This is a genomic window from Brevundimonas alba, assembly GCF_011927945.1.
GTDB lineage: Bacteria > Pseudomonadota > Alphaproteobacteria > Caulobacterales > Caulobacteraceae > Brevundimonas > Brevundimonas alba.
Window position 1 is genome coordinate 420,349 of sequence record NZ_JAATJM010000001.1, and the last position, 110,391, is coordinate 530,739.

The 110,391-nt window shown below is 69.5% G+C and carries 115 protein-coding genes (2 of these 115 cut by a window edge); 39 read left to right on the forward strand and 76 right to left on the reverse strand.

All coding sequences use genetic code 11. The features are described 5' to 3' along the window. Positions 1-726 carry the beginning of a hypothetical protein gene (locus GGQ87_RS02005; protein WP_168045043.1) on the reverse strand. Its footprint begins 894 nt before the window's first position, so 726 of the gene's 1,620 nt are visible here — the first part of the coding sequence; it begins with the start codon at positions 724-726; its stop codon lies off the left edge, out of view. Beyond that, complete coding sequence (locus GGQ87_RS02010) at positions 698-1,783, reverse strand: hypothetical protein (RefSeq protein WP_168045044.1); 1,086 nt, start codon at positions 1,781-1,783, stop codon at positions 698-700. Before GGQ87_RS02010 ends, GGQ87_RS02005 begins: the two co-directional genes overlap by 29 nt. A 121-nt stretch (positions 1,784-1,904) precedes the next feature. Here GGQ87_RS02010 and GGQ87_RS02015 point away from each other — a divergent pair, with 121 nt between their 5' ends. Next, complete coding sequence (locus GGQ87_RS02015) at positions 1,905-2,729, forward strand: sulfite exporter TauE/SafE family protein (protein WP_168045045.1); 825 nt, start codon at positions 1,905-1,907, stop codon at positions 2,727-2,729. On the opposite strand, the gene GGQ87_RS02020 is transcribed toward GGQ87_RS02015, so the two are convergent. Next, on the reverse strand, positions 2,726-3,232 hold the full coding sequence (locus GGQ87_RS02020; protein ID WP_245161397.1) for a TIGR02281 family clan AA aspartic protease: 507 nt from the start codon (positions 3,230-3,232) through the stop codon (positions 2,726-2,728). The genes GGQ87_RS02015 and GGQ87_RS02020 overlap by 4 nt on opposite strands. Positions 3,233-3,305: 73 nt before the next feature. Beyond that, positions 3,306-3,506, reverse strand: a complete 201-nt coding sequence (locus tag GGQ87_RS02025) for a DUF1289 domain-containing protein (RefSeq protein ID WP_168045046.1) — start codon at positions 3,504-3,506, stop codon at positions 3,306-3,308. A gap of 70 nt (positions 3,507-3,576) precedes the next feature. On the opposite strand from GGQ87_RS02025, the gene GGQ87_RS02030 reads away from it, so the two are divergent. Beyond that, entirely contained in the window at positions 3,577-4,374 is a 798-nt protein-coding gene (locus GGQ87_RS02030; RefSeq protein WP_168045047.1) for a crotonase/enoyl-CoA hydratase family protein, read from the forward strand. 9 nt (positions 4,375-4,383) lie between these two features. On the opposite strand, the gene GGQ87_RS02035 is transcribed toward GGQ87_RS02030, so the two are convergent. From GGQ87_RS02035 to GGQ87_RS02045, 3 genes are read right to left on the reverse strand one after another with little or no spacing between them, the layout of a single operon-like run. Next, positions 4,384-5,400, reverse strand: coding sequence for an HlyD family secretion protein (locus GGQ87_RS02035; RefSeq protein WP_168045048.1), 1,017 nt, complete (start codon positions 5,398-5,400; stop codon positions 4,384-4,386). Between the two features lie 25 nt (positions 5,401-5,425). After that, a complete protein-coding gene (locus GGQ87_RS02040) occupies positions 5,426-6,181 on the reverse strand; it encodes an ABC transporter ATP-binding protein (protein ID WP_168045049.1) in 756 nt (251 codons plus the stop codon). Next, positions 6,178-7,320: an ABC transporter permease gene (locus tag GGQ87_RS02045; protein ID WP_168045050.1), complete on the reverse strand. Its 1,143-nt coding sequence runs from the start codon at positions 7,318-7,320 to the stop codon at positions 6,178-6,180. The genes GGQ87_RS02040 and GGQ87_RS02045 overlap by 4 nt, the downstream gene beginning before the upstream one ends. 157 nt (positions 7,321-7,477) lie before the next feature. Between GGQ87_RS02045 and GGQ87_RS02050 the strand changes: the two genes are divergently transcribed. After that, the gene (locus GGQ87_RS02050; RefSeq protein ID WP_168045051.1) at positions 7,478-9,547 is read left to right on the forward strand and encodes a S46 family peptidase; all 2,070 of its coding nucleotides are present in this window, start codon (positions 7,478-7,480) and stop codon (positions 9,545-9,547) included. Positions 9,548-9,738: 191 nt separating this feature from the next. Next, a complete protein-coding gene (locus GGQ87_RS02055) occupies positions 9,739-11,811 on the forward strand; it encodes a S46 family peptidase (RefSeq protein ID WP_168045052.1) in 2,073 nt (690 codons plus the stop codon). A gap of 51 nt (positions 11,812-11,862) precedes the next feature. On the opposite strand, the gene pgsA is transcribed toward GGQ87_RS02055, so the two are convergent. From pgsA to GGQ87_RS02080, 5 genes are read right to left on the reverse strand one after another with little or no spacing between them, the layout of a single operon-like run. Continuing rightward, positions 11,863-12,498 carry a CDP-diacylglycerol--glycerol-3-phosphate 3-phosphatidyltransferase gene (pgsA, locus tag GGQ87_RS02060; RefSeq protein ID WP_168045053.1) on the reverse strand — a complete coding sequence of 212 codons (636 nt, stop codon included), beginning with the start codon at positions 12,496-12,498 and terminating at the stop codon, positions 11,863-11,865. A 55-nt stretch (positions 12,499-12,553) separates the two neighbouring features. Beyond that, a complete protein-coding gene (locus GGQ87_RS02065; protein ID WP_168045054.1) occupies positions 12,554-13,177 on the reverse strand; it encodes a carbonic anhydrase in 624 nt (207 codons plus the stop codon). Between the two features lie 20 nt (positions 13,178-13,197). Next, positions 13,198-15,087: an excinuclease ABC subunit UvrC gene (gene uvrC, locus GGQ87_RS02070; RefSeq protein WP_168045055.1), complete on the reverse strand. Its 1,890-nt coding sequence runs from the start codon at positions 15,085-15,087 to the stop codon at positions 13,198-13,200. A 49-nt stretch (positions 15,088-15,136) separates the two neighbouring features. Further along, positions 15,137-15,583: a DMT family transporter gene (locus tag GGQ87_RS02075; RefSeq protein ID WP_168045056.1), complete on the reverse strand. Its 447-nt coding sequence runs from the start codon at positions 15,581-15,583 to the stop codon at positions 15,137-15,139. A gap of 9 nt (positions 15,584-15,592) precedes the next feature. Next, a complete protein-coding gene (locus GGQ87_RS02080) occupies positions 15,593-16,066 on the reverse strand; it encodes an NUDIX domain-containing protein (RefSeq protein ID WP_168045057.1) in 474 nt (157 codons plus the stop codon). A gap of 27 nt (positions 16,067-16,093) precedes the next feature. Between GGQ87_RS02080 and GGQ87_RS15540 the strand changes: the two genes are divergently transcribed. The 6 genes from GGQ87_RS15540 (at position 16,094) to GGQ87_RS02105 (ending at position 18,938) form a co-directional block, all read left to right on the forward strand. Further along, the gene (locus GGQ87_RS15540; RefSeq protein ID WP_280644089.1) at positions 16,094-16,225 is read left to right on the forward strand and encodes a hypothetical protein; all 132 of its coding nucleotides are present in this window, start codon (positions 16,094-16,096) and stop codon (positions 16,223-16,225) included. Further along, positions 16,218-16,976: an SDR family oxidoreductase gene (locus GGQ87_RS02085; RefSeq protein ID WP_168045058.1), complete on the forward strand. Its 759-nt coding sequence runs from the start codon at positions 16,218-16,220 to the stop codon at positions 16,974-16,976. Before GGQ87_RS15540 ends, GGQ87_RS02085 begins: the two co-directional genes overlap by 8 nt. Positions 16,977-16,979: 3 nt before the next feature. Beyond that, entirely contained in the window at positions 16,980-17,384 is a 405-nt protein-coding gene (gene folB, locus GGQ87_RS02090; RefSeq protein WP_342448284.1) for a dihydroneopterin aldolase, read from the forward strand. Positions 17,385-17,456: 72 nt separating this feature from the next. Next, positions 17,457-18,116 carry a hypothetical protein gene (locus GGQ87_RS02095; RefSeq protein WP_168045059.1) on the forward strand — a complete coding sequence of 220 codons (660 nt, stop codon included), beginning with the start codon at positions 17,457-17,459 and terminating at the stop codon, positions 18,114-18,116. Positions 18,117-18,129: 13 nt separating this feature from the next. Then, positions 18,130-18,528 (forward strand): hypothetical protein, encoded by a 399-nt coding sequence (locus GGQ87_RS02100; RefSeq protein WP_168045060.1) that lies wholly within the window; start codon positions 18,130-18,132, stop codon positions 18,526-18,528. 122 nt (positions 18,529-18,650) lie between these two features. Further along, entirely contained in the window at positions 18,651-18,938 is a 288-nt protein-coding gene (locus GGQ87_RS02105; protein WP_168045061.1) for a GNAT family N-acetyltransferase, read from the forward strand. Here the strand turns inward: GGQ87_RS02105 and GGQ87_RS02110 are convergent. Beyond that, on the reverse strand, positions 18,935-19,921 hold the full coding sequence (locus GGQ87_RS02110; RefSeq protein ID WP_168045062.1) for an SDR family oxidoreductase: 987 nt from the start codon (positions 19,919-19,921) through the stop codon (positions 18,935-18,937). The genes GGQ87_RS02105 and GGQ87_RS02110 overlap by 4 nt on opposite strands. Positions 19,922-20,012: 91 nt before the next feature. Here GGQ87_RS02110 and GGQ87_RS02115 point away from each other — a divergent pair, with 91 nt between their 5' ends. Beyond that, entirely contained in the window at positions 20,013-20,639 is a 627-nt protein-coding gene (locus tag GGQ87_RS02115; RefSeq protein ID WP_168045063.1) for a DUF4126 domain-containing protein, read from the forward strand. On the opposite strand, the gene GGQ87_RS02120 is transcribed toward GGQ87_RS02115, so the two are convergent. Then, positions 20,636-20,944, reverse strand: coding sequence for a hypothetical protein (locus GGQ87_RS02120; protein ID WP_168045064.1), 309 nt, complete (start codon positions 20,942-20,944; stop codon positions 20,636-20,638). The genes GGQ87_RS02115 and GGQ87_RS02120 overlap by 4 nt on opposite strands. Before the next feature lie 129 nt (positions 20,945-21,073). Then, positions 21,074-22,087 (reverse strand): tRNA dihydrouridine(20/20a) synthase DusA, encoded by a 1,014-nt coding sequence (dusA, locus tag GGQ87_RS02125; protein ID WP_168045065.1) that lies wholly within the window; start codon positions 22,085-22,087, stop codon positions 21,074-21,076. A 94-nt stretch (positions 22,088-22,181) separates the two neighbouring features. Between dusA and GGQ87_RS02130 the strand changes: the two genes are divergently transcribed. Next, entirely contained in the window at positions 22,182-22,751 is a 570-nt protein-coding gene (locus GGQ87_RS02130; protein WP_168045066.1) for a DUF4142 domain-containing protein, read from the forward strand. A gap of 38 nt (positions 22,752-22,789) precedes the next feature. Here GGQ87_RS02130 and GGQ87_RS02135 read toward each other — a convergent pair whose 3' ends face one another. After that, the gene (locus GGQ87_RS02135) at positions 22,790-24,646 is read right to left on the reverse strand and encodes a monovalent cation:proton antiporter-2 (CPA2) family protein (protein ID WP_168045067.1); all 1,857 of its coding nucleotides are present in this window, start codon (positions 24,644-24,646) and stop codon (positions 22,790-22,792) included. A 145-nt stretch (positions 24,647-24,791) separates the two neighbouring features. Between GGQ87_RS02135 and GGQ87_RS02140 the strand changes: the two genes are divergently transcribed. Beyond that, entirely contained in the window at positions 24,792-26,630 is a 1,839-nt protein-coding gene (locus GGQ87_RS02140; RefSeq protein WP_168045068.1) for a vWA domain-containing protein, read from the forward strand. A gap of 188 nt (positions 26,631-26,818) precedes the next feature. Beyond that, positions 26,819-28,015 carry a winged helix-turn-helix domain-containing protein gene (locus GGQ87_RS02145; protein ID WP_342448285.1) on the forward strand — a complete coding sequence of 399 codons (1,197 nt, stop codon included), beginning with the start codon at positions 26,819-26,821 and terminating at the stop codon, positions 28,013-28,015. 194 nt (positions 28,016-28,209) lie between these two features. On the opposite strand, the gene amaB is transcribed toward GGQ87_RS02145, so the two are convergent. Next, positions 28,210-29,718 (reverse strand): L-piperidine-6-carboxylate dehydrogenase, encoded by a 1,509-nt coding sequence (amaB, locus tag GGQ87_RS02150; protein ID WP_425339263.1) that lies wholly within the window; start codon positions 29,716-29,718, stop codon positions 28,210-28,212. A 98-nt stretch (positions 29,719-29,816) separates the two neighbouring features. Between amaB and GGQ87_RS02155 the strand changes: the two genes are divergently transcribed. The 3 genes from GGQ87_RS02155 (at position 29,817) to GGQ87_RS02165 (ending at position 33,407) form a co-directional block, all read left to right on the forward strand. After that, on the forward strand, positions 29,817-30,227 hold the full coding sequence (locus GGQ87_RS02155) for a CBS domain-containing protein (protein WP_168045071.1): 411 nt from the start codon (positions 29,817-29,819) through the stop codon (positions 30,225-30,227). 92 nt (positions 30,228-30,319) lie between these two features. Next, complete coding sequence (locus tag GGQ87_RS02160; protein WP_168045072.1) at positions 30,320-30,889, forward strand: hypothetical protein; 570 nt, start codon at positions 30,320-30,322, stop codon at positions 30,887-30,889. Between the two features lie 109 nt (positions 30,890-30,998). Further along, a complete protein-coding gene (locus GGQ87_RS02165; RefSeq protein WP_168045073.1) occupies positions 30,999-33,407 on the forward strand; it encodes a sensor histidine kinase in 2,409 nt (802 codons plus the stop codon). Positions 33,408-33,413: 6 nt separating this feature from the next. Here GGQ87_RS02165 and GGQ87_RS02170 read toward each other — a convergent pair whose 3' ends face one another. From GGQ87_RS02170 to GGQ87_RS02245, 16 genes are all read right to left on the reverse strand, one after another. Next, the gene (locus GGQ87_RS02170) at positions 33,414-33,926 is read right to left on the reverse strand and encodes a periplasmic heavy metal sensor (protein WP_168045074.1); all 513 of its coding nucleotides are present in this window, start codon (positions 33,924-33,926) and stop codon (positions 33,414-33,416) included. After that, positions 33,923-34,351, reverse strand: a complete 429-nt coding sequence (locus GGQ87_RS02175) for a hypothetical protein (protein ID WP_168045075.1) — start codon at positions 34,349-34,351, stop codon at positions 33,923-33,925. Before GGQ87_RS02175 ends, GGQ87_RS02170 begins: the two co-directional genes overlap by 4 nt. Then, entirely contained in the window at positions 34,351-34,920 is a 570-nt protein-coding gene (locus GGQ87_RS02180; protein ID WP_168045076.1) for an RNA polymerase sigma factor, read from the reverse strand. Before GGQ87_RS02180 ends, GGQ87_RS02175 begins: the two co-directional genes overlap by 1 nt. A gap of 64 nt (positions 34,921-34,984) precedes the next feature. After that, the gene (locus GGQ87_RS02185) at positions 34,985-35,614 is read right to left on the reverse strand and encodes an EF-hand domain-containing protein (protein WP_168045077.1); all 630 of its coding nucleotides are present in this window, start codon (positions 35,612-35,614) and stop codon (positions 34,985-34,987) included. A gap of 65 nt (positions 35,615-35,679) precedes the next feature. Continuing rightward, the gene (locus GGQ87_RS02190) at positions 35,680-38,568 is read right to left on the reverse strand and encodes a bifunctional [glutamine synthetase] adenylyltransferase/[glutamine synthetase]-adenylyl-L-tyrosine phosphorylase (protein WP_168045078.1); all 2,889 of its coding nucleotides are present in this window, start codon (positions 38,566-38,568) and stop codon (positions 35,680-35,682) included. Then, complete coding sequence (locus GGQ87_RS02195; protein WP_168045079.1) at positions 38,565-39,977, reverse strand: sensor histidine kinase; 1,413 nt, start codon at positions 39,975-39,977, stop codon at positions 38,565-38,567. Before GGQ87_RS02195 ends, GGQ87_RS02190 begins: the two co-directional genes overlap by 4 nt. 9 nt (positions 39,978-39,986) lie before the next feature. Beyond that, positions 39,987-40,658 carry a response regulator transcription factor gene (locus GGQ87_RS02200; protein ID WP_168045080.1) on the reverse strand — a complete coding sequence of 224 codons (672 nt, stop codon included), beginning with the start codon at positions 40,656-40,658 and terminating at the stop codon, positions 39,987-39,989. Positions 40,659-40,746: 88 nt separating this feature from the next. Further along, a complete protein-coding gene (locus GGQ87_RS02205; RefSeq protein WP_168045081.1) occupies positions 40,747-42,309 on the reverse strand; it encodes a trypsin-like peptidase domain-containing protein in 1,563 nt (520 codons plus the stop codon). Positions 42,310-42,419: 110 nt separating this feature from the next. After that, a complete protein-coding gene (locus GGQ87_RS02210) occupies positions 42,420-42,926 on the reverse strand; it encodes a cytochrome c-type biogenesis protein CcmH (RefSeq protein ID WP_168045082.1) in 507 nt (168 codons plus the stop codon). Next, the gene (locus GGQ87_RS02215) at positions 42,923-44,908 is read right to left on the reverse strand and encodes a heme lyase NrfEFG subunit NrfE (RefSeq protein ID WP_168047238.1); all 1,986 of its coding nucleotides are present in this window, start codon (positions 44,906-44,908) and stop codon (positions 42,923-42,925) included. The genes GGQ87_RS02210 and GGQ87_RS02215 overlap by 4 nt, the downstream gene beginning before the upstream one ends. Further along, positions 44,905-45,381: a cytochrome c maturation protein CcmE gene (gene ccmE, locus GGQ87_RS02220; protein WP_168045083.1), complete on the reverse strand. Its 477-nt coding sequence runs from the start codon at positions 45,379-45,381 to the stop codon at positions 44,905-44,907. The genes GGQ87_RS02215 and ccmE overlap by 4 nt, the downstream gene beginning before the upstream one ends. After that, positions 45,378-46,199 carry a c-type cytochrome biogenesis protein CcmI gene (gene ccmI, locus GGQ87_RS02225; RefSeq protein WP_168045084.1) on the reverse strand — a complete coding sequence of 274 codons (822 nt, stop codon included), beginning with the start codon at positions 46,197-46,199 and terminating at the stop codon, positions 45,378-45,380. Before ccmI ends, ccmE begins: the two co-directional genes overlap by 4 nt. A gap of 19 nt (positions 46,200-46,218) precedes the next feature. Further along, the gene (locus GGQ87_RS02230; protein WP_168045085.1) at positions 46,219-47,580 is read right to left on the reverse strand and encodes a hypothetical protein; all 1,362 of its coding nucleotides are present in this window, start codon (positions 47,578-47,580) and stop codon (positions 46,219-46,221) included. Between the two features lie 80 nt (positions 47,581-47,660). Then, positions 47,661-49,130, reverse strand: coding sequence for an ATP-binding protein (locus GGQ87_RS02235; protein ID WP_168045086.1), 1,470 nt, complete (start codon positions 49,128-49,130; stop codon positions 47,661-47,663). Further along, positions 49,127-49,807, reverse strand: a complete 681-nt coding sequence (locus GGQ87_RS02240) for a response regulator transcription factor (RefSeq protein ID WP_168045087.1) — start codon at positions 49,805-49,807, stop codon at positions 49,127-49,129. The genes GGQ87_RS02235 and GGQ87_RS02240 overlap by 4 nt, the downstream gene beginning before the upstream one ends. Then, complete coding sequence (locus tag GGQ87_RS02245; protein ID WP_168045088.1) at positions 49,808-50,119, reverse strand: hypothetical protein; 312 nt, start codon at positions 50,117-50,119, stop codon at positions 49,808-49,810. A gap of 253 nt (positions 50,120-50,372) precedes the next feature. Between GGQ87_RS02245 and GGQ87_RS02250 the strand changes: the two genes are divergently transcribed. Further along, complete coding sequence (locus GGQ87_RS02250; RefSeq protein ID WP_168047240.1) at positions 50,373-50,765, forward strand: hypothetical protein; 393 nt, start codon at positions 50,373-50,375, stop codon at positions 50,763-50,765. A 61-nt stretch (positions 50,766-50,826) separates the two neighbouring features. On the opposite strand, the gene GGQ87_RS02255 is transcribed toward GGQ87_RS02250, so the two are convergent. Next, a complete protein-coding gene (locus GGQ87_RS02255; RefSeq protein WP_168045089.1) occupies positions 50,827-51,642 on the reverse strand; it encodes a PhzF family phenazine biosynthesis protein in 816 nt (271 codons plus the stop codon). Positions 51,643-51,687: 45 nt separating this feature from the next. On the opposite strand from GGQ87_RS02255, the gene GGQ87_RS02260 reads away from it, so the two are divergent. Continuing rightward, positions 51,688-52,122, forward strand: coding sequence for a GNAT family N-acetyltransferase (locus GGQ87_RS02260; RefSeq protein ID WP_168045090.1), 435 nt, complete (start codon positions 51,688-51,690; stop codon positions 52,120-52,122). Here GGQ87_RS02260 and GGQ87_RS02265 read toward each other — a convergent pair. The 25 genes from GGQ87_RS02265 to GGQ87_RS02385 all read right to left on the reverse strand — a co-directional run bounded on the left by GGQ87_RS02265 (position 52,092) and on the right by GGQ87_RS02385 (position 73,021). Then, the gene (locus GGQ87_RS02265) at positions 52,092-52,676 is read right to left on the reverse strand and encodes a nucleotidyltransferase family protein (RefSeq protein WP_168045091.1); all 585 of its coding nucleotides are present in this window, start codon (positions 52,674-52,676) and stop codon (positions 52,092-52,094) included. The two genes, GGQ87_RS02260 and GGQ87_RS02265, sit on opposite strands and share 31 nt — an antisense overlap. Continuing rightward, complete coding sequence (thiD, locus tag GGQ87_RS02270) at positions 52,673-53,476, reverse strand: bifunctional hydroxymethylpyrimidine kinase/phosphomethylpyrimidine kinase (RefSeq protein WP_168045092.1); 804 nt, start codon at positions 53,474-53,476, stop codon at positions 52,673-52,675. The genes GGQ87_RS02265 and thiD overlap by 4 nt, the downstream gene beginning before the upstream one ends. A gap of 43 nt (positions 53,477-53,519) precedes the next feature. Beyond that, entirely contained in the window at positions 53,520-53,882 is a 363-nt protein-coding gene (locus tag GGQ87_RS02275; protein WP_168045093.1) for a DMT family protein, read from the reverse strand. Continuing rightward, a complete protein-coding gene (gene folP / locus GGQ87_RS02280) occupies positions 53,879-54,697 on the reverse strand; it encodes a dihydropteroate synthase (protein ID WP_209282379.1) in 819 nt (272 codons plus the stop codon). The genes GGQ87_RS02275 and folP overlap by 4 nt, the downstream gene beginning before the upstream one ends. Continuing rightward, positions 54,694-54,996 (reverse strand): winged helix-turn-helix domain-containing protein, encoded by a 303-nt coding sequence (locus tag GGQ87_RS02285; protein ID WP_168045094.1) that lies wholly within the window; start codon positions 54,994-54,996, stop codon positions 54,694-54,696. The genes folP and GGQ87_RS02285 overlap by 4 nt, the downstream gene beginning before the upstream one ends. Before the next feature lie 3 nt (positions 54,997-54,999). Then, positions 55,000-55,644 carry a hypothetical protein gene (locus GGQ87_RS02290; protein ID WP_168045095.1) on the reverse strand — a complete coding sequence of 215 codons (645 nt, stop codon included), beginning with the start codon at positions 55,642-55,644 and terminating at the stop codon, positions 55,000-55,002. A gap of 61 nt (positions 55,645-55,705) precedes the next feature. Next, a complete protein-coding gene (locus GGQ87_RS02295; RefSeq protein ID WP_168045096.1) occupies positions 55,706-56,926 on the reverse strand; it encodes an acyltransferase family protein in 1,221 nt (406 codons plus the stop codon). 655 nt (positions 56,927-57,581) lie between these two features. Beyond that, a complete protein-coding gene (gene ftsH, locus GGQ87_RS02300) occupies positions 57,582-59,510 on the reverse strand; it encodes an ATP-dependent zinc metalloprotease FtsH (protein ID WP_168045097.1) in 1,929 nt (642 codons plus the stop codon). Between the two features lie 40 nt (positions 59,511-59,550). Then, complete coding sequence (gene tilS, locus GGQ87_RS02305) at positions 59,551-60,753, reverse strand: tRNA lysidine(34) synthetase TilS (protein ID WP_245161398.1); 1,203 nt, start codon at positions 60,751-60,753, stop codon at positions 59,551-59,553. A gap of 83 nt (positions 60,754-60,836) precedes the next feature. Beyond that, positions 60,837-61,715, reverse strand: coding sequence for a tol-pal system YbgF family protein (locus GGQ87_RS02310; protein WP_168045098.1), 879 nt, complete (start codon positions 61,713-61,715; stop codon positions 60,837-60,839). Positions 61,716-61,755: 40 nt separating this feature from the next. Then, the gene (locus tag GGQ87_RS02315; protein ID WP_168045099.1) at positions 61,756-62,859 is read right to left on the reverse strand and encodes a DUF3667 domain-containing protein; all 1,104 of its coding nucleotides are present in this window, start codon (positions 62,857-62,859) and stop codon (positions 61,756-61,758) included. Between the two features lie 112 nt (positions 62,860-62,971). Next, complete coding sequence (gene pal, locus GGQ87_RS02320; RefSeq protein ID WP_168047246.1) at positions 62,972-63,526, reverse strand: peptidoglycan-associated lipoprotein Pal; 555 nt, start codon at positions 63,524-63,526, stop codon at positions 62,972-62,974. 125 nt (positions 63,527-63,651) lie between these two features. Continuing rightward, complete coding sequence (gene tolB / locus GGQ87_RS02325; protein WP_168045100.1) at positions 63,652-65,022, reverse strand: Tol-Pal system beta propeller repeat protein TolB; 1,371 nt, start codon at positions 65,020-65,022, stop codon at positions 63,652-63,654. A gap of 107 nt (positions 65,023-65,129) precedes the next feature. After that, the gene (locus tag GGQ87_RS02330) at positions 65,130-65,543 is read right to left on the reverse strand and encodes a hypothetical protein (RefSeq protein ID WP_168045101.1); all 414 of its coding nucleotides are present in this window, start codon (positions 65,541-65,543) and stop codon (positions 65,130-65,132) included. A 9-nt stretch (positions 65,544-65,552) separates the two neighbouring features. Continuing rightward, the gene (locus GGQ87_RS02335) at positions 65,553-66,350 is read right to left on the reverse strand and encodes a hypothetical protein (RefSeq protein WP_168045102.1); all 798 of its coding nucleotides are present in this window, start codon (positions 66,348-66,350) and stop codon (positions 65,553-65,555) included. 3 nt (positions 66,351-66,353) lie between these two features. Further along, positions 66,354-66,815 (reverse strand): ExbD/TolR family protein, encoded by a 462-nt coding sequence (locus GGQ87_RS02340; protein ID WP_168045103.1) that lies wholly within the window; start codon positions 66,813-66,815, stop codon positions 66,354-66,356. 2 nt (positions 66,816-66,817) lie between these two features. Beyond that, positions 66,818-67,564 carry a protein TolQ gene (tolQ, locus tag GGQ87_RS02345; RefSeq protein ID WP_168045104.1) on the reverse strand — a complete coding sequence of 249 codons (747 nt, stop codon included), beginning with the start codon at positions 67,562-67,564 and terminating at the stop codon, positions 66,818-66,820. Positions 67,565-67,692: 128 nt separating this feature from the next. Then, positions 67,693-68,142 (reverse strand): tol-pal system-associated acyl-CoA thioesterase, encoded by a 450-nt coding sequence (gene ybgC / locus GGQ87_RS02350; RefSeq protein WP_280644090.1) that lies wholly within the window; start codon positions 68,140-68,142, stop codon positions 67,693-67,695. Further along, the gene (locus tag GGQ87_RS02355) at positions 68,139-68,519 is read right to left on the reverse strand and encodes a hypothetical protein (protein ID WP_168045105.1); all 381 of its coding nucleotides are present in this window, start codon (positions 68,517-68,519) and stop codon (positions 68,139-68,141) included. The genes ybgC and GGQ87_RS02355 overlap by 4 nt, the downstream gene beginning before the upstream one ends. A 52-nt stretch (positions 68,520-68,571) precedes the next feature. Continuing rightward, a complete protein-coding gene (ruvB, locus tag GGQ87_RS02360) occupies positions 68,572-69,606 on the reverse strand; it encodes a Holliday junction branch migration DNA helicase RuvB (RefSeq protein ID WP_168045106.1) in 1,035 nt (344 codons plus the stop codon). Further along, positions 69,603-70,217: a Holliday junction branch migration protein RuvA gene (gene ruvA, locus GGQ87_RS02365; protein WP_168045107.1), complete on the reverse strand. Its 615-nt coding sequence runs from the start codon at positions 70,215-70,217 to the stop codon at positions 69,603-69,605. Before ruvA ends, ruvB begins: the two co-directional genes overlap by 4 nt. Then, positions 70,214-70,735, reverse strand: coding sequence for a crossover junction endodeoxyribonuclease RuvC (gene ruvC, locus GGQ87_RS02370; RefSeq protein WP_168045108.1), 522 nt, complete (start codon positions 70,733-70,735; stop codon positions 70,214-70,216). The genes ruvA and ruvC overlap by 4 nt, the downstream gene beginning before the upstream one ends. A gap of 46 nt (positions 70,736-70,781) precedes the next feature. Next, the gene (locus tag GGQ87_RS02375; RefSeq protein WP_342448286.1) at positions 70,782-71,471 is read right to left on the reverse strand and encodes an MgtC/SapB family protein; all 690 of its coding nucleotides are present in this window, start codon (positions 71,469-71,471) and stop codon (positions 70,782-70,784) included. A 64-nt stretch (positions 71,472-71,535) separates the two neighbouring features. Further along, on the reverse strand, positions 71,536-72,234 hold the full coding sequence (locus GGQ87_RS02380) for an MgtC/SapB family protein (protein ID WP_168045109.1): 699 nt from the start codon (positions 72,232-72,234) through the stop codon (positions 71,536-71,538). 37 nt (positions 72,235-72,271) lie between these two features. Further along, on the reverse strand, positions 72,272-73,021 hold the full coding sequence (locus tag GGQ87_RS02385; RefSeq protein WP_168045110.1) for a hypothetical protein: 750 nt from the start codon (positions 73,019-73,021) through the stop codon (positions 72,272-72,274). Positions 73,022-73,384: 363 nt separating this feature from the next. On the opposite strand from GGQ87_RS02385, the gene GGQ87_RS02390 reads away from it, so the two are divergent. Continuing rightward, entirely contained in the window at positions 73,385-74,836 is a 1,452-nt protein-coding gene (locus GGQ87_RS02390; protein WP_425339275.1) for a M20/M25/M40 family metallo-hydrolase, read from the forward strand. 104 nt (positions 74,837-74,940) lie between these two features. Continuing rightward, positions 74,941-75,147, forward strand: coding sequence for a hypothetical protein (locus GGQ87_RS02395; protein ID WP_168045112.1), 207 nt, complete (start codon positions 74,941-74,943; stop codon positions 75,145-75,147). A 4-nt stretch (positions 75,148-75,151) separates the two neighbouring features. Here GGQ87_RS02395 and GGQ87_RS02400 read toward each other — a convergent pair whose 3' ends face one another. Both GGQ87_RS02400 and GGQ87_RS02405 read right to left on the reverse strand, forming a co-directional pair. Beyond that, positions 75,152-75,721 (reverse strand): TonB family protein, encoded by a 570-nt coding sequence (locus GGQ87_RS02400; RefSeq protein ID WP_168045113.1) that lies wholly within the window; start codon positions 75,719-75,721, stop codon positions 75,152-75,154. Then, positions 75,721-76,494 (reverse strand): YebC/PmpR family DNA-binding transcriptional regulator, encoded by a 774-nt coding sequence (locus GGQ87_RS02405; protein WP_168045114.1) that lies wholly within the window; start codon positions 76,492-76,494, stop codon positions 75,721-75,723. Before GGQ87_RS02405 ends, GGQ87_RS02400 begins: the two co-directional genes overlap by 1 nt. Before the next feature lie 164 nt (positions 76,495-76,658). Here GGQ87_RS02405 and GGQ87_RS02410 point away from each other — a divergent pair, with 164 nt between their 5' ends. Next, the gene (locus tag GGQ87_RS02410) at positions 76,659-76,859 is read left to right on the forward strand and encodes a hypothetical protein (RefSeq protein ID WP_168045115.1); all 201 of its coding nucleotides are present in this window, start codon (positions 76,659-76,661) and stop codon (positions 76,857-76,859) included. On the opposite strand, the gene GGQ87_RS02415 is transcribed toward GGQ87_RS02410, so the two are convergent. Continuing rightward, positions 76,856-77,293: an acyl-CoA thioesterase gene (locus GGQ87_RS02415; protein ID WP_168045116.1), complete on the reverse strand. Its 438-nt coding sequence runs from the start codon at positions 77,291-77,293 to the stop codon at positions 76,856-76,858. The genes GGQ87_RS02410 and GGQ87_RS02415 overlap by 4 nt on opposite strands. A 143-nt stretch (positions 77,294-77,436) precedes the next feature. Here GGQ87_RS02415 and GGQ87_RS02420 point away from each other — a divergent pair, with 143 nt between their 5' ends. The 3 genes from GGQ87_RS02420 to GGQ87_RS02430 are packed head-to-tail and all read left to right on the forward strand — an operon-like array spanning position 77,437 to position 79,569. Further along, positions 77,437-78,564, forward strand: a complete 1,128-nt coding sequence (locus tag GGQ87_RS02420) for a zinc-dependent alcohol dehydrogenase family protein (protein WP_168045117.1) — start codon at positions 77,437-77,439, stop codon at positions 78,562-78,564. Between the two features lie 44 nt (positions 78,565-78,608). Beyond that, the gene (locus GGQ87_RS02425; protein ID WP_168045118.1) at positions 78,609-79,118 is read left to right on the forward strand and encodes a DUF1993 domain-containing protein; all 510 of its coding nucleotides are present in this window, start codon (positions 78,609-78,611) and stop codon (positions 79,116-79,118) included. Between the two features lie 10 nt (positions 79,119-79,128). After that, positions 79,129-79,569, forward strand: a complete 441-nt coding sequence (locus GGQ87_RS02430; protein ID WP_168045119.1) for a hypothetical protein — start codon at positions 79,129-79,131, stop codon at positions 79,567-79,569. On the opposite strand, the gene GGQ87_RS02435 is transcribed toward GGQ87_RS02430, so the two are convergent. After that, entirely contained in the window at positions 79,556-79,819 is a 264-nt protein-coding gene (locus GGQ87_RS02435) for a hypothetical protein (RefSeq protein ID WP_168045120.1), read from the reverse strand. The genes GGQ87_RS02430 and GGQ87_RS02435 overlap by 14 nt on opposite strands. 557 nt (positions 79,820-80,376) lie before the next feature. Next, positions 80,377-80,991 (reverse strand): hypothetical protein, encoded by a 615-nt coding sequence (locus GGQ87_RS02440; protein WP_168045121.1) that lies wholly within the window; start codon positions 80,989-80,991, stop codon positions 80,377-80,379. A 147-nt stretch (positions 80,992-81,138) separates the two neighbouring features. On the opposite strand from GGQ87_RS02440, the gene GGQ87_RS02445 reads away from it, so the two are divergent. The 3 genes from GGQ87_RS02445 (at position 81,139) to GGQ87_RS02455 (ending at position 83,314) form a co-directional block, all read left to right on the forward strand. Then, the gene (locus tag GGQ87_RS02445; protein ID WP_168045122.1) at positions 81,139-81,423 is read left to right on the forward strand and encodes a hypothetical protein; all 285 of its coding nucleotides are present in this window, start codon (positions 81,139-81,141) and stop codon (positions 81,421-81,423) included. 167 nt (positions 81,424-81,590) lie between these two features. Further along, the gene (locus tag GGQ87_RS15600) at positions 81,591-82,514 is read left to right on the forward strand and encodes an HNH endonuclease (protein WP_168045123.1); all 924 of its coding nucleotides are present in this window, start codon (positions 81,591-81,593) and stop codon (positions 82,512-82,514) included. Positions 82,515-82,585: 71 nt separating this feature from the next. After that, positions 82,586-83,314: a hypothetical protein gene (locus tag GGQ87_RS02455; protein ID WP_168045124.1), complete on the forward strand. Its 729-nt coding sequence runs from the start codon at positions 82,586-82,588 to the stop codon at positions 83,312-83,314. Positions 83,315-83,348: 34 nt separating this feature from the next. On the opposite strand, the gene GGQ87_RS02460 is transcribed toward GGQ87_RS02455, so the two are convergent. Further along, positions 83,349-84,161: an NYN domain-containing protein gene (locus GGQ87_RS02460; protein ID WP_168045125.1), complete on the reverse strand. Its 813-nt coding sequence runs from the start codon at positions 84,159-84,161 to the stop codon at positions 83,349-83,351. 143 nt (positions 84,162-84,304) lie between these two features. Between GGQ87_RS02460 and GGQ87_RS02465 the strand changes: the two genes are divergently transcribed. Together GGQ87_RS02465 and GGQ87_RS02470 are read left to right on the forward strand one after the other, a co-directional pair. Then, on the forward strand, positions 84,305-84,523 hold the full coding sequence (locus tag GGQ87_RS02465; protein WP_168045126.1) for a hypothetical protein: 219 nt from the start codon (positions 84,305-84,307) through the stop codon (positions 84,521-84,523). A gap of 93 nt (positions 84,524-84,616) precedes the next feature. Then, the gene (locus GGQ87_RS02470; RefSeq protein ID WP_168045127.1) at positions 84,617-85,330 is read left to right on the forward strand and encodes a Crp/Fnr family transcriptional regulator; all 714 of its coding nucleotides are present in this window, start codon (positions 84,617-84,619) and stop codon (positions 85,328-85,330) included. Between the two features lie 25 nt (positions 85,331-85,355). Here the strand turns inward: GGQ87_RS02470 and GGQ87_RS02475 are convergent, their stop codons facing one another. The 7 genes from GGQ87_RS02475 to lepA all read right to left on the reverse strand — a co-directional run bounded on the left by GGQ87_RS02475 (position 85,356) and on the right by lepA (position 93,419). Beyond that, on the reverse strand, positions 85,356-86,063 hold the full coding sequence (locus GGQ87_RS02475) for an SseB family protein (protein ID WP_168045128.1): 708 nt from the start codon (positions 86,061-86,063) through the stop codon (positions 85,356-85,358). A gap of 65 nt (positions 86,064-86,128) precedes the next feature. Beyond that, positions 86,129-87,463, reverse strand: coding sequence for an HlyD family type I secretion periplasmic adaptor subunit (locus GGQ87_RS02480; protein WP_168045129.1), 1,335 nt, complete (start codon positions 87,461-87,463; stop codon positions 86,129-86,131). A gap of 10 nt (positions 87,464-87,473) precedes the next feature. After that, the gene (locus tag GGQ87_RS02485) at positions 87,474-89,198 is read right to left on the reverse strand and encodes a type I secretion system permease/ATPase (RefSeq protein WP_168045130.1); all 1,725 of its coding nucleotides are present in this window, start codon (positions 89,196-89,198) and stop codon (positions 87,474-87,476) included. Between the two features lie 76 nt (positions 89,199-89,274). After that, positions 89,275-89,553, reverse strand: a complete 279-nt coding sequence (locus tag GGQ87_RS02490) for a hypothetical protein (protein ID WP_168045131.1) — start codon at positions 89,551-89,553, stop codon at positions 89,275-89,277. Positions 89,554-89,706: 153 nt separating this feature from the next. Continuing rightward, positions 89,707-90,738, reverse strand: a complete 1,032-nt coding sequence (locus GGQ87_RS02495; RefSeq protein WP_168045132.1) for a hypothetical protein — start codon at positions 90,736-90,738, stop codon at positions 89,707-89,709. Positions 90,739-90,807: 69 nt separating this feature from the next. Then, on the reverse strand, positions 90,808-91,542 hold the full coding sequence (locus tag GGQ87_RS02500) for a Crp/Fnr family transcriptional regulator (RefSeq protein WP_168045133.1): 735 nt from the start codon (positions 91,540-91,542) through the stop codon (positions 90,808-90,810). A 68-nt stretch (positions 91,543-91,610) separates the two neighbouring features. Further along, positions 91,611-93,419 (reverse strand): translation elongation factor 4, encoded by a 1,809-nt coding sequence (lepA, locus tag GGQ87_RS02505; RefSeq protein ID WP_168045134.1) that lies wholly within the window; start codon positions 93,417-93,419, stop codon positions 91,611-91,613. A gap of 231 nt (positions 93,420-93,650) precedes the next feature. Between lepA and GGQ87_RS02510 the strand changes: the two genes are divergently transcribed. Both GGQ87_RS02510 and GGQ87_RS02515 read left to right on the forward strand, forming a co-directional pair. Further along, complete coding sequence (locus tag GGQ87_RS02510; RefSeq protein WP_342448287.1) at positions 93,651-94,814, forward strand: efflux RND transporter periplasmic adaptor subunit; 1,164 nt, start codon at positions 93,651-93,653, stop codon at positions 94,812-94,814. 9 nt (positions 94,815-94,823) lie between these two features. Continuing rightward, the gene (locus tag GGQ87_RS02515) at positions 94,824-97,910 is read left to right on the forward strand and encodes an efflux RND transporter permease subunit (protein ID WP_168045135.1); all 3,087 of its coding nucleotides are present in this window, start codon (positions 94,824-94,826) and stop codon (positions 97,908-97,910) included. A gap of 71 nt (positions 97,911-97,981) precedes the next feature. On the opposite strand, the gene GGQ87_RS02520 is transcribed toward GGQ87_RS02515, so the two are convergent. The 3 genes from GGQ87_RS02520 to nhaA all read right to left on the reverse strand — a co-directional run bounded on the left by GGQ87_RS02520 (position 97,982) and on the right by nhaA (position 102,749). After that, a complete protein-coding gene (locus GGQ87_RS02520) occupies positions 97,982-98,560 on the reverse strand; it encodes a hypothetical protein (RefSeq protein WP_168045136.1) in 579 nt (192 codons plus the stop codon). A gap of 148 nt (positions 98,561-98,708) precedes the next feature. Then, positions 98,709-101,309, reverse strand: coding sequence for a TonB-dependent receptor (locus tag GGQ87_RS02525; protein WP_168045137.1), 2,601 nt, complete (start codon positions 101,307-101,309; stop codon positions 98,709-98,711). A 231-nt stretch (positions 101,310-101,540) separates the two neighbouring features. Next, on the reverse strand, positions 101,541-102,749 hold the full coding sequence (gene nhaA, locus GGQ87_RS02530) for a Na+/H+ antiporter NhaA (protein ID WP_168045138.1): 1,209 nt from the start codon (positions 102,747-102,749) through the stop codon (positions 101,541-101,543). A 233-nt stretch (positions 102,750-102,982) separates the two neighbouring features. Between nhaA and GGQ87_RS02535 the strand changes: the two genes are divergently transcribed. Both GGQ87_RS02535 and GGQ87_RS02540 read left to right on the forward strand, forming a co-directional pair. Beyond that, positions 102,983-104,398 (forward strand): protein adenylyltransferase SelO, encoded by a 1,416-nt coding sequence (locus tag GGQ87_RS02535; RefSeq protein ID WP_168045139.1) that lies wholly within the window; start codon positions 102,983-102,985, stop codon positions 104,396-104,398. Positions 104,399-104,696: 298 nt separating this feature from the next. Further along, positions 104,697-105,119, forward strand: a complete 423-nt coding sequence (locus tag GGQ87_RS02540) for a DoxX family protein (RefSeq protein ID WP_168045140.1) — start codon at positions 104,697-104,699, stop codon at positions 105,117-105,119. Here GGQ87_RS02540 and GGQ87_RS02545 read toward each other — a convergent pair. After that, a complete protein-coding gene (locus GGQ87_RS02545; RefSeq protein ID WP_168045141.1) occupies positions 105,116-105,286 on the reverse strand; it encodes a DUF2256 domain-containing protein in 171 nt (56 codons plus the stop codon). The two genes, GGQ87_RS02540 and GGQ87_RS02545, sit on opposite strands and share 4 nt — an antisense overlap. A 56-nt stretch (positions 105,287-105,342) precedes the next feature. On the opposite strand from GGQ87_RS02545, the gene GGQ87_RS02550 reads away from it, so the two are divergent. The 5 genes from GGQ87_RS02550 to GGQ87_RS02570 form a co-directional block, all read left to right on the forward strand. Beyond that, on the forward strand, positions 105,343-105,828 hold the full coding sequence (locus GGQ87_RS02550; protein WP_168045142.1) for a MerR family transcriptional regulator: 486 nt from the start codon (positions 105,343-105,345) through the stop codon (positions 105,826-105,828). Positions 105,829-105,832: 4 nt separating this feature from the next. After that, a complete protein-coding gene (locus tag GGQ87_RS02555; protein ID WP_168045143.1) occupies positions 105,833-107,617 on the forward strand; it encodes an acyl-CoA dehydrogenase C-terminal domain-containing protein in 1,785 nt (594 codons plus the stop codon). 2 nt (positions 107,618-107,619) lie between these two features. Beyond that, positions 107,620-108,783 (forward strand): acyl-CoA dehydrogenase family protein, encoded by a 1,164-nt coding sequence (locus tag GGQ87_RS02560; protein ID WP_168045144.1) that lies wholly within the window; start codon positions 107,620-107,622, stop codon positions 108,781-108,783. Between the two features lie 16 nt (positions 108,784-108,799). Further along, complete coding sequence (locus GGQ87_RS02565; RefSeq protein ID WP_168045145.1) at positions 108,800-109,519, forward strand: 16S rRNA (uracil(1498)-N(3))-methyltransferase; 720 nt, start codon at positions 108,800-108,802, stop codon at positions 109,517-109,519. 97 nt (positions 109,520-109,616) lie between these two features. Continuing rightward, positions 109,617-110,391, forward strand: the 5' portion of a protein-coding gene (locus GGQ87_RS02570) for a glutamate--cysteine ligase (protein WP_168045146.1). Its footprint extends 587 nt past the window's final position; only the first 775 of its 1,362 coding nucleotides appear in the window; the start codon lies at positions 109,617-109,619; its stop codon lies off the right edge, out of view.

The window sequence follows — 110,391 nt, forward strand, 5'->3', positions numbered from 1 at the left end:
GTCGTCCCGGCCCCGCTCCCTGAGATCGTCGATCAGACGGACCCAAATCCAGCTGTCGAAGCGGTCCCGCCAGCCCGCGTCCTGGAGCGCGCGTCGAAGCTCGAACGCGGCGTCCGGGTCCACCTCGTCCGAGTTTTCGATCTGCAGGATGAATGGGCTCGAAAGGTTCGAGACGACGTCAGGATGAAGCGCCAGGAGACGGGCGGTGGCGCGGGCCGCCGCCGTCCGGTCGTCGGTCCTGGCATGGGACGTGATGCGGGCGAACCAGACATCGACCGAAGCGCCGGGCCGCTCCGACGCCTCGATCAGATAGGGCAAGGCGGCTGCGTCCTGACCTTCACCGGAATATAGCAGTCCGAGCAGGACCGTGATCAGGCTGCGTCGCTCCGCGGTCTCGGCCGCAAAGTCGGGGTGCTCCGCGATCGCCTTGGCCGAGGTAAGGGCCGCCGCGGTATCTTCAGCCCGGATCGCGACGCCCAGTTGCTCCCAGAGCCCGCCAATCGCCTTGGCCGGCGCGGCCTGCGAATGCAGCGCAACAGCCGGCTGACCGGCCGGGGTACCCGCCGGATGGTCAGAGGCCATGACTACGGCCAGCAACACCTCAAGGATCATGGTCGCCTCCCTCCGCTCACTTGGCCCGGTTCGCCCGGACGTTGCAAGCGGGAGGAGGTGCGCGCCGATGAAACCCGGGGCCGGTTTATCGTCTGGCGCCGACCCGCGCCTCAAGGTCGGCCCAGCGGCGGGTCAGGTCGCGGAGTTCGTCGCGGAGGCGGGTGGCCTCGGTGCGGCTGATGGAGCCGTTGCGTTCGCCGGCCACGATGCGGGCCTCGATCTCGGCGGCGCGGGGGTCGTAGCCGGACGAGCCGTTGTCGTAGCCGCCATCGTCGCCGACGCGGCGGTCAAGGTCGGCAAGGCGGGTGGTCAGGTCCTGCTGCTCGCGGCTGCTCAGACCGTCGCGACGATATTCGGCTTCGAGACGGACGAGGGCGTCGAAATCGGAGCGCAGGCGGGTTCCCTCGGTCCGGGTGATGTCGCGATTGCGGATAGCGACGTCGACGCGCGCACTGAAGGCCGCGCGCTGGTCGGCGAGGGGCTGCCAGCCATAGCCGGTGTCGCCGTCATTGCGCTCGTCGCCCACGCGTTGCGACAGGGCGCGGTAGCGTTCGCGCAGGTCGCTGCGTTCGGTCGTGGTCATGCGGCCGTCGGCGGCGTAGCGGGTTTCGAGCTGAACGAGGGCGTCGTAGTCGGCGCGCAGTCGCCCCGCCTCGGTGCGGCTGATGGAGCCGTCGCGGACGCCGGCCTCGATCCGGGCGTCGAGATCGGCGCGGCGCTGATAGAGCGGGCGTCGACCGCGGCTCCAGTCCTGATCCAGCACCTGATCCTGATCGGCGGTCTGGACGCCGAACAGGGCGCCGAGCAGGGCGCCGAAGACGCCGCCCGGCTGGTCCTGAACCGTGCCGTAGCCCTGGTTCGAACCGTAGTTGTCGTCCGGGTAGAGCGGTCCGACCGTGGCGCTGGCGCCGGTGCAGCTGAGGACGCCGTTGCGGTTGGTGATGGCGCTGCGGCAGTCGGCGCTGCGGATCGAGCTCCAGCGGAAGCCGCCGTCGGTCTGGCATTCCGCCGAGACGTAGCCGTTCGCGAGCTGCTCCACGTTGCGGCAGCTGGAGGGCACGGAGGGGCCGGACTGATAGCTTGTGTAGGGCGTCTGGGCCTGGCTTACGCCGGCGGCGGACAGGGCGAGCGCGCCGGCCGCGGCGGCCGACAATGTGTGGATCGCGTTCATAGGGGGCTTTCCGGCGGTTGCCTGGGGAGCCGGAAGAACGGGGTTCGGAGGGGAAAGGTTGCCTTGGCCGCGGCGCGGGTCGCCCTCCCCTCGCGCGGCGCGGTCGGCTAGTGCTGTCCCGATGACCGCCCTGCCCCTGTCCGAAATGCTGCTGCTGATGGCGGCGCTCGTCGCCGCCGGACTGGCGGGCGGGATCGTCGCCGGGCTGTTCGGCGTGGGCGGCGGCACGGTGATCGTGCCGGCCGTCTTCTATGCCTTCGAGGTGCTGGGGGTCGGGGGCGAGGGCAATCTGCATACCGCCATCGGCACCTCGCTGATGACCATCGTCGCGACGTCGTGGCGATCGCTGAAGGCGCACCGGACGCATGGGGCCGTCGACGAGGTCGTGCTGAAGACCTGGACACCCTGGGTCGGCTTCGGCGCCCTGGTCGGGGCGGGGGTGGCGGGGCTGACCTCCATGGAGGGCCTGGCCATCGTCTATGGCGTTTGCCTCGCCCTGGTGGCGGCGCAGATGGGGCTGATGCCGGAGCGGTATGTGCTGCGGAAGGACCTGCCGACGGGCTGGGGCCGGCGCGGGTTCGGAACAGTGATCGGCGGACTTTCCGCGATGATGGGGATTGGCGGCGGCAGCTTCGGAGGCATGCTGATGACGCTGTGTGGCCGGCCGATCCATCAGGCGGTGGCGACCGCCTCAGGCTTCGGCGTGGCCATAGGCGCGGCGGCGACGGTCGGCTTCGTCGTATTCGGCTGGGACGCCGTCGGACGGCCGCCGCTGTCGCTGGGCTATGTCAACGTACCCGGCGCGGTGGTGATGGCGGTCCTGACGACGGCCGTGGCGCCGTGGGGCGCGAAGCTGGCGCATTCGCTGGACCGGCGGGTGCTGAGGAAGGCGTTCGCCCTCTATCTGCTGGCCACGGCGATGGTGGTGATGGTGAAGGCGCTCTAGGGGCGCAGCGTCAGGCCTGCCGGCGTGGCGGTGAAGGCGGAGAGACGGCCGAGATAGCTCATGCCCAGCAGGGAATGCGGGAGGCCGTGCTCGACGACCAGCGCCTCCACGGCGTCGACGCGGGCGCCGGCGACGGCCACGGCCTTGAGCCGGACGGCGGCGGCGCGAACAGGGCCGGACGCCGTGACGATGGTTCCGGAGAAGTCGTCGGCGGTCAGCTTCAGACCAAGGCGCGCGGCGTCCTCGCGGGTCAGCACCACGGCGCTGGCGCCGGTGTCGACCATGACGCGAACGGCGCGACCGTCGATCTCGGCCTCGGCCCAGTAGTGACCGTCGGCGGCCTTGAGCACCTGACCGGGGCGGCCGGTGGCGGGGGCGGAGGCGACGGGCGTCGCGGCCCAGGCGCGACTGCGCAGGCCGGCGTGATCCATCCACCACGCGGTGGTGAGGGCAGAGGCGACGGCGAGGGCCATGACGGCCATGGAGGACAGGTCGAACCGCATGACCCTGTCTCTCGCACGGCCGCCGTTGGGATGCGGTGAAGAGGGATGGTTGGCGGGTGGTAAACGGGAAGGGTCAGCGCCGGGCGCGTTCCCGCTCCGGCAGTTCGGCCATGATCCGCGCCCGTTCCGCGTCGGTGAGGCCGCTCCAGCCGCCGATCTCGGACAGGGTGCGCCAGCAGCCGAGGCACAGGCTGGACGCGCCGTCGACGATGCAGACCTTGACGCAGGGCGTGGCGATCGAACGCGGCGGGCCGGACGGCGGGGGGACGGACATGCGACATCAGTAGCGGCTCGATCCGCCGTGGGGAATTGTCGGCGACGGCCAGATCGGGCACTGCTGGCGGATGACCCTGATCCAGACGGAACGACGCGGCCCGATCGAGATATGGACGCTGTCGCGGCCCGAGCGGCTGAACGCCCTGCCCGACCTCGAGGACGGCGAGGCCTTCGCGGCGGCGTGCGCGGCGGTCAACGGCGATCCGGCGGTGCGCTGCGTGGTGATCACCGGTGCGGGACGGGCCTTCTCGGCCGGCGGCGACCTGAAGGCCATGCGCGACCGGCGCGACCTGTTCGCCGGGACCGGGGCCGAGATCCGCGAGCGCTATCGCCGTGTGGTGCACCGGATCGTGCGGTCGCTCTACGGGCTGGAAGTTCCGCTGGTGGCGGCGGTCAACGGACCGGCCATGGGTCTGGGCTGCGACATCGCCGGGCTCGCGGACATCCGGCTGGCCTCGACCGAGGCGTCGTTCGGCGTGCCGTTCCTGAAGCTGGGCATACTGCCGGGCGACGGCGGGGCGTGGCTCCTGCCGCGGAACGTCGGCTATGCGCGGGCGGCGGAGATGCTCTTCACCGGCGAGACGATCGACGCCGCGACGGCGGAACGCTGGGGCCTGATCAGCCACGTGGTGGCGCCGGAGGCGCTGATGAATGAGGCGCTTAAGATGGCGGGCAAGGTCGCGGCGCACGGGCCGCACGCCCTGCGCATGGCCAAGACCCTGCTGCGCCAGGGCCGCGACGCGAATTTCGACCAGATGCTGGAAATGACCGCCGCCATGCAGGCCTTGGCCCACATGACGGAGGATCACGCCGAGGGCGTGGCCTCGGTGCTGGAGAAGCGCCCGGCGGACTTCACCGGGCGCTGACGGCGGGGATCAGCCCGCCTTCGCCGGCGCCTGCATGGCCCGGTCCGCGGTGACACCCCCGACAACGGCGCGCGGCGCTCCGGCGCGCTCGCCGGGCTTCATGAACTTGACCAGCACGCGCTGACCGATGAGCAGCGGTGCATCGTCGGCGGAGACGACAACCTCGACAACCCGCTCGTCGGTGCGTTGCGACGGATCCTCGGAGGCGAGCTTGCGGGCGCCGAACAGGGGCGCGCGGCGCAGAACCCGGCCGACATAGACCCGCGACTGATCGACTTCGGAGACCAGTTCGACCTCCTGGCCGTCCCGCACGTTGGGGATGTCGGCTTCGACGATTTCGGCGCGGACGATGCGCTGGGTATTGGGCTCCAGATCGAACATGTTCGACACGTTCAGGGTCGAGGCGCCCGCGCCCGGATTGGCGTAGCGACGGACGATGCGGCCATCCATGGGCGCGCGGATCACCGTCAGCTCGAGGTTGTAGGCGGCCTCGTTGAGGCGGGCGCGGGACGTCTGGACGGCGGCCTGTTGCGAGCCGTAGCGGGCTTCGGCCGCGGCGATCTGGTCGCGGGCCTCGTCCATGCGCGCGGCGGCGACGAAGTTGGTTTCGACGAGGCGGGCGAGGCGATCGTGCTCGCGCTTGGCCGTGTTGATGTCGACCTGGATGGCGCGCAGCTGGCTCTCCGCCTGGGCGACCTCGGCCTGGGCGCGTGACAGGGCCAGACGCGGCTCGTCGTCTTCCTGACGCGCGAGGATCTGCCCGGCGACGACGCGCTCGCCTTCCTGCACATAGACGGCGCGGACGACGCCGCCGCGGCGGGCGGCGACCTGGATGATGCCGCCTTCCACATCCGCCTTGCCGTTGGCGATGGCGGCGTAGGGGCTGTCGATCTTCTCGGCGGCGGCCTTTTCCTGCTCGGCCTTTTTGGCGGCGGCGCCCTGCTGCATGAACATGAAGCCGACGACGACGAGGATGATCAGCGCCAGGCCGATCCAGAGCCACTTGTTCTTGAGGAAGCGGGGCATAGTCAGGAGGTCCTTCAGGGGCGCGCTAGTGCGAGCCGAGAGTGGCGTTGGGATCGGGCGTGCGGCGCTGGTCGTCGAGAATACGCCCGTCTTCGATATGGATGACGCGGTCGGCCCAGGCCTCAAGCCGTGGGTCGTGAGTCACGCAGATGACCGCAGCGCCGTGTTCGGTGGCGGCGCGGCGGAGCAGGCGGATGACGACCTGGCCATTCTCGCCGTCGAGGGCGGAGGTCGGCTCGTCCGCGAACAGCAGTGCGGGGTCCTTGGCGAGGGCGCGGGCGATGGCGATGCGCTGCTTTTCGCCCCCGGACAGGGAGTCGGGTCGCTGGTTCAGACGCGCGCCGAGGCCCACCTCTTCGAGCGCGGCGACGGCGCGGCGGCGGGCTTCATCCTTGGGGACGCCCTGGTACTTCAGCACCGTCATGACCTGCTGCGTCGCGTTCATCGCGGGGAACAGGTTGAAACCCTGGAAGATGAAGCCGCAATTATCGAGACGGAACTTGTCGATCCGGCCCGCCGAGTGGTCCCACAGGTCGTCGACATCCAGCGCATCCACGCGCCCCTCGTCGGGCTTCAGCAGGCCGGACAAGGCGGCGACGAGGGTCGACTTGCCGGATCCCGACGGGCCCATGACCATGGTCATCTCGCCGTGGCGCGCGTCGAAGTCGACGCCCTTCAAAACCTCGATGAAGGTGCGGCCGGTCTTGAAGCGCTTGACCAGCCCCTTGGCGTCGATGGCGGAGGTCCCCGCCCGGCCGTGAGTGACAGTGTTCGGGTTCATCGCAGCAGGTCCGCCGGCTGGCTCTTCTTCAGGACGCCCAGCGACAGGAAGCCGGAGGCGAGGGCGATGACCAGCAGCATGACGCAGACGCCGGCGACCATCGGGATTGGGAAGGCCATGGTCAGGCCGCTGCTGGTCGCCAGCAGGGAGACGGCCCAGGTCAGCACGCCGGAAGCGAGAATGCCTGCGATGCCGACCCAGAAGCTGAGCTCCATGACCACAGCGCGCAGCGAGCCCATCGAGACTCCGAGGGCCCGCAACGAGGCGAACTCCTTGATATTGGCCATGATGGCTCCGCGCAGCGTCTGCCAGGTGATGGCCACGCCGATCAGGATGCCGAGGAAGAGGGAGAAGCCCAGCATGATGACGATGAAGCTCTCCTTGAACATCGCCGCCTGATTGGCCTCGCCGAGCTGGGCCCGGGTCCAGGCCTTGAACTGCCCGCGCGACTGGGCATTGAGCTGGGCGACGACGTGTTCCGGATCGGCGCCCGGTTTGGTCGAGACCATCAGCGGACCGACCCGGTCGCCGGTGTTGGCCTCGCCGAGCATGCGCAGGGTGTCGCGCGACATGACCACGCCCGCCTGCATCATGTTGGGGTAGCCGCGGGTGACGGCGACGACGCGGACCGTCTTGCCGTTGTAGATGGCCTTGTCGCCCAGCTTGACACCCAGGCGGCCAAGGGCGGTCTCGTCGACAGCGACACCGAACGGCTGGCGAAGCGCCTCGATCAGGTCATTGGAATAGTCGGTGGGAACGGTCACCGCGCCGGGCACGGCGTCAATGATGGTGACCTGCACGAACTCGGTCTTGCGAGCCGCATCGCCTTCGACAACGTTTTGCCAACGGCCGCCAGAGCCATCCAGATCCGCCACCGCAACAACGTCCGGATGGCTCTGGACCACCGGCATGATCCGCCGTGGGACGCCCGAGGGTCCACCGTTGAAGAGGCCTGTGGAGCCCGGCGCCAGCACCATGACATCGGCGCGGGCGCGGTCGATCGTCGCGGTGAAGGCCTTGCCGATGCCCATGAACATGCCGACCTGGGCCAGCACCAGCAGGCCCGAGAAGGCAAGCGCCACGATCGCCGCCATGTAGCGGCGCCACTCGTAGAGCAGGGTGGAGAGTGCAAGCGACATCGAAACGAACGGGCCCCCGGTGTTCACGGGTATCTGACGTGACCATAGGTTTGGGCCAAGTTAAATCGGGTTAAGGCCGTGCGGATGGCCTACGTTCATCTGCGCTTGCTAGTGTCCCCCTTCATGCTGGCGGAAGCCGGCGTCTGAGAGCTTGAGCATGATGCTTCGTTCGCTTCGTTCCGCGGTCGCGACGACCGCCTCCCTCGCCGCCGTCGGCGGGGCCATGGCTGTGATGGCCGCTCCGTCCGCCGCCATGGCCGACGAGGGGATGTGGACGTTCGACAACTTCCCCGTCCAGACGGTGAACCAGAAATACGGCACTCACCTCGATCAGGCGTGGCTGGATCGGCTGCGGCTGGCGTCGGTGCGCATCAGCGGCTGTTCGGCGTCGTTCGTGTCGCCCGAAGGGCTGATCCTGACCAACTGGCACTGCGTCGTCGGCTGTTCGCAGGAGCTGTCAAACCCGCAGCAGGACTATGTGAAGAACGGCTTCACCGCCCGCACCCGCGAGGAAGAGCTGCGCTGCCCGGGCCAGACCGCCGAGGTGCTGACGGAGATCGTCGACGTCACGGCGCGGGTCCAGGCCGCGGGTCAGGGACTGGAAGGCGCCGCCTTCAACGCGGCGCGTCAGGCCGAGATCACGAAAATCCAGAACGAGGCCTGCGCCGGCGACGACACGTTCAGCTGCCAGGTGATCAGCCTGTATCGCGGCGGGCAGTACAGCCTGCACAAATTCCGCAAATACGATGACGTGCGGCTGGTGTTCGCGCCCGAGAACCAGGCCGCCTTCTTCGGTGGCGACCCCGACAACTTCAACTTCCCCCGCTACGCCCTCGATGCCGGGTTCCTGCGGGCCTACGAGGACGGCAAGCCGGCGGAGACACCGACGTTCCTGAAGTGGAACCCGGAAGCGCCGAAGGAAGGCGACGTGACATTCGTGTCGGGCAACCCCGGCTCGACCTCGCGCCTGCTGACCATGAGCCAGCTGGAGCGGCTGCGCGACCAGCAGCTGCCGGTCACCCTGATCCAGAACTCGGAGCTGCGCGGCCGCCTGCTGGAATATTCGCTGACCGGCGACGAGGCCAAGCGGGTGTCGTTCGATCCGGTGTTCGGTCTGGAGAACAGCTTCAAGGTCTACTACGGCCAGCAGGCTGCCCTGACCGATCCCGAGTTCATGGCGGCCAAGCGCGCCGAGGAGGACGAGCTGCGCGCCAAGGTCGCGGCCGATCCGAACCTCGTGCAGCAGATCGGCGATCCTTGGGCCGATCTGGCGCGGGTGCAGACCACCGCGACCGAACTCTACCTGCCCTACCGCCAGCTTGAGGCTTCGGCGGGCGGCGGCTCGCAGCTCTATGCCTGGGCCCGCACCCTGATCCGCGCCGCCAAGAACCCGACCATGACGGAAGCCCAGCGCGCCCGCCTGTCCGAGGCGGTCGGCGCCGAGACGCCGGTCTCGACCGATATGGAAGAGATCCGGATGCGCTACTGGCTGTCCAAGACGCGCGAGTATCTGACGGTCGACAATCCGCAGGTGAAGGCGATGCTGGGCCGCGAAAGCCCGGAAGCGCTGGCCGACCGCCTGATCTCCGGCACCAAGCTGACCGACCCGGCATTCCGGCGTCAGGCCGTGGGCATGACGGTGGAGCAGCTGTCGGCCGCCGATCCGCTGCTGGCCTTCGTCGCCGGCAACGATCAGGCGGCGCGCGCCATCGCCGACCGCTGGGCCGCGGAGGTCAACGCACCGACCGCCCGGGCCGCCGAAAAGGTCGCCCAAGCCCGGTTCGCGGTCTACGGCACCAACCAGTATCCGGACGCGACCTTCAGCCTGCGCCTGTCATACGGCGACGTGCGCGGCTGGACCTATCGCGGCGTGACCGTGCCGGCCTTCACCTACATGGGCGGGCTGTATGAGCGGGCCACCGGGTCGGAACCGTTCAACCTCGCCCAGGCCTTCGCCGACAACGAATCGAAGGTGAACAAGGAGGTCGTTTACGACTTCGCCTCGACCAACGACATCATCGGCGGCAACTCCGGCTCGCCGGTGGTCAACGCGGACGGTGAGGTGATCGGAGCGGCCTTCGACGGCAACATCCACTCGATCGGCGGCGCCTATGGCTATGACCCCGAGCTGAACCGGACGGTCTCGGTCTCGACTGCGGCCATCACGGAAGCCCTGCGCAACGTCTATCCGAACCCGCGGGTTCTGGAGGAGTTGGGGGTTCGGTAAACCCTCCTTCTCCCCCCCTGCGGGAGCAGGTGTCAGGCGTAGCCTGGCGGAAGAGGGGTCGCACCGGTCTTGCCGGGCGACCCCTTCGTCATTCATGGTCCGGCCGACGTCGGCAACCGTCGGCAAGACCCCCTCATCCGACCCGCACCGCGGGCCACCTTCTCCGCAACGGGAGAAGGAAGGAGACAGACATGCGCCTTACCCCTGCCCTCGCCGCCGCCCTGATGACCCTCGCTGCCGGAAGCGCCGCGAAGGCCGACGAAGGCATGTGGACGTTCGACAACTTCCCGATCGCCCGGGCCAATCAGGCCTTGGGTACGAACATCGATCAGGCCTGGCTGGATCGGGTGCGGCTGTCCTCGGTCAAGTTCGGCGGCTGCTCGGCGGGCATCGTCTCCGGCGAGGGGCTGGTGATGACCAACAACCACTGCGTCGCCACCTGCGTGGCCAACCTGTCGACCCAGGCGATCAACTACGCCGAGACCGGCTTCACGCCCCGCCGCCGCGAGGACGAGGTGAAATGCCCCGGCGACTCGGCCGAAATCCTGACGGAAATCACGGACGTTACCGAGCGGATGCACAAGGCCGGCGAGGGGCTGACCGGCGCGGCCTTCACACAGGCCCGTAATGCCGAGGCCGGCCGGATCGAAACGGAGGCTTGCGGCGGCGCGGCCGACCGGCGTTGCCAGGTCGTCAGCCTGTACAGGGGCGGCCAGTTCAAGCTCTACACCTACAAGAAATACACCGATGTCCGGCTGGCCTATGCGCCCGAGGACCGGGCCGCGACCTTCGGCGGCGATCTGGACAATTTCAGCTTCCCGCGCTTCGCCATCGATGCGGCCTTCATCCGCCTGTACGAGAACGGCCAGCCGGCGGCGACGCCGACGCACTTCAAGTGGAATGCGGCAAAGCCGGTCGAGGGCACGCCGGTGTTCGTGTCGGGCAGCCCGGGCGCCACGCAGCGCCTGCTGACGCAGGACCAGCTGATGACCGTGCGCGACGTGGTCCTGCCGATGGACCAGCTGATCGCATCCGAACTGCGCGGCCGTCTGATCCGCTATTCCGAGGAAAGCGAGCGCCATGCCTTCGAGGCGATGGATCCGATCGTCGGTCTCGAGAACACCTACAAGCGCGGCCTCGGCCGGATGCGCGCGCTGACCGATCCGGCCTTCATGGCCATGAAGGCGCAGCAGGAGGCTGACTTCCGGGGCCGGCTCCAGCAGGCGTCGAGCACCGGGGACCCGTTCGCCGACCTGACCGCGGTGCAGCCCGCCCTGCGCGAGCTCTACGCCCCCTACGCCCTGCTTGAGGGCGGCACCGGGATCGGCACCACCCAGGTCGCCGGCGGCTCTCAACTGTTCCTGTGGGCGCGCACCCTGGTGCGGGGCGCGCAGGAGCGGGCGAAACCGTCGACCGAGCGCCTGCCCGAATACGCCGACAGCCGTCTGGCCGCGGTGCAGGCGGGCCTGTTCGCCGAACGGCCGGTCTATCCGGATCTCGAGCAGGTGCGGATGGAATGGTGGCTGTCCAAGACGCGCGAATGGCTGACGGTCGATAACGCCGCGGTGCGCGGCCTGCTGGGCCAGGAGTCGCCCGAAGGCCTGTCGGCGCGTCTGGTCGAGGGCACGAAGCTGGCGGACCCGGCGGTGCGACGAGCGCTCTGGGAGGGCGGGCTGGCGGCCGTCGAAGCGTCCGACGATCCGATGATCCAGTATCTGCTGTCGATCCAGGATGAGACCCGCGCGGTCCGTTCGGACTGGGAGACGCGGGTGCAGGCCCCGACGGATCAGGCCTCGGAGCGGCTGGCGACGCTGCGGTTCCAGGTCTACGGCGACGCCGTCTATCCGGACGCCACGGGCACGCTGCGCCTGACTTACGGCAAGATCGAGGGCTCGGACGTGCCGGGGCAACGTTTCGCCCCCTTCACGACCTTCGCCGGCCTGTGGGACCGGGCGACCGGGGCGGCGCCGTTCGACGTCGCTCCGAAACTGCTGGCGGCGCGCGAGCGCATCCCGGCCGATACCGTGCTGGACATGACCGTGTCGTCGGACACCATCGGCGGCTCGTCGGGCTCGCCCGTCGTCAACGCAGCGGGCGAGATTGTCGGCGCCAATTTCGACTCGACCGTCCTGACCCAGCGCAACGCCTATGGCTACGACCGCAACGTCAACCGCTCGGTGATCGTGACGACGGGCGCGGTCACCGCCGCCCTGCGGGACGTCTACGGCATGCAGCGGCTGGTGGACGAGCTCGGGGCGGAGTGACGCTCGCTATCTCCCTTCCCTTTATGGGGAGGGGAGTGGCACGGCGTTCGTCTAGAGCTGGCTCATCTTCTGCTGGGCCTTGGCGAAATACTGCCAGCCGGTCCAGAGGGTGACGAGGGCGGCGCCCCAGATCAGAACGTAGGCGAAGGTCTGGAAGTGGGGCTGCCATTCCAGCGGCCAGCCGAAGCCGTCCCACAGCAGGGCGATCTGCAGCGCGCCCAGGGCGATCATCTGCAGCACCGTCTTCCACTTGGCCAACAGGGTGACCGGCAGCTTGACCTTGCCGGCCACGGTCTCGCGAAGGGCCGAGACGGCGAACTCGCGGAACAGGATCAGGCCGCAGGGAATGGCGCTTTGGGCGACGGAGCCCCAGGCCAGCACGCCGAGAATGGCGCCGGTGACCAGAACCTTGTCCGCGATCGGGTCGAGGATTGCGCCCCAGCGGGTGGTGGCGTGCCAGCGACGGGCCAGATAGCCGTCGACCCAGTCGGTCGAGGCGGCGACGACGAAGATGGCGAAGGCCGTGCGGCCGAGGCGGAACTGGTCGTCGGGGCTCAGATAGTCCGACAGCACGGGGATGCCCTGCGGCGCGGCGCCCGCCAGGATCAGGAACATCACCACCCCGGCGATGAGCCTCAGCCCCGTCAGAATGTTGGGGATCGGATTGGCGTGGTGGGTGGGGGTCATGTTCGGCATCCGTGCTTCAACGCCGATGTGCCACGCTTCGATGCGTCAGGCGAGGCTAGAGCGTTTCGAAACGGCCCGGACCGGTCAAGGCGCGCAGCATGCCGTCGGCGATTCCAAAATGCAGGCCCGTGAGGGTCAGGTCGCCCGCGGCCTCGCGTTCGGCGATCCACGGGAAGGTGCGCAGGTTGTCGAGGGACAGGCGGACGACGGCCTCCTCGGCGGCCTGTTCGACCTCGTCGGGCTCGACGGCTTCGGCCACGCGGCGAACGGCGGGGGTGCCCTGCTCAACCCAGGGGGCGACGAAGTCCTGGCAGTTCTCGGGCGCGCCGTTGAGCATGGCGTTCACCCCGCCGCAGTGGGCGTGGCCCATGACGACGATGCGCGAGACGTTCAGCACCTTGACCCCGAACTCGAGCGCCGCCGAGACGCCGTGCAGGCGCTGGTCGGGCTGATACGGCGGCACCAGATTGGCGACATTGCGGACGACAAACAGCTGGCCGGGGGCGGTGTCGAAGATCAGCGCCGGGTCGGCGCGGCTGTCGGAACAGGCGACCACCAGGGTGTGCGGCCGCTGGCCGTGGGTGGCGAGGGCCTCATAGTCCGCCTTGGCCTCGGCCCAGTGGCCTTCGCGGAAACGGCGGTAGCCCGCAAGCAGGGCGTCGGCGGATTCGTCTGACATGGGCCGGTTCTAGGACGAGATCACGCCTTGCGGAAGAAGGCGTAGATGCGTTCGGCGAGGGCGCGGTTGATGCCCTCCACCTTCTCGAGATCGACCACCGAGGCGCGAGAGACGCCCTTGGCCGAGCCGAAGGCGTGCAGCAGGGCCTTCTTGCGGCCGGGACCGACGCCCTCGATCTCGTCGAGCGGGTTCTTCTTGATGTCCATCGAGCGGCGGGTGCGGTGCGCGCCATTGGCGAAGCGGTGCGCCTCGTCGCGCAGCCGCTGGATGTAGTAGAGCGCGGGAGACTTCAGCGGCAGCATGAAGGGCGGTTTGCCCGGAACGAAGAACCGTTCGAGGCCTGCGTCGCGGTCGGGGCCCTTGGCTACGCCGACGGCGATGATCTCGTGCAGACCGAGGTCGGCGAGCACTGCCTGGACTTCGGCCAACTGGCCCGCGCCGCCGTCGATGAGCAGCAGGTCGGGGCGTTCGACCTCCTCGCCCTCGTCCTCGTCCTTGACCAGCCGGTTGAAGCGCCGGCGCATGACTTCGCGCATCATGCCGTAGTCGTCGCCGGGGGTCAGGTCCTCACCGCGGATATTGAACTTGCGGTACTGGTTCTTGCGGAAGCCTTCGGGGCCCGCGACGATCATCCCGCCGACGGCGTTGGTGCCCTGGATGTGGGCGTTGTCGTAGACCTCGATCCGCTCGGGCCGGTTCTCCAGACCGAAGGCCTCGCACATGTCGTCGAGGATCTTGCCCTGGGCCGAGCTCTCGGCCATGCGGCGGCCCAGAGCCTCGCGGGCGTTCGTCAGGGCATGATCGACCAGCGCCTTGCGGTCGCCGCGCAGGGGCCGTTCGATGCTGACGACGCGGCGACCATCAACCGTCTTGGCCTTCATGGAGAAGGCCTCTTCGAGCAGTTCCTTCTCGTGTGGCACGACGTTGGACAGGATCTGCCGCGGCACCGGCTTGTCCTCGTAGAACTGGCCGAGGAAGGCGGCGAGGATTTCCGGATCGGTGTCTGTGCGATCAACCCGCGGGAAATAGGCGCGGCCACCCCAGTTCTGGCCGGCGCGATAGAAGAAGACCTGCACGCAGGCCTGTCCGCCGTCGGAATGCAGGGCGAAGACGTCGGCCTCGGCGACGCTTTCGGCCGTCATGGAGTTCTCCATGGCGATGGCCGAGAGGGCGCGGATGCGGTCGCGGACGCGCGCGGCCTGTTCGAAATCCATGTTGTCGGAGGCGGCCTGCATCTCCTTCGACAGCCGACCGATGACGGCGCGCGACTTGCCGCGCAGGAAGGCCTCGGCCTCGTCGACCAGACCGCCGTAGTCCTCCAGCGAGATCAGGCCGGTGCAGGGGGCGGAGCAGCGCTTGATCTGGTGCAGCATGCAGGGCCGGGTGCGCGTCTCATAGACGCTGTCGGAACAGGACCGCAGCAGGAAGGCCTTCTGCAGGGTCGTCAGGGTCCGGTTCACCGCCCAGGTCGAGGCGAACGGCCCGAAATAGTCGCCCCTGATGGTGTGGGCCCCGCGGTGTTTCCGGACCTGCGGCGCGCGATGGTCGCGGCGGATCATCAGTTCGGCGAACGACTTGTCGTCGCGCAGCACGACGTTGAAGCGTGGCTTCAGCTTTTTGATGAAGTTGGATTCGAGCAGCAGGGCCTCGGTCTCCGAGGCGGTGACGACCAGCTCCATCGAGCGGGTCAGCGACACCATCAGGCCGATGCGCTGGGTGTGGAAGCGGCCCTGCGCGTACTGGAGGATGCGCTTCTTGATGGAGCGCGCCTTGCCGACGTAGAGGCAGGACCCGTCCTCGCCATACATGCGATAGACGCCGGGCTTGTCGGGCGCGCGCCGGGCCTCGTCGCGGATCAGCTCGGCGGCCTTCAGCGTCTCGGCGTCTGCGGGAATCGTCTCCTCGGTCATCGGCGGCAATATAGGCGGTTACGGCGCGCGGCGTAGCGTCAGCAGACGATCAGAATTTGCGGACCATGACGACGCCGCAGATGACCAGCGCCACGCCGGCCATCCGGCCCCAGTTGATCGGGTGCGCCGGCATGCCGAATGCGCCGAAATGGTCGAGGATCAGGCCGATCAACAGCTGACCCGCCACCATCAGGGTGATGGTCAGGGCGACGCCGAGGCGCGGCACGCCCCAAGCCGCGGCGACGACGAAGACTGCGCCGTAAAGCCCTCCGACCCAGGCGTACCAGGGCAGGTTCCGCGCCGCCGCGATGTCGGGCCGCGCCTGCAGGAACATAGCCAGGATGCCCAGCGCCGCCGTGCCGACCGCGAAGGAGACGAAGGCGGCGTTCACCGGCGAGCCGACGGCGGTCATCAGCCGGGCGTTGGTCGGCGCCTGCAGAGCGGTCGCGCCGCCCGCGAGGATGACGGCGATCATGGGGAGGAGCATCGGATTCATGGGCTCTCGCTACCAGCTTGCGGCGCGGTCCGCACCGGCGAAAACCTCCGCCAGCCGATCCCGGGTCGCGCGGTGGGTGTCTTCGGGAAGATGGTGCGGGTCGAACCAGCCGACCTCCGCGATCTCGCCGTGGCTCGTGCGGTCGGTCAGGGTGAAGCGGTCGATGCGGTAGACCAGCACGTGGTCGCCGCGGAAATGGCGTTCGTTCGAGTGGACACTGAGCAGCGCCAGCCGGCCCTCGACGATCAAGCCCGCTTCTTCGCGCATCTCGCGGATCAGGGCGTCCTCCGCCGTCTGGCCGCGTTCGACACCGCCGCCGGGCAGCCACCAGCCGTGCAGATAGGTGTGTTTGACGAGCAGAACGCGACCATGCGCATCCACCGCGACGCCGCGTACGCCCAGCGTCATGCCGCGCGATGCCCGGGCGACCGCGAAGAACAGGGGCCGGGTGAAGGGCTCGATCCGGGTGCGCCACGTCGTCATCCCGGAACGATAGGGCCTGACGCCTTCTTGAACAGCCGGGCCGCGCGCTTTATTGCCGGGCCCAACAAGGAGCATCGCATGCTGGCCCTCTTCATCATCCTCGGCTTCGTCGCCGTTCTCGCCGCGATCAACTTCATCGAGTTCGGCCGGGTTGACTGAGCCCGCGGCCCGCTCAGGCGCCGCCCTCGTCACCGGCGGAGGCCGTCGCATCGGCCGGGCCATCTGTCTGGAGCTGGCGCGGGCCGGCTTCGACATCCTCATCCACTATCGTTCGTCGGCCGATGAGGCCGAGGCCGTCGCCGGCGAGGTGCGGGCGCTGGGCCGCCGCGCCACCACAGTAAGCGCCGATCTGTCGGACGAGACCGCGACCCGGCGGCTGATCCCCGATGCGGCCGCCGCGCTCGGCCCGCTGGCGGTGCTGGTCAACAACGCCTCGGTGTTCGAAGACGACCGGGTCGGCTCCCTGTCGCGGGACACGTGGGACGCGCACATGGAAACCAATCTGCGTGCGCCGATCGTTCTGGCCGAGGCCTTCGCCGAACAGGCGCCGGACGGGGCGGCCATCGTCAACCTGCTGGATCAGCGGGTGCTGAAACCGGATCCGCGGTTCATTTCCTACGCCCTGTCGCGCAACGGCCTTTGGTGGGCGACGCGGACGCTGGCGCAGGCTTTGGCGCCGCGCATCCGGGTCAACGGCGTCGGGCCGGGGCCGACGCTGCCGTCGACGCATCAAACACCCGAAGAGTTTCAGGCCGAGGCCGAGGCCACGCCGCTGGCCCGCGCCGGCAGCCCTGAGGCCGTGGCCGCGGCGGTGCGCTGGCTGGTGGATGCCGAACTGGTGACGGGCCAGATGATCGCCGTCGACGGGGGCCAGCATCTCGCCTGGAAAACCCCGGACATCGTGGAGTAGCCCGTGGCAGCCTCATCCCCCGTGCCCTTTCCGGGCGCCGACGCCGCACCGGGCATCCGCCGTGAGGCCCTCACCGTGTTCGTGCGCGGACTGGAGGTCGAGGCCGGCATCGGCGTGCACGATCATGAGCTGGGCCGGCTGCAGCGACTGGTCATCGACGTCACACTGAACCTCACGCCGGCGGCGGTCGAGCGGCTGGCCGATACGATCAATTACGAGACCGTGGCCGAGGCCGCCCGCGGCATCGCCGCCGAGGGTCATGTCGGTCTGGTGGAGACTTTCGCCGAGCGGCTGGCCGTCGCCATGCTGTCGGACAGCCGCGTACGACGCTGCGCGGTGCGCATCGAAAAGCCCGGGGCGCTGGACGGCGCGGCCGCTCCGGGCTGCGAAGTGACGCTGGCGCGCTGAAGCGGCGCGTTCGGCGGTTGCGCCCGTCGCGGCAGACCGTCATTCTGGACCCAAGGACTCGAAGGACCCCTGATGGCCGAACCCGGCGATCCGCACGATCCCGACGATCACGACGACCTGATCGGCTTCGCCTCGCCGGCGTCGCTGCAGGGCCGTGTTCGAAGCCCCGCCGAGCCGCAACGCCCGTCAGAGGCGGGGCGGATTCCGCCGGAACCGGAGGACGATCTGTTCACTGCGTCGGTGGCCACCACCATTCCGATCGAACCCGAACCTGTCGCGCCGGCTCCCGCGCCGGAACCCGCACCGCGGCCGTACGAGGCTCCCGTCGCCGCGTCCGCCTTCGAACCCTCGCCCGGGTTCTCCGCCCGCCCGGGGCCGCGCGAACCCAAGGGCATTCCGGGAGGCGGCATGGGCCTGTACGCCGTCTACGCGCTGATCCTTTTCGCCATCCCGACGCTGGGAGCCTCGGCGCTGATCGGCCTGCTCGCGGTCACGGGCCGGGCCGGACCCGAAGACCCGTTGTCGCTGTCGCACTTCCTCTATCAGCAGCGGACGCTCTGGACCGCGGCGGTGGCTGTGGCCGTGGGTCTGATCTTCTTCCTGGTGCCGTTCGGGCTCGGCCCGGCCATCATGTTCTTCGCCGCCCTGTGGCTGGTCGCCCGCGGCGCCGCCGGCGTCTGGGCGCTGAAAGCCGGACGCCCGATCGCCAATCCGCGCGGCTGGTGGATCTGAAGGGGACCTCGCCATGACCTCCACGCCTCCGAACCACGAACCGATCTTCAAGTCGGGCGGCTCCGAAGAGGGCAAGGTCGCCGCGCTGATCGCGTGGGCGCTCTTCATCCTGTCGATCCCCAGCGCCAATGTGCTGGTGCTTGTCGGACTGGTGGTGGCCTATGCCGGACGGAGCTCCGCATCCGGCGTCGCGCTCGAACATCTGAACGCGCAAATCCGGCTGTTCTGGTCGGTGTTCTGGTGGACGATCGCCTGCTGGATCGCGATCGGCGTGAGCATCGTCGGCAGCATGATCCTGATCGGTATTCCGTTCCTGCTGCTGTTCCTGCTGCTTTGGTTCCTGATCAGCGTCTGGTTCACGGTGAAGAGCGTCTTCGGCCTGATTGCGCTGTTGGGCGACCGCGTCCCCTGAGGCCTTGCTGCGACAGGTCCCGGCGAAATCGTCGCAGACGCTGATCGGCGAGGAACGGACCAACGCTGCCGGTGTTGCCGCCAGAGTCGCCGCGCCAACATATGGACAGGGAGTTCCAAGCCATGACCGATCTCCGTGACGTCATAGCCGACCAGCGGTTCGAGCAGGGCTTCGCCGACGCCGACGGCCAGATCCGCACGGTCTTCGCTGACTATGCGGTGAAGGGCGAGACCCGGGTGATCCTTCACGTCGAGGCCGATCCGGCGCTGCGGGGCAGCGGGGCCGCGGGAACCTTCATGCAGTCTCTGGCCGAGCACGCGCGGGCCGAGGGGCTGAAGCTGGCGCCCCGGTGCAGCTACGCCGTCGTCTGGCTGAAGCGGCACCGGGAATACGACGACGTGGTCGCCTAGCCGCCGCTGTAGCCGCCGATGATCGGCAGGATTTCGCCGGTGATGTAGCTGGAGCACTGGGGCGAGGCGAGGAAGACGTAGGCGGGCGCGATCTCCTCGGGCTGGGCCGGACGCTTCATCACGGTTTTCGAGCCGAATTTCGCGACCTTCTCCGGCTCCTGGTCAGCGGGATTTAGCGGGGTCCAGACCGGGCCGGGCGCGACGACGTTCACGCGGATCCCCTTGGGCGCGAGATGGGTGCCGAGGGAGCGCGCGAAGGCGTGGATGCCGCCCTTGGTCATCGAATAGTCGAGCAGGTTGTCGTTGCCCATGATGCCGGTCACCGAACCGGTCATGACGATGGCGCCGCCCGACTTCATGTGCGGGACGGCGGCCTTCACAAGGTTGAAGTAGCCGTAGAGATTGGTCTTCAGCGTCCGGTCGAAATGCTCGAGCGTCAGGTCCTCCAGCGCCTCGACATGTTCCTGGAAGGCGGCGTTGGGGACGACCACGTCGAGGCGTCCGAAGGCGTCCAAAGTCGCTTTCACAGCCGCCTCGGAGAAGGCCGGGTCGGCTGCGTCGCCCTTGAGCACGATGGCGCGGCGGCCTTCGGCCTCGACGGCCGCCTTGGCGTCCGCGGCGTCGTTGTCTTCATCGAGGTGGCAGATGGCGACGTCGCAACCTTCGCGGGCGAACAGCACGGCGACCGCGCGGCCGATGCCGGAGTCCGATCCGGTGATGATGGCGGCCATGCCTTCCAGCTTGCCCGAGCCCTTCCAGAACGGCGCGTCGTACATGGGCGCGGGATCGAGCGCGGCCTCGTCTCCGGGCTTGCGCTGGTGCTGCTCGGGGAAGGGCGGTTCGGGGTATTTGCGTGCGCCCGCCTGAACCGCGCCCTCGTCCTTCGACCCGCCGCCTTCGGAGGCCTTGGCGTCGATCTCCGCCTGAATCTTACGCTCCTGTTCGGCGATGGTTTCGGCGCGGGTCTCGAAGCGGTCGTCCATGGTTCGGCTCCTGTCTCGGGGATCAAGACAAAGTCGATGGAGCGGCCGGGTGTTCCCGCGCATTGTAGCGGAGCGGTTGAAGGAGCGGACGATGCCCGAGGTCGATATGGAGGCGCTTGGCGCGGCGGCCGGGCCGCTGCAGGTCTGGGTGCTGCCCGCCCTGTTGGGACTGGGGCTGGCGTCGGCGACCGGGCTGCGGACCTTTCTGCCGTTGCTGATGCTGGCGCTGGCGGCGCGGTTCGAGATGTTCGGGGTTCGGCTGATCGACCAGATGGACTGGCTGGTGTCATGGCCCGCCATAGCGGCGCTGGGGGTGGCGACCGGCGCGGAGTTCCTCGGCGACAAGGTGCCGGCGATCGATCACGGCCTGAACGCGATCGGCTATGTGACGCGGCCGGTCGCGGGAGCGGTCGCGGCGGGCAGCGTGTTCTGGGCCGTCGATCCGACCATGGCGGCGGTCGCCGGGCTGATCGTCGGCGCGCCGGCGGCGCTGGCGTTCAACGCGGCCCAGACGGGCGTGAGGGTGGGATCGACCGCGACCACCGGCGGCCTCGGCAATCCGGTGGTGTCCTTGATCGAGGACGTGCTGGCCTTCTTCACGGTGATCCTCGCCTTCCTGGCGCCGATCGTGATCCCGCTGGTGCTGGTCCTGCTGGCCGTCGTGGTGTTCCGCCTGGCGCGCCGCATTCGCGAGCGGCGGGAGCCCCGGCCGGCCTAGAGGGCGCGGCCGACGATAGCCTTCAGGGTCTCGGCCTTGGCCGGGAGGTCCGACGACAGGCGGCCGGCGATTTCGCGCGCTCCAACCGGGTAGGCATCGCCGCCCTCTGCGATCTCACGGGCCATCCGCGAAGCTTCCAGCAGCACCCGCTCCAGCGCCTCGACCTGTTCGACGGCGAGGGCGCGGGCTTCCATCTGCAGCCGCCTGACGCGTTCGGAGGTGGTCTCCGGCGTGCGCATCAGGTCATAGATTTCGGCGTCCCCGGGAACGAGGCGCAGGGCAGGCTTGGGCGGGCTCTTCGGCATGGCATACTCCTGCCAAGCCAATGCAAAGCGGCGCCGCAATGTTCCCTCGCCGGAAGGTAAACGGGCGACAACCGCGGCCGGTGTGTTTCCGTTGCATCACGAAGGCGGCGCCGGACGGGTGCGGCCGGTTCAGGCGGCCTCGGTGCGGAGGTCGGCGCGGGCCTCTGCCTCGCGCACAGCGTCGACCGCGCGGTCGACGACCTCGAGCCCCGCGCCGGAGCGGACGCCCTCGACGGTCAGGATGCGCCGGAAGGCGCGCGCGCCCGGCCGGCCGTGCATCAGGCCCAGCATGTGCCGGGTCATGGCGGGCAGGTGGACGCCCTCATCCAGACGCGCCGCCATATAGGGGCGGTAGCGGTTGATGGCCTCGAACGCGTCGACGTCGGCGGTCGCGGCGCCAAACAGGCGGCGGTCAGCCTGCCCGAGAATGGCGGGCTCGTGATAGGCGGCGCGGCCGAGCATGACACCGTCCAGTTGCACGCCGTCGGAGGCGTCGAGGTGCGTCTCGGCCTCATCAAGCGACGCGATCCCGCCGTTGATGCTGACCGACAGGTGCGGCCGCTCGCGCTTGAGCCGGCGCACGAGCGCGTAGTCGAGCGGCGGGACGTCGCGGTTTTCCTTGGGCGACAGGCCCTGCAGCCAGGCCTTGCGGGCATGGACAATGAAGACCTCAACGCCGACCGCGGCGCAGGCGTCGACGGTCTCGAACAGCGAGATCTCGGGGTCTTGATCGTCGACGCCGATGCGGCATTTGACGGTGGCGGGGATCGAGACTGCCGAGCGGATCGCGGCCATGCAATCGGCGACCAACTGCGGCTCGCGCATCAGGCAGGCGCCGAAACGGCCCGACTGGACCCGATCGGAAGGGCAGCCAACGTTGAGATTGATCTCGTCATAGCCGAAGCCTGCGCCGATGCGGGCTGCCTCAGCCAGCTGGTCAGGATCGGAGCCGCCGAGCTGAAGCGCCACCGGATGTTCGACGGGGTCGAAGCCCAGAAGCCGCTCGCGGTCGCCGTGCAGAACGGCCGGTGCGGTGACCATCTCGGTATAGAGCAGGGCCCGGGACGTGAGGGTGCGATGGAACGCCCGGCAGTGCCGGTCGGTCCAGTCCATCATCGGGGCGATCGAGAGGCGGCGGTCCATCGGGCGGGCTCCTTACACGGAACCGGGGCCGGAGGCGACCTCTGGAACCTTTGGCATTCGGCCCGGTTTTCGGAGACTCCAAGGAGGAAATCCCATGATCAGACCACTTCTCGCCGGCGTCGCCTGCGTCGCCCTGCTCTCCGCCTGCAACAAGGAACAGAGCCCCGAAGCCGTCGACAAGGCCCAGGACATGGCCGCCGCTCCGGTCGGCCAAGCGTCCGCCGCCACGATGGGCGCGAACATGGTGTCGGCCTATGTGCCGAACGCCGCCATGGCCGATATGTACGAAATCCAGGCCGCCGACATCGCGCTGCAGCGTTCGAAGAATGCGCAGGTCAAGGAGCTGGCGACGATGATCAAGACCGATCACACCGCCGCGTCCAACGCCATGAAGGCGATGCTGCCGCAGGCCGCGCCGGAGATCACGCCGCCGACCGGGCTCGACGAGCGCCGTCAGGGGCTGATCGACAACCTGCGCTCGGCCTCGGCCGAGACGTTCGACCGGGCTTACATCGATCAGCAGATCGCCGCCCACAACGAGGCGCTGACCCTGCACCGCGGGTTCTCGGACAATGAGTCGCCGCTGGCGGCGCACGCCCGCTCGGTGGTGCCGAAGATCGAGGCGCACCTGCGTCAGGCGGAACAGATCAAGGGCGCGATGTAATTATCGGCGCCGTTGGCTGAACGAGGGGCCGGCGCCGATCAGGCGCCGGCCTTTTCGCGTTCCTCGTCCTCTTCCAGCGCCTCGGCCGCCTCTTCGTTGAGCGCCGTGCCCTCGCGGCGCGGTTTGACGTAGGGCTCGGGACGGGTGGTGCGGATATTGCCGCGCATCAGGGAGCGGCCGCCTTGAATACCCTCGACCAGCTGGATGCCCAGCCGTTCCTCGTCGCGGCGGCGGACATCCTCGATGGTCTCCCGCGCCTCCTGACCGGAGAAGCCGAGATCAATCAGCACCTGCTCGCCGAACACCAGGGCGGATTCGAAGGTCTCGCGCAGCTGGTATTCGACGCCGGCCTGCACGAGGCGGATGGCGTGGCCGCGGTCGTAGGCGCGGACGAACAGTTTGGTCAGTGGGAACTCGGCCTTGACGAGCTCGACAATGCGGTCGGCGGTTTCCTGCTTGTCGACGCAGACGAGGATGGTTTCGGCGGTCTCGGCTCCGGAGGCGTGGAGGACGTCGAGGCGGGAGCCGTCGCCGTAGAAGACCTTGAAGCCGAAATTGCCGGCGGCCTGAATCATCTCGACGTCCATGTCGATGATGGAGACGTCGACGTCGCGGGCCAGCAGGGGCTGGGACACGACCTGGGCGAAGCGGCCGAAGCCGATGATCAGGACCCGCTCGCGCAGGTTCTTCGCCCGGTCCACGCCTTCGGCGTCGTCGGGAGAGAGGTCCTCGTTCGGGCGCAGCCGGTCGGCCAGCATGACCCGGAGCGGCGTCAGGGCCATCGAGAGGATGACGACGGCGGAAAGGATGGCGGCGGTGCGGGCGTCGAACAGACCGGCGGCGAAGGCGGTGGAATAGAGGACGAAGGCGAACTCGCCGCCCTCGCCCATCAGGGCGGCGCGCAGCAGCCCTTCGCCGTGCTTCTGCTTGAGCCGGGCGACGACATAGACGGCGAGCATCTTGGCCGACATGAAGGCCGCCAGCCCGCCGAGCACCCACGCCCAGTCGGCGACCACGACGCGCAGGTCGAGCGACATGCCGACGCTGAGGAAGAAGAGGCCGAGCAGCAGACCGCGGAACGGCTCCACGTCGGCTTCAAGCTGGTGCCGGAAGGTCGATTCCGAGAGCAGCACGCCGGCGAGGAAGGCGCCCATGGCCATCGACAACCCGCCGAGGTTCATGGCGTAGGCCGCGCCCAGCACCACGAACAGGGCGCCCATGGTCATGATCTCGCGGCCGCCGTAGCGGGCCAGCAGGCGGAAGAACGGGTTCACGACCCACCGGCCGGCGACATAGACGACTGCCACCGCGCCGATGGCGAGGCCGACGGTCATCCAGATCGGATTGCCGGTCTCGACGGCCGAGCCGTAGGTTCCCGCCAGCACCGCCACCAGCGCCAGCAGCGGCACGATCGCGAGGTCTTCGAACAGGAGGATGGAGACGACGCGCTGGCCGCCCGGATCGGCGTTCTCGTTCCGCTCCTGCAGCAGCTGCATGACGATGGCGGTCGAGGACAGGGCGAAGCCGAAGCCGGCGATCACCGCCGCATACCAGACGAGGCCCGCGGCCATGGCGAGGCCGGTCAGCAGCAGGGCGCAGAGCAGCACCTGTACCGCCCCAAGCCCGAAGATCTCGCGTCTCATGCTCCAGAGGCGGGCGGGCCGCATCTCCAGACCGATGATGAAGAGGAACATGACGACGCCGAACTCGGCCACGTGCAGCACGGACTCGGGCTCGCGCACCAGACCCAGGGCTGAAGGGCCGATCAGAAGGCCGGCGGCGAGATAGCCGAGTACGGAGCCGAGGCCGAAGCGGCGAAACAGGGTTGCGGCCACGACCATGGCGGCGAGCAAGGCCACCGCGTGCCCCAGACCCATGCTGGTCGTCTCGTGCATTGCGGGTCCCTCTGTGTGCGGCAAGCGTCATAGTGGGGTTCCGGAGGGGCGAGCGCCACCCCGTCAGGCTTCGTCAGACGACCTTGTCGTGTTTTGCGCCGAGGATGGTCCCGTGCAGAACTGGCACTGACAGGGAGAGACGCCGATGACGACCTATCCGCTGAGACGCAGTCTGGCCGCCGTGCTGGCGGTCTCCCTCGCCGCCCCGCTGGCGCCCGCGCCGGCCGCGGCCTCGGTCAGCCGGCCGGATCGGGTGGTCGACGGCGTGGTCTCGCCCGAGAACTGCCGCCGGGTCGGCATCAACCTCGCGCCGGAGCCGCGGGGGGATATTCCTCGGGGCAGGATCATGAGTTCCGTCGCCCCGCCGCCCGCGCCGATGCCGCCGCCTCCCCCGCCTCCGCCGCCGCCGCCACCCCCTGTCGCCCAGGCGACGCAGATGGACGAGGTGGTGATGTCCGGCTCAAGGATTCGCCGTGACAGCGTCACCGCCGGAGCGCCGGTCGTCGCCGTCGGCCGCGAGGCCGCGAGGGCGCCAGCCTATGTGCCGGCGGACACCGAGCGCTATCCTGACGCGACCCCGAACCCGGTGCGGCGCGTCGCCGAAGAGCCGGTTTCGACCTTCTCAATCGACGTCGACACGGCCAGCTATTCCAACGTCCGCCGCTTCCTCGGCGAGGGGCAGCTGCCGCCCGCCGACGCCGTGCGGGTCGAGGAGATGATCAATTATTTCGACTACGGCTACGAGCGTCCGCGCTCGGCGTCGGAGCCGTTCGCCATCACCACGGCGGTGGCGGCGTCGCCCTGGTCGCCGGGCCGGCAGATCGTCCATGTCGGACTGCAGGGCTATGAACTGCCCGCGAGCGAGCGGCGGCCGCTGAACCTGACCTTCATGGTCGACGTGTCGGGTTCGATGCAGTCGGAGGACAAGCTGGCGCTGGCGCAGAAGTCGATGAACCTGATCATCGACCGACTGCGGCCAGAGGACATGGTCGCGGTGACCTTCTACGCCTCGGACGTCGGCACCGCGGTGGGGCCGACGCCCGGCACGCAAAAGCTGAAGCTGCGCTGCGCCGTGGCGGCCCTGAACGCGGGTGGATCGACCGCCGGGGCGCAGGGCATGGTCAACGCCTATCGTCAGGCCGAGGCCGCATTCGGACGCGAGAAGGTCAACCGCATCCTGATGTTCACCGACGGCGACTTCAACGTCGGTGTGACGGACACCGAGCGGCTGGAGGACTATGTCGCCGCCAAGCGCGAGACGGGCATCTATCTGTCGGTTTACGGCTTCGGGCGCGGCAACTACCAGGACGCGCGGATGCAGGCGATCACCCAGGCCGGCAACGGCACGGCGGCCTATGTCGACGACCTGAACGAGGCCCGCCGCCTGTTCGGGCCGGCCTTCGAACGGGGAGCCTTCCCGATCGCCGACGACGTCAAGATCCAGGTCGAGTTCAATCCGGCCCGCGTCTCCGAATACCGACTGATCGGCTACGAGACCCGGATGCTGAACGAGGAGGACTTCAACAACGACCGCGTCGATGCGGGCGAGGTGGGGTCCGGGGCGTCGGTGACCGCCGTGTACGAGATCACCCCTGTCGGCGGGCCGAGCCAGATCGCCGAGCGGCGCTACGACCAGAACCGTCTGGGCGTCGGGGGCGGCGATCCGTCGGGCGAGGTCGGCTTCGTGCAGGTCCGATACAAGCTGCCGGGCCAGCGGGACTCGCGCCTGATCCAGCGCGTCGTGTCGAACAGCGGCGCGGGCCGGGTCTCGGCCCAGCCGCCCGAGAGCACCCGCTGGGCGCTGGCCGTCGCCGCCTTCGGCCAGAAGCTGCGCAACGATCCCTGGATGGGCGACGGCTACGGCTGGAACGACATCGTCGAGCAGGCGCAGGGCGCCCGCGGCGAAGACCCGTATGGCGAGCGGGCCGAGTTCGTGCAGATGGTCCGGGCGGCGGCGGGAATGCCGGTGCAGACGAGGCCTTAGGTCCGTGCTGCCTTCTCCCGATGGGAGAAGGTGGCGGGGCGGAGCCCCGTCGGATGAGGGTCGGCTGGTTGAAGCGGCGAAGCCGTGCCGGAACAGTCGACCCTCACCCTTTCGCGCAAGAACGACGGCTTTGCCGCCGTGCGCTCAAGCCCTCTCCCATCGGGAGAGGGTTCGTGCATGGTGGGGGTGTGACCGAAACTCTCTCCCCCAAGACCGCCCGCCGGATCGCCCTCGCCGCGCAGGGGTTCGGGCGTGCGCGTCCCACGGAGCCCGGCCGGAAGCATGTCCGCGACCTCGTCAGCAGGCTCGGCGTGGTGCAGATCGACAGCGTCAATGTCGTCACGCGAACCCACTATCTGCCGGCCTTCTCGCGGCTAGGAGATTATCCGCGGCAGGCGCTGGAGGCGGAGGCGTGGGGGGCGCGGCGGAGCCTGTTCGAATACTGGGGGCACGAGGCGTCGCTGCTGCCGATGGAGTTGCAGCCGCTGCTGCGCTGGCGGATGGCGCGGGCCGAGGCGGGGGAGATGTGGACAGGGCTGTCCCGGTTCGGGCGCGAGCGGCGGGACTATATCGAGGGGGTGCTGGCGGAGATCGAACGGCGCGGGCCGGTGACCGGCGGGGACTTCAACGACGCGCCGCGGGGAGCGCCGGGCTGGTGGTCGTGGTCCGACGGCAAGCGGGCGCTGGAATGGCTGTTCTGGGCCGGGATGATCACCACGAAGACGCGGCGCGGGTTCGAGCGGGTCTATGATCTGACGGAGCGGGCCCTGCCGGCCCGGATCGTCGACCTGCCGACCCCGGACGAGGCAGATGCGCAGCGCGAACTGATCCGGCTGTCGGCGCGGGCGACGGGCGTGGCGACGATGGCCGACCTGCGGGACTATTACCGGCTGCCGCTGGCGGAGACGAAGGCGCGGATCGCGGAACTGGTCGAGGCGGGTGAGCTGACGCCGGTTTCGGTCAAGGGCTGGCGGCAGGAGGCGTATCTGGCGCCGGGCGCGAGGACGCCGCGGAAGGTAGCGGCAGCGGCCCTGCTGTCGCCGTTCGACAATCTGATCTGGGCCCGCGACCGGACCGAGCGGCTGTTCGGAACGCGGGTGCGACTGGAGATCTACACCCCGGCGCACAAGCGGACGCACGGCTACTATGTGCTGCCGTTCCTCGAGGACGAGGCAATCACGGCGCGGGTCGATCTGAAGTCGGACCGGCAGGCGGGCGTGCTGCGGGTTCAGGCCGCGTGGCGCGAACCGGATGCGACAGCGGAGACGCCGGAGCAGCTGACGGTGGAACTGCGGCGGATGGCCGGGTGGCTGGGGCTGGGCGGCGTCGAGGTCGCCGGGAAGGGCGATCTCGCCGATGCGCTGGAAGCGGTGGTCAGTTCGTGATCATTTCGGCCACGGAATTGCGGTGAGTTGGACCAGTTCGAGCGAACAGGTTCTGCAGATTGGTGCGTTTCTCCGTCCCCTTATGGGGAGGGTGGATCGCGAAGCGAGACGGGTGGGGCACGGCCGACACCGCCCCACCCTGTCGTCGCTGCGCGCCGAGATCCCTCCCCATTAAGGGGAGGGAGAAGCGATCCTCAGACGTCGAACTTCACGCCCTGGGCCAGAGGGAGGTCGCGGCTGAAGTTCACCGTCTGGGTCTGGCGGCGCATATAGGCCTTCCAGGCGTCCGAACCGGATTCGCGGCCGCCGCCGGTGTCCTTTTCACCGCCGAAGGCCCCACCAATCTCGGCGCCGGAGGGACCGATGTTGACGTTGGCGATGCCGCAGTCGGAGCCCCAGGCGGAGAGGAATTGCTCGGCCTCGCGGACGCTGTCGGTGAAGACGCAGGAGCTGAGGCCCTGCGGCACGGCGTTCTGCATCGCCACGGCCTCGTCGAAGTCCGACCACGTCAGGACGTAGAGGATCGGGGCGAAGGTCTCGTGCTCGACCACCGCGGTCTGCGCCGGCATGCGGACGATGGCGGGACGGACATAGACGCCGTCGCGGTCGACGGGGTCGCCACCGACAGCAATCTCGCCGCCCTGTTCCACGGCCTGCGCCAGAGCGGCGTCGAAGCCGCTGCGGGCGGCGGTGTCGATCAGCGGGCCGACCAGGGTAGCGCTCTCCCTCGGGTCGCCGACCGGCAGCGTTTCGTAGGCCTTCTTCAGCCGCGCGATCAGGGCGTCGGCGATGCTCTCGTGGACCAGCAGGCGGCGCAGGGAGGTGCAGCGCTGGCCGCAGGTGCCGACAGCGGAGAAGGCGATGGCGCGGACCGCCATGTCGAGGTCGGCGCTGGGCGTGACGATCATGGCGTTGTTGCCGCCCAGCTCCAGCAGCGAGCGGCCGAGACGGGCGGCGACGGTCTGGGCCACGGCCTTGCCCATGCGGGTCGAGCCGGTGGCGGAGACCAGCGGAATGCGCGGGTCGGCGGCGAGGCGTTCGCCGGTCTCGCGACCGCCGATGACGAGCTGTGAGAGACCCTCGGGCGCATCCCCGAAGCGGGCGATGGCGCGGTCGAGGATGGCGTGGGTGGCGAGGGCGGTCAGGGGCGTCTTCTCGGACGGCTTCCAGATCACCGGATCGCCGCAGACGAGCGCGAGGCAGGCGTTCCAGGCCCAGACGGCGACCGGGAAGTTGAAGGCGGAGATGACCAGCACGGGACCGAGCGGCTGCCAGGTCTCGCGCATGTGGTGGCCGGGGCGCTCGCTGGGCAGGGTGAGGCCGTAGAGCTGGCGCGACAGGCCGACGGCGAAGTCGCAGACATCGATCATCTCCTGCACCTCGCCGAGGCCCTCGGAGACGATCTTGCCGGCTTCGAGGGTGACGAGGCGGGCGAGATCGTCCTTCGAGGCGCGAAGCTCCTCGCCGAGCAGGCGGACGAGTTCGCCGCGGCGGGGCGCGGGCACGCGCTTCCACTGATCGAAGGCGGCGGCCGAGCGGGTGACGACCGCATCGACGTCATCGGTCTCCCGCACCGCGCCGGCGGTGGAGCCGTCGACAGGCGAGCGGGTGGTGAGCGTTCCGCCCCAGACGGCTTCGCCCAGGCCCAGCCGGTTCAGGATCGCCTTCGCCTCGTTCGCCGCCGTCATCTCGCCTCTCCGCATCAGCGGGGCCGTTTAGCCCGGCGCGGCGGCGGACGAAAGCGGAACCGGGGCGGCGGCGGGGGGTTCTGTCGCCAAGCCGACAATCAGGAGACTGCCCGATGAAAGTTCGCGACGTGATGAGCAAGGACGTTCAGGTCGCCCGTCCGGGCGACACCCTGCAGGAAGTTGCGGAGCGGATGCGCGCCGGCGACTTCGGCTTCATGCCCGTGGCCGACGGGGACAAGCTGATCGGCACGATCACGGATCGGGACATCGCCATACGGGCGGTGGCGGGCGGCGCGGCGCCCAGCGCCCCGGTGGTCGAATACATCACGCGCGACCCGCATACGGCCCGCTACGACGACGACCTGCAGTCGGTGCTGTCCGCCATGGGCGGCAAGCAGATCCGCCGCCTCCCGGTGCTGGACAAGGACGACCGGCTGGTCGGCGTCGTCTCGCTGGGCGACCTGTCGACGCGGGTGAAGGAGAAGTATGCGGGCGAGGCGCTGGAAGACATTTCGCGCCCCTAGCGGACGGCGGCGCAAGGTCTGCTTAACCCTTTCGCCAAACCACGTGTTCACCCGCGCCGGCGCATGTTCGCCATTCACGACGGGAGACGCCGATGGCGCGCGCGCAGTTCCAGAAGGGTCAGAAGGTCTGGGTCGAGTGTGTCGGCGCCTGGGCCCAGATCGAAAAGGTCCAGCCGGTCTGGGCCAAGGGCTTCGAGGAGCCGGTGCGCGTCACCTACGACGTCGGGCTGGGTCGCGAATTCCTCGGTCACGAACTGCTGCTGCCGACGGAAGATCCGTCGGCGCAGATCGGCGAGAACTGGCGTCTGATGCGCGCGCGGAACAAGTGGCAGACGGCGGAGGACACGCCGCACCATCCGTTCCCCGGCACCTATCCGGTCGTCGTGACGGACAAGGCGGACTGGGGCGGCTGGCGCGTGCCGGGCGCCGAGTATGACCGTGACCCCGACCAGATCGAATTCCAGGCCCGGCTGATCGCCGCCTCGCCGAGGCTGATGGCCCTGGCGCAGAGGATGGTGGCGGCGGTGGACGACGCGCCGGACGACGCGCCGCCGGAGATGCTGCTGCTGGCGCGGGACGCCCGCACCCTGCTGAAGAGCGTGACGGACGTGCTGGCGGCGCCCGAGACCACGGGCGCGGCGGCCCCCTCGCGGGCGGCCTGAACCGGACCGTCCCCTGAAATGAACCTGCCGTGGGGCAACCAACCCTCGACAGGAATCCGCGACGCAGCCTAGATTCAGCCATCGTCGCCGAATCGTCCGGGAGAGCGCCTTGCGGGGCAATGAGCGCCGCATAACCCCGCAAGGACGGCGCGCCCAGGACCGGCGCAAGGGCCCACCCGCTTGGGTGCGGATCGCCATTCTCGCCGTCACCCTGGCTGTCGCCGCCTATGTGCTTCTGTTCGCTCGCGAAATGGCGAGACCGGGACAGGAGGCGGACGCCCTGCGCATGGCGGCGGTGGACCGCGAGGCGCGCATGCTGGCGCTGGAACTGGAGACGCGGATCGCGCCGGTGGAGGCTGCTGTGCGGGCGGCGGCCCGCTCGACGGGGGCCGTGCAGGCGATCGAACAGGCCCGCACCGCCGCGCCCGGCCGCGCCTTCGCCGTGCTGGCCCCTGATGGACGCGCAGTCGCCGCCTCTGGCGCGCCGGCGGACGAATTCGCGGCGGCGGCCGGCAAGCCGAGGCTGGCGGCGGACGGGACGGCGCTGCTGGTGTCCGGAAGCCTGCCGGGCGGGAACCGGCTGGTGGGGCGGGCGCCCCTGCCCTCTCTGGCGACCACCGACGGCGTGGACCTGTCGCTGCTGTCCGGGCCGCGCACGCTTCTGGCCGGAGGCGCCGATCCCGAGCAGGCGCAGGCCCTGACCGGCGCGGCGGCGGACGGGCGGGGTCAGGGGATGACGCTGACGGTCGGCGACGGCGCGGTTCGGCGGACGACGGTGGCGGTGGGCGAGACGGGGCTGATCGCCGTCGCCTCGACCCCGGTCAGCGTGGGTGCTGGAGCCCTGCTGGACGACGCCTGGGTGCTGACTGCGCCGGTCGCCATCGGCGTGCTGGTGCTGCTGCTGGCCCTGCTGCAGCAGCGGAAACAGCAGGGGATCAGCCGGGAATGGGCGGCGTCGGAGCGGCGCTTCCGCGGGGCGGTCGAGGCGGCCCGGTGCGGCGTCTGGGACTGGGATCTCGAAAGCGGCCAGATCCTGTTGTCGGACTATATGGCCGACCTGATGGGGCTGGAGCGGACGGGGGCGGTGTCGGCCGAGGTCATGATGGAGCGCATCCATCCGCGCTACCGCGGCGCCGTCGAGCATGCGCTGCGGCAGGCGGAGACGTTCGGGGCCTTCGAGGTCAGCTTCCCGGTGCCGGACGCGCAGGGCCGCGCCCGCTGGATAGACGCCCGCGGGCAGGCGCGAGGCGAACGCGGCGAGGACGGCTTCACCTCGATCCTCGGCATCGCGCTGGACACCACGGAGGCGCGGCGGGCCAAGGCCCACGCGCAGGCCGCCGAGAGCCGGCTGCGGGACGGTATCGAGAGCGTGTCGGACGCCTTCGTGCTGTTCGACCGGCAGGGGCGGCTGATCCTGTCCAACCAGGCCTTCCATGACGCCTTCGCCTTCGAGCCGGGCGTGGTGCGCAAGGGGGCGCTGAAGACCGATCTGAACCGAATCGCGGCCCTCGCCATCAAGTCTGACCAGCCGGCGCCCGGCGGCCGGGCGGGCGCGCGCGAGGTCGAACTCTACGACGGCCGCTGGCTGCAACTGGTCGAGCGGTTCACCTCGGACGGCGGCTCCGTCGTCACCGCGGCCGATATCACGGCCATCAAGCAGAAGGAGGCGGAGCGCCAGCGCGCCACCGAGCGGCTGCACGTCACCATCACCGAGCTGGAAGACCGCGAGGAGAAGCTGTCGCTTCTGGCGAGGAAATACGAAGTGGCCATGACCCGGGCCGAGGCGGCGAACCAGGCCAAGTCGGAATTCCTCGCCAATATGAGCCACGAGCTGCGGACGCCGCTCAACGCCATCAACGGCTTCTCGGAGATCATGGCCGGCGAGATGTTCGGGGCGCTGGGCGACGCGCGATACAAGGGCTATGCGGCCGACATCCTGAAGTCAGGCCAGCACCTGCTGAGCCTGATCAACGACATCCTCGACATGGCCAAGATCGAGGCCGGCAAGCTGACGCTGCACTACGAGGAAGTGTCGCTGAAGGAGATCGTCGACGACGCCGCCCGGCTGATGCGCGGGCGGGTCGAGGAGGCGGGACTGAAACTGCTGGTCGACGCGCCAGAGCTGCCGACGATCGAGGCGGACCATCGCGGTCTGAAGCAGGTGGTGCTGAACCTGCTGTCGAACGCCGTGAAATTCACGCCAGAGGGCGGCGACATCGTCGTGGCCCTGTCCCGGGAGGACGACGACCGGGTGCGGGTGGCGGTCACCGATACCGGCATCGGCATCGCCGCCGAAGATCTGGGGCGTCTGGCCCGACCGTTCGAACAGGTCGAGGGGCAGCACTCCAAGACCAATCAGGGCACCGGTCTGGGACTGGCGCTGACCAAGTCGCTGATTGAGTTGCACGGCGGCACTCTGGTGCTGGACAGCGAACCCGGTCGGGGCACGACGGTCAGCTTCGACCTGCCGATCCGGCGACCGGACGAGGCGACCGTCAGTCAGGCGCAAGCCGCCTGAGGACGATCACCCGGCGGCGCGGGAGCGCTCCGGACCCGCTTTCCCGTCGGCCTTCTCACGCACCACGATACGCCCGCGGCGGGTGAGGATTTCCGAAAGCGCGGCGCGATCGGCCGGCTCCAGCGTGGCCAGCACCGAGACGGCGTCGGCCTCGAGCCGCGCACGGCCCCGCAACTCCGCGACCCGCGACTGCTCAAGCAGGGCGGAAACTCGCGCGGGGTCGAAGTCCGCCGAACGCGCCCGGGTGATGGCCTCGCGCCGCTTGAGACGGGTTTCCTCGAAGTCCGGGTGGGCGGCGAGTGCCGAGGCTCGCAGGGTGTCGCGCACGCGCTCACGGACGGCTGGGTCGAGCCCTTCGACCACGGTCAGGAAGGAGCGGTCACGTGGGGCCCGATGCTGGGCGTCGAGCCGGTGCTCGACGTTGGCGCGGCCCACCAGCAGGGTGGCGCCGGCCGCCACCGCGAACAGGTTCAGCGCCACCGAGGCGGCGAGCGCGATCTTGAGGGTTCTGGCGTTCACCCGAGCACCTCCGTGTCATCGACCCCGAGGAGCGACGCCTGATAGAGGACCGCGTCGGCCTGGGCGTCGGCGGCGAAATTGGCGGTCATGATGACGCCCGCGGCCACACCGGCGCAGGTGGCGACCGCCCAGCCGGCGCCGAAGGCCAGCGACAGGCGGTCGATCCACACCCGACCGGTGCGACCGGCCCTGCCGCTCGCCGTGACGGCCGCAGCCAGCACACGATCCCGCAGCGCCATCGACACCTGCGGCGTCGGCGAGCGGTGCAGAAGGGCGTCCAGCGCATCGGCGTCATCGAGCGCCGGAGCAGCGACATCCGCATGGGCCGCGGCGAAGGCCTCAGCCGCCGCGCGTTCATCCTCGGGCCAATGGCGCCGGTCGGCCCCGTAGGCGGCCACAAGGGCGTGAAAACGTTCCGCCGTCATCACTTCGATACTCCTTCGGCGCCGGGCCGGTGTTCGGCCAGAGCCAGTCGCAACGCCCGCCGTCCCCGCGACAGCAGACTTTCCAGCGCCTCGATGCTGATCTCCATCAGCCCCGCGGCCTCGATATTCGACAGTTCCTGATAATGGCACAGCACGATGGCTTCGCGTTGCCTGTCGGGCAAGCGGGCCAGGGCGCCGTTGACGGCCGCGCCGACGTCGGCGGCGAGCAGGCCCCGGTCCGGGGCCGGTCCCTCGTCGCGCCGTTCGGGCGGAGCGTCGGTGGGAATCTCCCGCCGCCGCCGCAGCCGGTCATAGCAGAGGTTCAGAGCCACCCGGTGCAGCCAGGTGTCAAAACGGGCGCGGCCGGAGACCCAGCGCGGCGCCTGCCGCCACGCCCGCACCATGGCCTCCTGAGCGACGTCCTCGGCCTCGACGGGGTCGCCAAGCATCCGCTGGGCAAGCGCCAGCATACGCGGGAGCTTGCGCGCGACCATAGCCTGGATCGCCGCCGGGTCACCCTGACCCACGCGGCGCACCAGTTCCTCGTCGGGGTCGGCGAAAGTCGCCATCCGGCCTCGTGCGAACGTTGCTGCAAGGCCGGGATGGTCGAGGACCGCCGCGCCCGTCATCTGCTTACTCCGAAGCGGGCGCCGGAGGCGACGCCTGTTGCGCATTCCGGGCCGCGCGACGGTGGGACACGCGCTCGCGGCGATTCTCGCGACGATCGGTCCGGGCCTCGCCGCGCTCGGCTACCGTGATGTAGCCGTCGTGGTCGGCGTCGAGGCGGGCGAAGGCGGCCTCGGCTCTTGCCTGCGCCTCGGCGATGACGACCGGACCCCGGCTCTCCATCCGGTGTTCGCGGCGGGCCTGACGGACGCCGGCGTGACGGGCGCGGCGCGGCGCGCGGTCGGCCCGGCCTTCGGCGCGATGCTCGCGGCGGACGTCGAACTCGCTCTTGCTGATCACGCCGTCGTCGTCGGCGTCGAGTCGGTCGAACCGGACGTCGGCGCGTCCGGCGCGGCGGGCCATGGCGACGGCGCGGCGTTCGTCGGCGGTGACCGAGCCGTCACGGTTGGCGTCGGCGGCGGCGAGGCGTTCCAAGCGCCGGCCCATGAATTCGGCCTGGCTGATGCGCTGATCGCCGTCCGCGTCGGCGCGGAGGCCGCGCGCATGGGGTCGCTCGGACGCCTGCTGAGCCAACGCCCCGCCGGCCGCCGCGAGGGTCAGGGCGGCCAGAGCGCCGGTTACAAGGGTCTTCTTCATCTCGGTGTCTCCAAGGCCGCCCGACGCGGCCAACCACCCTGTCTGAGAGTGAAACGGAGCTCCGATCACTCTCCGTCGCGGACGGCCGGGAGGGCCTGCTCGAAGGCGGCCCGGGCGGCGGCGCGGCGTTCGACCAAGGCGGCTTTCAGGGCGTCGAAATGCTCGAAGCCGGCGGCCTCCGCGAGCCGTCGCTGGAAGCCCTCCGGCTCCTGCTCCGGGTCGGGACGGTCATCGAAGGCCGCGCTCAGCATCTGGCTGAGGGCCTGTTGCAGGCGCCACGCCTCGGCCAGGGCGGAATCGTCGGCGAGGGCTTCGAGCGTGGAGACGGTAAGGGATTCATCGGCGGCGGCGCGGCGGAGCTGACGGACCTGCGCCACGAACTCCGCATCGACCTGTCCGCCGGCCACGAGCTTGAGGTCCCAGTCCCCCTGCCCGGACCGTTCGCGGGCCATCAGGTCACGCATGCGGCGAGCGTCGGCCGCGATCGGCGCCCCCGGTCTTGGACGGCGCAGGATGCCCTCGAGCGACGAGGCGACCCGCGCGCCAAAGTCCGCCTCATCGGCCCAGACCACGCGGGCCCGCGTCAGGGCCATGAACTCCCAGGTATCGGCCTCGGCGGCGTAATATTCCTCGACGGCCGAGAGGCGAAGGGAGACCGGGCCCTTGGCGGCGCCGGGCCGCAGCCGCATGTCGACCTCGTAGAGCCCGCCCTCGGCCGTGTGGGCCGAAAGCGCCGCGATCAGGCGCTGGGTGAAGCGGGAATAGAAGACTCCCGCGGCCCAGCCCTTGGCATCGGAGGTTGCGTCGGCCGGGGCGTCGTAGACGGTCATCAGATCGAGATCGGAGCTGGCCGTCATCTCGCTGGAACCCGCCTTGCCGAGGGCGACCACGGCGACGGCGCCGCCGGACAGGGCGCCGCCCTGACGCACGGTTTCGGCCATGGCGGCGGGGGCGAGGGCCCTGAGGCAGGCGTCCGCGAGGGTGGTGTAGGCGCGGCCGGCCTCCTCAGGGCCTACGCGGCCCGTGAGGGTCTGGACGCCGATGCGGAACATCTGCTCGCGGTGGACACGGCGGACCACGTTCATGGCGGTCTCGAAGTCGGGCGCGGCGGCGGCGTCGAGCGCCATCTGGCCGACCACGCCGGTCTCCTCCTCGATGCTGCGGGTGAAGCGGGCGTCGAGCATGCTGTCCAGCGCCGCCGGATAGCGGCCGAGCGTGCGGGCCAGACGCGGGGCGAAGGCCATGACGCCGACAACCAGCTCAAACAGCTTCGGCTGAGCGAGGAACAGCGCCTGGACCTGGACGCCGCCGCTCAGGCCCGAGAAAAAGACCGCGAAGCGGCGGAAGGCGGCGTCGGCGGCGCCGGTGTCGGCGAGGGCCGTCAGCAGGCGCGGCGCGAGGCGGGTGAACAGCTCGCGGCCGCGGGCGGTGCGGGTGGCGGGGATGCGGCCGTGGTGCCAGCTGCGGATGGTGTCGGCCACGGTGGCCGGTTCGGAAAAGCCCATGCGGGCGAGGGTGTCGAGCGTCTCCGGGTCGTTCTCGACGCCGGTGAAGACAAGCGAACCATAGGGGGACGACAGCGCCTCCTCGCCCTCGAACAGTTCGCCGTAGCGGCGGTTGACGCCGACCAGCAGGGCCTCGACGCGGGCGTCGAAGGCCGCGAGATCGCTGTCTCCGGCGAGGGCGGCGACGCGGGTGCGGGCGGCGGGCTCGAGCGGGAGGCTGTGGGTCTGCTCGTCTTCCAGCATCTGCACGCGGTGTTCGAGGCCGCGCAGCTCGATATAGGCCGCCGTCAGTTCGGCGCAGGCCTCGGGCGTCACGTGGCCGGCATCGCGCAGGGCGGCCAAGGCGTCGATCGTTCGGCAGCTGCGCAGAGCCGGGTCGCGGCCGCCGAGGATCAGCTGCTGGGTCTGGGCGAAGAACTCGATCTCGCGGATGCCGCCGCGGCCGAGCTTGAGGTTGGCGCCGGCGGCGTCGAGCCCCTCGCCTGTCTTGTGGACGTGGATCTGACGCTTGATCGACTGGATGTCGAGGATGGCGGGATAGTCGAGGCTGCGCCGCCAGATGAAGGGGGTGAGCGCCTTCAGGAACCCGTTTCCGGCCTCGACGTCGCCGAGCATGGCCCGGGCCTTGATGAAGGCGGCGCGCTCCCAATTCTGGCCGACGCTTTCGTAATAGGCGAGGGCCGTCGGGGCGGCGACGACGGGTGGAGTCGAAGAGGGGTCGGGACGCAGACGCAGGTCGACGCGGAAGACATAGCCGTCGCCGGTCCGCTCCTGCATGAGGGTGGACAGGGCCTGGGCGAGGCGATCGACGAACCGTTGCGGCTCCACGCCGTCGGCGAGGGCCGGGATCAGGGCCTCTGGCTCCCAGAACAGGCTGATGTCGATGTCGGAGGAGTAGTTGAGCTCGAAGGCGCCGTGCTTGCCCATGGCGAGGCCGAACAGGCCGGGGACGGGGCCACGGGGGTCGCCGGAGGCGCTGACCAGCTTGCCGCGTTCGCGCTGATCGTGGGCGACGGCGCGGAGGGCGGCGTTGACCGAGGCGTCGGCGAAACGGCTGAGGGCGGCGGTGACCTGATCGAGGTCCCAGACGCCGCCGAGATCGGCGAGGGCGGTCAGCAGATGGAGCTCGCCCTTGAGGCGGCGCAGCGGGGCGCGAAGATCGTCGGCGCCGCCGGTGAGGGTCTCAGTGACCGAGAGGATGGCGGCGAGGCGCTGTTCCGGCGGTTCCTCAAGCGTGGCGCGGAGGCGGTCCGGCCAGCGCCGGGCGAGGCCGAACAGATAGGGCGAGGCGGCGAAGACGGGGGCGAGCGCCGGCCAGGCTGCGTCGAAGGTCGGGAGCCATCCTGCATCGGTAGCGGGCTCGGCGAGGCGTTCGCGGGCGCGGTCGGCGGCTTCGGCATCGACGACGGGGCCGCACGGGACGAGCCCTGACGCGAGCGGCTGGCTCACGCCGCGTCCGCGGGCGGCAGGACGAGGGCGACCCGCAGGCCGGGGCCAAAGCCGCCGTATTCGCCGGGGCCCTCGTCGAGCTGGACCCGGCCGCCATGGGCCTCCAGCACGGCGCCGACCAGCGACAGGCCGAGGCCGGAGCCGGGCTCGGTACGGCTGTTGTCGAGGCGGACGAAGCGCTGGATGACGCGCTCGCGGTCGGCCTCGGGCACGCCGGGGCCGGTGTCGGTGATCGAGAACTCGATCTCGCCCGAGCTGCGGCGGCGGGCGCGCAGCATGACCGCACCGCCGACGGGGGTGTATTTGATGGCGTTGTCGATGACGTTCGCCAGAGCCTGGGCGAGGAAGGGCCGGTTGGCCTCGATCATCAGGCCGCGCTCGATCTCGGCGGAGAACTCCAGCCCCTTGTCCTCGGAAGCCGGCTCGTAGAGCTCGGCCATGTCGGCGGCGAGGTCGGCGGCGTCGAACAGCTGGGGGTCGGGCGTGCGGCCGGCGGCGGCCTGCAGCCGGGCGATGGCCAGCACGGTGTTGAAGGTCTTGAGCAGGTTGTCGGCTTCGTCGAGCGCCAGCTGCAGGGCGTCGACGCCGTCGATCTTGCCCGCCTCGGCGTCGATCAGTGACACCTCCAGCTTGGCGCGCATTCGGGTGAGGGGCGAGCGCAGGTCGTGGGCGATGGCGTCGCCTGCGTGGCGGATCGAGGCCATGGAGGCCTCCAGCCGGTCAAGCATGGTGTTGAGGCCGGCGCCGAGTTCATCCAGCTCGTCGCCCGAGTTGCGTACGGGGGCGCGGGCCTTGAGGTCGCCTTCCTGCACCGCGGTGACGACCTTGTTCAGCCGCCCCATGGAGCGTTCAAGATTGCGGCTTACCAGCGCCCCGCCGGCCAGGCCCAGCAGCAGGACGATGCCCATGGCGCCCCAGAGGGCCTGGGTCAGGCGGGCCAGATAGGCCTCGGTGTCGCCCATCGAGCGGCCGACGAGCAGCATCTCGCCCCCGGACAGCCGCACCTGCACGGCGCGCACCTGCGGCCGGTGGACCCGCCCGTCGGCGTCGGTCTCGGTGAAGGGGAAGGTGATCCACTCGCGATCCTCCTCCATCGACTCGATCGGGGACTGGTTCAGGCTGCCGGTGATCGTCGCGCCGTCCTTGTCGAGCATCAGATAGAGGAAGGCGCTCTGGGTCAGGGAGCGGTCGATCAGGGCCTTGTTGAGCGCGTCGATGCCGCGGGCGTCGTAGATTCCCTGCAGCACCTGCATCTCGCCGCCGACCTCGCGCTCGGCGTTGACCCGCGCCTCGGCGGCGGAGGCGAAATAGACATAGGCCAGGATGGCGCTGGCCGCCGCCGCGAACAGGGCGAGGAACAGCAGCGTCAGCCGGAAGGGCGTCCTGCGAAGGAGGGAGGGGAGCTTCATCGGGAGGCGTCAGGCCTCCAGCCGATACCCCGCCCCGCGGACTGTCTGCAGCATGGCGTGGTCGAAGCCCTTGTCGATCTTGGCGCGCAGGCGGCTGATGTGAACGTCGATGACGTTGGTCTGGGGGTCGAAATGATATTCCCAGACCTTCTCGAGCAGCATGGTGCGGGTCACCGACTGGCCGGCGTGGCGCATCAGGAATTCGAGCAGCTGGAACTCGCGGGGCTGGAGGTCGATCTCCTTGCCGCCGCGGTGAACAGTGCGGGCGATGAGGTTCATCTCGAGGTCGCCCACCTTGAGCATGGTGGCGACCGAACCGGTCTCGCGGCGGCGGGACAGGGCCTCAACGCGGGCGATCAGCTCGGAGAAGGCGTAGGGCTTGACCAGATAGTCGTCGGCCCCGGCGCGCAGGCCGGCGACGCGGTCGTCAACCTCGCCCAGCGCGGACAGGAACAGGACCGGCGTCTGGTCGCCGTCCTTGCGCAGGGTCTCGACCATACCGATGCCGTCGAGGCGCGGCATCATGCGGTCGACGACATAGACGTCGTAGCCGCCCTTCTGGGCCTCCAGCAGACCGAAGGCGCCGTCGACGGCGTGGGTCGGCTCGTGACCGGCCTCGGTCAGGCCGCGGACCATGGCGGTCGCGGCTTCGGCGTCGTCCTCGACCACCAGAATGCGCATGAAAGACCCCTCCGGATGCAGAATCGCCGCCGATGGTAGCGCATCGGCGGCGATCTAGGCAGTTAAGCGTTTGTCAGGTTCGGGAGCGTCACTCGGTCTCGAACTTGAGGACCAGCGTGCCGCGCTGGGCGCCGGCGCTGACGAACAGCAGGATGCTGGGCCGTCCGGCTGCCTTGACGTCCCGAATGGCGGTGTTCAGATCGGCCGCCGTGCGGATCGCACGGTTGCCGGCGCGGCTGATGACCACGCCCGGCTCGAGGCCCGCCTCTGCCGCGGGGGTGCCGCGAGCGATGGCGGTGACGATCACGCCGGTGGTGGCTTCGGGCACGTTGTAGCGCGAGCGCAGGGCGTCGTTGAGCGGCGTCACCGTCGCTCCTTCGACCGCCTGGCCCTGCGGCGTGGACGGGGCAGAGGGAAGACCGGGGGCGGCGCCGTCGACGTTCTCGCGGAGATCGCTTTCCGAGGGACGGGTGCCGGCACGGACATTGAGCGTGCGACGGCGGCCGTCACGGATTACTTCGAGCCGGATCGTCTCGCCGGGGCGGCTGGAGCTGACAGCGCGGGTCGCCTCAGTGCCGTTGGCGACAGGACGACCATTGACGCCGACGAGCAGATCGCCGGCCTCGACGCCACCCTGCTCGGCTGGTCCACCCGGGGTCACGGAGTCGATGTAGGCGCCCTTGAAGTCGCGGGGCTGGCCGTAGGCCTCCCAGCGTTCGGGGTTGAAGGTCTGCAGGGCCAGGCCGACGTAACCCCGGGCGACCGTGCCGCCGCGCATCAGTTCGTCGGTCACCGGCTTGGCGATCGCGGCGGGAATGGCGAAGCCGATGCCGGCCGAGACGCCGGACGGCGACAGGATGGCGGAGTTCACGCCGATCACCCGCCCGTAGATGTCGAACGTCGGCCCCCCGGAGTTGCCGCGGTTGATGGCGGCGTCGATCTGGAGGAAGTCCACGAAGCCGGCGTCGGTCGGGTCGAACTGCCCGGCCTGACGGCCAAGGGCGGAGACGATGCCGGCCGTGGCCGTGCCGCCGAGGCCGAACGGATTGCCGACGGCGACGACCCAGTCGCCCACCCGGGGTTGAGCGGTCTCCTCGAAGGTCACGAACGGGAAGTCCGTGCCGTCGACCTTGATCACCGCCAGGTCCGTGGCTTCGTCGCGGCCGATGACCCGGGCCTGAAGCTCGCGCTCGTCGGCGAGGACGACCGTGATCTCCGTCGCGTCGGCGACGACGTGGTTGTTGGTGACGATGTAGCCATCGGCCGAGATGAAGAAGCCGGAGCCGGCGCCCGCGCCTTCGATTCCCTCTTCCTCACCCTCGCCTTCGCCGGATTCGGGAACCGGGATGGCGAAGGGCAGGCCGGGAACCTGCACCATGCCGTTCGCCGGGCGTTCAATCCGGGTCTTCACATTGATCTGCACGACTGCGGGGGCGACCTGCTGGAAGATGTCGGCGAAGCTGAGGGGCGCGCCCTGGGGCGGGGCGAAGGCGAGACCCGCGCCGCCGGCGTTCGGGGTCAGTCGGCCTGAGACGCCGCCCACGGGGCCCGCGTTGGCGGTCGGCCAGTCGATTACGCCGCCTGCGGTGGCGCCGGCCGCCAGAACCAGGCCGAACGTGGCCCCCAGCATGAATTCCTTACGCTTCATCATCGGGTTCGTACGATCCTCTCATCGGGCGCTGAACGCCCGGTCAGTCCGTCAATATAGGTCGGCGGCTCCCGTCGCCAACGCCGTGAGGCGAGGATGGGTCCGTCGGAACGTCAGTCGTCAGACGCCTTTGCGTCAGGATCGGGGCGAACATCGACCTCGGCCATAATATCGGCGAGCCGCGCCTCCTCGTCGGGCGACAAGGCTTCGATCTCGGTCCGGCGGCGACGGCTTTGCAGCAGGAGGACCGCGGCGACCGCCAGGGCGATGAGGAAGGGGCCGAACCACAGCAGCCATGTGCCGACCCGCACCGGCGGCTGGAACAGGACGAAATCGCCGTAGCGGCGGACGAGGTCCCGTTTGATTTCGGCGTCAGAGCGGCCGGCGGCCATCTGTTCACGCACCAGACCTCGCATGTCGGCCGCGATGACCGCGGGGCTGTCGCCAATGGCCTCGTGCTGACAGACGACACAGCGGATGCCGTCGAACAGGGCCTGCGCGCGGGCCTCCTGTGCCGCGTTGGCGAGCGGGCGGTCGGGTGCGGGCGGCGGTTCCTGCGAAGCAGCCGGCCCGGCGATCAGGCCCAGCGCGACGGCGGCGATCAGCAGGACCCGGCTCACGCCGCGGCCTTCCGCCTGGCGACGCCAAGGCGCAGGCGGCGGTCCAGCAGCGACAGGACACCGCCCAGCGCCATGATCGCCGGACCGAGGAAGATCAGCCGCGCCCAGGGATTCCACCAGACACGGACATTCCACGCGGGAGCGCCCGCAGTGGTCCGGCCGCGCTCGCCGAGCACGACATAGACGTCGTCCAGCCCGCGGAAGTCGAGACCGACCTCGGTGGTGGTCTGACCGCCCGCGGGGAAGAAGCGGCGCTCGGCGGTGATCTCGCGCGGTGCGGCGCCAGAGCGGAGGGTGACGGTCAGCCGGCCTCGCTCGGCCAGATAGTTGGGGCCCTCGACGATGCGAACATCGTTCAGACGCACGGTCCACGGTCCGGCCTCGATGGTCTGGCCGACCGCGATGGGGCGCGCCGCCTCGACGCGGTAGCCGGTCTCGACCACAGCCCCGAGCACGAAGACGCCGAGACCGGCGTGGGCCAGGGTTGTGCCCCAGGCGCCGAGCGGCAGGGCCTTGGCGCGACGAAGGGTCTCGCCCAGCGGGGCGCGGAAGAGGCGAATGCGCTCGGCCGTCTCGGCCAGGGCGCCGAGGATCAGCCAGGCGCCGAGCCCAAGGCCCGCCGCCGACAGGGCCTTGCGCGGCTCGAACACCAGCCACCCGGCGAAGGCGAGAAGGATCGCCAGACCGGCGGCGACGGCGAGGCGCTGGGTCACGCCCTTGAGATCGCCGCGCTTCCACGCCAGCAACGGCCCGGCGGGCAGGATCAGGAAGGCCGCGGCCATCAGCGGCACGAAGGTCAGGGCGAAATAGGGCGGGCCGACGGAGATGGTCGATCCGTTCGCCGCCTCGAGGATCAGCGGATACAGGGTGCCGAGCAGGACGGTGGCGCAGGCCGCGGTCAGGAACAGGTTGTTGAGCACCAGCGCGCCTTCGCGGCTGACGGGGGCGAAGAGGCCGCCGCCCTTGAGCTGCGGCGCGCGCCAGGCGAATAGGGCGAAGGCGAGCCCTGCGGTGCCGCCGAGGATGGCCAGCAGCATCAGGCCTCGCTGGGGATCGACGGCGAAGGCGTGGACGCTGGTCAGCACGCCGGAGCGGACGAGGAAGGCGCCCAGCATTGAGAAGGTGAAGGCCAGCAGCGCGAGGAAGGTGGTCCAGCCGGCTAGCGCCCCGCGCCGCTCGGTGACCACGGCGCTGTGCAGCAGGGCTGCACCGGCCAGCCACGGCATGAAGCTGGCGTTCTCGACCGGATCCCAGAACCACCAGCCGCCCCAGCCGAGCTCATAGTAGGCCCAGAAGGCGCCGAGGGTGATGCCGACCGTCAGGAAGGCCCAGCTGGCGAGCGCCCAAGGCCTGACCCAGCGGCCCCAGGCAGGCCAGAAGGCGGAGTTGGCGCGGCCCTCGATCAGGGCGGCCACGGCCAGCGAGAAGCAGACGGAGAAGCCGACGTAGCCGGCGTAGAGCAGCGGCGGATGGAAGGCGAGCGCCGGGTCCTGCAGCAGCGGGTTCAGGGACGCGCCCTGGAAAGGGGCCGGGTTGAGGCGCTCGAAGGGGCTTGAGGTGAAGACCGCGAAGGCGAGGAACAGGACGCCGAGCGTACCCTGCGTCGCGACGGCCGAGGTCTTGAGCCTGAACGGCAGGTTGCGGGCGCGGGCGAGGACGGCGCCGAAGCCGGTCAGGACGAGGCACCAGAGCAGCAGCGAACCCTCGTGACTGCCCCAGGCCCCGGCCACCTTGTAGAGCATCGGCTTGTCGGTGTGGCTGTTGGCCGCGACGTTGGCGACGGAGAAATCCGAAACGACGAAGGCGAAGATCAGGGCCGCAAAGGCGACGGCGACCGCGAGGGCCGCGGCGATGGCCGATCCCTCGGCGGCGCCCGCGAGGACAGGGCTGCGGCGCAGACGGCCGGCGACGGCGAGGGCCGTCTGGAGGCTCGACAGCGCGAGGGCGAGGATCAGGGCGAAGGCGCCCGCTTCGACGATCACGAGAGGTCCGATGCGCTGGCGGAGGCGGGCCGCCATTCGCCCTTGGCCTTGAGGCGGTCGGCCACCTCGCGCGGCATGTAGTTCTCGTCGTGCTTGGCCAGCACCTGCGTGGCGCGGAAGGTGCGGTCGGGCAGGAAGGCGCCCTGGGCCACGATGCCCTGCCCTTCGCGGAACAGGTCGGGCAGGTCGCCGCGATAGGTCACCCGCGTGGCGGCTATGTTGTCGGTGACCACGAAGACGACCTGGCCCGCGCCGTCGCGCACGACGCTCCTCGCCTCGACGAGACCGCCGAGACGCACGGTGCGGCCGGCCGGCGCCTTGGCCGGGGTGGCTTCGGAGGGGGAGAAAAAGAAGGTGACGCTGTCGCGCATGGCGAACAGGGACAGGCCGACAGCCAGCGCCAGCACGGGCGCGACGGCGGCGACCACCCACAGGCGGCGGCGGGCCTTGGGCGATTTCGGGAGCCAGCTCATCGAGCGGGTCCGGCAGGCAGGCGGGCCTGCAGGTCGGCGCGGCGCGGGTCGGCCGGATCGAGAGCGGCGATGAGGGGCAGCCACATCTCGCGGACACGGGCGGCATCGCCACGAGCGAGAGCGGCCTCGCCGAGGAAATAGCGGGCGCCGAGCTGGTCGGGATCGCGGTTGAGGGCCTGACGGAAGGCGGCCTCGGCGTCACCGTCGACCGCGCCGTCGTTGGCGCGCACGAGGCTCTCGCCCAGCCGGGCCCAGCTTTGTGCGTCGTCAGGCTGGATGGCCACCGCGCGCCGGAAGGCGGATGCGGCGCCGATGGGGTCGCCGGCCTCGAACCGGGCGGCGCCGAGCATGGTCAGGGCCTGATGATCGTCGGGCCGTTCCTTCACCACGCGGCCGACGACGGCGGCGATCTGGGGCGCTTCGAGGGTGTCGAGTTGAGTGGCCCACTGATCCACTCGGCGCTCGTAGGCCTGATCCGGCAGTCCGGGCGTTCCGACGGCCATGTACAGCCCCACCGAGCCGGCCACGGCCAGACCCACGCCACCGAGGACCCAGAAGCGGTCGCGGGGACCGGCGAGCACGGGCGCGGCCTCGCGCTGCGCCGACAGGATCCGGCGTCCGGCCTCGGCGCGGGCGGCGGTCCAGCCGGCCTCATCCAGCAGGCCCCTCGCCTTCAGCCGGTCGAGCTCGGACAGTTCAGCGATCGCGGTGGCTCCGGTCACGACCTCGCCAGCGTCCGCGCCGCGGCGCGCGCCGGACAGCACCAGCAGGCCCGCGAGCGCCGCCAGCAGCGCCGTCATGATCCAGAACATCGTCATCGTCGCGCGATGTAGCCGATCAGGCGGCCCGCGACGAGGGCTTCGACCCGTCAGTTGCGGCCCCGGCGACCGCGGCGCGGCGACGCACCGTGCGGGCGGCGTCCTTCGCATCAATCAGATCGAGAGAGCGGGCGGCCAGTTCGACGAGCCGCAGGGCGTTGACCTCGTCCGCGGCCTCGCCGTCGTTGATCAGCAGCAGGGCCTGATCGGCATAGTCGGTGAGGCGATCCGTCAGGGACTCGACCAGCTTGCGGCGGTCCGCCTCGGCGCCGAAGATTGAGGCCGGGCCGCGCACCGCGCCGACCAGCTTGAGCAGGTTGCGCGCGGCCTGGACGCCTTCGCCTTGCACCGGAGCGCTCAGCAGAGGGGCCTTGCGGGTCATGCGGCCGGAGGTCTGGATCCGCTCCAGAGGCAGGGCCCGGTCCACGGCCCGGTCGGCGGCGCGCAGGAAGCCCGAGAGCTGGCCGGCGATGCTGACACGCGCGTCGCGCACCGACTTGCCCCAGAGGCTGAGCGGATTGAGCGTCAAGGTCACGTCGAGTTCGTTGAGGACGTTGGCGCACCAGGTCAGGTCGTCGATGATCGGCTCCACGGTCGCCAGTTCCGAGCCGGGACGGAAGGCGGCGATCCGCGCCACCCGGGCGTCGACGCCGGCGATCAGCCGCTCGACGAAGCCCGACAGCTCCGAAGCGCTGAGGAAGCCCTCGCGACCCGCGGCGCAGGAGCTCTGGGTGACGATGCGCAGGATCAGGACGGCGTCGTCCAGATGCGAGAACAGCATCTCCAACACCCGCTGGGCGCCGTCCAGATGCACGCCGGCGCAGTCCTTGAGCAACAGGCGCAGCTCGGCGATCTGGTCGCCATCGGGCCGCTTGAGCCAGACTTCGAGCGACGGCAGGCCGCGACGGGCCAGATGGGCGAGATCGAGACAGGCGGCGAGGTCGGCGAGGCCTTGCTCACGCCGGTCGGGCTGGAGATCGGCGGGCCAGACCAGATCGGGCCGGTCGCGCACGGCGGCGGCGGCGGCCAGGCAGATGCGGTCGCACACGGCGATGGCGTCGGAGCCTTCCCGATCGAGCCGGGGCAGGAGGGCGGGCTCCCGCGTCGAACCGGCCTTCCACAGGCGAGGCAGGACGGCGGGCGGGAAGGTCATGGCCTCGACGCCGTCGGCGCGGGGCCGGAACATCGGCAGAAGGGGGGCAAGGACGAGGCGGCGGCGCGCGCGGTCGAGCGATTCTTCCAACAGCATGTCGCCCAGTTCCACGGCGCGCTCGCCGGGCAGGGCGATGGCAACCGACGACAGCTTGGCGAGCATGGGGTCGGGCGCCTGCTCGATCAGAGCGGCCAGGGCGACGCGATGGGCGACGGACAGCCCGGACATACAGGAACCTCGCGACCGGCAGTCTCCAGCCGTCGCCACACTGGACCCGTGAGGGTTAACATCCGCTGTCTGACGAACCGTCAAGCCTCGGCGGAGGGAAGCTCCAGCACGGCCTTCAGACCGCCGAGTTCGCTGTCGGACAGGGAGATGCGGCCGCCATAGGCCCGGGTTAGTTCGACCACGATCGACAGGCCGAGGCCGGAGCCGGGCGTGGTCTCGTCCATGCGCGATCCCCGAAGCAGGGCGGCCTCGCGCTGTTCGGCGGGCAGGCCGGGCCCGTCGTCCTCGACCACCACGACCATCTGGCCGAGACCCGTGGGTCCGGCGGAGACGCGCACCCGCTTTTTCGACCATTTGCAGGCGTTCTCGAGCAGGTTGCCGAGTAGTTCCTGAAGGTCCTGCCGCTCGCCGCGGAAGGCGAGTTCATCGGGGGCGCGCCAGTCGATGACCACGCCCTTGGTCTCGAAGACGCGTTCCAGCATCACCGCCATCTCGTCCAGCACCTCGGCGACGGGGGTGATTTCGCCCAGCATCTGGGCGCGGGCGGCGGCGCGGGCGCGGCGCAGATGGTGATCGACCTGGGCCTTCATGACCTCGGTCTGTTTGCGGACCATGTCGGGCAGCGGGCCCTGCTCGGTCCCCGCCTCCGCCAGCATGACGGAGAGGGGCGTCTTCAGGGCATGGGCGAGGTTTCCGACGTGGGTCCGCTGGCGCTCGACGGTCTCCTGATTGTGGTCGAGCAGGCGGTTAACCTGTTCGGCCAGCGGCTGGATTTCGACAGGATAGCTGCGGGCGATACGGGCGGCCCGGCCCTTGCGGACATCGGCGATCTCGTTGCGCAGGGCGTAGAGCGGGCGCAGGCCGATCTGGACCTGCAGGAAGACGGCGATCACGAGACCGAGGCCGAGGATCAGCAGGGCGGTCCAGGTGAAGGTGGCGAACTGCTGGGTGTCGCGGTCGATGTTCGACCGGTCGAGCCCGGCGAGGAAGACAACCGGCTGGGTCCGCCCGGGCAGTTGCTTCATGCTGGCGGCGACGCGCAGCGGCACGCCGAGGGGGCCCTCGCCGCCCGAACGCAGGCCGTCGGGGTCGTTGTAGCTGATCTGGGCGCCGCGGGCCGCCGCGAGCCGGTTCGGCAGCTCCGCCGGAATGGTCAGGTTCTCGCCCGCCAGCGACGGCGAGCGCACGAGGATGCGCAGTTTACCGCCCGGAGCCCGGTCGGCGACGGCCCAGTATTTCCCTGACAAGGCGCGAAGCGTGCGCTCGTCCTTGACCTCGCCGACGGTGATCGAGCCGTCCGGCAGGGCGTTGGAAGCCAGAACGACCTCGTCGATGGTGTCGCCGAGGACGTTGCTGAGACGGCGCAGGGCCGTCTCCTGATACTGGTTGGTCAGGGCCCAGCCCGTCAGAACGAGGGCGAGCACGATCCAGGCGGAGGCCAGCCAGATCAGGCGGCGCGTCAGGCTGCGGCCCGGACGGCCGAACCACCGGCCCCAGGTGCGCGGCGGGTCCGCGGTGGTGTCGGCGCTGCCCCCCGAGGCGTCCGTCACGCGCCCTCGCTCTCCCCGGGCAGGGGCGTCAGACGGTAGCCGAGGCCGCGGACCGTCTCGATCCGGTCGGGGCCGATCTTCTTGCGGAGACGGCCGACGAAGACCTCGATGGTGTTGGAGTCGCGGTCGAAGTCCTGATCGTAGAGGTGCTCGACCAGTTCTGTCCGGCTGATCACCCGGCCCTGATGCATCATCAGATAGTGCAGCAGGCGGTATTCGAGCGAGGTCAGGCGCAGGGGCTCGCCGTTGACGCTGGCGCGGGCCGCGCGGGGATCCAGACGCAGGCCGCCGCAGGACAGGGTCGAGGAGGCGATGCCGGCCGAGCGCCGCAGCAGGGCGCGCAGGCGGGCCAGCAGTTCCTCGGTGTGGAAGGGCTTGGTCAGATAGTCGTCGGCCCCGGCGTCGAAGCCGGAAACCTTGTCCGACCAGGCGCCGCGCGCCGTCAGGATCAGCACCGGCGTCGTCTTGCCGTCGCGCCGCCAGCGTTCGAGCACCGAAACGCCGTCGATCTTGGGCAGGCCGAGATCCAGCACGACAACGTCATAGGGCTCGGTATCGCCGAGGAAATGGGCCTCCTCGCCGTCCGCGGCGTGGTCGACAGCGTAGCCGGCGTCGGACAGAGCGCCTTTCAGCTGGCGCGACAGATCGGCGTCGTCCTCGACTAGCAGCACGCGCATTCAGCGTTCTCCGATTACGCGGCCGCTCTGGCCGTCGACCATGATGTCGGCGACGCGGCCGCCGGGATATTCCCAACGCACCACGATCATGTCGCCGCGATTGCTGGCGCCGAGGAAGCGACCGGGGCGGCCGGCCGACGCGCGCTGGACGGCGGCGCCGACGCTGACGCGCGGGCGTTCGTCCGACTGTTCGCGGCGCGGACGTTCGCCGTCACGGTCGCGTCCGCCGCGCTCGCCACGATCCTGCGCCGCGGCGGAAAGCGGCGCGGCGGCGATCAGGGCGGCAAGGATGTAAACAGGCATCCGGGTCATGTGGGACGGTCTAGGCCCAAGGCTCTGAACGACGGCTGAACGGCGCGTGTAGACATATTTCACCGCTCCCCGACCGTTACCGCCGATCCATACGCGCGTCCTCGCGTGAGGGCGAGACAGCCCGTGGACGCTTTGTAATCGACATGAACGCTACCTGACACAAGCCGTTCAGATCGGGCTCAGATCGAAAGTGCTTTTCTCCGTGTCAACGCAGCCAGTTCGGCAAGCGTGAACGCGAAGGATAAGACCGATGATGAAGAAAGCCCTCATCCCCCTGCTGGCCATCGCCGCGGCGTCGGTCGCGGTTCCGGCAGCGGCCCAAAACTATGACCGTCACGACCGTGGCGACCGCTACGAACAAAACCGTGGCGACCGCTACGAGCAGAACTACGGCAACTGGCAGTCGATCAGCCAGCGCAAGTACCAGCTCGATCGCCGGATCGACAACGGCCTGCGCAACGGCGCCCTGAGCCGCCGCGAGGCGACCCGGCTGAAGTCGGAGCTCAACACGCTGGTCCGTCTGGAGCGCAGCTACATGCGCGGCGGTCTGACCCGCGCCGAGCGCAGCGACCTTGATCGTCGCTACGACCGTCTGGCCGTGCAGGTCCGCGCCGAACGTCGCGACCGCGACAACCGCCGCTACTAAGGCCTGACCTTTCCTCCCCGGGAGGTCCGAGGGGCGCCGTCCGAAAGGGCGGCGCCCTTTCCTATGGCGTGAGGCGCAGACGGCTTTCGATGACGGTGACCGCCTGCCCGCGCAGCAGGACGCGGTCGCCGCGGACCTCGGTCTGGATATCGCCGCCGCGGCCGGGGAAGACCTGGCGGAAGGTCACTTCGGGCCGACCGAGCTTGTCGGCATAGAGCGGGCCCAGGATGCAGTGGGCCGAGCCGGTGGCCGGATCCTCTTCTATGCCGCAGCCGGGGGCGAAGAAACGGTCGACCACGTCGACATCGTCTCCGTGGCCGGCGAGGGCGCAGACGATCACCTGGCCCGATTCACCCGCCTCACCCTGCAGGCCGGCGATGCCAGCAGTGTCGGGACTGACGGATCGGACCGCGTCGGCGTCCGTCAGGACCGCGACCAGATAGCGGCCGGCCCAGACCTCGACCGGCTCTACGCCGAGCGCTTCGGCAAGTCCGGCGAGCGAGCCGGTGCGGCGCGGCGGATCGGCCGGGAAATCCATCTCATAGCCCTCGCCGACCCGGCTCACGATCAGCGGCCCGGACCGGGTGTCGAAGGTCAGGGCGGCGGCGTCGGCGCCGAGCTCGGCGATCAGGACGTGCGCCGAGCCCAACGTGGCGTGACCGCAGAGATCGACCTCGCGTCCCGGAGTGAACCAGCGCAGGCCGAAGCGGGCCGGATCGTCGGTGCGCAGCAGGAAGGCGGTCTCGGCCTGATTGTTCTCCTTCGCCAGCGCCTGCATCCAGTCATCGGAGGGCCACTGGTCGAACGGCTCGACCACGCAGGCGGGGTTGCCGCGGAAGGGGGCGGCGGCGAAGGCGTCTACGGTCCACTGGCGCATGGGCAGGCTGTTACGCTACCGCTGCGTTCCGGAAAAGATGAGCCGATGACCGACCTGCGCACCGAACTGACCCACGACGAACTGCGCACCGCCTGGCGGTGGATCGCGGACGAGAGCTACTGGGGCAAGGCGATCCCGTGGGCGGTGTTCGAGCGCGCCTGCCGGGGTTCGATCTGCTTCGGTCTGTTCGAGGGCGAGCGGCTGGCCGCCTTCGGGCGGGTAGTCACCGACGGCGCGACCTTCGCCTGGCTGTGCGACGTGTTCGTCGATGCGGAGAGCCGGGGCTGCGGTCTCGGCAAGTCGCTGATGGAAGGGATCATGGCGCATCCGGAGGTGCAGGATCTGCGGCGCTGGGGGCTGGCGACGGCCGACGCGCACGGTCTGTACGCGCAATACGGCTTCGAGCCGGCCGATCCTCTGCGTCACATGGAGAAGGTGGACCGTGACATCTATCCGCGGCTGTCCGGCTCGATCACCTGAAGTTCGGGCCAGCGAGCCGTGGCGTTGGCGACGACGCGGGCCCAGCCGTTGGCCAGTCCACGTCGGGGATTGGGTCTCAGCACCATGCCGAACACATCGTCGAGGCCGAAGGGGGCCGCGACGCTGATCGAGTCGTCATCCTCGAGGCGCACGCCAACGGCGAAGGCAGGCGCGACGAAGCGGGCCAGGGCCTCGTCCGTGCCGCTCAGGGCCTCGTAGGGCTCGCCGAACTTGCCCTCGAACCAGAGGTGGACGCGGGCCTGGTTGCGGACCTCGACCATGTCGCGGAAAGGCGGTTCGAAGGCGGCCGCCACGCGCTTGATGACGACGTCCTCGGCGTCCCACGAGGTGTCGGGATCGAAATAGCCGAGGTCGTAATCGCGGATGCCGTAGCCGGTGGGGCGGCCCGTGACGGCGTTCCAGACGTTCTGGTAGACGGCGCCGGAGAAGACTCGCCAATCGTTGAGGCCGAGCCCGCGCACCGTGGTCAGGACGTGCATGAGGCCGGGATCGGTGCGGACGATGCCGGCGAGGCGGGTCTCCAGATCGCTCATCGGGCGTCCCTCAATGGCCAGCCGTGGTCGAGGGGACCGTGTCCCTGCCCCAGTCCCGGCGCGCGGCGGATGGCCTCGGCGACATAGGCCCAGGCCTCGGCGACGGCGACGTCCAGCGGCAGCCCCTTCGCCAGCCCGGCGGCGCAGGCGCTGGCGAGGGTGCAGCCGGTCCCGTGGGTGTGCCGGGTGTCGACCCGCGGCCCTTCGAGCAGGGTCTCGCCGGTCGGGGTGAGCAGCAGATCGATCACCGTCTCGCCGGGGACGTGGCCGCCCTTCATCAGCACGGCCCGGGCGCCGAGGGCCAGCAGCGCCTCGCCGGCGCGGCGCTGGCCGTCGAGATCGGCGACGGGAACACCGGTCAGTGCTTCCGCCTCCGGCGCGTTCGGAGTCAGCAGGGCGGCGCGGGGGACCATCAGCGTCCGCACCGCGGCCACGGCCTCGTCCGGCAACAGGGGCTGGCCGCCCTTGGCGATCATCACAGGGTCGACCACGGCGGGGGCGTCTGAGGAGGCAAGGATGGCGGCGACGCGCTCGACCACCTCGGTGGAGCCGAGCATGCCGGTCTTGATGGCGTCGGCGCCGATGTCGTCCAGCACCGCCCGGGCCTGCGCCTCGATCAGGTCGAGCGGCAGGGGGTGGACGCCGTGAACGCCGAGCGTGTTCTGGACGGTGATGGCGGTGATGGCCGTGGCGGCGTATCCGCCCATGGCGGTCACGGCCTTGATGTCGGCCTGTATGCCGGCCCCGCCTCCGGAATCGGAGCCGGCGATGATCAGGACGCGTCCGGTGGGCGAGGTCATGGGCACGGGATGGCGAATCCGCATCGACTCGGCAAGGGCGGTTTCACCCCGCCAGCGGCCCGCGGAAGATGAACCAGGCGCCGAGGGCGATGAAGGCGAAGCCGACGGCATGGTTCAGGGTCAGCTTCTCGCCGAGATAGAGGACCGAGAAGGCGGCGAAGACGACGAGGGTGATGACCTCCTGCATCGTCTTCAGCTCGGCCGCCGAATAGACCTGATGGCCGATGCGGTTGGCCGGGACCGCCAGCCAGTATTCGAAGAAGGCGATCGACCAGCTGACCATGACCACGATGGCGAGGGGCTTCGATCCGAACTTGAGGTGGCCGTACCAGGCGAAGGTCATGAAGACGTTCGACAGCGCCAGCATCAAGATCGGCGCGATGTAGGGGCCGGTCAGGGCGTTCATCGGCCCGAGCCCTCCGCGATGACAGCGGCCTGCACGGCGAGCGCCTGGACCGTTTCGCGGACGTCGTGGACGCGGATGACGGCGGCGCCTTTGCGGGCGGCCTCCAGCGCGAGGGCGAGGGAGCCGCCGAGGCGGTCGGCGGTATCCGTGGCGGTCGGGTCGACGGTCTGGATGGTGCGCTTGCGGCTGGCTCCGTAGAGCACGGGGAAGCCGGAGGCTGTCAGGCGCTCGAGGTGGGCGGTCAGGGCGAGGTTGTGGGCGGCGGTCTTGCCGAAGCCGAGGCCGGGATCGAGCCAGATGCGCTCACGGACGATGCCTGCTGCTATGGCGGCTTCAGCGCGGGCGAGGAGCCAGTCGACGACCTCGGCGACCACGTCGTCGTAGTGGGGCGCGGCCTGCATGGTGCGGGGCTCGCCCTTCATGTGCATCAGGACGACGTCGCATCCGAGTTCGGCGGCGGTCGTAAGGCTGTCGGGGGCGAAGCCGAGGGCGGTCACGTCGTTCCACATCGTGGCGCCGGCGGCGACGGCGGCGCGGGCGACGGCTGGCTTCATGGTGTCGATGCTGATCGGGCCGGGCCAGCGGGCGCGCAGGCCTTCGATCACGGGCGCGGTACGGGCGATCTCGTCCGCTTCGGAGACGGGATCGGCGCCGGGGCGCGTGCTCTCGCCGCCGATATCGAGGAGGTCGGCGCCCTGTTCGATCAGCTTCAGGCCATGGGCGACGGCGGCCTCGACGGACGACAGGCGGCCGCCGTCGGAGAAGCTGTCCGGCGTGACGTTGACGATGCCCATGACTTGGGCGCGGGCCGTCATTCCCTGCCCCCGATCAGGGCGCCGATGGTCTCGAGGTAGGCGGCGAAGGCGCGGCGGCCGTCCTGGGTGATGGCGACACGGGTCAAGGGCTTGTTGGCGACGAAGCTCTTGGAGATGGCGACATAGCCCGCCTCCTCCAGCTTCTTGAGATGGACGGAGAGGTTGCCCTGCGTCGCCTCGAGCACGGTCTTGAGCTCGGTGAAGTCGGCGGCGTCGACATCGGCCAGATAGACCATGATCCCCAGCCGCATGCGGCCGTGGATGACCTCGTCGATCCGTCCGAGATCGGCCAGTCCCATGGCTCAGGCCGCCGCCTTCGATCCGGTGCGGGCTTCGCGGAACATGACCCAGCCCGGCAAGGCGAAGATGGCGAACAGGGCGACGGTGCAGACGCCGAGATACCAGACGGGCTGACGCACCAGCAGGCCGAGCGCCACGGCGGTGACCCAGCCGCCGAGGGCGGTGGCCAGCATCCAGCCCTTCTTCTTCAGGGTCCACGCCATGTACCAGGCGGCGGCCTGGAGGGCGAAGACGATGGCGGCGTAGTAGAGCCAGATGGCGAAGTCGTTGTCGCGGACCGCGCCGACGCCGAAGACGATGATGACGGCGGTGTTGGCCATGCCGGTGGCGCTGAAGGCGGCGTTGAGGGAGCGGCTGGCGAGGGGGCCCCGGGCCGCGCCCGACTTGCGGTCCTTGAGGATCGCCCAGGTCAGGACCGCCAGGAAGCTGACGGTGATCATGACGACGAAGGCCAGATTGGCGAGGTCGGGCCAGCGGATCAGGCCGATCACCTGTCCGACGTGGAACAGGCACTGCAGGCCGTACAGCAGGCCGCCGGCGAGATAGCAGATCGCCAGCGTCAGGGAGGGTCGTCCGCCGCCCTCGACGATCGAGCGCATGAAGGCGAGGTCGTCTTCGGCGGAGTGCATTTTCGGCTTGGCGGGCATCAGCGATTCTCCGGAACCGGCTCGTCCCGATTGGGTGGACGAGCCGGTCGGGGTTGGCAAGCTATTCGGCGGGGGCGAGGACGGGCTGGCGTGAGCGGCGCCACGGGATGCGGCGACCGTTGAGGAAGCGGCCGAGGAAGGTGTGCCGGACCAGCAGCTCGTAGCTGATCAGGGCGACGGCCATGACGCCGACGACGATGCCGCCCAGCTTGCCCCACCACGGCAGCGGCGCGTCCAGCATCAGGACCTGACCGACCAGAACCAGCGGCAGGTGGACGATGTAGACCCAGTAGGAGGCGTCGGCGAGGTAGCGGCGCACGGCGCTGTGGCCTGACAGGAAGCGCAGAGACAGGGCGGTTACGGCGAAGGTCGAGGTGAAGACGGCGACGGCATAGACGCAGGCGGTGGCGATCTTGAGCGAGGGATCGGTCACCGGGTCCAGCGACAGGCCCGGACCGCCGGCGAGGGCAAGGGCGCCGGCGCCCGTGCCGAGGGCCATGACGGTGAAAACGAGCCACAGGCGCTCGATCCGGACCAGCAGGTCGCGGCGGCGGTCCAGCATCAGGCCGAGGGCGAAGGACGAGCCGAAGGCGACGACCGAGGCGGGGTTGGGCACGAAACCCTTGTCGGGCGTGGGGATGCCGAAGAAGGCGATCCAGTCGGGCGTGGCCCACAGGGCGACGGCCAGCGGCGCGGCCAGGACGATGGGGGTCCATGGTCCGATCAGGACGCCGGTCAGGCGGTCGAACAGGCGTCCCACTGCGCCATTGCGGTCGAGGGCGGCGACCGGCGCGCGGAGCAGCAGGAAGGCGGCGTAGAACAGCAGCAGCACCCAGAGGAACCAGAGGTGCAGCAGGGGGAAGGTCTCGAGCGTCAGCGGCGGGGGCGGCGGCCCGTCGGTCGGGATGGCGCCGCCGTTGTCGATCGCGGCCTTCCAGACGATGACGGCGATGAAGGCCGGGAAGACGACCCACCAGAGGCCGAACAGCGGATTGGCGATCCGCATCAGCCGGTCCTTGATGAAGCCCCAGGTTCCGCGCCGCCCCAGCAGCATGTGGGCGAACAGGCCGGCGATCAGGAAGAAGGCGGTCATGCGGAACAGGTGGATGGCGAAGAACAGCACCGAGGCGACCGGCGAGGTCTGGTCGTCCGGGAAGAGCCAGATCGGCGTCGGCAGATAGCTCAGCGAGGCGTGCAGGACGACGCCGAGCAGGAGGGCGCCGCCGCGCAGGGCGTCGAGGCCGTGCAGGCGGTCGGGTCGATGGATTTCAGATGACGACATCGCGCCCTCCCCTTGGTGATGAGGTGGTTTACGTCAGACTTGTTTGAAATGCAAACTTGTTCGTTCGCGCTTGGCTCCGATTGAAGAGCGGGAGGCGTGCGGAGCGCCGGGCCTGCGCCCGGAGAAGAAGAGTTGATTACCGTTTCGACGCAGTCAGACGCTCCGCGCGGAGATTGTTCGGAAGCTTGCGTCGGGTGGCGGTGTTATCGCCTTACCGCAGCGCCTCCGGCGGGCGGGTCGGCCTTGCGCAGCCGATCCCCGGACCGGACGAGTATCCCCCTCGCCCCTGACCCCGCTTCTCCACATCCCGTCGCCAAAGGGCGCAAGGCCTTTGCGCCTCCCGGTGCGACGGGACGGAGAGCATTATGCGCCTGCGGACTTATGCGGATGGAAGATTGGTTTGAGAAAAGGGGATGCGTCTGGAAAGGCGGGGGTTTCTCTCCGCTATCCGACTATAGAAACGCGGATTGTAAGCACAGCGTCATGGGTTCCTTCTCCCCTTGAGGGAGAAGGTGGGCCGGAGGCCCGGATGAGGGGGCTGTGTCAGCGTCTCAAGTGCGGGGTGGGTGGCGGCTTGCCGGAGAAATGGGTGTCTCACCCCTCATCCGCCCCTCCGGGGCACCTTCTCCCGCAAGGGGAGAAGGGCCGGGAGAGTTCAGTGCACCGTGGGCTGTTCGACGTCGACGCCGTCGGAGACCGGGGTGATCGGCACCGAGACCGAGGGGCCGGAGTTGGGGAAGTTGTTCTCGTCGCGGTTCGGGGCGAGGCCCTTCTCCAGCAGGTCCTTGATCTCGTCGCCGGACAGGGTCTCGTATTCGAGCAGGGCCTGGGACAGTTTCTCGTGGTCCTCGGCCTTTTCGGTGAGGATGCGGCGCGCCTCGTCCCAGCCTTCGGTGACGATGCGCTTGACCTCTTCGTCGATGATCCGGGCGGTCTCTTCCGAGACGTTCTGGCTGCGCGCCACCGAATGGCCGAGGAAGACCTCTTCCTGGTTCTCGCCATAGGCCACGGTGCCGAGCTTCTCGGAGAAGCCCCAGCGGGTGACCATGGCGCGGGCCAGTTTGGTGGCCTGCTGGATGTCCGAGCTGGCGCCCGAGGTGATGTTCTCCTTGCCGAAGATCAGCTCCTCGGCCACCCGGCCGCCGGCCATGATGGCGATGCGGTCCACCATCTGCTGGAACTTCATCGAATAGCGGTCGCCTTCGGGAAGCTGCATGACCATGCCGAGGGCGCGGCCGCGCGGGACGATGGTGGCCTTGTGCACGGGATCGGCCATCTTGACGTTGATGGCGACCAGGGCGTGGCCGGCCTCGTGATAGGCGGTCATCCGCTTCTCTTCGTCGTTCATGGCCATCGACTTGCGCTCGGCGCCCATCATGACCTTGTCCTTGGCGTCCTCGAAGTCGCGGTGGGTGACCATGCGACGGTCCTTGCGGGCCGCCGTCAGGGCCGCCTCGTTGACGAGGTTGGCCAGGTCGGCGCCGGAGAAGCCTGGCGTGCCGCGGGCGATGGTCTTGACGTTGACGTCGGCGGCCAGGGGCACGTCCTTCATGTGGACGCGGAGGATCTTCTCGCGTCCGCCTACATCGGGGTTGGGCACCACGACCTGACGGTCGAAGCGGCCGGGACGCAGCAGGGCCGGGTCCAGAACGTCGGGGCGGTTGGTCGCGGCGATCAGGATGATGCCTTCGTTGGATTCGAAGCCGTCCATCTCGACCAGCAGCTGGTTGAGGGTCTGCTCGCGCTCGTCATTGCCGCCGCCCAGACCGGCGCCGCGGTGACGGCCGACGGCGTCGATCTCGTCGATGAAGATGATGCAGGGGGCGTTCTTCTTGGCCTGTTCGAACATGTCGCGCACGCGGCTGGCGCCGACGCCGACGAACATCTCGACGAAGTCAGAGCCGGAGATCGAGAAGAAGGGCACGCCCGCCTCGCCCGCGACAGCGCGAGCCAGCAGGGTCTTGCCGGTGCCGGGAGGGCCGACCAGCAGGGCGCCCTTGGGAATCTTGCCGCCGAGGCGCTGGAACTTGGCCGGGTCCTTGAGGAAGTCGACGATCTCCTGGAGCTCGTCCTTGGCCTCCTCGACGCCGGCGACATCCTCGAAGGTCTTGCGTCCCTTGTGCTCGGTCAGGAGCTTGGCCTTGGACTTGCCGAAGCCCATGGCGCCGCGCGCGCCGCCCTGCATCTGACGCATGATCAGGATCCACAGGCCGATGATGAGGATGAAGGGCAGCAGGCCGATCAGGGCGCTGACCCAGATCGACTGACGTGTGCTCTTGACGTCGATCTGCGCGCCCGAGGCGTTCAGGCTCTCGATCAGGTCGCCGTTCGGCAGGGTGGTGACGACGGTGAATTTCTTGTCGTCCTTGGTCAGGACGGTGAGGGTCTCGTTCTTGACCTCGACCGCCTTGATCGCCTTGGCGTCGCGCGCGGCGATCAGCTGCGAATAGCTCATCGGCTGCGGACGGGCGGAGGCCGCCTTCTGTCCCGGCGTGGCGAAGGAGCCGCCCCGATCGACGGCCACATCGAAGGCGAGCGCGCCCAGGATGACGGCGCCCCAGATGGCCAGATTGCGAAGATTCATTCTCGTTTCGATCCCTGGAAGCGCGGCGCGCTCCCCTGTTTCAGCAGTTCAGCGCCAGAAATAGGTGGTTCCGGGGCGTTGCGCCATCGGCGCGCGGCTCCAGCTCCGTCTCATGCGTCATTCGGTCCAGTGCGAACGCCAGTCTCTGCTCGACCAGCGAACGCATCGTTACCGTCGGGCTTGCAAGAACCGGGGCAGGCGCGCCGTGCCGGATCAGCACAGGCCGGGTGGCTCGCGCGGGAGGCGGCAAGGCGGCGAGACGGGCGCGGTCGGGGCCGGACAGTGAGGCCAGCCGGCCGGCGGCGGGGGCGACGCTCCAGCCCGGTTCGGAGGCGGTCAGGAGCCAGCGGCCGTCCCAGACGGTTTCTCCGCCGGGCAGGAGCGGCAGGGGCGGCGATGGGTGGCGGGAGAACTCGCCCGGCTCCCGGGTCACGAGGACTTGATCGGGCGAGGCCTCGATCCGGGCCCCGCAGAGGGTGGCGGTGAAGCTCTCCCCTGCCCCGAGGCGCTGCAGGAGGCGGTCAAGGCGGCCGCCGCGCGGGGGGCGGTCGCCGCCGCCCGCGCAGACGAGGGTGGCGGCGAGGGCATGGGGGGCGATGGAGCGGTCGATAAGGAAAGATCCCTCTCCCGCCGGGAGAGGGAGTGGGCCCCTCATTCTCGTAGGCCCGACGGCGGGGTCTCCCGCTGTTCCCGACGGGAGAAGGGACAGCCGTGCGCGACTGCGGGCGTATTTCGGGTCTTCGTTGGCAGGGTCGTCGATCCAGCTGAGGCCCTGCGCCGTGAGCCAGTCGCGCAGGTCCGCCCGCGCCACGTCCAGCATGGGGCGGAGCAGCATCAGGCCGCGGCACTCGGGCCAGACCGGCGACGGAGACCAGTCGCGGAGGCGGCCGAGGGTGGAGCCTTCGGCCCGCATCAGCTCGCCCTCGGCGACGTCGCCGGCGGTGTGGGCGAAAAGGATGACGCGGGCGCCGGCCTGCCGGGCGGCGTCGGCGATCAGGCGGTGGCGGGCCGCGCGGGCGGCGGCGGGCAGGCCGGCGGCGGGCTTGGGGCCCTCCCATGACAGGCCCTGCCAGTCCGCGCCGGCGGCATGGGCGGCGTCGCGGGCGAAATCGGTCCAGCGGGCGCTGTCGGGGCAGAGGCCGTGGTCGACAGTCAGGGCCAGCAGGCGGCGGCCGTGGTCGCGCGTCCAGCCAGCGGCGGCGTGCAGCAGGGCGACGGAGTCGCCGCCGCCGGACAGGGCCAAGGCGACGGGCCGGGCGGCGTCCGGCTCAAGCCGTTCGGTCAGCCGTGCGCGGACCCGATCGAGCCAGGCCGGGTCATCAGGGCTCAGCCCGCTCTCCGGGGCGCCGCGGGGCAGGCGAACTGGGTGCGCAGGCCGGCGGCGCGAGTACGCAGGGCGGCGCTGCCGGCGGCGGCGTAGCGGCGGTCGAACTCGCCGAGCGCGGTGCAGGCCTGGGTCTTGCGGTCAGTGGCGTTCAGGGCCGTGGCCAGTTCGAGCACCGTGGCGCCGGCCCAGGGCGTGGTCGGCCAGCCCTCGAGGGCGGAGGCGTAGAAGGCCACCGCGCCGGCGTGGTCGCCGCCCGAGACGCGCAGGTCGCCGAGCCGGGCGTTGGCCTCGCGAGCCTGCGGCGTGCCGGGCCAGGCGAGGGCGACGGTCTGCAGGGCGCGGTCGCCCATGGCGGGGTCGGAAGCGGCGAGGCGCACGGCGGCGGACAGGTCGCGGGCGGCGTCACCCGTCGGGGAGGTCGAACTGATCGGGCGGTTGAGTTCGGCCTCGCGCTGGGCCACGGCGGCCATTTCGCGCAGCCTGCCCTCGGCGTCGCGCACGCGGGTGGTCAGGGCGGCGTTGTCGCGCGTGGTCTCGTCGAGCTGGAAGGTCAGCCGCTCAAGGTCGCCGTTGACGCGTTGCAGCGTGGCCTCGAGATCGGTCAGGCGGCGGTCCATCAGGGTGACGCGGCCGGTCAGGGCGACGACCTCGGGATCGGGCTCGACGATGACGGGCTGGCCGGCGGCGTTGCGCTGGGTCAGGGCGCGCTCGATGCGGCGGACGTTGCGGTCCAGCTGTTCGAGCCGGCGCTTGTCCCACTGGATCGGCTCCATGGGCGTGGTCTGGGCCACGACGGTGGTCGTGCCGGCGATCAGGGCGACCCCCAGGATCGTGACGAGGGCGTTTTTCGAGAGAAGGGCGGAGGGCAGCTTGAGCATGGTTGTTTTCGTCCCACCGATTTGAGGCCGCCGCAAGGCGTCAGCCCGTCAGGCCGAGCGCGATGATGGCCAGGATGAAGAGGGTGAAGGCCATGCTGCAGAACATCAGCAGGAAGAAGGTCCGCCACGCCGCCGAGAACCACGACAGGCCGTAGGCGCCCTTGAGCTGGGCGAACATGTGCACCGGCACGCCGAAGGTGAACAATCCGGCGCCGAGAATGGCGAAGCCCTGCCAGACCGGGCCCAGGAGGGAGACGAAGATGGCGAGGATCGACATCGCCGTCAGCGAATAGAGGACGAAAACCCCGTGGTCGTAAAGGGTGAAGCCCCGCCGCCACAGGAACAGCAGCGCCACGAACGGGATCGAGATCGGGATCAGCAGGAAGCTGAATTTATAGGCGGTCTGCTGGAGCTTGTAGATGGCGAGGTCGGGGTTGAGCAGCTTCTTGGTGATCTTCTCGTTCATGTGCTCGTCGCCGAGATTGACCTTCAGGTCCCCGGAAGCGACGGCGTCGTGGACCTGGGCCTGCCATGTGCCGGGAGTGAACCCGTCGGTCCGCCTGGCCACCGAGGGCGTCTGGCCAAGGCGGGTCTCAAGGACGCCGACCGCGGTTTCGCGGGCCTGCGCCGTCAGCCTGAGCGCCTGAGAGCCGGGGCTTCCCTCAGCCGCCTTCTGCGCCGCCGCAAGCTCGGTGCGGGCGTCGGCCAGATCGGTCAAGAGCTCGGCGCGTTCGGCCGGCGTGAGGGTGGTCGTCACGTTCGGCTCAAGCGCCCCGGAGAAGCTGAAGGCGAAGAACATCAGGAAGACGGTGAAGAGGAACATCGCCAGCGGCGATACGTAGCGGGTGCGGCGGCCTTGGACCCATTCGCGGGTCAGCCGGCCCGGATTGATGGCCAGCAGCGGCAGGGTGCGCCAGATGCGGGCGTCGAAATGCAGGACGCCGTGCAGCATCTCCTCGCCGAGGTGCATGAGCGAGCGGTGCACGTGGGTCGGCTGGCCGCAGTTGGGGCAGAACCGGTTGTCGACGGGCTGGCCGCAGTCGGTGCAGTTGCCTTCGGCGTCGCCGGCGTGACCCGTCGGCCGCTCCATCGCGCCCGCGAGAATGCCGGCTGAAGCCGCCCCGCCCGCCGCGTCGATGTCCATAGCCGTTCCCCCTGTCGCCCGCCCCGATCTAGCCGCCCCGCCGCGCGCCGGTCAAAAGGAAAGGGGCGGCCGATGAACGGCCGCCCCTCCGATTTCCGACAATGCCGTCAGATCAGCGCGTGGCGCCGCCGACGATGGCCGTGTGGCCGTTGCGGTTGCGGGCCCAGGCTTCCTCGTTGGAACCGGCGGCGATCGGCCGTTCCTTGCCGTAGCTGATGGTGTCGATACGGGCGGCCGAGACGCCGCGCGAGACGAGGTAGCTGCGAACCGATTCGGCGCGGCGGGCGCCGAGGGCGAGGTTGTATTCGCGGGTGCCGCGCTCGTCGGCATTGCCTTCGATGCGGACCGTGACCTGCGGATAGCGCTGCAGCCAGGCGACCTGGGCGTCGAGGCGCGGATAGGCGTCCGGACGGACCTCATAGCTGTCGAGGTCGAAATAGACGCGGTCGCCGATGTTGACGACGAAGTCCTGCTCCGAGCCCGGCGCGGCCGAGCCGAGGTTGCCGCCATCGACGGGGCCGGACGGGTTGGTGGGGTACTGCGGGCCGGTGCTCGGTCCCGGGCCGTCGCCGGCGCCGGTGTCGACCGGGCGGCGCGGGGTGCAGGCGGCGATGGCCGTCACGGCGACGCCGACGGCGGCCAGACGGACGAGGGTCGAGGTCTTCATCATCGATCGTCTCCTTGGTGCGAGGCCTCGGCCTCCAGCTTTGCTATAAAACTCGGGTACTGCCGCGCCAGCGATTTCGCCAGCAACGATAACGTTGATTTGAGCCGAAAGGCTCCGCTTGTGACTCAGGTGGAACAGCTGTCGGGGCCGCCGGCGCCGAGATTGGACGGCTGTTCGTCCAGCAGGGGCGACCAGGCCGGGTCCGACCCGCGCCCGTTGTAGCCGGCCTGGCTGACCACCCGGCCGGACAGGTCGACGGTCCAGAGGCGGGTGTCGCCGCCGGGCGACTGGCGCGCGAACATGATGTAGCGGCCGTTCGGAGCCCAGGACGGGCCCTCCTCGAAATAGCTGGACGACAGGATGCGCTCGCCGGTGCCGTCGGGCTTCATGACGCCGGTCGAGAAGCGGCCGCCGCCCTGTTTGGTGAAGGCGATCAGATCGCCGCGCGGGCTCCAGTTCGGGGCGGTATAGATGCCGCCGCCGCGGCTGATCGGACGCTGGCCCGTGCCGTCGGCGCGCATGACGTACAGGCGGGCGGAGCCGGACCGGTCGGAGGTGAAGACGATCTGGCTGTTGTCGGGGCTGAACGAGGGCGAGGTGTCGATGGCCGGATCGTTGGTCAGGCGGCGCACCTGCCGGCTGGCGAGGTCCATGACATAGACGTCGGTGTTGCCGCCCCGGATGATCGAGAAGGCCATCTTCGAACCGTCGTTCGAGAAGCGCGGAGCCAGCACCTGGCCATCGAACTCGCCCAGCGACTCGCGCCGGCCAGTTGACAGGTTGAACAGATAGATGCGGCTGTAGTCCTTGCCGAGCGCCACATAGGTGATCTCGTTGGGGTCGTTCAGCGAGAAGCGCGGCGACATGATGATCTCGTCGCCCGTGGTCAGATAGACCGGGTTGAACCCGTCCTGATCCGAAATGGCGAGGCGCGACAGGCGGTTCAGCTGGGTGCCGCTCTCCGACACGAACAGCACGCGGCTGTCGAAATAGCCGCTCTCGCCGGTCATGCGCTGATAGATCAGGTCGGCGATCTTGTGCCCGATCCGGCGCCACTGTTCGGGCGTGGCGGTGAAGCGGTACGAGGCCAGCTGGCACTGACGGTAGGGATCGTAGAGGCGGAAGCCGAAGTCGTTGCGGTTGTCCGCGCGGCGCGTCACCGAGCCGTACAGCACGGCCTGCGCCCCGATCGAGGTCCACTGCGGGAAGTTGGGGGCATTGGCCAGCGTCAGGCCGGTCTCGACGAAGCTGGCCGGGTCCAGAGGCTCGAAATAGCCGGAGCGGCGCAGGTCGGCGCGGATGACGTCGCCGAGCTCGGAACCGTTCTCGCCATCGAAGTTCGCAACCGCGATCTGGAACGGGCGCAGGACGCCCTGGTCGATGATGACCTCTTCAGGCTGCTGGGACGGAACCTGCCCCGCGGGGGTCTGAGCCGATGCGGCGCTCACGGTCATCGCGAGGATGGCGACGCCGGCCAGAAGTCGGTTCAGTTGCATAGGGAGCTCCCGCAGTTTGAGACGTCCGCCGGTTCTTGTCGCCGAACCGGTCATGGAAGGCCAGCATGGCCGCGATTGGGGCGACTTTGGGACTGAATCAGTCTTCGTCAGCCCGCGCAGGCCCGCTCGGCGAGAAAGGTCGGACGGTAGCGGCCGCCGGGGAATCCGTCAGGGACCTCGAACGGGGCCGCGGAAATCAAGGCGAAGCGCGCACTGTCGGCCGCGGCACGCCAAGCCGGGTCGTCGCGAGGCTTCAGGACCGTCGGTCCGGCAACGATGCGGCCTCCTGAATCCAGCGTCACGTCAAACTGGATGCGCTCCCGGACGAAACCGGGATCGTCGCACCGGAGATGCCAGTGCGGATACACCTGGTTGAAGACGCCGACCGCCGCGGCGGCGACACGCGGGTCGACGGGACGGCCGAGTGGTACGAGGTCGAGGGACGGTGCAGGCGTTGGCGCTGCGGGCGCAGCATCCTGTCCGGCAAGAGCGACCAGCAGAGCGGCGATCAGGTTCAGCATCCGTTCCTCCTAGCGTCCCCGGCAGGCGCGGGCGGTCAGGAAGGTAGGGCGGTAGCGGCCGCCGGTGAAGCCCCGGGGCACATCGAAGGGCGCGGTGGCGCGGAGGGCCCGCAGGGCCTCGGCGGTCGCCGCCTGATAAACCTGGTTGCCGCGCGCGCCGACGAGGGTCGGGCCGTCGGTGATGCGGCCATCCTGAGACAGGGTGACGTCGAACTGGATGCGCAGGTCGTCGCCGCCCTCCATGTCGCAGACCACGAAGACGTTCCAGTTCGGATAGACCTGCTCGAACATCGAGGAGATCACCGGCCCGCTGGTCTGGCCTGCCGTACCCGCCGCCTGCTGGCCGGAAGGCGGGATCGTTCCGCGGTTGGGGCTTCGGTTCGGACGGTCGGCGGCCAGCGCCCCGAGGTCGAGCGAATCCTCGCGCGGACGGGGCGGCGGCGTGTCCCGCTTCTTCGCCGGCGGCGGCGTCGAGGGCCGCGGCGGAGGTGTCGGGCGCGGCGTGGGCCGGGGTGCCACGGCCTTCTCGGGCGGCCGGGGAGTTGGGACAGGCGTGGGCGTCGGCGGCGGCGGCTCGACCGCCTCGACCGGAGGCGCGGCCGCGACGTCGTTGGCCGGAGCCTCTGACGGCGCGTCGGCGGGCCCGGCCATGACGATATCCTCGGACAGGATCGACACCGGCACTGCGTTGACGATCGGTCGCGGCGGCGGGGCGCCCGCGCCGAACATCAGGGCGAGCACCACCGCGCCGATGACCGCCGCATGGACGACCACGGATCCGATCAGGGCCGAGCCGGGACGGTCCAAGCCTCAGCCTCCCTCGGCGGGGGCGGAGGTGTCGGTGATCAGGTTCAGCTTGGTGAAGCCGGCCCCGGACAGGCGGGCCATGACGCGGGCCACGGCCTGATAGGGGGCGCGGCCGTCGGCGCGGACGAAGACCGGCTTGTCGCGAGCCTCGGCGCCGCCCTCGCGGGACACGCGGCCGATCAGGTCGTTCCAGTCGACGCCGCTCTCACCGACGAAGATGGCGCCGTCGCGGTTGATGGTGACCGTCACCGGCTGTTCCGTCACATCGACGGCGCTGGCCTCGGTCTTGGGCAGTTCGACCTCTACGCCCGTCGTCAGCAGCGGCGCCGAGATCATGAAGATGATCAGCAGCACCAGCATGACGTCGACCAGCGGCGTGACGTTGATCTCGCTCAGGGGCCGTTTGCGGGCCCGTCTGCGGCCGCGGACGTGACCGCCCGCGCCGCCGGTTCCACCCATGGCCATGCTCAGAGCTCCCGGCGGGAATAGTCGGCGGCCGGCTGGGGCGCCGGGGCGGACGGGCCGCCCAGACGGCGCGCCACGGCGGCCTGCAGATCATCGGCGAAGCTCTCCAGCCGGCCGGTGAACTTGCCCGCGTCGATGGAGAATTTGTTGTAGGCCATATAGGCCGGAATGGCGGCGGCGAGGCCGAGGGCGGTGGCGAAGAGGGCTTCCGAGATCGCCGGCGCGACGGTAGCGAGGTTGGTGTTGCCCGAGGCGGCGATGGCCCCGAAGGCGTTCATGATCCCCCAGACGGTGCCGAACAGGCCGATGAAGGGCGAGGCGGTGGCGACCACCGACAGCACGCCGAGGCCGTTCTCGACCCGCTGGCCCTCGCGGGCGATCAGGCTGTCGAGCGCCCGGTCGATGCGGGCCATCAGCATATTGCCCTGCCCCTCGGTCAGCGGACCGCGGGTGCGGGCCTCGCGCCAGTCGCTGAGGGCGATGACCAGCATGCGCGGCAGGGGGTGGACCGGATCAGGACCGGCCTGAGCGGCGATCTCCTCGAGCGAGCGGCCGGAGCCGACCGCCTTTTCGAACGCCGTGGCATGGCTGTTCATCGAGGCGAAGCGCACCGCCTTGTCGATGATCACGGCCCACGACCACAGGGAGGCGATGGCCAGGCCGATCATGATCGCCTTCACGACCGGATCGGCCTCCACGAAGAGGGCGATGGGGTTCAGCATCATCGATGCGTCGGCGGCGGTGGTCATTCGGTCGTCCTCATTCGTCCGGTGTCCTGTGCACCGGACGGGCGTGGCGGATATGTGGCGATTCAGCCGGCTCTAGCGAGGTCTGGCAGAACCGTCACCTGACTGCACGTGACAGGTTCGCAATCTTGTCAGGGTTCGCCCGTCAGCCATGGCCCGACCTTGTCGCGCAGGGCCGCGGTGGGGCGGCGGGGCCGGCCGTCCATATGGATGCAGACCACCTCGACGCGGGCGCGGCAGAGATCGTCGGCGCCGCGGCTGATAGTCTGGGAGATCAGCAGGCGCGGGCCCTTCACCGCCTCGTAGCGGGTGCGGACCACGAGTTCCTCGTCAATCCGGGCCGGCTTGAGGAAGGTCAGGTCCATCTTGGTGACGACAAAGGCCATGGGCTGGTCGCCGTCCAGCAGTTCGGCGTGCCCGATGCCCATCAGCCGCAGGGCGTCCGAGCGCCCCCGCTCGAAATAGCGGACGTAGTTGCCGTGATAGACCAGGCCGGTGAAGTCGGTGTCCTCGTAATAGACGCGGACCGGCAGGCGATGCTCGCGGTCCTCGAAGCGGCCGGCGGTGGGACGGTCGGTCATGGGCGCGGCGCCTGCGAGCCGGGCGCGCGGGTCAGGAAGCCGGGGCAGACGTCGCGGAGCATCTCGTCGAACTCCGCCTTGAGCGGATCGGTTTCAAGCAGGATGCGGTTGGGGCGGGAGATGAAGCTGACCAGACCGGCGTCGGTCGAGACATAGCCACAGACGGCGCGGCGGCGACCGATCTCGGTGTAGCGGACCACGGCGCCGGGGCCGACAAGCCCCCGAAGCTGGGCGCGGGCGCGGTCCTCGGCCGAGAGCTCGCCGCCGCCGAGGCCGCCGCTGCGGGTCACCAGCCAGAGCAGCAGGGCGCCGAGGATCAGCACCGCCGCGCCCAGTATGGCGATCAACCGCTCGACCCTGATCCTGCGCGCCGTCATGCCGTCTCCGTTCACGGCCAAGCATGACGGGGTTCGCGAGCGAGGTGAAGCCTCACTTGCCTCCGAACAATCCGCCCTGCTCCGGCGCGCGCGGCGGTTCGGTCAGGCCGAGGTGGGCGTAGGCGCGGGCGCAGGCCATGCGGCCGCGGGGGGTGCGCTGGATGAAGCCCTGCTGCAGGAGGTAGGGCTCGATGACGTCCTCGACGGCGTCGCGCGCCTCGGCGATGGCGGCGGCGAGGGTGTCCATGCCGACGGGACCGCCGCCGTAGTTCTCGATCAGGGCCTTGAGGAAGCGGCGGTCGTTGGCGTCGAGACCGGCCTCGTCGATCTCGAGCCGGCTGAGCGCGCGGGCGGCGGCGAGCCGGTCGATGGAGGTCGCGCCCTCGGCGGTGGCGAAGTCGCGGACGCGGCGCAGCAGGCGGCCGGCGACACGGGGCGTGCCGCGCGAGCGGGAGGCGATCTCGCGGGCGCCGTCCTCGGCGATCGGAGCGCCCATCTTGCGGGCCGCGCCCATGATGACCTTCACCAGCTCCTCAGGCGTGTAGAATTCGAGGCGCAGAGGGATGCCGAAGCGGTCCCTGAGCGGCGTCGCCAGCAGCCCGGCGCGGGTCGTGGCGCCGACGAGGGTGAAGGGGGCCAGATCGATGCGCACCGACCGGGCCGAGGGCCCCTCGCCGATGATCAGGTCGAGGACGTGGTCCTCCATGGCCGGATAGAGGATCTCCTCGACCGCCGGGGCGAGGCGGTGGATCTCGTCGATGAACAGCACGTCGCGCGGTTCGAGATTGGTCAGGATGGCGGCAAGATCGCCCGCCTTGGCCAGGATGGGGCCGGAGGTGGCGCGGAAGCCGACGCCGAGCTCGCGCGAAACGATCTGGGCCAGGGTGGTCTTGCCGAGCCCGGGCGGGCCGAACAGCAGGACGTGGTCGAGCGCCTCGTTCCGCCCGCGGGCGGCCTCGATGAAGACCTTGAGATTGGCCTTGGCCTGCTCCTGCCCGACGAACTCGGACAGGGTCTGGGGCCGCAGGGCGCGGTCGTAGGTCTCGCCGGGGGCCGGGTCGGGGGAGACGATGCGGTCGTCGGTCACCGTCCAAGCTCCTGCAGGGCGGCGCGGATGACGGCGGACAGGTCAGCGTCGTCGCCCAGACGGATCAGCGCCTGATCGACGGCGCGGCGGGCGTTGACCTCGGCGACGCCGAGACCGAGCAGGGCGGAGACGGCCTCGCCGGTGACGCTATGAACCGGCGCGAGTGCGGCGTGGACGCCGGGCGCCGAGGGGGTGAAGCTGACATCGCCCAGCGGCTTGCCCTTGAGCTCGGTCACGATACGCAGGGCCAGCTTGGGGCCGACGCCGTTGGCGCGGGCGACGGCGGCCTTGTCGTCGCGGGCGACCGCCGAAGCCAGTTCGCCGGGCGGCAGGACGTCGAGCACCGACAGGGCCGCCTTGGGGCCGACACCCTGGATGCCGGTCAGGGTGGTGAAGGCCCGGCGTTCGTCGCGGGTCAGGAAGCCGTAGAGGCGCGGCCCGTTCTCGGCCGACCAGCTGGATTCGATATGCAGGGTCGCCTCGTCGCCGGGGGCCGGAAGGCGCTGCAGGGTGCGTGCGCCACAGGCCACGACATAGCCGACGCCGGCGCAGTCGATCAGGCAGTGGTCGGTCTCGACCTCGGCCAGCACGCCTCTGAGACGGCCGATCATGCAGCCCCCGCCAGCAGGGCCCGCTTGCGCAGCTGGGCGTGGGTGATGGCGACCGCGAGGGCGTCGGCGGCGTCAGCCTTCACGTCGCCCGCCGAGGGGAGCAGCCGTTTCACCATGAAGGCGATCTGGGTCTTGTCGGCATGGCCGGCCCCGACCACCGCCTTCTTGATCAGGTTGGGCGAGTATTCGGCGACGCTGAGTCCGTGCCGCGCCGGGGCCAGCATGACGGCGGCGCGGGCGTGGCCGAGCTTGAGCGTCGAGGAGGGGTTCATGTTGACGAAGACCTCTTCGATGGCCGCCTCGTCACAGGCGTGGGCGGCGCAGACCGCGCCCACCGCGTCGAGCAGGAACAGCAGCCGCTCGCTGAATGGCGCGCTTTCAGGCGGGGCGACGACGCCGTGCGCGATCCAGCGCAGGCGCGAGCCCTCGGTCACCACCACGCCCCATCCGGTGCGCCGCAGTCCGGGGTCGAGACCGAGAATTCGAGTCGCCCCATCTGGAATCAAGGTGTTCGCCATCCGTTCCAGTCATGCCGCAAAGAGGGTTAGCGGACAATGACCGGCTTTATTCGTCGCGGGGCAGGACCGAGAAACCGGCCAGACCATCGTGGCTGCAGAGCTGGGTGACCAGGCCGTCGACGTCGATGGGCATGGCGCCCTTCACCTTGAGCTGGTGCTCGTGGACCTGGCAGTCGGGGCTCATCACATGGCCGATGCGCACGGCCTTGAGGCCACGGCCGCGGAGCAGGTCGCGCAGATCCTTCTCGCTGGGCGCCGAGCCGCGCTTCCAACGCAGCACCACGTCCATGACGCCGATGTGGGGGAGCTTGGCGTCGAGCAGGCGCAGGACGGCGAGCACCGCCAGCGTCGCCCCCGCCCCGATCAGCGCGAGGTCCAGCATGCCGACGCCGAACAGCACGCCGATGGCCGAGGTGACCCACAGCGAGGCCGCGGTCGTCAGGCCGTGCACCGAAAATCCCTCGCGGAAGATCACACCGGCGCAAAGGAAGCCGATGCCGGTCAGCAGGCCGTGCGACATCCGGGTCGGATCGATGACCACGTTCTGTCCCGGCAGGGCGACGAAGTCCCACGTCGCCTGATGCATCGCGGCCAGCATCAGCAGACAGCTGGTCAGGCAGACGAGGATATGGGTCCGGAACCCCGCCGGGTGCCCATGATAGGTGCGCTCCATGCCGATCAGGCCGCCCGCCGTCATGGCCGCGGCGACCGGCCAGACCAGATCCCAATTGATCAAGATTCACTCCGTAAACTGATGAATCCCCAGCCTGGGCCCTCGCGGCGCGGCGATCAAGCCGCCGTCAGTCGTCGCGCGGGTCGAGCCGGTAGCCGGTGACGCCCTCGATGGCTCTCAGCCGGGCTGCGAGGGTCTTGAGCGCGCCGTCTCCGCCGATCTTGAGCCGGAAGGTGCGGCGCACGCTTTCGCCATGGTCTATCAGCTCGAACCGGTCGGAGCGGCGGTCGCGGTCGATGTCGCTGAGCGCAGCCTCGACAGCCTCTTCCGCCGCGACGGCGCCGCGCCGCCACACCACTTCGGCGTCGATCACGGCCTTCTGCGGCAGGCGCAGGCTGACAAGCCGCAGGATCAGCAGGACCACGACGGTCAGGACCGTGCCGGTGGCGGCGAGGCCGAACAGGCCTGCGCCAAAGAGGAGGCCTATGGCGGCAGTGATCCACAGCGAGGCGGCGGTCGTCAGGCCATGGATCGAGAAACCGGCGCGGAAGATCACCCCGGCGCACAGGAAGCCGATGCCGGTCAGCACGCCGTGGGCCATGCGGGTCGGATCGCTGACGATCTCCGTCCCCGGGATGGCGTCGAACCGCCAGGCGCCCTGGGACACCGCCATCTCCATCAGCAGGGCCGAGGCGAGGCAGACGAGGATGTGGGTGCGGAAGCCGGCGGCCCGCCCGCGCCACTCCCGCTCGAAACCGATCAGACCGCCCGCGATGACGGCGCAGAGCAGCGGCAGGGTGAAGTCGGGAAGGGAAGCCAGATCCATGACCCGGCAACGGCGCGCCCGCAGCGACGGTTCCGGGTCAGCCCGCGGACGGTTCGGCGGCGGGCGGGTCCTGCGGCGCAGGGTCTGGCGGCGCAGCGCTCCCGGCCGGCGGCGGGATCAGCGCGGCGGGAGAGTTGCTGGTCGCGGGCTCGTCCCGCTGCCGCGTCACCGCCACCCGCGGCGGCGGCGCATCGAGCTCGTAGGAGACCGCGAAGGTGGCGACGCTCTCGACCGGCAGGCCGTCGATCAGGATCGGCTCCATGCGGGCGGAGTCCAGCGCGGGCCGCGTCAGGGCCGCCAGCCCCGATCCGGCGGGGGTTTCGCGGGCGCTGCAGCCGGTCAGGGTTCCATCGCGGCGCACGGTGCAGCGGAAACTCACCGACACGCTACCGGGACCCGGAGGCAGATCGCGGGCGCGGACGGCAAAATTCGGCCGCACGACCCAGCGCACCGTCTGCCGGATCGGCTCCGCCCGGGCGGCGGGCTGCGTGCCTGTGGGTCGGGAGCCCGTCACCACCACCGGCGGCGCCACGATGTCCCGGCGCTCGGGGATCGGCACGGCGACAGGCGGCGCCTTTTCGGCCTCCAGCCGAAGACGCCGCGCCTCGGCCTCGGCGGCCCGATTGGCCCGGAAGTCGGCGCCCGCGTCCCATGCGCTGGACAGGTGGACCAGAGAGATCGCGCTGGCGGCCGCCAGTCCCGCGGCGACCGCCGCGCCGGGCAGCAGGCCCCGCCAGTCGCGGCTGTTCGAGGGCTGCGAGCCCGCGGGCTGGTACTGTTGCGTCATGCCGCCTCCCTGCCCCCATCGTGCCGCAGCCGGCGCCGAATGCAACGAGCGGGACGGAATGTCCAATGATCCGGCGCGACCTCCATCGCCCCTCCCCTCGCCGCCCGATCCGCGATAGCGTCCGCTCGCAAGGGGAGTTGCGGAATGTCGAACACAGGCGCGGTTGTGGTGGCCATGGCGCGGCGGGCCGAGCGGCAGTTGGTCGAGCGGCTGCGCGAGCAGGGCGCCGTGTCGGCGGATCGTGCGACCGCCCTGTCGGTCGGGCGGCCGGGTGGCCGGCTCGCCCTGCGCCGGCTGGTGCGCAGTGGAGCGATCCATGAAACCGGCGACCGCGTCTGGCTGGATGAGCGGGCCTATGAGGCGATGCGCGAGGGGCGGCGGGTGCGGGTGGTGTTCGCCCTGATCGTCATCGGTCTGATCCTCGCCGGGATCGTGGCCTTCGGGGCGTTTCAGGCGCGGGCCCAGACGGCGCCCGCCCGGCCCGATCAGCAGGCGTTCCGCGGCCTGTACGAGGAGTTGGTCGAAACCAATACGACCCTGTCGCAGGGCAGTTGCACCCTCGCCTCCGAGCGGATGGCGGCGCGGCTGCTCGCCGCCGGATATCCGGCGGGAGACGTGCGCGTGCTGGCCTCGCCCGACCGGCCCAAGGACGGCAATCTGTCCGCCGTTCTGCGCGGCTCGGACCGTGACGCCGAACCGATCCTGCTGCTGGCGCACATCGACGTGGTCGAGGCCAATCCGGCAGACTGGGCGCGCGACCCGTTCACCCTCGTCGAGGAGGACGGCTATTTCTACGCCCGCGGCGCCTCGGACGACAAAGCCCAGGCGGCGATCTGGGTGGACACGCTGGTCCGGCTGAAGGCTGAGGGTTTCACCCCCCGCCGCGACATCAAGATCGCCCTGACCTGCGGCGAGGAGACCTCTGACACCTGGAATGGGGTCGAGTGGCTGCTGCAAAGTCATCCCGACGCGCTGAGCGCCGGCTTCGGCCTGAACGAGGGCGCTCGGGGCCGGCTGGACGGCGAGGGCAACCGCGTCGCACTGGAAATCCAGGCCGGGGAGAAGGTGTATCAGGACTTCGCCTTCGAGATCACCAATCCGGGCGGTCACTCGTCCCGGCCGGTGCCGGACAACGCCATTGACCGGCTGGCCAATGCTCTGGTCCGGCTCGGCGATCACACCTTCCAGTACGAGATCAATCCGACGGTGCGCGCCTATTTCGAGGCCATCGCCCCCGTCACGCCGGCGCACGCCGACACGATGGCCCGCCTCGACGACCGCGGGACGCCTGACGACGCCGTCGCCCGGCTGTCGGCGGCCGATCCGGCGTGGAACGCCATCCTGCACACCACCTGCGTCGCGACCATGGTCAGCGCCGGCCATGCGCCGAACGCCCTGCCCCAGCGCGCCCGCGCCAACGTCAATTGCCGCATCCTGCCCGGCCACGACGCCGCAGAGGTCAAGGCCGAGCTGGAGCGGGTGATCGCCGACCCGGGCATCGCCGTCAGCCTGGTCGGAGAGCCCGACCCGGTGTCGCCGCCGCCGCCCCTGACGCCCGCCATTCTCGACCCAATCACCGCCATCGCCGGGCGGATGTGGCCGGGTGTGCCCGTGGTCCCGTCGATGAGCCCGGGCGCGACAGACGGCCGCTTCACCAATGCCGCCGGCATCCCGACCTATGGCGTCACCGGCATCTTCGCCGACCCGGACGGCGGCGGCGTGCACGGTCTGAACGAGCGCATCCGGGTGCGGTCGCTCTACGAGGGGCGCGACTTCCTCTTCGAGCTGGTCAAGGCCTACGCCGCGCAGCCCTGAGCCGGCCGCCCGGGGCGCCCGCTACAGACCGCTAAGTTCGGAACCCGACATGCGGCCATGGGTTAGGTGTCTGCGGCCGTTTCGCCGCATGCCGGAGCTCCGTGATGGGACGCTCGATGGACCGCCGACTGCCGACCGAGGCCTATGACCAGCTCAGGGCCGAGGTGTTGCGCGCGGCGGTGGAGCTGTCCGAAGACCAGCTGCTGGACCTGACGGACGCCCTGCACGGTGTGATCCGTCTCCGGCGCCCGGGACGTCCCCTGCGCAATCCCGACGGCTGGGTCACCGACGAGCTGCGCAGTTTCGCGTGACCGGTCAGGATTCCGGCGCCATCCGGAACCGCACGGTGAAGACCATCTTGCTGTCCATCGGCAAGCCGTCGATGCTGTAGGGCCGGACGCGGGCGCGTCTTGTCGCCGCCAGCGCCGCCTCGCCAAAGCCCGCCCCCTGAGGCGTTTCGCTCAGGATTTCGCAGGCGCCGAGGTCCCCGGAGGCCAGGGCCTCGCAGCGAAGCCGGACGTCGCCCTGCTCGATGCCGCGGCTCTGGGCCAGGGCGGGATAAAGCGGCGCGGGTGGCCGGACCCAGGCCGGCCGTATCACGCCCTCCGCGTCTGGAGCGGGAGCCGGCCGGTCCGGCGGCGCGGGAACGACCGGCCCGGACAACGGCTCAGCGTCCCGCGCGACCGCCACCGGGGGGACCACGAGCAGCGTCGCGCTGTCGTCCCGCACCTCCACCTCCCGAAGCTTGAACTGCGAGTTGGAGAAGAACCATGCCGCGGCGGCCGAGAGGCCGATCCACACCACGGCGACCAGCACCCAAACCATGACGTCGACGCCGCGCCCGCGCCGTGCATCCGATCCGGTTTCCGGCCCCCCGACCGTCATCAGCCGGCGTATTTCGCCAGGTCTTCGTCGGAGATGTCCTCGTTCGAATAGACGTTCTGAACGTCGTCTTCCGCGTCCAGCGCATCGAGCAGCTTCATCAGCGTGCCGACGGTCTCGCCGGTGACGGCGACTTCCGACTGCGGCTTCCAGACGATGGCCGTCGACTTCGGATCGCCCAGCACCTTCGACATGGCGTCGGCCACCTCGTTGAGGTCCTCGAACTTCGTCCAGATGGTGTGGCCCGGCGCGTCCTCGTAGATGTCCGGCTTGACCAGATCGCTCTCGACGTCCTGGGCGCCGGCCTCGATGGCGGCCTCCATCACGGCGTCCTCGCTCCCGGCCTCGGCCTTGTAGATGATCTGGCCGACCCGATCCCACATGAAGGCGACCGAGTTCATCTCGCCCAGCGCCCCGCCGTTCTTGGAGAAGGCGGCGCGAATGTTGGAGCCGGCGCGGTTGCGGTTGTCGGTCAGGGCCTCGACGATGATGCCGACGCCGCCCGGCCCCCGACCCTCGTAGCGGACCTCTTCCATGGTGTCGGCGTCGCCGGACGAAGCCTTGTTGATGGCCCGCTGGATGACGTCCTTGGGCAGGCTCTCGGCCTTGGCGTTGTTCACTGCCAGGCGCAGGCGCGGGTTCATGGCCGGGTCGGGCAGGCCCGACTTGGCGGCCACGGTGATGTCCCGCGACAGCTTGGAGAAGAGCTTGGACCGCTGCGCATCGGCGCGGCCCTTGCGGTGCATGATGTTCTTGAACTTGGAATGGCCGGCCATGAGGGTCTCTGTAGTGGGCGCTATCGCTCGCGACGCGTTCGCTCGTGGCTTGAGCGCAGTCGCTGTTCGTCGGCGGGCCGTCTAGCCGATGGAGGGGCGGCTGTCACGGGCAGGAACCGCCAGCTTCGCCGGGCATTCCGGCACTGACCCCGCCGGAGCCCGCCATGACCGCCGAAGACACCTTCCAGGACGCCGATCTCTATACCGACGAGGACCTCGAGGAGGCCGACATCGTCGAATGGTACGAGGCCCGTCCGGTCACCGTCCCCGCCGCCGTCGCCACCGGCGCCATCGTCGCCGCCTTCGCCTTCGGCGTGCTGACGGCCGTGGGAGCGCTGGCCCTGATGGGCCGGCTGGACGACTAGGTCTTCAGGCTCTCCAGAAACCCGCGCATCTTCTCCTCGACCGCGACCGGCCGCTTGGTGTCGCGGTCGACGTAGACGTGGACGAAGTGGCCGACGGCGGCGGCGTCTTCCTCGTTGTTGCGGAAGAGACCGATCTCGTAGCGGACTGAAGAGGTGCCGACGTGGGCGACGCGAACGCCGGCCTGGATTTCGTCCGGGAAGGCGGTCGGCGAAAAGTATCGGCAGCCCGTCTCGGCCACGAGGCCGATGGTCTTGCCGGTGTGGATGTCGAGCAGGCCGTTGACGACCAGCAGCCGGTTCACCGCCGTGTCGAACCACGAATAATAGACGACATTGTTCACGTGGCCGTAGACGTCGTTGTCCATCCACCGCGTGGAGATGGCCTGGAAGCGGCGGTAGTCGCTGCGTTTGGTCCGCTCGATGGTGCCGGTCATGAGTGTCTCCCCGTTTTTGGCGCTACCGCTCGGCGCGCGGCGCCTCGCTGCTTGAGCGCGTCTTGTGCGGGCTTCGGTCGAGTCCGCTTGGGGGCCAGCCTTGGGCTTGGCGGACGCGGCGTCAAGCGCCTAGCCTGCCCCGCATGAAGACGATCGCCGCCGTACTGCGCGCCACGGGCGCCGCCCGTCCCTATGCCGACAGCCGGCCGCTGGGCCTCGAGAGCGTGACCCTCGATCCGCCCGGCCCGGGCGAGGTTCTGGTGGCGATCAAGGCCGCCGGCCTGTGCCATTCGGACCTCAGCGTCATCAACGGCGACCGGCCCCGACCCATGCCGATGGCGCTGGGCCACGAGGCGGCCGGGGTGGTCGAGGCGCTGGGCGCCGGGGTCGCTGATCTGGCCGTCGGCGATCACGTCGTCATGGTCTTTATGCCCAGCTGCGGCCACTGCGATCCTTGCGCCGGCGGGCGGCCGGCCCTGTGCGAGCCGGGGGCGGCGGCCAACGGCAAGGGCGAACTGCTGGCCGGCGGGCGGCGGCTGCATGGCGAGGGGGGCGAGCTGAATCATCATCTCGGCTGCTCCGCCTTCGCGAGCCATGCGGTGGTCTCGCGCCGGTCGCTGGTGAAGGTCGACGCCGACCTGCCGTTCGAGCACGCCGCCCTGTTCGGTTGCGCGGTGCTGACCGGGGTGGGGGCGGTGGTCAATACGGCGCGGGTCAAGGCGGGGCAGTCGGTCGCCGTGGTCGGCCTCGGCGGGGTCGGGCTGTCATCGGTGCTGGGGGCGCTGGCCAGCGGGGCGAGCCCGGTCGTGGCGGTGGATCTCAGCGAGGACAAGGTGGCGCTGGCCCGGAGCCTCGGGGCGGTGCGGACCGTCAATGCGGCGGACGCCGATGCGGTGGAGCAGGTCCGGGCCCTGACGGGCGGCGGGGCCGACTTCGTCTTCGAGATGGCCGGCAGCGTGCGGGCGCTGGAGGCGGCGTGGCGAATGACGCGGCGCGGAGGGACCACGGTCACCGCCGGCCTGCCGCCGCCCGAAGCCGCGCTGGCGGTCAATGTGGTCCAGCTGGTGGCCGAGGAGCGGACGCTCAAGGGCTCATACATCGGGACCTGCGTGCCCTCCCGCGACATCCCGCGCTACGTCGCCCTGTTCCGCGAGGGCCGGTTGCCGGTGGACCGGCTGCTGACCGGGACCATCCCGCTGGAGCGGATCAACGAGGCCTTCGACCAGCTGGCCGACGGGAAGGCCGTCAGGACGGTGGTGACCTTCCCGTAGCGCCGTGCCAGAAGCGTGACCGGAAACCGCGAGGAGAGACCGCCATGGCCACCGAACTCTACGACCTGACCGTCCCCGTCTTCACCCGCGGCCTCAAGGCCCTGTCGGCCATCCTGGACAAGGCCGCCGCCCACGCCGCGGAGACCGGCGCCGATCCGCAGGCGCTGCTGGCGCTGCGGCTGGCCCCCGACATGCACCCGCTGTCGAAACAGGTGCAGATCGCCTGCGACGGCTCCAAGCTGTGCGTCGCCCGCCTGTCCGGCGCCGAGGCCCCGGTCAACGAGGACACGGAGACCACGATCGACGAGCTCAAGGGCCGCATCGACGCCACCCTGGCCTTCATGGCCTCCGTCCCGCGCGACGCCATCGACGGTCAGGAGGACCGCGAGGTGGTCCTGAAATTCCCCGGCGGCGAATGGCCCTTCAAGGGTCAGGCCTATGTCGTCGGCTTCGCCATCCCCAACGTCTTCTTCCACCTGAGCACGGCCTATGGGCTGCTGCGTCAGGCCGGCGTGCCGCTGGGCAAGCGCGACTTCCTCGGCAATCCGGGCTGAGCCCGCCCCCATGAGCGAGCCCGCGATGCGTCGCCTGATCGACCTGCCCGGCGTCGACGATCTGGAGCTGAAGGCGCTGATGAAGCCGCGCCTCGCCGATCCCGACCTGATCGACGACCACCCGGAGGTCGACGAGGTCGCCCGCGCCGCCTTCGGCCTGACCCCGGCCGAGGCCGCCGACGTCCCCCTGCCCGCCGACTGGCCCGATCATCTGCGGGAGCTGCACCGCCAGTCCCCCGCCGACCTCGTCGAGGCCTTCGAGGCCGAGGGCTGGGACGTCACCGACAAACGCCGCAAACCCCTGCGCCTGCTGCCCCTGTTCGCCCTGCCCCTGGCGCTGGCCGCCCGCGGCGTGGCGGGGACGCTGCCGTTCGTGGCGGAGCCGGATCATCCGACGACGGACTGGGGGGCCAGTCTGAAGGCCGAGGCGGGGCGGTTCAGGAAGCGGTGAGGGCTGCCGCGTCCTCCGCCCCGGCCGCTTTGTTCAGATCGGCCTGATAGTCGGCCATGAAGAGCAGGCCGGGGACGATGAAGTCGGCGTAGTCCGCCTTGCCGCGCGACTGCAAGGTCCAGAGAAAATAGAACTCGCGGTCGAAGCGCGGTTCGAGCGAGCCGTCGGCGATGCGGTCGAGGCGGATGCGCTGGATGGCGCGGTAGAAGGCATCCCGACGGCGGACGCGGGCGGGTCGGCGGGGTCTCATTGGCATCTCCATTCGGCGGCGGGCAGCGGACGGCAGGCATGGGTTAGCGTCCTCCGTGGCGAGAGCCGCGGAAGGTGGGGAGGGCGCGGGGCGACCGGGCCTCGCCCGGCGTGAGTTTAGTTTTACCGTTTCGACGAGACAGGCTGCCCCGCGCAGTCGTTTTCCACACGCCCTCCGACTGGCGGCCCTGCATTCGGGCCTTTGACGGATCACACGGCGACAGCCTCACGACTGCCGACGCGGGGGGGCCTACCGCCGCTGTTGCGACGTCCTCAACCCCACCTGAAGCGCGCGGCGAGCAAGCAGGCAGGATCCATCCCTGCCCGCGAGGACCCCCGGACTCTCCATCGCCCGGGCTTCATCGCTCGACCACAGCCCGCCGCCATCGAGGAACGTGGATCCGACGCCCTCCCCACCGACGGGATGGGTGAATTATGCGCCCGAATTCGAGCGTGCGCAGAAGATCGGTTTGAGAAAAGGCGAAGGTGTTGAAAAGGCGGAGGTTCGTCCGCGCTATCCGACTATAGAAACGCGGATTGTAAGCACAGCGTCATGGCTTAGGCGGCGAGCGCGGCAGCGGCGGTCCATTGGTTGGCCATCGCCTCTGCAATGCCGGGGAAGAACCGAGAGCGCTCCTTCCACCGGTCTGGCGACGGCGGCATGTGATGAACCCGGGGATCGCGGCCACTGACGATGTTGGTCGGGACTAGTGGCGGCAGGTTCTTCAGCCAGAGGCAGGTCCGCTTGGTTTCGCCGTGACCGAACTGCCAAGGCTGGATGCTCTGAGCGAAGTCCTCGAAATTCACGATCCGGGCCTTGGCATGTTTGTGCATCACGGGGTTCTCAATGGCGATGCGATCAATGGGCGCGTTCCAGAAGTCGGAAAACAGCGCCGCTCCCTCGTCCAGCGCCGCCCACATCTCTTCCTTTGTCCGTCCGGGCGGGGGCACCGTCAGCCAGCGGACGCCGGAGTTGCACAGCCGAGTGCACGGCGGATGCGCGACCATCAGCAGGTCCCAACCGTCGTTCAGCAGGTCGCGGGCGTCCCCGACGATATGCCGGTTCGAGCCGTCTTCGCTGGGCAGGAGATCGCAGGACCATGCATCGTGGCCGAGAGCGAGGAAGGCGTTGCGGACCGTGCCGCTGTATTCGCAAGCGACTAGGACCCTCACCGCCTTGGCTCCCCAGCCGCTTCTGAAAGATGCCCCACGTGGTTGCCCTTTGACGCTGCCCGGCGAGCTCCGGGCGCGTTCGAGGCTCGACCATAGGCACTAAGAAAATACCAGGATAGGTTGCTCGACTAGAGCGCGAAGTTCGCTGTGGACCACAAGATTCTGACGCTTGATCGGAGCGGAACAAATAATGAACATGCCTGGATGTCTGACGTCCGTATTGTCCACCTCGCCCGCTCGCGTTTCCTGCCGAATGCGGGCGGCGGCACAGTCTTCTGCGTCATGACCTATCGGGGGGAGCCGGGTCGTGCTCTCGCTTACCTGATCCCCGGGCAGTATCCGGAGTTTGAAGGTGAACAGGCATGGTTCCGGGTGCGCTGGTTCTCCAAACGTCGCAGGGAATTCATCGAGCAGGTCGAGGGCAAGGGATGAAGAACGACCGGACGGAAGTCCTGATGATCACGGCCTTGGTCGTGTGCACCCTTGGCCAAGCCGCGGCTACGGTATTGCTGCTGTTATCCCTTTGGAGGCACTTGCCAGCTTAGCCAGTCCCGCTGATTGTCAGTCAGGAGACAATCGAAAGCAGGGGCGTCGCAGCCGTGAAGGGTGTCTTCGACACAAAGAGGGACTCCGGCTACAGTGACAGCCTCGCTGACTGGTACCATTTCCCTACCCGCCGCGACTACATGGAAGTCGCCCAAGCGGTGGAAGGCGACTGGATTCTGTACCGCGAGCCACAGCGGAATGGGGGTCGTAAAGCATACATCGGAACCGCCCGGGTGGTCTCCGTCGTGCCGGACAAGGACAATCCCGGGCACGCCTACGCAAACGTAGCGGACTTCTTCCCCTTCGATCCTCCTGTCCCGTTTTCCGGAGCACCGAATGGTCGGTATTGGGAAGCGTCACTCCGCGACATAGGCGACCCCGCACTGGTCGGCCGCTCCGTCCAAGGGAAGTCGTTGCGGCTCCTCTCTGATGCCGATTTTGCCGCGATTGCCGCTGTTGGTCTGGGAAGCGCGCTACTCCCGGAAAACTTGAAGCGCTACGGCCCTACGGGTGGCGAAGCCAATGACGTCCCCTCTTTCCTTGTTTCAGACTTGGATGACGATACGTTCGTGCGGCGCATCCAAGCTACGCTCATCAACCGCAAAGTGCGCGACGCCAACTTCCGCCGGATGGTTTGCCAAGCTTATGACGACACGTGTGCTGTCACGGGTTTGCGGATCATCAATGGGGGTGGCCGGTCCGAGGTCCAAGCCGCACATATCTGGCCTGTCGAGCACGGCGGCCCGGACACGATCCGGAACGGACTGGCTTTGTCGGGAACCGTCCACTGGATGTTCGACCGCCATCTGATCTCGCTTACCGATGACTATCGTTTGCTCGTCGCGCACAATCGAGTGCCGGAGGCCCTGCGCGGCCTTTTCGAGCGGCAGATGGATCGCATTCGCTTGCCCAAGAGCGAAAGTCAGTGGCCCGACCCCAAGTACGTCAGCCGGCATCGGGAACGATACGGGGCGTAGAGCACTCCGGCTACCCGCCCATCTGGCCGCATGCGTTGCCTATTGTCGGCTTTTAGCATCAGATCGTCTCCATGGGGCGGACACTGTTCTCTATATGTGCGGTTGTATTGGCGGTGGCCCTCGGCGGCTCATCGGCCCGTGATAGCCATCCATCGGAGACAGGCCTTGCCGGCACAACCAAGAGCGCCAGCACGCCCATTGCGTCCACTCCGCTTGCGGTTGTTGTCGTTGAAAGCGATGCGCAGGCTGAGAGAGACAGGCAAAGCGAAGCCAAGTCTGACGAGCATGAGCGCCTAAACCTGAGAGCGCAGCAGAAGGCCGCGAACGCCGCCTACTTCGCGGCGTGGTTCTCCGGCATCAGCACCCTCCTTGTTATCGGCGCCCTCGTTCAGACCAGTCTGGCCAACATGCGTCAGATGCGCGCCTATGTCGGCATCGATAAAGTCCGCGTCACCGAGATGGACGATGGGGGGCAAGAGTTCAGTGTCGTCGTGAAGAACTTTGGTCAAACCCCAGCCTATCGGTTTGATGGCCATTGCGAGCTTCGCGTGGGCGAGCACGTTATCCGCACTGATTATCCGCCCGACGAGATCATGCCCGTGCACAACGTCAACATGACCTTCACGGTCGCTGCGGCAGCCATGGCAAAAGTGCGCGCCGGCGAGATGAAGCTCTCAATAGTCGGCGGCGGCACCTACAAGGACCTTGCCCGGCAGCGACGCCGGATGTGCTTCTCGATGGAATACCACGTCGCCACCGAGTCTTTGATCGCATACGGCGGTGAGAACCGAGCAGATTAGCATCCGGGCATGACGGCAGGGGGTATGATCCCCCCTACGCCCTGTCCCTCACCCGCATCGCGCCGCCGCTGCCCGTTTCCACCTCGAACCGCCCTGTCGCCCGGATCAGGTCGGACAGTTTGGCGTAGCCGTAGCTGCGCTGGTCGAAGTCCGGGTAGGCGTTCCTCAGACGGTTGGCGATGCCGCCGGCGTTGACCCAGCCGTCGCCGTCCTCGTCCATGTCGGAGATGACGGTGGCGATCAGGCGGGCGGCCTCGGACGGGGGGCGTTTGCCGGGGGCGGGCTCGGCCTTTGACGGGGCGGCGGACGCGGATGGCGCGTCGGGCGCGGCGCGGCGGGCGGCGCCGGGCGCGGGGGCGGGCCGGTCGTCCGGCTGCTCGGCGGCGGGGACGCTGAGGTTCTCGGTGTAGATGAAGCGGGTGCAGGCCTGACGGAAGCTCTCGGGCGTCTTGCGCTCGCCGAAGCCGTAGACGTCGACCCCCTCCTCCCGAATGCGCGAGGCGAGGCGGGTGAAGTCGGCGTCGGAGGAGACGAGGCAGAAGCCGTCGAACCGGCCCGAATGGAGCAGGTCCATCGCGTCGATGACGAGGGCGATGTCGCCGGAGTTCTTGCCCTTGGTGTTGGCGAAATTCTGCTGGGGCTGGATGGCGTAGCGGGCCAGCACCTTGGTCCAGCCCTGGATCTGGTTGGAGGCGAAGTCGCCGTAGATGCGGCGGGCGGAGGCCTCGCCGAGGGTGGCGATCTCGGTGAACAGGGCCTCGGCGATGCGCGGCGAGGCGTTCTCGGCGTCGATCAGGACGGCGAGGCGGGGGGCGCGGTCGGCGCCTTTGTGGGCATCAGTCGCCATGGGGGTCGAGCTCTCCGGTCGGGGGTGGTGTGGCGCGGCGGCGGGGACGGGTCAACCGGGGAACGGCCGAGGTTGGCGGCGAAATCGGCACGATTGTCGGGTCACGTACAGACGCTGGGGCGGGAGGGGGTAGGTTCGCCGCCATGAGCACCCCTGGAACCCCCCTGTCGGACCCTCTGTCCGGTCACGCGCGGCCGCCCCATGTCTCCGTGGTGGGGGGCGAGGTCGTCATCATGGGCGGCGGCGTATCGGCCGCCTATACGCCGGAGGCGGCGCAGCGCCTGGCCGAGGCGCTGATGACCGCGGCCCGGCAGGCGCTGGACTCCGCGCGGGAGCCGGAGCCGGTCCTGCGGCTGCTGTAGGACCGTTCGGCGGGGGTCGAGCGGACCGTATGTCGGGTCCCTGACGCAGCGATTCCCGCTCGACGAGCGTTGTCGTTCATCACGGGAGCGACCATGGCCTATGGAAATCACATACTCGACAACCTGACCGACGCCGACCGGGAGGCGCTGGCGCCGCATATCCGCACCGTGCGCGTCGAGGCGGGACAGGTGCTGATCGAGCAGGACGGGCCGATCCCCGAGGTGCATTTTCCCGACGACGCCCAGCTGGCGAATCTGGTGCGGTTCGAGGAGGGGTGGGCGATCGAGACGGCGGTGGTCGGGCGCGAGGGGGTGTCGGGGCTGGCGCCGTTCATGGCGCGGGTGAACTGCGGCTGGGAGGTGGCGGTGCGGACGGCGGGCACGGTGCATGTGCTGCCGTGCCAGGTGCTGTACGACCGGTATCACGAGAGCGGGCCGCTGCTGGGGCAGCTGCTGAGGCTGTCGTACGTCTACCAGATGCAGGCGGTGCAGCATGCGGCCTGCAATGCGGTGCACAAGGCGCTGCCGCGTGTGGCGCGCTGGCTTCTGACCGCGTCGGACCTGTCGCCGGACGCGCCGATCCACTTCACCCAAGAGGAACTGGCCGGGATGCTGGGGGCGCAGCGGACGACGGTCAACGAGGCGGCCAACCAGCTGAAGGACCGCAAGGCGATCACCTACAGCCGGGGCGTGGTGCGGATCCTCGACCGCGGGCTGCTCGAGCGGCTGGCGTGCGAATGCTACGGCATGGAGCGGGCGCGGATCGAGGAGGCGCAGGCGATGCCGGGGGGACCGGGCGGGACCTGAGCGGCGGCGGTCAGGCGCCGTGGAGTCAGGCTCTGGGCGCGACGATCTCGAGACCGGCGCCGGGAGCCTCGTCCGGCGGGCCCGTGACCACGTCGAGGCGGGCGTCGACCGTCAGGCCGTCGAGGGCGCGGTTCATCAGCACGGGAATGGCCGCGTCGCCGGGGGCGGCGCGGATGTCGAGCAGGAAGCCCTCCTCGCCGTCGTTCCAGCGGGCCAGCGCCAGCCATGCGGCCTTGACGGCGGGGGCGGCGGCGAGCTCGCGGGTCAGGGCCTCGACCAGACCGGGCGGCGTGGTGGCGGGCCTGGCCACCTGGGTCGGGAAGCGCTGGCCGGGGGCGGGGTTGGGACGGCCGATCAGCATGGCCATGGCGTCGGGGCTCCAGCGCACGCCGTAGCCGTGACCGGGATTGAGCACCGCCGGGTTCTCGCGGATGGCCTCGAGCAGGGCGCGGCCGGTATGGGCGACGGGGGCAGCGTCGGGGCCCATGACCTGCGTCGCCCGCTCGCGCGCGGTAAAGACGGCGGTGGCGGCGCGGCCGTCCTTCTGGGTGGCGGTGCGCAGGCGCATCTCGTCGGCGGCGGTCGGGCCGGGAGCCGGGAGGACCCACAGCTGCGCGTCGGCCACGGCGGCCTCGAAGGCGGCGCGCTCGGCCGGGCCGCCCGAGGTGGCGGCGATCAGCAGGCGTTCGAGATCGTTGAGCGGCTCGAAGGCGGGCCGGGCTGCGTCGGTCATTGTGCGGTCCTCACGGGGCTGTCCCGGCGGGGATAGCGCAGGAGGCGGCGGCGGTCGACCGGCGGCTATTCCTCGCGGCCGGCGCGGCTGAAGGCGTCGAGCAGCGGGGCGAACAGATAGTCCAGCAGGCTGCGGTCCTTCGTCCGGATGTTGATGCTGGCGGGCAGGCCGGCGGTCAGGGTCAGGTCGTCGCCGCGGATATCCTGCGCGTCGAGGGCGATATAGGCCAGGTAGTAGCCGGCGCCGGTGGCGGGATCGGTCAGGCGGTCGGCCGACAGGGTGGTGACGACGCCGCCGACCTTGGACGGGCCGCGCGGATGGACGGTGGTGAAGCGGACGTCGGCGCGCGAGCCGACCCGGACGTCGTCGATGTCTTCCGGCTTGATCCGGGCCTCGACCACATAGGCGCGGCCCTCGGGCAGCAGGTCCATGATCTTCTGTCCGGGCGACAGGATGGAGCCGGGGGCGAAGCGGGACAGGTCGACGACGGCGCCGGCGACGGGGGCGCGGACGACGTCGCGCTCGGCGTTGTAGCGGGCCACGGCGAGCTGCGGATTGACCTGCTGCAGCTGGGACTGGACGAGGCGCAGCTGTTCGACGACCTCGCCGGTGCGGGCCTCGTCGGCGCGGGCGGCGACCAGTTCGGCCTCGGCGGCGCGCGCGGCCCCGGAGATGGCCTGGGCCTCCAGGTCAACGCGGGTGCGCTCCAGTTCGAACAGCACGCTCTTGGGCGCGAAGCCGCGGGCGTAGAGCGAGCGCATGCCGCGCACCTGCTCGTTCAGATAAGCCAGCTGCTGGCGGGGGCTGTCGGCCTCGGACTTCGCCTGGCGGACGCGGGCCTGATAGATGGCGCGGTCGGCGTCGAAGACCCGCTTGCGGCTGGTGAACAGGGCGGTCTGGTTGGCCATGACCTGCTGCACGCCCGGATCGGACTGGCGGGCCAGCAGGTCGGAGGGGAAGGGAATGGCCTCGAGGTTATCGCGCTCGGCGACGAGCCGGGCCTCGGCGGCGCGCAGGCCGTCCTTCTGCGCCTGGGACTGCTGATAGCGGCCGCCGGCGGACAGGCCGTTCATGCGCACGAGGATCTGGCCGGCGCCCACCTTCTGGCCCTCGCGCACCAGCACCTGATCGACCACGCCGCCGTTGAGGGTCTGCAGCGACTGGCGGTTGCCGGCGACGGTGACCACGCCGCTGGCGACGGCCGCGCCCGACAGGGGGGCGAAGGCGCCCCACAGCAGCAGGAGGCCGAAGAACAGCAGCATGACGATCAGGCCGATGCGCACCACGCGGCGGGAATCGTCGAGCGCGCCCTCGGGCCCCGACACGCCCTTGCGGTAGCGGTCGAGCCAGTCGAGCGGCATGCGGCGGGCGATGCGGTCGGGATCGATGTGCAGCTTCATCCCGGATCCCTCACGACGGCTGGGCGAAATGCTCGACCGTCTCGGTCGGCACCTGCTCGATGACGGCGCGGCGCGGGCCGTCCAGCTCCAGTTCGCCCTTGCTGAGCATCAGGACGCGGTCGACGTGGGCGAGCGGATTGAGGCGGTGGGCGACGATGACGATGGTCGTCCCGGTGCGGCGCAAGGCCTTGAGCGCCTCCTCCAGCGCCTCGTCGCCCTCGGCGTCCAGGTGGGCGTTGGGCTCGTCGAGGACCAGCAGGCGGGGCGAGCCGAACAGGGCGCGGGCCAGGGCCACGCGCTGGCGCTGGCCGCCGGACAGGCCGGCCCCGCCCTCGCCCACCACGGTGTCGTAGCCGTCGGGCAGGTCGAGGATCATGTCGTGGACCTTGGCGCGTTTGGCCGCCTCGATGATCGACTTGTCGCTGCACTCCTGGAAGCGGCCGATGTTGTCGCGGATGGTGCCGGGGAAGAGGCCGACGTTCTGGGGCAGGAAGCCGATCTGCCGCGCCAGCGCCGGGGCGGTCCAGCGGCTGGTCGGCAGGCCGCCGATGGCCACCTTGCCCTTGGTCGGCAGGGAGGCGGCGACGATCAGCCGGGCGAGGCAGCTCTTGCCCGCGCCGCTGGCGCCGACGACCCCGACGGTCTCGCCGCTGGCGATGGTCAGGCTGATGTCGCGCAGGGCGGGCCGGTTGGCTGCGCCGGGGACGAAGGTGACGCGCTCGAGGGTTACCGAGGCGTCGGCGGGCGCGACCCGCGTCGGCCGGCCCGGCGGCGGGGCGGCGCTGAGCACGCGTTGGACGTTGCGGCCCGCGTTGAGCGCCAGCGCCATCTGCCGCCAGCCGATCACCGCTTGCTCCAGCGGCGACAGGGCGCGGCCCAGCAGCAGGCTGGCGGCGAAGATGCTGGCCGGCAGGATCGATCCCCGGATCACCAGCAGGGCGCCGACCGCCAGCACGCAGCCCTGCAGCACCAGCCGGCAGAAGCGGATGAAGGCCGACAGGTCGGCGGCGCGGTCGCTGCCGCCGCTCTGCTTGACCATCATGTCGTCGCGATCGATCTGCCAGCGCGAGCGCAGGGCGTCCTCCATGCCCATGGCGTGGATGGGATCGGCGAAGCGGACGACGCTGTCGGCGAAGGCGTAGCTGCGGGCGGCCGCCGCGCTGGCCTCGGCCGCATCCTCGCGCGTCAGGGCGTCGTTGATGAAGGCGAGGCTGAGCAGAAGGGCGGCGCCGAGAACGCCGAGCAGGCCGATCAGCGGGTGCAGCAGAAACAGGACCAGCAGAAACAGCGGCGACCACGGGGCGTCGAAGAACAGTTGGGCCGCGGGTCCGGCCATGGCGCCGCGGAAGGCATCAAGGTCGCGGATCGGCTGGGCGTTGCGCAGCGGCGGCCCCTTCGACAGCGTGGAATCGACGACGGCCTGGAATAGGCGGGGCGCGAGAATGCGGTTGAGGCGCGCGGCGGCCCGGACGAGCACGCGGGCGCGGATGGCGTCGAGCACCACCATGGTGACCAGCGCGATCAGCAGGGCGAAGCTGAGGGCGATCAGGGTGGGGATGCTGCCGCTGGGAATGACGCGGTTGTAGATCTGCAGCAGGAAAAGCGGAGAGGCCAAAAACAGCAGGTTCACGCCGCCGGCGAAGGCCACGGCCGTCCAGAACAACGGCAAACACGCGCGAAGCGCGGTGGCGAATTCGTCCTTGGGGGCCTCTCGGGCCGATGGGGTTGCGGGCATTCGCTATCGGCCTTCAGGGAGGCGCATCGGAAAAAGGGGGCGGGGACGGCCGGAGCCGCCCCCGTCAGAGCGGTCGTCAGAGGACGCCGCCGCCTTCGTCGTCCGTGTCGGACATGCTGTCGGACGAGTTGCTGCTCGAGCCGCCCAGCAGGCTGTCGGTGTCGAGGTTCGTGCCGAACGAGCCCGAGTCATGCGAGCTGGAGGTCTCGCCGTCCTCGTTCATGTCTTCGCTGTTGGTTTCATAGTCGACGCCCAGATCCGTCACCGAATCCAGCACGCCGGCAGCCGAGGAATCGTTGTTCGAGCTTTGCTCGGACTCTTCACCGCCGCCAAAGACGTTGTTCAGGATAGCCATTGTCGTATCTCCTATTCAGTTGATGCGACTTCACCGTCTTGCCAGATGTGTATGAATGTCGGTGGTCGCAGCCACTAAACTGATAGTGATTATCGCCGTTCCAACTAAGCCATTAATCTTATTTGACATTATCATTTGTTATGAACAACTGATCTAAAGGCCAAGGTCGAGCCCGTCATCAGTCAAGCTGTGGTCAGAGCCATCGTCGTCCGACCCGCCCAGCAGGCCGGAAACGGCGTCGGTCAGGTCCTCGCCGCCCCCCACGGAGCCGGCGTCCACGACCGCTTTCGCGGGATCGAACAGGCCCGCGAGGAAGCCGTTGGACGCGCCCGAACTGATCACCGGGTCCAGGTCCGGCAGTTGTTCGGCGAGGCCTGACGTAACGTCGTGTGGCAGGCTGGACGCCACGTCCGGCAGCGAGTCGGTCAACGCGTCGACCGCGCCGAGCTCCGACACGGCGTCCTCTACCCCGGCGAGCGACACGGCCGGCAGGTCCGCCACCTCGCCTGCCGCCGATGTCAGCGCCGCCTGCGCGCCGCCCAGCACGCCGGTGACGGAGGTCAGGGCGTCGTCCACCCGGTCGAGAGCGCCGTCGAGCGCCTCACCCGGATCGCGCAGCCCGTCCGTGAAGTCGCCGAGCCCGTCGCCCAGCCCTGCGCTCCCATCGGTCACGCGCGAGGCCGCCCCCTCCAGCCCGGCGGAGGTGTCGGTCGAGCCGCCGACGGTGATCTCGCCTTCGCGCGAATGCTGTCCGCCCTCGTGGTCGGTCCAGTCCGCCCGTCCGCCGAGCGTCATCTCGCCTTCATGATCGAGGTCGCCGCCGATGCGGCCGTCACGCGCGGAGGATTGACCGTCGTCCCCCTCCCCTGCCGCCACCGGTCCCGGCGCGACCGACGAGGCCGGGGCCGACGCGCCTCCGCCGGCGGTCCCCTCCCCGCCGCCTGAGCCTTCGTCGGATGTCGGCCGCTCGTGCCCGGACGCCGGAGCCGGCGCCGCGCGCGCCGAGCCGCCGCCCGCGTCGACCGCGCCCTGGCTGTCCTGATCGGGGTCGGGCCGGCTCGCGTCGGGCGCCGTCTGCTGCTCGACCGGCGTGCCGCCCGAGCGGCTGAGGTCCGCCGACTGGCTCCCGGACGACAGGGCCTTGTTGTCGTTGCGGTACAGATTGTCGGATTGGGTGTCGGACATGCGCAGGCGCCTCTTGAAATGGCATCTGGCGGGGCTTCAAACGCGCGGCGTCCGATTTGTTCCCGCGGCTCAGATCGCCTCGGCGTAGGGCTGGGCCGTGGCCTCGAAGCTGGACAGGGTCTTCAGCTGGTCGACCGCGAGGAACTCCACCCGCCCGCTGCCGATCTCCGCCAGCCCCTCGCGCCGCAGCTGCTGCACCGTGCGGTTCACATGCACCACGCTGAGCCCCAGCGCCGCCGCCAGATCCTCCTGCGTCAGCGGCATTTCGAAGCCGCGCTCGTCCGCCAGCCCGACCGTCTTCAGCCGGGCGTGCAGCTCCAACATCAGGCTGACGACCCGCTCCAGCGCCGTCTGTCGCCCCAGACGCACGACCTGGTCCAGCAGCCGCATCTCGTCATGGCGCGAGGCCAGGGTCAGGGCCTCCCACAGGCCGGGGTTCTCCTGGCCCCCGCCGCGGATCACCGGCCACAGCGACTGGGCGTTGGCCGTCTTCACCGCCGTGATGGCGATGGTCGAGGACAGGGCCCGCGGCTTCGGCCGCCAGCACAGGCCGATGAAGTCGCCCGGCACGACGATGGCGAACACCTGCTGGCGCCCGTTCGGCAGGGTGCGCGTCCGCCACGCCCAGCCCGACAGCAGCAGGTGCGGATTGACGATGGCCTGCTGCTGCTGGAGCAGCACCGACCCCGCCGGATAGGTCACCGCCCGCCCCGGCACGCCCGCGACCAGCGCCCGGTCGTCGGGTTGAAGCTCCGAAAGGCTGTGCAGCCGATGGACCGCCGCCTCAGCCGTGATTTCCCGCATCCAGAGCTCCCGTGTCGCGGGCTGGTTAACCGCGGAACCCCGGTTTGTGTTTCAGCGCGACGGTGGGCTCAATCCTCGTCCATCTTCAGCGCCGCGATGAAGGCTTCCTGCGGGATCTCGACCTTCCCGAACTGCCTCATCCGCTTCTTCCCGGCCTTCTGCTTCTCGAGGAGCTTCTTCTTTCGGGTGGCGTCGCCGCCGTAGCATTTCGAGGTCACGTCCTTGCGCAGCGCACGGACGGTCTCGCGGGCGATGATCTTGCCGCCGATGGCGGCCTGGATGGGGATCTGGAAGAGGTGGGGCGGGATGAGCTCCTTCATCTTCTCGACCATGCCGCGGCCGCGGGTCTCGGCGCGGTTGCGGTGGACCAGCATGGACAGGGCGTCGACCGGCTCGGAATTGACCAGGATGCTCATCTTCACGAGGTCGCCGTTCTTGTAGTCGGTCAGCTCGTAGTCGAAGGAGGCGTAGCCCTTGGAGATGGATTTCAGGCGGTCGTAGAAGTCGAAGACGACCTCGTTGAGGGGGAGTTCGTAGACCACGAGGGCGCGGGAGCCGACGTAGCTGAGCTCCTTCTGCTCGCCGCGGCGGTCCTGGCACAGCTTGATGACTCCGCCGAGGTATTCGTCGGGGGTCAGGATGGTCGCCTTGATCCACGGCTCGGCGATGTCGATGATCTGCATCACGTCGGGCAGGTCGGCCGGGTTGTGCAGGTCGATCTCGGAGCCGTCTCGCAGCTTGATCTTGTAGACCACCGAGGGGGCGGTCGCGATCAGGTCGAGGTTGAACTCGCGACTGAGGCGCTCCTGGATGATCTCGAGGTGGAGCAGGCCGAGGAAGCCGCAGCGGAAGCCGAAGCCGAGGGCGGCGCTGGATTCCATCTCATAGGTGAAGGAGGCGTCGTTCAGGCGCAGGCGGCCGATGGCGGCGCGCAGGTCCTCGAAGTCGGCGGCGTCGACGGGGAAGAGGCCGCAGAAGACCACGGACTGGACTTCCTTGAAGCCCTTGAGCGGTTCGGCGGTGGGCTTCTTCTCGTCGGTGATGGTGTCGCCGACGGCGGCGTGGGCGACTTCCTTGATCTGGGCGGTGATGAAGCCGACCTCGCCCGGGCCGAGGCTCTCGACCGGCGTGTTCTTGGGCAGGAAGACGCCGACGCGGTCGATCAGGTGGGTCGAGCCGTTGCGCATCATCTTGACGCGCTGGCCAGCCTTGAGCGTGCCGTCGAAGACGCGGACGAGGACGACGACGCCGAGGTAGGGATCGTACCAGGCGTCGACCAGCATGGCCTTGAGCGGGGCGTCGGGGTCGCCCTTGGGCGCCGGCAGGCGGGTGACGATGGCTTCGAGCACATCCTCGATGCCGATGCCGGACTTGGCCGAGCACATGACGGCGTCGGAGGCGTCGATGCCGATGACGTCCTCGATCTGTTCGCGCACGCGCTCGGGCTCGGCGGCCGGCAGGTCGATCTTGTTGAGGACCGGGACGATCTCGTGGTTGTTGTCGATGGCCTGGTAGACGTTGGCCAGGGTCTGGGCCTCGACGCCCTGCGAGGCGTCGACGACCAGCAGGGAGCCCTCGCAGGCGGCCAGCGAGCGGCTGACCTCATAGGCGAAGTCGACGTGGCCGGGCGTGTCCATCAGGTTCAGGACGTAGTCGAGCCCGTCCTTCGCCGTGTAGTGCAGGCGCACGGTCTGCGCCTTGATGGTGATGCCCCGCTCCTTCTCGATGTCCATGTTGTCGAGCACCTGGGCGCTCATCTCGCGCGCGGTGAGGCCGCCGGTCACCTGGATCAGGCGGTCGGACAGGGTCGACTTGCCGTGGTCGATGTGCGCGACCACGCTGAAATTTCTGATGCGTTCGATGGGAGGGGTCGTCATGGTCGCGCCGGTAGCACGGCGGGGCCGGATCGCCAACGCGGGCGGCGATCCCGCAGGCCTCCGGCGGGCTCCGCTACTGTTTTTGTGGCGGATTACATCGGCGTAAGGCCGTCGATTGGCGTTTGAGAAGAGGCCCTGAAACGTCTATTCAACGGCGGATGACAAGGCGCGCCGGATCGGCGGCCGAACGACAGGCGCGCGGCTCCCCTCCGCGCGGCATGGGGATCAGACGTGCAGAACACGATGCGGAACAGCTGGGCCGGCGCGGCCGCCATGACCCTGGCCCTGACGGCGACCCTGACCGTGGCCGCCTGCGGCGGCGGCGAGAAGGGTGAGAAGAAGGCCGAGACCAAGGCCGGCGGCGCGGGCGCGAGCAGCCTGACCGTCAGCGTCGCGACCGCCACGCTGCAGAACCTGCCCCGGACGGTGACGGCCTCGGGCAGCGTCTCGGCCTGGGAAGAGGTGCCTGTCGGCGCCGAAACCGGCGGCCTGACGGCGACCGGCGTGTTCGTGGACGAGGGCAGCTATGTCCGGCAGGGCCAGCCGCTGGTGCAGATGAACCCCGCCCTGCTGCAGGCCCAGCTGCGGCAGCAGCAGGCGGCTGTGCAGACGGCCGAGGCCAATGCGGCGCGCGACGATGCGGCGCTGGGACGGGCGCAGGAACTAAAGGAGCGCGGCTTCCTCAGCCAGGCGGGGCTGGACACGGCCCTGGCCAACCAGCGGGCGTCACAGGCCAATGTGGCGGCGGCGCGGGCGTCGCTGTCGGAGACCCGCACCCGGTTGTCGCAGGCCACCATCAAGGCGCCGGTTTCGGGTCTGGTGATCAGCCGCAGCGTGACCCGGGGGCAGATCATCTCGCCCGGAACGGAGCTGTTCCGCATCGTTCGCGACGGCCGGCTGGAGCTGGACGCGCAGGTGCCGGAGACGGAGCTGCGGCTGGTCCGCGCCGGCCAGAGCGCCGTGATCTCGTCCGATCAGGTCGGGGAGACGACGGGGACCGTCCGGATCGTGACGCCCGAGGTGAACCCCGAGAACCGGCTGGGCGTGGCCCGCATCGCCCTGCGCGGCGGCGGCTTCCGTCCGGGCATGTTCGCCCGCGCCCGGATCGAGGTCGGGGCCCAGCCGGCCGTGACCGTGCCGACGGCCTCCGTGCTGTACCGCGAGAACCGTGCGGGGGTGTTCGTGATGGGGACCGACGGACGGGCGCATTTCCGGCCCGTGACGGTGCTGTCGCGCGCCGCCGATCGCACCGCCGTGAGCGGCATCGAGGCCGGGGTCCGGGTCGTGGTCGAGGGGGCGGGCTTCCTCGGCGAAGGTGACCGGGTGAACGTTGCCGCCGCCCGTCCGGCCGCAGCCCCGGCGCGCGCGCCGGCCGCCGCTCCCGCGAAGAAATAGGCCGCGACGATGAAGAACATCTCGTCCTGGTCGATCAGGAATCCGATCCCGATCATCCTCATGTTCGTGCTGCTGACGCTGGCGGGCGTCAACGGCTTCATGGGGATGCGGATCAACAACAATCCGGACATCGACTTCCCGCTGGTGCTGGTCGCCGCGGGCCGTCCGGGCGCGGCCCCCAGCGAGATGGAAGTTCAGGTCACCCGGCTGATCGAGGACTCCCTCTCCGGCCTTTCGGGAGTTCGCCACATCAGTTCGCAGATCACCGACGGCTCGTCGGTGACCACCATCGAGTTCGAGCTGGGCACGGATACGGAGCGGGCGACCAACGACGTCCGCAACGCCATGAGCGGCCTGCGCGCGGACCTGCCGCAGGACATGCAGGAGCCGGGCGTCCAGCGGATCGACATCACCGGCGACGCCCTGATCACCTGGGTCGTGCGGTCGTCGACGATGACGCCGGAAGAGCTGAGCTGGTTCATCGACAACGAGGTCAGCCGGTCGCTGCTGGCCATCGGCGGCGTCGGCGAGGTCAACCGCTCGGGCGGCGTGGACCGCGAGATCCGGGTCGAACTGGATCCGGACCGACTCGCCTCCTACGGCCTCACGGCCGCCTCCGTCAGCCAGGCGCTGACGGCGGTCAACAGCGACCTGCCGGGCGGGCGGGTGACCATTTCGGGGTCCGAGCGGTCGATCCGCACCCTCGGCGCCGCCGGCTCGATCGAGCAGTTGCGCGAGACGCTGGTGCCGCTGGGCGGCGGGCGTTCGGTGCGTCTGGGCGACCTCGGCACGGTCGAGGACCACTGGAGCGAGCCGCGCCGTCTGGCCCGGTACAACGGGCAGGAAGCCGTCACCTTCAACTTCCTGCGCTCGCGGACGGCCAGCGAGGTCAAGGTGGCCGAGCGGGTGCGCGAACGCGTGCTCGAGATCGACGCGGCCCATCCGGAACTGACCATCGAACAGGTCACGGCCAGCGTCGAATACATCGAGGAGAGCTACATCGCCTCCTTGGAGGCCCTGCTGCTGGGCGCCGTGCTGGCGGTCGTGGTGGTGTTCATCTTCCTGCGCGACTGGCGGGCGACCTTCATCACCGCCATGGCCATGCCGCTGTCGCTGATCCCGGCGTTCGCCATTCTCGGGCCGCTGGACCAGTCGCTGAACGTGGTGACCCTACTGGCGCTGTCGCTGACGGTCGGCATCCTCGTCGACGACGCGATCGTGGAGATCGAGAACATCGTCCGGCACATGCGGGACGGGAAGTCGCCCTACAATGCCTCAATGGAGGCGGCGGACGAGATCGGCCTCGCCGTCGTCGCCACCACGGCCACCATCCTCGCGGTGTTCGCGCCGGTTGGCTTCATGCCGGGCATCATCGGCCAGTTCTTCAAGGCCTTCGCCCTCGCCGCCTGCGTCTCGGTGGCCTTCTCGCTGGTCGTGGCGCGGACGCTGACGCCGCTGATGGCCGCCTATCTGCTGAAGCACCACAAGCACGAGGACCGGGATCCGTTCTGGATGGGCGGCTATCTGAAGTCGCTGCGCTGGTCGCTGGGGAACCGGTGGAAGGTGTTCGCCCTGGGCACCCTCCTGTTCGTCGGCTGCATCGTCCTGGCCACCAAGGTGCCGTTCGAATTCTCGCCGTCGGGCGACCAGTCGCGGGCGGCCTTCTCCGTCGAGCTGCCGCCGGGCGCGACCCTGCGCCAGACGGACGCCGTCGTGCAGCGGATCACCCGTGACCTGCAGCAACGGCCGGAGGTCACCTCGGTCTATGCGGCGGTCGGCGGACAGGACGTCAATCAGGCCAACGTCTACGCCGACATGGTCGACAAGGGCGAACGGTCGATCAGCCAGCAGGACTTCCAGCGCGAGATGGTCGACGGCTGGAAGTCGATTCCGGGCGCCCGCATCGGCTCCGGCGCCGCCCAGCAGGGGGGCGGGCCGTCGGACGGCACCAGCTACACCTTCGCCATCCTGAGCGACAATCCGGTCGCCCTGCAGGCTGCGGCGCGCAAGATCGAGGCCGAGATGCGGACGGTTCCGGGTCTGGCCAATGTCGTCAACACCGCCTCGATCGCGCGGCCTGAAATCCTCGTCGTTCCCCGGCCGGATCAGGCCGCGCTGATGGGCGTGTCGACGCGCGACATCTCGCAGACGATCCGCGTGGCCACCATCGGCGACGTGGCGCAGAACCTGCCCAAATACAATCTGGGCGACCGGCAGGTGCCGATCCGGCTGCAGCTGACCGCCGACGCCCGTGAGGATCTGGCGGTGCTGGAGAACCTGCGCGTGCCGACCAGCACCGGCGGCGCCGTGCCGCTGAGCGCCGTGGCCGATATCCAGTTTGGAGCGGGACCATCGCAGGTGCTGCGGCAGGACCGGGCCCGGATCGCCTCGATCACGGCCGAACTTGACGGCATCCGCTCCGGCGAGGCCGATGCGCTGGTGCAGGCGCTGCCGTCGGTCAAGAACCTGCCGGCGGGCGTGTCCAAGACCCCGGCGGGCGATCAGGAGTTCATCCAGGAGATGATCACCGGCTTCGCAGTCGCCTTCGCCACGGGCATCCTGCTGATGTACGCCGTGCTGGTGCTGCTGTTCCGCAGCTTCGCCTATCCGGTGACCATCATGGCCTCGCTGCCGCTGGCCATCGGCGGGGCCTTCGTGGCGCTGATGATCGGTCAGTCCAGCTTCTCGATCTCGTCGCTGATCGGGGTGCTGATGCTGATGGGCATCGCGGCCAAGAACTCCATCCTGCTGGTCGACTATATCGTCATGGCCGAGAAGGACGGGATGACCCGGTTCGAGGCCATCATGGACGCCGCGCACAAGCGGGCGCGGCCGATTCTGATGACGACCTTCGCCATGGGCGCCGGCATGATGCCGGTGGCCGTCGGCTGGGGCGCGGACGTCGAGTTCCGGCAGCCGATGGCCATCGCCGTGGTCGGGGGGCTGATCTCGTCGACCTTCCTGTCGCTGCTGTTCATCCCGCCGATCTTCACCATCGTGGACGACATCGCCGGCTTCTTCGGCCGTCACATGGGCAAGATGTTCGCCAGCCAGCGGAACGAGCCGAACCGTCAGGAACCGGCGCCGGCGGAGTAGGCGGGGCAGGAAGCGGAAGAGACAAGCGTCCACTTCAGCGCCCTTTCCGCCCTCAACGCACCAGTCGGTCGTCAGGGAGAGCAGTGCCCTGCAGATCGCGACGCCTGAATGTATTCGAAGTTTATGATGTCTGCCGCGCGGATGCGGTGGTCGACGACACTTGGCTGATTGGTCTCGACGCAGACCCTTGCGCCACTAAGCACAATGCGCGTGATTGGAAGACCGTCGGCCGCCGCGAGGGCGTTCGTGTCCAGGCCGAACTGGATCAGGTCAACGTCCGCGACGAGCCCCGTGTAGGTTATGGACCCGGTTCCGGCCTGAGGCTCGGACCGTGCGGAGGCGAAGCAACGCCGGAGTTCGGTATCGGCCCCAGCCCGGCCGATAGGGATCGCTTTACCCGCCTCAACTCCCTCGGGGGCAACGCAAGGCGCGCCTTGGGAGGGAAGAAACAGGAGCGTGTCGGTTCCCGTGAAGCAGGTGCTTCCTCCAACCCGTGCATTCAGGTCGAAGAGCGCCATCGGGGCGGGGAGCCGGGCAAGTTCGTATCGACACAGGCCCTGACCCCCGCCCACGTCCACGATCTTCTCCCTTCCCGCGAGGCAAGCGGCGGTCGAGACCGCCAACACGAGAGAGATCAGATGCCGTCGCACGCAGGCGCTCCTCGGTTTGTGGCAGGGTCTCCGCTTGCGGAACGAGGTGCAACGACCACTTTGACCCCGGTTCCCTCACACCAGCAAAAACAAAACCGGCCGGGGTCGCCCCCGGCCGGTTCCTTCGTTTCGCCTGTCAGCGAAGCGATCAGTATTTGAAGCGCAGGGTCGCGCCGTAGGTCCGCGGCGCGCCGAGGAAGGCGTCGTAGGTCTGGGTGTCCAGCGCCGGGTTGTAGTAGGTGCCGTTCGGCTGGACCGTGGTCTGGAACGCCGAGCCTTGCAGCGGGGCGTTGTAGGCGACCTGGATGTATTCCTCGTCGGTCAGGTTCTGGACCCAGAACTCGGCCGTCCAGCGTTCGTCCGCGCTGCCCACCATGAAGCGACCGTTCAGCGTCGTGAACGCGTCCTGCTGCTTGTAGGGGATCAGATCGGAGCCGGTGTTGTAGTCGCTCATATATTTGCCGGCGAGGCTGAAGCCGACGCGGACGTCGTCGCCGATGTTGCGGTCGAAGTTGATCGACAGCGTGCCCGACCATTCCGGAGCGAAGGACGCCGTGGCCCCCGGAAGCAGCGAGAGCTGCGGGAAGTTGCCCGGGTTGGCCAGGTCGGCGGCGGTGAAGTCGCCGTACTCGGCCTTGGTGTAGGTGACGCCGCCCTGGAAGCTCAGGCCTTCAACCGGCGAGAACCACAGGAAGTCGGCGTCGACGCCGCGCGACGTCAGTTCGGGGATCGATTCCACCACGAAGGCGGTGCCGAGGAAGGTGTTGAGCTGGAAGTCCTCGAAGGTCTGGTCGAAGTAGGTGGCGTTCAGCAGCAGGGTGCGGTCCAGCAGCGTCATCTTCACGCCGGCTTCGTAGCTGTCCACGACTTCCGAGGGGAACAGCAGCGAGGCGGTCGGGGTGATGCCGCTCTGCACGCGGTCAAGGTTGTAGCCGAAGCTCTTGTAGCCGCGGGCGTAGGACACATAGGTCAGGATCGACGGGTTCAGGCGGTAGGACGCCTTGACCGTGCCGCTCAGCTCCGAGTCATCGAACTGCTCGTTGATGTTGCGGTTGTTGAAGGCGGCATTGGCCCACGGCAGGCAGAAGTTGCCAAGGATGGTGGGCGTGGCGGCGCCGAGAACGGCTCCGATCGCGCCCGCGTTGCCCAGGGCGGCGGCGCATGTCGCGCCGTTGCCGTTGGTGTTCCGCTGCGTACCGCGCAGGGTCTTTTCGTCCATCGTGTAACGCAGGCCGACAGTCACATCGAAGGCGTCAGTGACGTGCCAGGTGTCGTTGGTGAACAGGGCGAAGGACGTCGAGCCCTGGTCATACTTGTCCTCGAAGCCCTGACCGACCGTGAAGCCGGGGCCGCCGCCGTTGACTGCGCCGCCGGAGCCCAGGCAGGTGCCGAAGCCGACGGGCGTCTGGGCCGCGCGGGTGTAGCAGCCGATGGTGCTCGGGCTGATCGGCAGGGCCGGGTTCGCCGCGTTCAGGCGCGCGCTGAGCAGGAAGGACAGGAAGGGGGTGTAGTCGGGGCCGAAATACCAGCTGTCGGTCCGGTAGATGTCTTCCTGGGTGACGAAGGCGCCGACCAGCCAGTCGAGGCTGTCGGTGGCCCCGGCGAGGCGGAACTCCTGGGTGGCGTTCTCGACTTCGTAGCCGTAATCGCCGTCCTGGACGCGGTAGGCGATGTCGGCGCCGGTGAAGTCGATGTCCTGGCCGAGGCTGGACGTCCACTTACGCCACGACGAGACCGAGGTCAGGGTCGAACCGCCGAGGAACGACGGCAGGTCGAAGTTGGCCTCGACCGACCAGCCCTTGTCCTCGACTTCCTGACCCGACGAGCGGTTGGCGAAGGCCGTGCGCGAGAAGGGCAGCGGGCCGAAGCCCGGAGCCGGAGGACGCTGGCCCGTGCCGTTGGAGAGACCGTCGACGAAGGGATAGGTCGGGCCGGTGCGGATCTGGGTGCCGACGCAGCAATATTCGTCGCGCGACGAATAGTCGGCGATGAAGCGGACCGAGGTGTTGTCGTTCGGCAGCCACAGCAGCTGGCCGCGGACGGTGCCGAAGTCCTGGTTGTTGTCGTCCGTTTCCGTGCGGGGGCCGTCACCGGTGTCGATGTTCATGAAGCCGTCGCGGAGACGGCGGCCGGCGTAGAGGCGGAAGGCGAGGGTGTCGCTGATCGGGCCGGAGACCGAGCCCGAGGCCGCCATGGCGCCGTAGTTGCCGACCGTCAGTTCGCCGTTGAAGCTGGGCGTGAAGGACGGGGCCTCGGTGATGATGTTGATGACGCCGGCCGAGGTGTTCTTGCCGAACAGCGTGCCTTGCGGGCCCTTCAGGACCTCGATGCGCTGCAGTTCGCCCAGGTCGCCGAAGCCGACCGAGTTGCGCGAGCGGTAGACGCCGTCGATGACCACGCCGACCGAGCTTTCCAGACCGGGGTTGTCGCCGACCGTGCCGACGCCGCGGATACGGGCGGTGGTCGAGGCTTCCGACGAGGTCGAGGTGACCGTCAGGCCGGGGGTCAGGATCTGCAGGTCCTTGATGTCGCGGACGCCGGCGTCCTGCAGGGTTTCCTGAGACAGGGTCGTGACCACGATCGGCACGTCCTGCAGGTTCTGCTCACGCTTCTGGGCCGTGACGATGATGTCGTCGATGGTCGTAGGACCCTGCTGGTCCTGGGCCGCGGCGGCTCCGGCGAAGCCGAAGGCCACGGCGCTGACCACGGCGGCAGACGCAGTGGTGCGAAGAAGGTTGGTAAGGCGCATGGTCGCTCCCCGACATTGCCGGGGCCCGCATGGAACGGGTTGCCGCGGCGTTTCCTGATCCCTGTCCCGCGCCCTTCTTGCGGAGCGCGGAAACTCCAGCATTCGGGGTAATCCAAGCCGGACTCCGCCACAAGCATCCGGGACCGGCGCGGCCTCATTTCGGCCTTGGCGCAAGCCTGACTGTGACGCAAAAGCGACAGATATCGCTGACGCTAGGTCAATATTCACCCACTATTGGGCAGTATCCGCGGCCTCGTCGGCCAAATCTTTGCGCCGTCGGCCAGCAATCGCGAGGACCGCGGCGCCGACGACAGCGGACAGGGCCGAGCCGCCGAGCACGCCCAGCTTGACCTCGATCTGCTGCGGGGAGTCGATCGCGCCGGGGAAGGCCAGCACGCCGATGAACAGGCTCATGGTGAAGCCGACGCCGCACAGCAGGCAGACGCCGTAGAGCTCGGACCAGCTGGCGCCGGTGGGTCGGCGCCCGATCTTCAGAGCCGAGGCCAGCCAGGCCGCGCCGAAGACGCCGATCTGCTTGCCGATAAAGAGGCCCAGCGCGATGCCGATGACGAGAGGGGCGAAGGCCTGTTCCAGCGTCAGGCCGGCGAAGCTGACCCCGGCCTTGGCGAAGGCGAACAGCGGCAGGACCAGATAGGCGACGTAGGGGTGCAGGTCGTGCATCGCCTCCTTGAGCGGGCTCTGCTTGTCGCGGCGGTTGTCGACCGGAACGATGCAGGCGAAGGCCACGGCCGTCAGGGAGGTCGACAGGCCGGACAGGACGGTCAGATACCAGACCAGCGCAAAGCCCAGCACCCAGAAGGGCGCGGGGATCTTGCCGATGCGGGCCGCCACGCCTCCCGCCAGCAGCAGGCCGACGATCCAGACCAGCGGCTGCGAGGCGACGCCGCTGGAGAACAGGGCCGCGATGAGGGCGATGGCTCCGAGATCGTCGACGATGGCGAGGGTCAGCAGGAAGACCCGCAACGACGACGGCAGATTGCGCGCGGCCACCGCGAACACGGCGAGGGCGAAGGCGATGTCGGTGGCCAGGGGGATAGGCCAGCCGCCGTGCGGCCCTCCGGCGAGGCCGGACACCGCCAGATAGACCAGCGCCGGCGCGACCATGCCGCCGATGGCGGCCAGCACGGGCGTGGCCAGCTTCTTCGGATCGCTGAGCTCGCCCCTGAGGATCTCGTATTTGATCTCCAGGCCGACGACGAGGAAGAAGACCGCCATCAGGCCTTCCTTGATCCATTCGGACACCGTGAGCTGGAGCATCAGCGGACCGACCTGGACCACGTGCTCGCTCTTGAGCCAGCCGAAATAGGCGCCGGACAGGGGAGAGTTGGCGACGATCAGGGCGGCGAGGGCGGCAAGGCCCAGCACCGCGCCGGATGCGGCCTCGGTCTTGAGGAAGTCGAGAGTGATCTTGCGCGCCACGGCGGGCCTCCGGGATGAGGGTCTGTCGTGGCGCCCGGTTATCGACGGGCGCCGGACCGGGTTCGCGCCGCGATGAAGCGGGCGCCGGCCTGGCGTGCGACCCTGAAGAAGGGCCGTGCCTGATCTCTTCGGATACAATACGGCGGGGCGGGCGAGGTTCAAGGCGGAAGCCGCCGGAACAGGCGATGGCGGGTGCGGTTGCCCTTGCCCCGACAAGAGGTCATCTGCTGCGCATGCCCCCCTTCCCCGCCTACCGTCCCGAGCCGCGCTTCTTCGAACTGGGTGAGGAATACGGCGATGCCGTCCGGGCGGCGGAGTTTCCGCAGGCGATCCTGCGCTTCCGCAATGACCGGGCGGCGGCGACGGTCGGGCTGGAGACGCTGACGGACGAGGAATGGGTGGCGCATTTCGGCCGGTTCCAGCCGCTGCCGGGCCAGCCGGGGCCGGTGGCGATGCGGTATCACGGGCATCAGTTCCGCACCTACAATCCCGACCTCGGCGACGGGCGGGGGTTCCTTGCGGCGCAGATCCGCGCAGGGGACGGCCGGTTGCTGGATCTCGGCACCAAGGGGTCGGGTCAGACGCCGTGGTCGCGGGGCGCGGACGGACGGCTGACGCTGAAGGGTGGGGTGAGGGAGGTGCTGGCGGCGGAGATGCTGGAGACGCTCGGCGTCCCGACCAGCCGCGCCTTCAGCCTGATCGAGACAGGCGAGGATCTGGAGCGGGGCGACGAACCGTCTCCGACGCGGTCGGCGGTGCTGGTGCGGCTGTCGCACAGCCATGTCCGGTTCGGCACCTTCCAGCGGGCCGCCTATATCCGGAGGCCGGACATGATCGAGGCGCTGGTGGAGCACGCGCGGTCGCTCTACCACCCGACCGTCGCGGCCGGAGACACGCCGGGCTTTCTGCGGGCCGTGGTCGAGGCGTCGGCGCGGCTGACGGCGCGATGGATCGCAGCGGGGTTCGTGCACGGCGTGCTGAACACCGACAATCTGAACGTCACGGGCGAGAGCTTCGACTACGGCCCGTGGCGGTTCCTGCCGCATTACGAGCCGGGGTTCACGGCGGCCTATTTCGACCAGTTCGGCCTCTATGCTTTTGCGCGGCAGCCCGAGGCGGTGTTCTGGGCCCTGACACAGTTGGGCGGAGCGCTGAAGCTGGTCGCCGATGCGGAGCCGCTGACCGAGGCGCTGAACGGGTTCGGCCCGGCCTATATCCGCGAACTGAGGGCGGCGTTTCTGGCGCGGCTGGGCGTCACCAGCCTTGGCGAGGCGGCGGACCAGAGGCTGCTGGATACGACGCTGGCCCTGCTCCGCGAGGGCGGCGAGGCGCTGCGGTGGGAGCCGCTGTTCTTCGACTGGTTCGGCGGCTTTGCGTCGTCCGCGCGGGCGCTCGGCGGGCCAAGGGGCAAGCTGTATCAGGGCGAGGCCTTCGACGCCTTCCGCTTCGCCCTGTTCGAGCACGAGCCGGAGCGGCCTGAGCGGCTGGAGCATCCGATGTTCGCGGCCACGGAGCCGGAAGAGATGCTGATCGACGAGGTCGAGGCGATCTGGGCGACTACCGACGCCGGCGACGACTGGGCGCCGTTCCACGCGAAGATTGAGCGGTTGAGGGCGGCGCGTGAAGCTTGGGGTCTGGCCGGCTGCTGACAGCAGGGTGGCGGCAGCGTGGCGGTAGGAAGGATCGACCGCCTCCCCGCGGCATATCGGACCACGCCGCGTGACCCATCCAGACCCGCACCTGCAGCGTAACTGTCTTAAGGCCCCTGAAACGGACGCCGCATTACAGAGATTTATGAATACGGCCACGCTTTGGCCGTGGGGTCCACGCAGAAGGCGGTCACGGATGGTTACGGTCTCGCTTCGCGCACTTGCGGACAGGCTGATCCGTTCCGACATCGCAACTGTTACCAATCAAAAGAGCGCCTCTCCCCGGGCGTCACATAAAATGACTTCTCAGACTCTCTCCCCCGCCCGCTCCCGCCTTGCCGCGAGCTACCGCAACCTTACGCTCTGGACGCTGCAGGGCTGGCTGGCGATGTTCTTCATCGCCGCCGGCTACGCCAAGCTGACCGAGCCGATGGCCAACCTGATCGATCTGCTGCGCTGGCCGCTGTTCGCCACCGAGAACATGGTGCGCGGCCTCGGTCTGGCCGAGATCGTGCTCGCCGTTCTGGTGCTGGCGCCGCTGGTGTCGTGGAAGCACGGCCGGCCGCTGCTGGTCACCGCCACGGCCGGCCTGCTGGCGCTGGAATCCATCATGCTGGTCATGCACGCCGTCGGTCTCGAGGCGGGTCTGGCCGTGACCAATGTGATCCTGATCGCGATGACCGCGCCGGTGCTGTGGATGCGGGCGCGCGAGGTTCGCTAGGACGCCGCGCCTCTGGTTCGGCAACGGTCTGAGCACGCCTTCACCCCGGCCCAGTCACGAGCCCACTTGCGTCGCCATGAGAACGGCCTGCCGCAGACGACGCACGTCTTCTGCGGCAGATCGCGCTTGTCCGGAGCCTTGCCGAGGTTGACGTGCTTGCGGGCCATAGGGCGCTAAAAGGCTTCCCTTTACGTGCACGTCAAGTTCGGTCTAGAACTTGTGCATGGCGACCGCCGACGATCATCGCACCTATTCGATCCGCCAGCTCTGCCGCGAGTTCGGGGCGACGGCGCGCGCGCTGCGGTTCTACGAGGACAAGGGCCTGCTGACGCCGGCGCGGAAGGGCCAGACGCGGGTCTATGACGCGCGCGACCGGGCCCGGCTGAAGCTGATCCTGCGGGGACGCCGCATCGGCTTCTCGCTGCAGGAGATCCAGGAGATGCTGGATCTCTACGACCACGACAATCACAACGCCCACCAGATGGCTGTCGCCCTGCGCCGCCACCGGGCCCAGATCGCCGCGCTGAAGCAGCAGCGCGAGGACCTCGACGCCGCCATCGAGACGGCGGAGGAGGCCTGCGCCGTGATGGAGCGCAAGCTGTCCGAGCACCGCCCCGACCTGCTGCCCGGGGCCGAGGAATACGCGAACCTGCTGAAGTCGCGTCTGAACCCCGACCACACCGTCCAGCCCTTCAAAGCGAGAGCGTAACTCCATGGCCTACAAGGCGCCTGTCCGCGACCTGACGTTCATCCTGAACGAGGTGCTGGAGATCGACCGCTACGCCAACCAGCCCGGCTTCGCCGACGTGTCCTCGGAACTGGTCGGCCAGATCCTCGAGGAAGGCGCGAAATTCGCCGAGGAAGTCATCGCCCCGCTGAACCGCGTCGGCGATCTGGAAGGCTGCAAATGGGATAACGGCAAGGTCACGGGCCCGACCGGCTGGAAGGAAGCCTATCAGCAGATGGTCGCGGCCGGCTGGCCCGGCCTGTCGTCCGATCCGGAATACGGCGGACAGGGCATGCCGGCGATCGTCGGCATGGCGTTCGGCCAGATGACGGCCGCCGCATCCGCCGCCTTCTCGATGTACCCGGGCCTGACGCACGGCTGCTACGAGGCGCTGCACGCCAACGGCTCAGACGAGCAGAAGGCGACCTATCTGCCCAAGCTGGCCACAGGCGAGTGGGGCGGGACGATGAACCTGACCGAGCCGCAGTGCGGCACCGATCTGGGCATGATCCGCACCAAGGCGGTTCCGAACGGCGACGGCAGCTATTCGATCACCGGCCAGAAAATCTGGATCAGCTCGGGCGAGCACGACTTCACTGACAACATCATCCATCTGGTGCTGGCCCGGATCGAGAGCGCGCCGGCGGGGATCAAGGGCATCAGCCTGTTCGTCGTGCCGAAGTATTTCGTCACCGAGGACGGCGGCGTGGGCGAGCGCAACGAGGGCGCGGGCTGCGCCGGGCTCGAGCACAAGATGGGCATCCACGGCAACGCCACCTGCGTCATGGCCTACGACGGGGCCAAGGGCTGGCTGGTGGGCCAGGAGAACAAGGGCATGGCGGCGATGTTCGTCATGATGAACGAGGCCCGCCTCGGCACCGGCCTGCAGGGCCTGTCCATCGGCACCGCCGCCTATCAGGCGGCCGCCGAGTTCGCGAAAGACCGGCTGCAGGGCCGTTCGCTGACGGGTCCCAAGAACCCGGACGGCCCGGCCGATCCGATCATCGTCCATCCCGATGTGCGTCGCATGCTGATGGAGGCCAAGGCCTTCGTCGAAGGCGGCCAGGCCTTCATCCTGTGGACCGCCCTGCAGGCCGATCTGCAGCGGTCGGAAGACGAGGCCATCGCGACCAAGGCGCGCGACTACATGGGCCTGATCACGCCGGTGCTGAAGGCCTATCTGACCGACAAGGGCTTCCATGCCGCGTCGCTGGCGATGCAGGTGCACGGTGGCTCGGGCTATACCGAGCATTTCCCGGCCAGCCAGTATCTGCGCGATGCGCGGATCACCATGATCTATGAGGGCGCCAACGGCATTCAGGCGCTGGATCTGGTGGGCCGCAAGCTGCCGTCGAACGGTGGACGGGCGATCATGACCTGGTTCGCCGAGATCGACGCCTTCACCGCCGAGCATGGCGGCGAAGGTCCGCAGAAGGCCTTCGTCGACGGCCTGACCGACGCCAAGAAGAAGCTGCAGGAGGCCACCATGTGGCTGATGCAGAACGGCATGGCCAATCCGGACAACGCGGGCGCGGCCTCGACCGACTATCTGAACATCTTCGGCCTGACGGCGCTGGCCTATGTCTGGGCGCAGATGGCGCTGGCGGCGCAGAAGCAGATCGACGCCGGTTCCGCCGATCCGTTCTACGCCAACAAGATCGCTACGGGCCGGTATTTCGTGGAGCGGATCCTGCCCGACGCGGGGGCGCACCTCGCCAAGCTGAAGACCGGCGCGGATGTGCTGATGGCCCTGCCGGCGGAGGCGTTCTGAACGTGAACGTCCTCAACGTCCCCGAACCGGCCTTCATGCAGGAAGAGGAGATCACCCTCTTCTCCGACTCCGTCGGCAAATGGATCGACGAGCATGCCTCGCCCGAGGCGGTGCAGACCTGGCTGGCGAATTCGTCAGTGCCGCGGCAGCTGTGGAACGACGCCGGCGAGGCGGGCCTGCTGGGCCTGTCCATGCCCGAGGAAGACGGCGGCATGGGCGGCGACTACCGGCATGAGGTGGTGCTGATGCGCCAGTTGGGCTGGAAGGGCGCGGACCACTTCGGCATCTCGCTGCACAATGCGATCGTCATGCCCTACATCTGGCACTACGGCACCGCCGAGCAGAAGGCGCGCTGGCTGCCTCGGCTGCAGTCGGGCGAGCTGGTCGGCGCCATCGCCATGACCGAGCCGGGCGCCGGGTCGGACCTGCAGGGGGTCAAGACCACCGCCATCAAACAGGGCAACCAGTATGTGGTGAACGGGTCCAAGACCTTCATCACCAACGGCCAGCTGGCCAACTTCATTATCGTCGTGGCCAAGACCGATCCGGCCGAGGGCGCCAAGGGCACCTCGCTGATCGTGGTCGAGACCGACGGGGCCGAAGGCTTCGAGCGCGGACGGAACCTGCACAAGATCGGCATGGAGGGGAACGACACCTCCGAGCTGTTCTTCAACGACGTGAAGGTCCCGGGCGAGAACATCATCGGCGGCGGCGAGGGTCAGGGCTTCATCCAGCTGATGCAGCAGCTGCCGCAGGAGCGGCTGAACATCGCCGTCCAGGGCGTGGCGGCGGCGGAGCGCGGGCTTCAGGAGACCATCGCCTACGTCAAGGAGCGCAAAGCCTTCGGCAAGCGGGTGATCGACTTCCAGAACACCCAGTTCAAGCTGGCCGAGGTGAAGACCAAGCTGACGGTGGCCAAGGTGTTCGTCGACCACTGCCTTGGCCTGCACCTGCAGGGGAAGCTGGACGCCGCCACCGCCTCGATGGCCAAATACTGGGTCACCGATATCCAGGGCGAGGTCATCGACGAGATGCTGCAGCTGCACGGCGGCTACGGCTATATGAACGAGTATCCGATCGCCCAGCTGTACAAGGATGCGCGGGTGCAGCGGATCTACGGCGGCACCAACGAGATCATGAAGCTCTTGATCGCGCGGACGCTCTGAGCCCACACAGCGGGTCATGATCCGCCTCCACGTCCCCCAGCCCCTCTCTTCCGGTGCGGCCGTCGCGCCAACGCTGGATCAGTCGCGTTACCTGACGCAGGTGATGCGGCTGAAGACCGGCGATGCGCTGCTGGTGTTCAACGGGGTCGACGGCGAGTGGCGCTGCACCATCGCGGAGGTGCTCAAGAAGGGCGTCATCCTGCGGGCGGAGGAGCAGGCGCGGGCGCAGACCACCGTGCCGGACGTGCATCTGCTGATCGCCGTGGTGAAGAAGGCGGCGCTCGAGTTCGCGGTCGAGAAAGCCACGGAGCTGGGCGCGGCGCGGATCCGGCTGGTGACAACGCGGCGGACGCAGGGCGACCGGGTGCGGATGGACCGGCTGGACGCTATCGCGGTGGAGAGCGCCGAACAGACCGGGCGGCTGGACGTGCCGGCGGTCGATCTGCCGGAGAAGCTGGACGTGTTGCTGGACGGATGGGACGCCTCACGGCGGCTGATGTTCTGCGACGAGACCGGCGGAGCGCCGGCGATGACGGCGCTGGCCGAGGCGGGCGCGGGTCCGTGGGCGATCCTGATCGGGCCGGAGGGCGGGTTCGCGCCGGAGGAGCGGGAACGGCTGAGGGCCCTGCCCTTCACCACCGCCGTGTCTCTGGGCCCGCGGGTGCTGCGGGCGGACACCGCGGCGACGACCGCCCTGACGCTGTGGCAGGCGGCGGTCGGCGACTGGGAACGGTAGGCTCAAGTCAGGCTTATCGATACACGCGCCGAATGGGGCTTGAGCCCACGGCCAAGCCCGCCCATCTAGCGGCGACACCAGGGCTCAGAGAACATTCATGGCCGACGCCGCGCCGCTTACCCGCGAAGACCTTATCGGCGCCATGTCGAAGGGATCCAAGCCGAAGGACCAGTGGCGCATCGGCGCCGAGCACGAGAAGTTCGGCTTCGACAAATCGACGCTGCGTCGGCCCGACTACGAGGGACCGAACGGCATCAAGGCGATGCTGGAGGGGCTGACGCGGTTCGGCTGGCGGCAGGTGTACGAGGGCGACCATGTCATCGCCCTCGAGCGGGAAAACGCCGAGGGCTACACGGCCTCGATCTCGCTGGAGCCGGGCGGGCAGTTCGAACTGTCGGGCGCGCCGCTGAAGGACGTGCACGATATCTGCAACGAGACCGGCCAGCATCTGATGGAGGTCAAGCAGGTCGCGGACCAGCTGAACCTCGGCTTCCTCGGCGCGGGCTTCGATCCGATGTGGCGGCGCGAGGATGTGCCGGTGATGCCCAAGGGCCGCTACGACATCATGCGGGCCTATATGCCCAAGCGGGGGTCGCTGGGCCTCGACATGATGCTGCGCACCTGCACCATCCAGGCGAACCTCGATTTCGACAGCGAGGCGGACATGGTGGCCAAGTTCCGCACCTCGCTGGCCCTGCAGCCGATCGCGACGGCGCTGTTCGCCTGTTCGCCGTTCACCGAGGGCAAGCCCAACGGCTTCCTGTCGGCCCGGGCCAACGTCTGGACGGACACCGATCCGGACCGGACGGGGATGCTGGATTTCGTGTTCCGCGACGGGTTCGGCTTCGAGGCCTATGCCGACTATGCGCTGG

Bases quoted from the DNA above. Each gene is read 5' to 3' on its own strand.
- GGQ87_RS02545 (WP_168045141.1), bottom strand. From the start codon at position 105,286: ATGGCCCGCAAGCACGTCAACCTCGGCAAGGCTCCGGACAAGCGCGAT.
- GGQ87_RS02105 (WP_168045061.1), top strand. From the start codon at position 18,651: ATGACCGATCTCCGTGACGTCATAGCCGACCAGCGGTTCGAGCAGGGC.
- GGQ87_RS02400 (WP_168045113.1), bottom strand. From the start codon at position 75,721: ATGACGGTCGGGGGGCCGGAAACCGGATCGGATGCACGGCGCGGGCGC.
- GGQ87_RS02470 (WP_168045127.1), top strand. From the start codon at position 84,617: ATGGCCTATGGAAATCACATACTCGACAACCTGACCGACGCCGACCGG.
- GGQ87_RS02080 (WP_168045057.1), bottom strand. From the start codon at position 16,066: ATGACGACGTGGCGCACCCGGATCGAGCCCTTCACCCGGCCCCTGTTC.
- GGQ87_RS02540 (WP_168045140.1), top strand. From the start codon at position 104,697: ATGACTTCTCAGACTCTCTCCCCCGCCCGCTCCCGCCTTGCCGCGAGC.
- ccmE (WP_168045083.1), bottom strand. From the start codon at position 45,381: ATGAGCTGGCTCCCGAAATCGCCCAAGGCCCGCCGCCGCCTGTGGGTG.
- GGQ87_RS02485 (WP_168045130.1), bottom strand. From the start codon at position 89,198: ATGCCCGCAACCCCATCGGCCCGAGAGGCCCCCAAGGACGAATTCGCC.
- GGQ87_RS02355 (WP_168045105.1), bottom strand. From the start codon at position 68,519: ATGACGGCGCGCAGGATCAGGGTCGAGCGGTTGATCGCCATACTGGGC.
- GGQ87_RS02480 (WP_168045129.1), bottom strand. From the start codon at position 87,463: ATGAAGCTGCACATCGATCCCGACCGCATCGCCCGCCGCATGCCGCTC.
- GGQ87_RS02020 (WP_245161397.1), bottom strand. From the start codon at position 3,232: ATGCGGTTCGACCTGTCCTCCATGGCCGTCATGGCCCTCGCCGTCGCC.
- GGQ87_RS02415 (WP_168045116.1), bottom strand. From the start codon at position 77,293: ATGACCGGCACCATCGAGCGGACCAAACGCAGCGACTACCGCCGCTTC.
- GGQ87_RS02310 (WP_168045098.1), bottom strand. From the start codon at position 61,715: ATGCTCAAGCTGCCCTCCGCCCTTCTCTCGAAAAACGCCCTCGTCACG.
- GGQ87_RS02425 (WP_168045118.1), top strand. From the start codon at position 78,609: ATGGCCACCGAACTCTACGACCTGACCGTCCCCGTCTTCACCCGCGGC.
- GGQ87_RS02230 (WP_168045085.1), bottom strand. From the start codon at position 47,580: ATGTCCGGGCTGTCCGTCGCCCATCGCGTCGCCCTGGCCGCTCTGATC.
- GGQ87_RS02095 (WP_168045059.1), top strand. From the start codon at position 17,457: ATGGCCGAACCCGGCGATCCGCACGATCCCGACGATCACGACGACCTG.
- GGQ87_RS02395 (WP_168045112.1), top strand. From the start codon at position 74,941: ATGGGACGCTCGATGGACCGCCGACTGCCGACCGAGGCCTATGACCAG.
- GGQ87_RS02565 (WP_168045145.1), top strand. From the start codon at position 108,800: ATGATCCGCCTCCACGTCCCCCAGCCCCTCTCTTCCGGTGCGGCCGTC.
- GGQ87_RS02455 (WP_168045124.1), top strand. From the start codon at position 82,586: ATGGGGCGGACACTGTTCTCTATATGTGCGGTTGTATTGGCGGTGGCC.
- GGQ87_RS02040 (WP_168045049.1), bottom strand. From the start codon at position 6,181: ATGAACCCGAACACTGTCACTCACGGCCGGGCGGGGACCTCCGCCATC.
- GGQ87_RS02045 (WP_168045050.1), bottom strand. From the start codon at position 7,320: ATGTCGCTTGCACTCTCCACCCTGCTCTACGAGTGGCGCCGCTACATG.
- ruvC (WP_168045108.1), bottom strand. From the start codon at position 70,735: ATGGCGAACACCTTGATTCCAGATGGGGCGACTCGAATTCTCGGTCTC.
- GGQ87_RS02205 (WP_168045081.1), bottom strand. From the start codon at position 42,309: ATGATGAAGCGTAAGGAATTCATGCTGGGGGCCACGTTCGGCCTGGTT.
- ccmI (WP_168045084.1), bottom strand. From the start codon at position 46,199: ATGACGATGTTCTGGATCATGACGGCGCTGCTGGCGGCGCTCGCGGGC.
- GGQ87_RS02140 (WP_168045068.1), top strand. From the start codon at position 24,792: ATGACGACCTATCCGCTGAGACGCAGTCTGGCCGCCGTGCTGGCGGTC.
- GGQ87_RS02550 (WP_168045142.1), top strand. From the start codon at position 105,343: ATGGCGACCGCCGACGATCATCGCACCTATTCGATCCGCCAGCTCTGC.
- GGQ87_RS02380 (WP_168045109.1), bottom strand. From the start codon at position 72,234: ATGGATCTGGCTTCCCTTCCCGACTTCACCCTGCCGCTGCTCTGCGCC.
- GGQ87_RS02175 (WP_168045075.1), bottom strand. From the start codon at position 34,351: ATGACGGCGGAACGTTTTCACGCCCTTGTGGCCGCCTACGGGGCCGAC.
- GGQ87_RS02275 (WP_168045093.1), bottom strand. From the start codon at position 53,882: ATGAACGCCCTGACCGGCCCCTACATCGCGCCGATCTTGATGCTGGCG.
- GGQ87_RS02055 (WP_168045052.1), top strand. From the start codon at position 9,739: ATGCGCCTTACCCCTGCCCTCGCCGCCGCCCTGATGACCCTCGCTGCC.
- GGQ87_RS02135 (WP_168045067.1), bottom strand. From the start codon at position 24,646: ATGCACGAGACGACCAGCATGGGTCTGGGGCACGCGGTGGCCTTGCTC.
- GGQ87_RS02495 (WP_168045132.1), bottom strand. From the start codon at position 90,738: ATGTCCGACACCCAATCCGACAATCTGTACCGCAACGACAACAAGGCC.
- ruvA (WP_168045107.1), bottom strand. From the start codon at position 70,217: ATGATCGGCCGTCTCAGAGGCGTGCTGGCCGAGGTCGAGACCGACCAC.
- GGQ87_RS02030 (WP_168045047.1), top strand. From the start codon at position 3,577: ATGACCCTGATCCAGACGGAACGACGCGGCCCGATCGAGATATGGACG.
- pal (WP_168047246.1), bottom strand. From the start codon at position 63,526: ATGAAGACCTCGACCCTCGTCCGTCTGGCCGCCGTCGGCGTCGCCGTG.
- GGQ87_RS02515 (WP_168045135.1), top strand. From the start codon at position 94,824: ATGAAGAACATCTCGTCCTGGTCGATCAGGAATCCGATCCCGATCATC.
- GGQ87_RS02065 (WP_168045054.1), bottom strand. From the start codon at position 13,177: ATGTCAGACGAATCCGCCGACGCCCTGCTTGCGGGCTACCGCCGTTTC.
- GGQ87_RS02525 (WP_168045137.1), bottom strand. From the start codon at position 101,309: ATGCGCCTTACCAACCTTCTTCGCACCACTGCGTCTGCCGCCGTGGTC.
- GGQ87_RS02120 (WP_168045064.1), bottom strand. From the start codon at position 20,944: ATGCCGAAGAGCCCGCCCAAGCCTGCCCTGCGCCTCGTTCCCGGGGAC.
- GGQ87_RS02200 (WP_168045080.1), bottom strand. From the start codon at position 40,658: ATGCGCATTCTGGTGGTCGAGGACGACGCCGAAGCCGCGACCGCCATG.
- folP (WP_209282379.1), bottom strand. From the start codon at position 54,697: ATGACGGCCCGCGCCCAAGTCATGGGCATCGTCAACGTCACGCCGGAC.
- GGQ87_RS02475 (WP_168045128.1), bottom strand. From the start codon at position 86,063: ATGACCGACGCAGCCCGGCCCGCCTTCGAGCCGCTCAACGATCTCGAA.
- GGQ87_RS02160 (WP_168045072.1), top strand. From the start codon at position 30,320: ATGGCGCGCGCGCAGTTCCAGAAGGGTCAGAAGGTCTGGGTCGAGTGT.
- GGQ87_RS02435 (WP_168045120.1), bottom strand. From the start codon at position 79,819: ATGAGACCCCGCCGACCCGCCCGCGTCCGCCGTCGGGATGCCTTCTAC.
- GGQ87_RS02315 (WP_168045099.1), bottom strand. From the start codon at position 62,859: ATGGACATCGACGCGGCGGGCGGGGCGGCTTCAGCCGGCATTCTCGCG.
- GGQ87_RS02490 (WP_168045131.1), bottom strand. From the start codon at position 89,553: ATGGCTATCCTGAACAACGTCTTTGGCGGCGGTGAAGAGTCCGAGCAA.
- lepA (WP_168045134.1), bottom strand. From the start codon at position 93,419: ATGACGACCCCTCCCATCGAACGCATCAGAAATTTCAGCGTGGTCGCG.
- GGQ87_RS02195 (WP_168045079.1), bottom strand. From the start codon at position 39,977: ATGAAGCTCCCCTCCCTCCTTCGCAGGACGCCCTTCCGGCTGACGCTG.
- GGQ87_RS02035 (WP_168045048.1), bottom strand. From the start codon at position 5,400: ATGCCCCGCTTCCTCAAGAACAAGTGGCTCTGGATCGGCCTGGCGCTG.
- amaB (WP_425339263.1), bottom strand. From the start codon at position 29,718: ATGCGGAGAGGCGAGATGACGGCGGCGAACGAGGCGAAGGCGATCCTG.
- GGQ87_RS02265 (WP_168045091.1), bottom strand. From the start codon at position 52,676: ATGAGCGATCTGGAGACCCGCCTCGCCGGCATCGTCCGCACCGATCCC.
- GGQ87_RS02390 (WP_425339275.1), top strand. From the start codon at position 73,385: ATGCGCGAGGGGCGGCGGGTGCGGGTGGTGTTCGCCCTGATCGTCATC.
- GGQ87_RS02410 (WP_168045115.1), top strand. From the start codon at position 76,659: ATGACCGCCGAAGACACCTTCCAGGACGCCGATCTCTATACCGACGAG.
- GGQ87_RS02180 (WP_168045076.1), bottom strand. From the start codon at position 34,920: ATGGCGACTTTCGCCGACCCCGACGAGGAACTGGTGCGCCGCGTGGGT.
- pgsA (WP_168045053.1), bottom strand. From the start codon at position 12,498: ATGACCCCCACCCACCACGCCAATCCGATCCCCAACATTCTGACGGGG.
- GGQ87_RS02500 (WP_168045133.1), bottom strand. From the start codon at position 91,542: ATGCGGGAAATCACGGCTGAGGCGGCGGTCCATCGGCTGCACAGCCTT.
- GGQ87_RS02015 (WP_168045045.1), top strand. From the start codon at position 1,905: ATGACCGCCCTGCCCCTGTCCGAAATGCTGCTGCTGATGGCGGCGCTC.
- GGQ87_RS02405 (WP_168045114.1), bottom strand. From the start codon at position 76,494: ATGGCCGGCCATTCCAAGTTCAAGAACATCATGCACCGCAAGGGCCGC.
- GGQ87_RS02110 (WP_168045062.1), bottom strand. From the start codon at position 19,921: ATGGACGACCGCTTCGAGACCCGCGCCGAAACCATCGCCGAACAGGAG.
- GGQ87_RS02245 (WP_168045088.1), bottom strand. From the start codon at position 50,119: ATGACCCGGATGCCTGTTTACATCCTTGCCGCCCTGATCGCCGCCGCG.
- tolQ (WP_168045104.1), bottom strand. From the start codon at position 67,564: ATGACCACCGCCGCCGACGCATCGATGATGCTGAACCCCATCGCCCTC.
- GGQ87_RS02420 (WP_168045117.1), top strand. From the start codon at position 77,437: ATGAAGACGATCGCCGCCGTACTGCGCGCCACGGGCGCCGCCCGTCCC.
- GGQ87_RS02050 (WP_168045051.1), top strand. From the start codon at position 7,478: ATGATGCTTCGTTCGCTTCGTTCCGCGGTCGCGACGACCGCCTCCCTC.
- ftsH (WP_168045097.1), bottom strand. From the start codon at position 59,510: ATGAATCTTCGCAATCTGGCCATCTGGGGCGCCGTCATCCTGGGCGCG.
- GGQ87_RS02460 (WP_168045125.1), bottom strand. From the start codon at position 84,161: ATGGCGACTGATGCCCACAAAGGCGCCGACCGCGCCCCCCGCCTCGCC.
- GGQ87_RS02010 (WP_168045044.1), bottom strand. From the start codon at position 1,783: ATGAACGCGATCCACACATTGTCGGCCGCCGCGGCCGGCGCGCTCGCC.
- GGQ87_RS02535 (WP_168045139.1), top strand. From the start codon at position 102,983: ATGCCCCCCTTCCCCGCCTACCGTCCCGAGCCGCGCTTCTTCGAACTG.
- GGQ87_RS02185 (WP_168045077.1), bottom strand. From the start codon at position 35,614: ATGAAGAAGACCCTTGTAACCGGCGCTCTGGCCGCCCTGACCCTCGCG.
- GGQ87_RS02330 (WP_168045101.1), bottom strand. From the start codon at position 65,543: ATGCTGAACCTGATCGCCGCTCTGCTGGTCGCTCTTGCCGGACAGGAT.
- GGQ87_RS02295 (WP_168045096.1), bottom strand. From the start codon at position 56,926: ATGTCGTCATCTGAAATCCATCGACCCGACCGCCTGCACGGCCTCGAC.
- tolB (WP_168045100.1), bottom strand. From the start codon at position 65,022: ATGCAACTGAACCGACTTCTGGCCGGCGTCGCCATCCTCGCGATGACC.
- GGQ87_RS02025 (WP_168045046.1), bottom strand. From the start codon at position 3,506: ATGTCCGTCCCCCCGCCGTCCGGCCCGCCGCGTTCGATCGCCACGCCC.
- GGQ87_RS02115 (WP_168045063.1), top strand. From the start codon at position 20,013: ATGCCCGAGGTCGATATGGAGGCGCTTGGCGCGGCGGCCGGGCCGCTG.
- GGQ87_RS02290 (WP_168045095.1), bottom strand. From the start codon at position 55,644: ATGCCCGCCAAGCCGAAAATGCACTCCGCCGAAGACGACCTCGCCTTC.
- ybgC (WP_280644090.1), bottom strand. From the start codon at position 68,142: ATGACCGACCGTCCCACCGCCGGCCGCTTCGAGGACCGCGAGCATCGC.
- GGQ87_RS02260 (WP_168045090.1), top strand. From the start codon at position 51,688: ATGACCGACCTGCGCACCGAACTGACCCACGACGAACTGCGCACCGCC.
- GGQ87_RS02385 (WP_168045110.1), bottom strand. From the start codon at position 73,021: ATGACGCAACAGTACCAGCCCGCGGGCTCGCAGCCCTCGAACAGCCGC.
- GGQ87_RS02155 (WP_168045071.1), top strand. From the start codon at position 29,817: ATGAAAGTTCGCGACGTGATGAGCAAGGACGTTCAGGTCGCCCGTCCG.
- GGQ87_RS02075 (WP_168045056.1), bottom strand. From the start codon at position 15,583: ATGAATCCGATGCTCCTCCCCATGATCGCCGTCATCCTCGCGGGCGGC.
- GGQ87_RS02255 (WP_168045089.1), bottom strand. From the start codon at position 51,642: ATGCGCCAGTGGACCGTAGACGCCTTCGCCGCCGCCCCCTTCCGCGGC.
- GGQ87_RS02430 (WP_168045119.1), top strand. From the start codon at position 79,129: ATGAGCGAGCCCGCGATGCGTCGCCTGATCGACCTGCCCGGCGTCGAC.
- thiD (WP_168045092.1), bottom strand. From the start codon at position 53,476: ATGACCTCGCCCACCGGACGCGTCCTGATCATCGCCGGCTCCGATTCC.
- GGQ87_RS02130 (WP_168045066.1), top strand. From the start codon at position 22,182: ATGATCAGACCACTTCTCGCCGGCGTCGCCTGCGTCGCCCTGCTCTCC.
- GGQ87_RS02285 (WP_168045094.1), bottom strand. From the start codon at position 54,996: ATGGGACTGGCCGATCTCGGACGGATCGACGAGGTCATCCACGGCCGC.
- GGQ87_RS02100 (WP_168045060.1), top strand. From the start codon at position 18,130: ATGACCTCCACGCCTCCGAACCACGAACCGATCTTCAAGTCGGGCGGC.
- GGQ87_RS02465 (WP_168045126.1), top strand. From the start codon at position 84,305: ATGAGCACCCCTGGAACCCCCCTGTCGGACCCTCTGTCCGGTCACGCG.
- GGQ87_RS02340 (WP_168045103.1), bottom strand. From the start codon at position 66,815: ATGGCCATGGGTGGAACCGGCGGCGCGGGCGGTCACGTCCGCGGCCGC.
- uvrC (WP_168045055.1), bottom strand. From the start codon at position 15,087: ATGACCGAGGAGACGATTCCCGCAGACGCCGAGACGCTGAAGGCCGCC.
- GGQ87_RS02250 (WP_168047240.1), top strand. From the start codon at position 50,373: ATGAAGAAAGCCCTCATCCCCCTGCTGGCCATCGCCGCGGCGTCGGTC.
- GGQ87_RS02240 (WP_168045087.1), bottom strand. From the start codon at position 49,807: ATGCGCGTGCTGCTAGTCGAGGACGACGCCGATCTGTCGCGCCAGCTG.
- dusA (WP_168045065.1), bottom strand. From the start codon at position 22,087: ATGGACCGCCGCCTCTCGATCGCCCCGATGATGGACTGGACCGACCGG.
- GGQ87_RS02555 (WP_168045143.1), top strand. From the start codon at position 105,833: ATGGCCTACAAGGCGCCTGTCCGCGACCTGACGTTCATCCTGAACGAG.